At 71.9% G+C, this 112,522-nt stretch carries 97 protein-coding genes, 1 other RNA gene and 1 pseudogene (2 of these 99 only partly in view); 59 read left to right on the forward strand and 40 right to left on the reverse strand.

All coding sequences use genetic code 11. The annotated features are described in order from the left end of the window. Positions 1–1,787, forward strand: the 3' portion of a protein-coding gene (locus ACZ6MA_RS01805; protein WP_469430246.1) for a tetratricopeptide repeat protein. 298 nt of this gene lie to the left of the window's left edge; only the last 1,787 of its 2,085 coding nucleotides appear in the window; its start codon lies off the left edge, out of view; its stop codon occupies positions 1,785–1,787. Positions 1,788–1,815: 28 nt separating this feature from the next. Here the strand turns inward: ACZ6MA_RS01805 and ACZ6MA_RS01810 are convergent, their stop codons facing one another. Both ACZ6MA_RS01810 and ACZ6MA_RS01815 read right to left on the reverse strand, forming a co-directional pair. Continuing rightward, positions 1,816–2,349: an NUDIX domain-containing protein gene (locus tag ACZ6MA_RS01810; RefSeq protein ID WP_469430248.1), complete on the reverse strand. Its 534-nt coding sequence runs from the start codon at positions 2,347–2,349 to the stop codon at positions 1,816–1,818. Position 2,350: 1 nt separating this feature from the next. Beyond that, entirely contained in the window at positions 2,351–3,706 is a 1,356-nt protein-coding gene (locus tag ACZ6MA_RS01815) for a helix-turn-helix domain-containing protein (protein WP_469430250.1), read from the reverse strand. A 444-nt stretch (positions 3,707–4,150) separates the two neighbouring features. On the opposite strand from ACZ6MA_RS01815, the gene ACZ6MA_RS01820 reads away from it, so the two are divergent. From ACZ6MA_RS01820 to ACZ6MA_RS01830, 3 genes are all read left to right on the forward strand, one after another. Continuing rightward, positions 4,151–5,215, forward strand: coding sequence for a phosphotransferase (locus ACZ6MA_RS01820; RefSeq protein WP_469430251.1), 1,065 nt, complete (start codon positions 4,151–4,153; stop codon positions 5,213–5,215). 59 nt (positions 5,216–5,274) lie between these two features. Then, entirely contained in the window at positions 5,275–7,239 is a 1,965-nt protein-coding gene (locus ACZ6MA_RS01825; RefSeq protein ID WP_469430253.1) for a hypothetical protein, read from the forward strand. 116 nt (positions 7,240–7,355) lie between these two features. Then, positions 7,356–7,622, forward strand: coding sequence for a hypothetical protein (locus ACZ6MA_RS01830; protein ID WP_469430255.1), 267 nt, complete (start codon positions 7,356–7,358; stop codon positions 7,620–7,622). Positions 7,623–7,765: 143 nt separating this feature from the next. On the opposite strand, the gene ACZ6MA_RS01835 is transcribed toward ACZ6MA_RS01830, so the two are convergent. Then, positions 7,766–8,242 carry an excalibur calcium-binding domain-containing protein gene (locus ACZ6MA_RS01835; RefSeq protein WP_469431164.1) on the reverse strand — a complete coding sequence of 159 codons (477 nt, stop codon included), beginning with the start codon at positions 8,240–8,242 and terminating at the stop codon, positions 7,766–7,768. Positions 8,243–8,669: 427 nt separating this feature from the next. Here ACZ6MA_RS01835 and ACZ6MA_RS01840 point away from each other — a divergent pair, with 427 nt between their 5' ends. After that, complete coding sequence (locus ACZ6MA_RS01840) at positions 8,670–9,284, forward strand: hypothetical protein (RefSeq protein WP_469430256.1); 615 nt, start codon at positions 8,670–8,672, stop codon at positions 9,282–9,284. 310 nt (positions 9,285–9,594) lie between these two features. Further along, complete coding sequence (gene fxsT, locus ACZ6MA_RS01845; RefSeq protein WP_469430257.1) at positions 9,595–12,312, forward strand: FxSxx-COOH system tetratricopeptide repeat protein; 2,718 nt, start codon at positions 9,595–9,597, stop codon at positions 12,310–12,312. 67 nt (positions 12,313–12,379) lie between these two features. On the opposite strand, the gene ACZ6MA_RS01850 is transcribed toward fxsT, so the two are convergent. Continuing rightward, on the reverse strand, positions 12,380–12,655 hold the full coding sequence (locus ACZ6MA_RS01850; protein ID WP_469430259.1) for a hypothetical protein: 276 nt from the start codon (positions 12,653–12,655) through the stop codon (positions 12,380–12,382). 121 nt (positions 12,656–12,776) lie between these two features. Here ACZ6MA_RS01850 and ACZ6MA_RS01855 point away from each other — a divergent pair, with 121 nt between their 5' ends. Next, on the forward strand, positions 12,777–13,145 hold the full coding sequence (locus ACZ6MA_RS01855; RefSeq protein ID WP_469430260.1) for an ArsC/Spx/MgsR family protein: 369 nt from the start codon (positions 12,777–12,779) through the stop codon (positions 13,143–13,145). A 55-nt stretch (positions 13,146–13,200) separates the two neighbouring features. On the opposite strand, the gene ACZ6MA_RS01860 is transcribed toward ACZ6MA_RS01855, so the two are convergent. After that, a complete protein-coding gene (locus ACZ6MA_RS01860; protein WP_469430262.1) occupies positions 13,201–13,719 on the reverse strand; it encodes a GNAT family N-acetyltransferase in 519 nt (172 codons plus the stop codon). Between the two features lie 197 nt (positions 13,720–13,916). Between ACZ6MA_RS01860 and ACZ6MA_RS01865 the strand changes: the two genes are divergently transcribed. From ACZ6MA_RS01865 to ACZ6MA_RS01905, 9 genes are all read left to right on the forward strand, one after another. Then, positions 13,917–14,705, forward strand: a complete 789-nt coding sequence (locus tag ACZ6MA_RS01865) for a polysaccharide deacetylase family protein (protein WP_469430263.1) — start codon at positions 13,917–13,919, stop codon at positions 14,703–14,705. Positions 14,706–14,943: 238 nt separating this feature from the next. Continuing rightward, positions 14,944–15,924, forward strand: coding sequence for a sphingomyelin phosphodiesterase (gene sph, locus ACZ6MA_RS01870; protein ID WP_469431166.1), 981 nt, complete (start codon positions 14,944–14,946; stop codon positions 15,922–15,924). Positions 15,925–16,117: 193 nt separating this feature from the next. Further along, positions 16,118–17,137 carry a DUF6891 domain-containing protein gene (locus ACZ6MA_RS01875; RefSeq protein ID WP_469430265.1) on the forward strand — a complete coding sequence of 340 codons (1,020 nt, stop codon included), beginning with the start codon at positions 16,118–16,120 and terminating at the stop codon, positions 17,135–17,137. A gap of 358 nt (positions 17,138–17,495) precedes the next feature. After that, positions 17,496–18,083 (forward strand): winged helix-turn-helix domain-containing protein, encoded by a 588-nt coding sequence (locus ACZ6MA_RS01880; protein WP_469430266.1) that lies wholly within the window; start codon positions 17,496–17,498, stop codon positions 18,081–18,083. A 127-nt stretch (positions 18,084–18,210) separates the two neighbouring features. Further along, complete coding sequence (locus ACZ6MA_RS01885) at positions 18,211–21,312, forward strand: alpha-N-acetylglucosaminidase (RefSeq protein WP_469430267.1); 3,102 nt, start codon at positions 18,211–18,213, stop codon at positions 21,310–21,312. Between the two features lie 81 nt (positions 21,313–21,393). Beyond that, positions 21,394–22,053, forward strand: a complete 660-nt coding sequence (locus ACZ6MA_RS01890) for a rhomboid-like protein (RefSeq protein WP_469430268.1) — start codon at positions 21,394–21,396, stop codon at positions 22,051–22,053. 30 nt (positions 22,054–22,083) lie between these two features. Then, positions 22,084–22,887: a tyrosine-protein phosphatase gene (locus ACZ6MA_RS01895; RefSeq protein ID WP_469430269.1), complete on the forward strand. Its 804-nt coding sequence runs from the start codon at positions 22,084–22,086 to the stop codon at positions 22,885–22,887. A 91-nt stretch (positions 22,888–22,978) separates the two neighbouring features. Then, positions 22,979–24,916, forward strand: coding sequence for a hypothetical protein (locus ACZ6MA_RS01900; RefSeq protein ID WP_469430270.1), 1,938 nt, complete (start codon positions 22,979–22,981; stop codon positions 24,914–24,916). A 73-nt stretch (positions 24,917–24,989) separates the two neighbouring features. Then, positions 24,990–25,688 carry a TetR/AcrR family transcriptional regulator gene (locus ACZ6MA_RS01905; protein WP_469430271.1) on the forward strand — a complete coding sequence of 233 codons (699 nt, stop codon included), beginning with the start codon at positions 24,990–24,992 and terminating at the stop codon, positions 25,686–25,688. A gap of 30 nt (positions 25,689–25,718) precedes the next feature. Here the strand turns inward: ACZ6MA_RS01905 and pulA are convergent. Further along, positions 25,719–28,214: pseudogene (gene pulA, locus ACZ6MA_RS01910) on the reverse strand (pullulanase-type alpha-1,6-glucosidase); the annotation flags it as partial. Between the two features lie 222 nt (positions 28,215–28,436). After that, positions 28,437–29,837 (reverse strand): alpha-amylase, encoded by a 1,401-nt coding sequence (locus ACZ6MA_RS01915; RefSeq protein WP_469430272.1) that lies wholly within the window; start codon positions 29,835–29,837, stop codon positions 28,437–28,439. A gap of 337 nt (positions 29,838–30,174) precedes the next feature. Between ACZ6MA_RS01915 and ACZ6MA_RS01920 the strand changes: the two genes are divergently transcribed. The 6 genes from ACZ6MA_RS01920 (at position 30,175) to ACZ6MA_RS01945 (ending at position 37,222) form a co-directional block, all read left to right on the forward strand. After that, positions 30,175–31,479: an extracellular solute-binding protein gene (locus ACZ6MA_RS01920; RefSeq protein ID WP_469430273.1), complete on the forward strand. Its 1,305-nt coding sequence runs from the start codon at positions 30,175–30,177 to the stop codon at positions 31,477–31,479. Between the two features lie 100 nt (positions 31,480–31,579). Next, positions 31,580–32,575, forward strand: coding sequence for a carbohydrate ABC transporter permease (locus ACZ6MA_RS01925; protein WP_469430274.1), 996 nt, complete (start codon positions 31,580–31,582; stop codon positions 32,573–32,575). Continuing rightward, positions 32,572–33,444, forward strand: coding sequence for a sugar ABC transporter permease (locus ACZ6MA_RS01930; RefSeq protein WP_469430276.1), 873 nt, complete (start codon positions 32,572–32,574; stop codon positions 33,442–33,444). Before ACZ6MA_RS01925 ends, ACZ6MA_RS01930 begins: the two co-directional genes overlap by 4 nt. Positions 33,445–33,603: 159 nt before the next feature. Continuing rightward, positions 33,604–35,238, forward strand: a complete 1,635-nt coding sequence (locus tag ACZ6MA_RS01935; RefSeq protein WP_469430277.1) for a glycoside hydrolase family 13 protein — start codon at positions 33,604–33,606, stop codon at positions 35,236–35,238. A gap of 25 nt (positions 35,239–35,263) precedes the next feature. After that, positions 35,264–36,310 carry a LacI family DNA-binding transcriptional regulator gene (locus ACZ6MA_RS01940; RefSeq protein WP_469430279.1) on the forward strand — a complete coding sequence of 349 codons (1,047 nt, stop codon included), beginning with the start codon at positions 35,264–35,266 and terminating at the stop codon, positions 36,308–36,310. A 63-nt stretch (positions 36,311–36,373) separates the two neighbouring features. Further along, the gene (locus ACZ6MA_RS01945; RefSeq protein ID WP_469430281.1) at positions 36,374–37,222 is read left to right on the forward strand and encodes a phosphatase PAP2 family protein; all 849 of its coding nucleotides are present in this window, start codon (positions 36,374–36,376) and stop codon (positions 37,220–37,222) included. Positions 37,223–37,430: 208 nt separating this feature from the next. Here the strand turns inward: ACZ6MA_RS01945 and ACZ6MA_RS01950 are convergent, their stop codons facing one another. Beyond that, positions 37,431–40,532: a bifunctional [glutamine synthetase] adenylyltransferase/[glutamine synthetase]-adenylyl-L-tyrosine phosphorylase gene (locus ACZ6MA_RS01950; protein WP_469430282.1), complete on the reverse strand. Its 3,102-nt coding sequence runs from the start codon at positions 40,530–40,532 to the stop codon at positions 37,431–37,433. A 49-nt stretch (positions 40,533–40,581) separates the two neighbouring features. After that, complete coding sequence (gene glnA, locus ACZ6MA_RS01955; protein ID WP_130877445.1) at positions 40,582–41,943, reverse strand: type I glutamate--ammonia ligase; 1,362 nt, start codon at positions 41,941–41,943, stop codon at positions 40,582–40,584. 549 nt (positions 41,944–42,492) lie between these two features. On the opposite strand from glnA, the gene ACZ6MA_RS01960 reads away from it, so the two are divergent. The 5 genes from ACZ6MA_RS01960 to ACZ6MA_RS01980 are packed head-to-tail and all read left to right on the forward strand — an operon-like array spanning position 42,493 to position 48,272. Further along, entirely contained in the window at positions 42,493–43,728 is a 1,236-nt protein-coding gene (locus ACZ6MA_RS01960) for a cytochrome P450 (RefSeq protein WP_469430284.1), read from the forward strand. A gap of 17 nt (positions 43,729–43,745) precedes the next feature. Beyond that, positions 43,746–44,993, forward strand: a complete 1,248-nt coding sequence (locus tag ACZ6MA_RS01965) for an aminotransferase class I/II-fold pyridoxal phosphate-dependent enzyme (RefSeq protein ID WP_469430285.1) — start codon at positions 43,746–43,748, stop codon at positions 44,991–44,993. Then, on the forward strand, positions 44,990–46,168 hold the full coding sequence (locus ACZ6MA_RS01970; RefSeq protein ID WP_469430286.1) for a GNAT family N-acetyltransferase: 1,179 nt from the start codon (positions 44,990–44,992) through the stop codon (positions 46,166–46,168). Before ACZ6MA_RS01965 ends, ACZ6MA_RS01970 begins: the two co-directional genes overlap by 4 nt. After that, positions 46,165–47,070 carry an NAD-dependent epimerase/dehydratase family protein gene (locus ACZ6MA_RS01975; protein WP_469430287.1) on the forward strand — a complete coding sequence of 302 codons (906 nt, stop codon included), beginning with the start codon at positions 46,165–46,167 and terminating at the stop codon, positions 47,068–47,070. The genes ACZ6MA_RS01970 and ACZ6MA_RS01975 overlap by 4 nt, the downstream gene beginning before the upstream one ends. Further along, the gene (locus ACZ6MA_RS01980) at positions 47,067–48,272 is read left to right on the forward strand and encodes a phthiocerol/phthiodiolone dimycocerosyl transferase family protein (RefSeq protein ID WP_469430289.1); all 1,206 of its coding nucleotides are present in this window, start codon (positions 47,067–47,069) and stop codon (positions 48,270–48,272) included. Before ACZ6MA_RS01975 ends, ACZ6MA_RS01980 begins: the two co-directional genes overlap by 4 nt. Before the next feature lie 306 nt (positions 48,273–48,578). Here the strand turns inward: ACZ6MA_RS01980 and ACZ6MA_RS01985 are convergent, their stop codons facing one another. Further along, positions 48,579–49,451: an alpha/beta fold hydrolase gene (locus ACZ6MA_RS01985; protein WP_469430290.1), complete on the reverse strand. Its 873-nt coding sequence runs from the start codon at positions 49,449–49,451 to the stop codon at positions 48,579–48,581. Positions 49,452–49,696: 245 nt separating this feature from the next. Beyond that, positions 49,697–51,151, reverse strand: a complete 1,455-nt coding sequence (locus ACZ6MA_RS01990) for an APC family permease (RefSeq protein WP_469430291.1) — start codon at positions 51,149–51,151, stop codon at positions 49,697–49,699. A gap of 155 nt (positions 51,152–51,306) precedes the next feature. On the opposite strand from ACZ6MA_RS01990, the gene ACZ6MA_RS01995 reads away from it, so the two are divergent. The 3 genes from ACZ6MA_RS01995 (at position 51,307) to ACZ6MA_RS02005 (ending at position 55,310) form a co-directional block, all read left to right on the forward strand. Continuing rightward, entirely contained in the window at positions 51,307–51,750 is a 444-nt protein-coding gene (locus ACZ6MA_RS01995; RefSeq protein ID WP_469430292.1) for a hypothetical protein, read from the forward strand. Between the two features lie 89 nt (positions 51,751–51,839). Beyond that, positions 51,840–53,450, forward strand: a complete 1,611-nt coding sequence (locus ACZ6MA_RS02000) for a multicopper oxidase family protein (RefSeq protein ID WP_469430293.1) — start codon at positions 51,840–51,842, stop codon at positions 53,448–53,450. Between the two features lie 105 nt (positions 53,451–53,555). Beyond that, positions 53,556–55,310, forward strand: a complete 1,755-nt coding sequence (locus ACZ6MA_RS02005; protein ID WP_469430294.1) for an NAD+ synthase — start codon at positions 53,556–53,558, stop codon at positions 55,308–55,310. A gap of 47 nt (positions 55,311–55,357) precedes the next feature. Here ACZ6MA_RS02005 and ACZ6MA_RS02010 read toward each other — a convergent pair whose 3' ends face one another. Beyond that, positions 55,358–55,573, reverse strand: a complete 216-nt coding sequence (locus tag ACZ6MA_RS02010; protein WP_469430296.1) for a DUF2277 domain-containing protein — start codon at positions 55,571–55,573, stop codon at positions 55,358–55,360. A gap of 149 nt (positions 55,574–55,722) precedes the next feature. Between ACZ6MA_RS02010 and ACZ6MA_RS02015 the strand changes: the two genes are divergently transcribed. Beyond that, positions 55,723–56,781: a helix-turn-helix domain-containing protein gene (locus ACZ6MA_RS02015; protein ID WP_469430297.1), complete on the forward strand. Its 1,059-nt coding sequence runs from the start codon at positions 55,723–55,725 to the stop codon at positions 56,779–56,781. Positions 56,782–56,840: 59 nt separating this feature from the next. On the opposite strand, the gene ACZ6MA_RS02020 is transcribed toward ACZ6MA_RS02015, so the two are convergent. Beyond that, positions 56,841–57,581 carry a GntR family transcriptional regulator gene (locus ACZ6MA_RS02020; protein WP_469430298.1) on the reverse strand — a complete coding sequence of 247 codons (741 nt, stop codon included), beginning with the start codon at positions 57,579–57,581 and terminating at the stop codon, positions 56,841–56,843. A 160-nt stretch (positions 57,582–57,741) separates the two neighbouring features. On the opposite strand from ACZ6MA_RS02020, the gene ACZ6MA_RS02025 reads away from it, so the two are divergent. Next, complete coding sequence (locus ACZ6MA_RS02025; RefSeq protein WP_469430299.1) at positions 57,742–58,203, forward strand: ATP-binding protein; 462 nt, start codon at positions 57,742–57,744, stop codon at positions 58,201–58,203. An 838-nt stretch (positions 58,204–59,041) separates the two neighbouring features. Here ACZ6MA_RS02025 and ACZ6MA_RS02030 read toward each other — a convergent pair. From ACZ6MA_RS02030 to ACZ6MA_RS02045, 4 genes are all read right to left on the reverse strand, one after another. Next, positions 59,042–60,250 (reverse strand): MFS transporter, encoded by a 1,209-nt coding sequence (locus tag ACZ6MA_RS02030; RefSeq protein ID WP_469430301.1) that lies wholly within the window; start codon positions 60,248–60,250, stop codon positions 59,042–59,044. A gap of 87 nt (positions 60,251–60,337) precedes the next feature. Further along, positions 60,338–61,351: an endonuclease/exonuclease/phosphatase family protein gene (locus tag ACZ6MA_RS02035; RefSeq protein ID WP_469430302.1), complete on the reverse strand. Its 1,014-nt coding sequence runs from the start codon at positions 61,349–61,351 to the stop codon at positions 60,338–60,340. A gap of 275 nt (positions 61,352–61,626) precedes the next feature. Beyond that, positions 61,627–62,271 (reverse strand): TetR/AcrR family transcriptional regulator, encoded by a 645-nt coding sequence (locus ACZ6MA_RS02040; protein WP_469430303.1) that lies wholly within the window; start codon positions 62,269–62,271, stop codon positions 61,627–61,629. Then, positions 62,268–63,920 carry an MFS transporter gene (locus ACZ6MA_RS02045; RefSeq protein WP_469430304.1) on the reverse strand — a complete coding sequence of 551 codons (1,653 nt, stop codon included), beginning with the start codon at positions 63,918–63,920 and terminating at the stop codon, positions 62,268–62,270. Before ACZ6MA_RS02045 ends, ACZ6MA_RS02040 begins: the two co-directional genes overlap by 4 nt. A gap of 192 nt (positions 63,921–64,112) precedes the next feature. On the opposite strand from ACZ6MA_RS02045, the gene panB reads away from it, so the two are divergent. The 3 genes from panB (at position 64,113) to ACZ6MA_RS02060 (ending at position 67,322) form a co-directional block, all read left to right on the forward strand. Beyond that, a complete protein-coding gene (gene panB / locus ACZ6MA_RS02050) occupies positions 64,113–64,991 on the forward strand; it encodes a 3-methyl-2-oxobutanoate hydroxymethyltransferase (RefSeq protein WP_469430305.1) in 879 nt (292 codons plus the stop codon). Positions 64,992–65,472: 481 nt separating this feature from the next. Continuing rightward, positions 65,473–66,498: an ATP-binding cassette domain-containing protein gene (locus tag ACZ6MA_RS02055; protein WP_469430306.1), complete on the forward strand. Its 1,026-nt coding sequence runs from the start codon at positions 65,473–65,475 to the stop codon at positions 66,496–66,498. After that, positions 66,495–67,322, forward strand: a complete 828-nt coding sequence (locus ACZ6MA_RS02060; RefSeq protein ID WP_469430307.1) for an ABC transporter permease — start codon at positions 66,495–66,497, stop codon at positions 67,320–67,322. The genes ACZ6MA_RS02055 and ACZ6MA_RS02060 overlap by 4 nt, the downstream gene beginning before the upstream one ends. 34 nt (positions 67,323–67,356) lie before the next feature. Here ACZ6MA_RS02060 and ACZ6MA_RS02065 read toward each other — a convergent pair whose 3' ends face one another. Beyond that, positions 67,357–70,743 (reverse strand): AfsR/SARP family transcriptional regulator, encoded by a 3,387-nt coding sequence (locus ACZ6MA_RS02065; protein WP_469430308.1) that lies wholly within the window; start codon positions 70,741–70,743, stop codon positions 67,357–67,359. 140 nt (positions 70,744–70,883) lie between these two features. Between ACZ6MA_RS02065 and ACZ6MA_RS02070 the strand changes: the two genes are divergently transcribed. Next, the gene (locus ACZ6MA_RS02070; RefSeq protein ID WP_469430310.1) at positions 70,884–71,696 is read left to right on the forward strand and encodes a site-2 protease family protein; all 813 of its coding nucleotides are present in this window, start codon (positions 70,884–70,886) and stop codon (positions 71,694–71,696) included. A gap of 6 nt (positions 71,697–71,702) precedes the next feature. On the opposite strand, the gene ACZ6MA_RS02075 is transcribed toward ACZ6MA_RS02070, so the two are convergent. Next, positions 71,703–71,897, reverse strand: a complete 195-nt coding sequence (locus tag ACZ6MA_RS02075) for a hypothetical protein (protein ID WP_469430311.1) — start codon at positions 71,895–71,897, stop codon at positions 71,703–71,705. An 81-nt stretch (positions 71,898–71,978) separates the two neighbouring features. After that, positions 71,979–72,683: an NADPH-dependent F420 reductase gene (npdG, locus tag ACZ6MA_RS02080; protein ID WP_469430312.1), complete on the reverse strand. Its 705-nt coding sequence runs from the start codon at positions 72,681–72,683 to the stop codon at positions 71,979–71,981. A gap of 270 nt (positions 72,684–72,953) precedes the next feature. Here npdG and ACZ6MA_RS02085 point away from each other — a divergent pair, with 270 nt between their 5' ends. Together ACZ6MA_RS02085 and ACZ6MA_RS02090 are read left to right on the forward strand one after the other, a co-directional pair. Further along, entirely contained in the window at positions 72,954–73,568 is a 615-nt protein-coding gene (locus ACZ6MA_RS02085) for a hypothetical protein (protein ID WP_469430313.1), read from the forward strand. 55 nt (positions 73,569–73,623) lie between these two features. After that, a complete protein-coding gene (locus ACZ6MA_RS02090) occupies positions 73,624–74,973 on the forward strand; it encodes an MFS transporter (protein WP_469430314.1) in 1,350 nt (449 codons plus the stop codon). A 213-nt stretch (positions 74,974–75,186) separates the two neighbouring features. On the opposite strand, the gene ACZ6MA_RS02095 is transcribed toward ACZ6MA_RS02090, so the two are convergent. Beyond that, entirely contained in the window at positions 75,187–75,405 is a 219-nt protein-coding gene (locus ACZ6MA_RS02095; protein WP_469430316.1) for a hypothetical protein, read from the reverse strand. Positions 75,406–75,472: 67 nt separating this feature from the next. Between ACZ6MA_RS02095 and map the strand changes: the two genes are divergently transcribed. The 6 genes from map (at position 75,473) to ACZ6MA_RS02125 (ending at position 81,811) form a co-directional block, all read left to right on the forward strand. Continuing rightward, positions 75,473–76,330 (forward strand): type I methionyl aminopeptidase, encoded by an 858-nt coding sequence (gene map / locus ACZ6MA_RS02100; RefSeq protein WP_469430317.1) that lies wholly within the window; start codon positions 75,473–75,475, stop codon positions 76,328–76,330. Positions 76,331–76,473: 143 nt separating this feature from the next. After that, a complete protein-coding gene (locus ACZ6MA_RS02105; RefSeq protein WP_469430318.1) occupies positions 76,474–77,136 on the forward strand; it encodes a biliverdin-producing heme oxygenase in 663 nt (220 codons plus the stop codon). Positions 77,137–77,462: 326 nt separating this feature from the next. After that, the gene (efeO, locus tag ACZ6MA_RS02110; protein WP_469430320.1) at positions 77,463–78,599 is read left to right on the forward strand and encodes an iron uptake system protein EfeO; all 1,137 of its coding nucleotides are present in this window, start codon (positions 77,463–77,465) and stop codon (positions 78,597–78,599) included. A gap of 9 nt (positions 78,600–78,608) precedes the next feature. Then, the gene (efeB, locus tag ACZ6MA_RS02115; RefSeq protein ID WP_469430321.1) at positions 78,609–79,928 is read left to right on the forward strand and encodes an iron uptake transporter deferrochelatase/peroxidase subunit; all 1,320 of its coding nucleotides are present in this window, start codon (positions 78,609–78,611) and stop codon (positions 79,926–79,928) included. Positions 79,929–79,977: 49 nt separating this feature from the next. After that, positions 79,978–80,934 (forward strand): iron uptake transporter permease EfeU, encoded by a 957-nt coding sequence (gene efeU, locus ACZ6MA_RS02120; RefSeq protein ID WP_469430322.1) that lies wholly within the window; start codon positions 79,978–79,980, stop codon positions 80,932–80,934. Next, a complete protein-coding gene (locus ACZ6MA_RS02125; RefSeq protein WP_469431168.1) occupies positions 80,873–81,811 on the forward strand; it encodes an SCO2278 family lipoprotein in 939 nt (312 codons plus the stop codon). Before efeU ends, ACZ6MA_RS02125 begins: the two co-directional genes overlap by 62 nt. A 305-nt stretch (positions 81,812–82,116) precedes the next feature. Here ACZ6MA_RS02125 and ACZ6MA_RS02130 read toward each other — a convergent pair whose 3' ends face one another. Together ACZ6MA_RS02130 and ACZ6MA_RS02135 are read right to left on the reverse strand one after the other, a co-directional pair. Next, positions 82,117–82,848, reverse strand: a complete 732-nt coding sequence (locus ACZ6MA_RS02130) for a bifunctional DNA primase/polymerase (protein ID WP_469430323.1) — start codon at positions 82,846–82,848, stop codon at positions 82,117–82,119. A gap of 143 nt (positions 82,849–82,991) precedes the next feature. Next, positions 82,992–83,585, reverse strand: coding sequence for a TetR/AcrR family transcriptional regulator (locus ACZ6MA_RS02135; protein ID WP_469430324.1), 594 nt, complete (start codon positions 83,583–83,585; stop codon positions 82,992–82,994). A gap of 140 nt (positions 83,586–83,725) precedes the next feature. Here ACZ6MA_RS02135 and ACZ6MA_RS02140 point away from each other — a divergent pair, with 140 nt between their 5' ends. Both ACZ6MA_RS02140 and ddaH read left to right on the forward strand, forming a co-directional pair. After that, the gene (locus ACZ6MA_RS02140; RefSeq protein WP_469430326.1) at positions 83,726–83,908 is read left to right on the forward strand and encodes a DUF6243 family protein; all 183 of its coding nucleotides are present in this window, start codon (positions 83,726–83,728) and stop codon (positions 83,906–83,908) included. Positions 83,909–84,023: 115 nt separating this feature from the next. Further along, on the forward strand, positions 84,024–84,863 hold the full coding sequence (gene ddaH / locus ACZ6MA_RS02145) for a dimethylargininase (RefSeq protein ID WP_469430327.1): 840 nt from the start codon (positions 84,024–84,026) through the stop codon (positions 84,861–84,863). Positions 84,864–84,965: 102 nt separating this feature from the next. Here the strand turns inward: ddaH and ACZ6MA_RS02150 are convergent, their stop codons facing one another. From ACZ6MA_RS02150 to ACZ6MA_RS02160, 3 genes are all read right to left on the reverse strand, one after another. Continuing rightward, a complete protein-coding gene (locus ACZ6MA_RS02150) occupies positions 84,966–86,000 on the reverse strand; it encodes a small ribosomal subunit Rsm22 family protein (protein ID WP_469430328.1) in 1,035 nt (344 codons plus the stop codon). Positions 86,001–86,010: 10 nt separating this feature from the next. Then, complete coding sequence (locus ACZ6MA_RS02155; RefSeq protein ID WP_469430329.1) at positions 86,011–87,315, reverse strand: multidrug effflux MFS transporter; 1,305 nt, start codon at positions 87,313–87,315, stop codon at positions 86,011–86,013. Between the two features lie 324 nt (positions 87,316–87,639). Next, a complete protein-coding gene (locus tag ACZ6MA_RS02160; protein WP_469430330.1) occupies positions 87,640–89,127 on the reverse strand; it encodes an alkaline phosphatase D family protein in 1,488 nt (495 codons plus the stop codon). A 111-nt stretch (positions 89,128–89,238) separates the two neighbouring features. Here ACZ6MA_RS02160 and ACZ6MA_RS02165 point away from each other — a divergent pair, with 111 nt between their 5' ends. The 3 genes from ACZ6MA_RS02165 (at position 89,239) to ACZ6MA_RS02175 (ending at position 91,517) form a co-directional block, all read left to right on the forward strand. After that, positions 89,239–90,141 (forward strand): PhzF family phenazine biosynthesis protein, encoded by a 903-nt coding sequence (locus ACZ6MA_RS02165; RefSeq protein WP_469430331.1) that lies wholly within the window; start codon positions 89,239–89,241, stop codon positions 90,139–90,141. Between the two features lie 145 nt (positions 90,142–90,286). Beyond that, a complete protein-coding gene (locus ACZ6MA_RS02170; protein WP_469430332.1) occupies positions 90,287–90,970 on the forward strand; it encodes a hypothetical protein in 684 nt (227 codons plus the stop codon). 130 nt (positions 90,971–91,100) lie between these two features. Further along, positions 91,101–91,517: a hypothetical protein gene (locus ACZ6MA_RS02175; RefSeq protein ID WP_469430334.1), complete on the forward strand. Its 417-nt coding sequence runs from the start codon at positions 91,101–91,103 to the stop codon at positions 91,515–91,517. A 22-nt stretch (positions 91,518–91,539) separates the two neighbouring features. Here the strand turns inward: ACZ6MA_RS02175 and ACZ6MA_RS02180 are convergent, their stop codons facing one another. Then, positions 91,540–92,031, reverse strand: coding sequence for a hypothetical protein (locus ACZ6MA_RS02180; protein ID WP_469430335.1), 492 nt, complete (start codon positions 92,029–92,031; stop codon positions 91,540–91,542). Between the two features lie 194 nt (positions 92,032–92,225). Here ACZ6MA_RS02180 and ACZ6MA_RS02185 point away from each other — a divergent pair, with 194 nt between their 5' ends. After that, positions 92,226–92,477, forward strand: a complete 252-nt coding sequence (locus tag ACZ6MA_RS02185) for an SCO4226 family nickel-binding protein (RefSeq protein ID WP_469430337.1) — start codon at positions 92,226–92,228, stop codon at positions 92,475–92,477. Positions 92,478–92,501: 24 nt separating this feature from the next. On the opposite strand, the gene ACZ6MA_RS02190 is transcribed toward ACZ6MA_RS02185, so the two are convergent. Together ACZ6MA_RS02190 and ACZ6MA_RS02195 are read right to left on the reverse strand one after the other, a co-directional pair. Then, entirely contained in the window at positions 92,502–93,095 is a 594-nt protein-coding gene (locus ACZ6MA_RS02190; protein ID WP_469430338.1) for an EF-Tu/IF-2/RF-3 family GTPase, read from the reverse strand. 68 nt (positions 93,096–93,163) lie between these two features. Next, positions 93,164–93,373 (reverse strand): ALF repeat-containing protein, encoded by a 210-nt coding sequence (locus ACZ6MA_RS02195; RefSeq protein WP_469430339.1) that lies wholly within the window; start codon positions 93,371–93,373, stop codon positions 93,164–93,166. 265 nt (positions 93,374–93,638) lie between these two features. Here ACZ6MA_RS02195 and ACZ6MA_RS02200 point away from each other — a divergent pair, with 265 nt between their 5' ends. Together ACZ6MA_RS02200 and ACZ6MA_RS02205 are read left to right on the forward strand one after the other, a co-directional pair. Beyond that, complete coding sequence (locus ACZ6MA_RS02200; protein ID WP_469430340.1) at positions 93,639–94,172, forward strand: hypothetical protein; 534 nt, start codon at positions 93,639–93,641, stop codon at positions 94,170–94,172. A 325-nt stretch (positions 94,173–94,497) separates the two neighbouring features. Then, entirely contained in the window at positions 94,498–94,869 is a 372-nt protein-coding gene (locus ACZ6MA_RS02205; RefSeq protein WP_469430342.1) for a hypothetical protein, read from the forward strand. Positions 94,870–95,041: 172 nt separating this feature from the next. On the opposite strand, the gene ACZ6MA_RS02210 is transcribed toward ACZ6MA_RS02205, so the two are convergent. Further along, positions 95,042–95,335, reverse strand: a complete 294-nt coding sequence (locus ACZ6MA_RS02210; RefSeq protein WP_469430343.1) for a hypothetical protein — start codon at positions 95,333–95,335, stop codon at positions 95,042–95,044. 310 nt (positions 95,336–95,645) lie between these two features. On the opposite strand from ACZ6MA_RS02210, the gene ACZ6MA_RS02215 reads away from it, so the two are divergent. Continuing rightward, positions 95,646–97,118, forward strand: a complete 1,473-nt coding sequence (locus ACZ6MA_RS02215) for an amidase family protein (RefSeq protein ID WP_469430345.1) — start codon at positions 95,646–95,648, stop codon at positions 97,116–97,118. Between the two features lie 308 nt (positions 97,119–97,426). On the opposite strand, the gene ACZ6MA_RS02220 is transcribed toward ACZ6MA_RS02215, so the two are convergent. Both ACZ6MA_RS02220 and ACZ6MA_RS02225 read right to left on the reverse strand, forming a co-directional pair. After that, entirely contained in the window at positions 97,427–97,585 is a 159-nt protein-coding gene (locus tag ACZ6MA_RS02220) for a hypothetical protein (RefSeq protein ID WP_469430346.1), read from the reverse strand. Next, positions 97,582–97,818, reverse strand: coding sequence for a hypothetical protein (locus ACZ6MA_RS02225; protein ID WP_469430347.1), 237 nt, complete (start codon positions 97,816–97,818; stop codon positions 97,582–97,584). Before ACZ6MA_RS02225 ends, ACZ6MA_RS02220 begins: the two co-directional genes overlap by 4 nt. 70 nt (positions 97,819–97,888) lie before the next feature. Between ACZ6MA_RS02225 and ACZ6MA_RS02230 the strand changes: the two genes are divergently transcribed. Further along, positions 97,889–98,557: a TetR/AcrR family transcriptional regulator gene (locus ACZ6MA_RS02230; protein ID WP_469430348.1), complete on the forward strand. Its 669-nt coding sequence runs from the start codon at positions 97,889–97,891 to the stop codon at positions 98,555–98,557. A gap of 807 nt (positions 98,558–99,364) precedes the next feature. Further along, positions 99,365–99,565, forward strand: a complete 201-nt coding sequence (locus tag ACZ6MA_RS02235) for a hypothetical protein (RefSeq protein ID WP_469430349.1) — start codon at positions 99,365–99,367, stop codon at positions 99,563–99,565. A 505-nt stretch (positions 99,566–100,070) separates the two neighbouring features. On the opposite strand, the gene rnpB is transcribed toward ACZ6MA_RS02235, so the two are convergent. Beyond that, positions 100,071–100,470: RNase P RNA component class A (rnpB, locus tag ACZ6MA_RS02240), an RNA gene on the reverse strand. A gap of 43 nt (positions 100,471–100,513) precedes the next feature. Further along, on the reverse strand, positions 100,514–101,986 hold the full coding sequence (locus ACZ6MA_RS02245; protein ID WP_469430351.1) for an RNB domain-containing ribonuclease: 1,473 nt from the start codon (positions 101,984–101,986) through the stop codon (positions 100,514–100,516). A 368-nt stretch (positions 101,987–102,354) separates the two neighbouring features. Here ACZ6MA_RS02245 and yaaA point away from each other — a divergent pair, with 368 nt between their 5' ends. From yaaA to ACZ6MA_RS02260, 3 genes are all read left to right on the forward strand, one after another. Beyond that, the gene (gene yaaA, locus ACZ6MA_RS02250) at positions 102,355–103,164 is read left to right on the forward strand and encodes a peroxide stress protein YaaA (protein WP_469430352.1); all 810 of its coding nucleotides are present in this window, start codon (positions 102,355–102,357) and stop codon (positions 103,162–103,164) included. A 92-nt stretch (positions 103,165–103,256) separates the two neighbouring features. Continuing rightward, a complete protein-coding gene (gene eda, locus ACZ6MA_RS02255) occupies positions 103,257–103,901 on the forward strand; it encodes a bifunctional 4-hydroxy-2-oxoglutarate aldolase/2-dehydro-3-deoxy-phosphogluconate aldolase (RefSeq protein ID WP_469430353.1) in 645 nt (214 codons plus the stop codon). Between the two features lie 158 nt (positions 103,902–104,059). After that, positions 104,060–104,497: a hypothetical protein gene (locus ACZ6MA_RS02260; protein ID WP_469430354.1), complete on the forward strand. Its 438-nt coding sequence runs from the start codon at positions 104,060–104,062 to the stop codon at positions 104,495–104,497. A 102-nt stretch (positions 104,498–104,599) separates the two neighbouring features. On the opposite strand, the gene ACZ6MA_RS02265 is transcribed toward ACZ6MA_RS02260, so the two are convergent. The 4 genes from ACZ6MA_RS02265 to ACZ6MA_RS02280 all read right to left on the reverse strand — a co-directional run bounded on the left by ACZ6MA_RS02265 (position 104,600) and on the right by ACZ6MA_RS02280 (position 108,639). Next, positions 104,600–105,802, reverse strand: coding sequence for a bifunctional RNase H/acid phosphatase (locus tag ACZ6MA_RS02265; RefSeq protein WP_469430356.1), 1,203 nt, complete (start codon positions 105,800–105,802; stop codon positions 104,600–104,602). A 5-nt stretch (positions 105,803–105,807) separates the two neighbouring features. Continuing rightward, entirely contained in the window at positions 105,808–106,551 is a 744-nt protein-coding gene (locus ACZ6MA_RS02270) for a zinc ribbon domain-containing protein (RefSeq protein WP_469431169.1), read from the reverse strand. A gap of 13 nt (positions 106,552–106,564) precedes the next feature. Then, the gene (locus ACZ6MA_RS02275; protein ID WP_469430357.1) at positions 106,565–107,410 is read right to left on the reverse strand and encodes a Nif3-like dinuclear metal center hexameric protein; all 846 of its coding nucleotides are present in this window, start codon (positions 107,408–107,410) and stop codon (positions 106,565–106,567) included. Between the two features lie 191 nt (positions 107,411–107,601). Beyond that, complete coding sequence (locus ACZ6MA_RS02280) at positions 107,602–108,639, reverse strand: ABC transporter substrate-binding protein (protein WP_469430358.1); 1,038 nt, start codon at positions 108,637–108,639, stop codon at positions 107,602–107,604. Positions 108,640–108,903: 264 nt separating this feature from the next. On the opposite strand from ACZ6MA_RS02280, the gene ACZ6MA_RS02285 reads away from it, so the two are divergent. Beyond that, complete coding sequence (locus ACZ6MA_RS02285) at positions 108,904–110,280, forward strand: hypothetical protein (RefSeq protein WP_469430359.1); 1,377 nt, start codon at positions 108,904–108,906, stop codon at positions 110,278–110,280. A gap of 602 nt (positions 110,281–110,882) precedes the next feature. Here the strand turns inward: ACZ6MA_RS02285 and ACZ6MA_RS02290 are convergent. Together ACZ6MA_RS02290 and ACZ6MA_RS02295 are read right to left on the reverse strand one after the other, a co-directional pair. After that, positions 110,883–111,833 (reverse strand): 3-oxoacyl-ACP reductase, encoded by a 951-nt coding sequence (locus ACZ6MA_RS02290; protein ID WP_469430360.1) that lies wholly within the window; start codon positions 111,831–111,833, stop codon positions 110,883–110,885. A 48-nt stretch (positions 111,834–111,881) separates the two neighbouring features. Beyond that, positions 111,882–112,522: the 3' portion of a Zn-dependent alcohol dehydrogenase gene (locus tag ACZ6MA_RS02295; RefSeq protein ID WP_469430362.1), read on the reverse strand. The gene runs 445 nt beyond the window's last position; 641 of the gene's 1,086 nt are visible here — the last part of the coding sequence; its start codon lies off the right edge, out of view; the stop codon is at positions 111,882–111,884.

A 112,522-nucleotide genomic window follows, 5' to 3' on the forward strand; every position in this document is an offset into this window, starting at 1 on the left:
CCGACAGGCCGGAAAGCGGGGGGAACGACCCACATCGCCAAGCGCGGGCATTACTCTCCCAGGCAGCTCTCTTCAGCGTTCCCGACGTCTTTCGAGGTTCCGCCTTGCAGGCTGCGCGGTCCCGGGATGATTCGTCATTGCGCACCGCCATATGTACCAGCACAGGCGGTGCGATCACGCAGACTCTCGCGGCGGCACCCCAACTGGTCGACCGCTATGAACAATCAGATGGAGTTCCTGCCTGCTACGCAAAAGCTGTCATCACAGCAGCTATGGACGCCCGCCGTCTCGGGCATACCTCGCCATTGCCTGCCAGTTTCCTCGAGGCCGCGACTCCTGGTTATCTAACGGAAGCGCAGCGAGCCGCCGCTCCGTTTGACTGGTTTTCTCAGGCTATAACTTATGCGCGGACAGAAGTGATGGGAGTTGTGGCACCCCTTGGCGATGTGGCGAACCCGGGCGGTATGGGGTCACTTCCAAATGTATACCGACTAGCCGATTACCTAGACCATTATGCCCGCAGGCTGCGTCACCACCATTTTCCTCCGGCCTCATTCTGGGTCGCAGCGGAACAATACGCAGCCAGTCCTGCGGATCTTTATGGCCTGGCCAAGTCTGCAGATCGACGTGGTCGATTTCGCACAGCAGAGAGCTTCTTCTCACGTGCTGCTGCGGATGGCCATCCAGAGGCGTGGGCGGAGTTGGCGTATTTTCATCAGGATCGGTATCCCCTGAGAGAGGCCGAAAAGCTGGCATGGAAGGCTTTGAAAGTCGGCTTTCCTGACCCCCTGTTGAACCTGGCCCTGATGCATCAAGAAGAGGGAAGCCATGCGGAAGCAGAGCGACTGTCGCGGGCTGCCGCCGACACGGGGAATCCAGTGGCTCTGCTTGCACTGGCCCAGATGCCGAAGTATCTCGAAACTACGGAGGAAGCGGAACGGCTTGCAAGTGCTGCCGCTGATCTTGGTGAGGTGGAAGCCCTGACGCTGTGGGGTCGTCTTCGAATGCAGGCAGGGGACATCGAATCTGCAGATAAGCTATTCCAGCAGGCTATTTCCGCTGGAGATGCATCGGCCGCCTTTGAGTTGATGCAAATGTGGGAAAGGGCTGGCGACCGGGCGAAGGCAGAGAGCGCGGCACACCAGTCGGCAGACCTTGGTGATTATTTCGCGCTAGCAACACTTGCAGCCTTCCGTGTCGGTTCGGGGACGGGTTCCCGAGAAGATAATGAGCGACTAGCTCGAAGTGCTGCAGAATCCGTTGGCGCACAGTTATCTGGGGTATGGGATGCACCTTGGCATGTATATCAGGGGCGATGGCTTGCTCTTTCGGTCCTAGCGACATTGGCTGAAGAGGCGGAACACGGCTCAGGCGAAGAGGTATATCTGGAGGCAGCAGCGGAAGGCGACCTCTATGCCTTTAATCAATTGGGTCACTACAGGCGCGCCCTTGGCGACTTGTCCGGAGCTGAAAGGATCTACAAGAAGTCGGCTGAACTTGGTCATAACCAAGCACTAAGCGCCCTCGTATGGATGCGAGAGAAGGCTGGGGACATAGCTGGCGCCGAGGAAATCTGCCGAACTGCCGTAGATGCGGGACATGCGGGGACTCTCGGAAGGCTCGCTTCAGTCCTGGAAAAGAGGGATGGTCGGGAGCTCGGGGAACATCTGTTTATGTATGGCTTGGCTCTGGACGGATCCATAGCGACGGAATGGCAGCCACGCTCAGCCGAACCAGAATGGTGGGAATCAGTCATTGAAGGGGGTCGCTTCCAACAAGGGGGCTGAAGCGTGCCCGATGGTCGATGCGGACTTTTTACCTCCAACTGTCGAGGGATACCTGGGGGCCCCCGGCAAGGTACCCATGCAGAGCGCTGGCAGTGGTGTCCACGAACCTTTTGGGGAGGGCATCCGCGTTTACCCAGCGGACCTGGGCGTGCTTGCGTGGTTCGCGGTTCTCGGGCTCGCCGGTCCATTCGTGGGCGACGAAGACGACCGTGAGGAAGCCGTTGGGTGCCTCCACGCCCCAAGCGCTGTGGATGATGTGGGCGACCTTGAGCGTGTCCGGCTTCACGGTCAGACCGGTCTCCTCGTACAGCTCACGTACGGCCGTCTCGGTGATCGGTTCCCCCGGCTCGCTCTTGCCGACGGGGAGGTCCCACATGCCCTGGGCGAACTTGGCGTTCTGGCTGCGCTGGAGGAGGACGACGCGGTTGGTGGCCTTGTCGTGGACGATGACGGCGGCGACCAGCAGGGTCATGGATTCCAGGGCGGGCTTGAGTGCCGTGGACTGGTCATCGGTTGTCGGCTGAGCCACGGGGGTCCCTTCGTCGGCCGGGTTGGTGGGCATGTTAGGCGAGCGCCTCCCGGGCGCGACGGGCGAGTTCAGCGGCGCCGGGCACTTTCCGCCGCTGATAGACCGCCAGGGTTGATCGGATGGAGGTGATCGCCTTGCGAGTGCGGTCGGAGGTCATGCCCGCCATCAACGTGAGGGCCTCGTTCCAGGCGGCGACGGCCTCATCAGCGCGGGCCTGGGCGGCGAGGCTATCGCCGAGGTCGGCGTAGGTGAGGGCGTGGACACGCTTGTACTTCTCGGGGTCCCAGCGGACGAGCGCGTCGCGGTGCTGCTGCTCGGTGCCGACGTGATCGGCGAGGTCTGTGAGCGTACGGGCCGTGTGGCTGGCGACGGTACCGGCGGCTGGCCCACTGACGACGGAGAAGCTGGGCTGTGGGCAGTCGTCGCGGAGCAGGGCGTCCTCGGCGGCGAGCAGGGCGCGGGCCGCTGCGGGCCTCTCGTGGACTGCGGCGAAGGCGCGGGCGTGAGTGATGTGGAGCAGTGCCTCGGTCTGGCCGTCGACGTGGCCGAGGCCGCGGCTGAGGGCTCCTTCGACGAGGTCGACGCAGTGGTGGGGCTGCTTGAGGCTGAGGGCCTGGTGAGCGAGGGCGCGCATCATGCAGGCGGCGTGGCCGTGCGGGTCGGCTTCGCAGGCGAGCTGGTAGCCGACTTGGTAGTAACGCTGGGCGGCACCTTCCTGGCCGAGGTCGTGGTGCTTCCAGCCCGCGAGGTAAGCCAGCTCGGCGACGGCGCCGAAGGCGGCGCGGCGTAAGGCGTCGGAGGGGAAGCGGGCGCGGAGCATCGGGGAGGCGGTGTCGGCGAGGTAGGCGGTGACGGTGGTGAGCCCGTGACCACCGCCCAGGCGTTCGTCGGCCACACTGAATGCGGCGGTGATCTGGCGAACCACCTCGACGTCCTCTGCCCCGACCAGGGACCTACCGGTGCGTGCGCGAAGCATGCGGGACGCCGCCTCGTGGTCGTAGGCCAGGGGCATCGCCACGCCCGCGGTGGTGAAGGCGGCCACGGCCAGGAAGCGGCGTCGCTCGACGTCGGCGCGGCCGAGGTCGGTGGCTGTGACGACGGGATCGGGGTCGTCGGGAACAGTGGCTTCGGGGTGGCGCAGGCCGATCTCGGTGAGGGTGATGGTGCGGCCGGCCCTGCGTGAGAGAGCTTCCGCCAGGTAGTGGCCGGTCTGACCAGTGGGCTGCCGCGTGCCATTCACCCAGTGGGAGATCGCCGACTTGTTCGTGTGGATGATCTCGCCGTTCTCCGCAGCGATCCGGCGCACATCCTTGGCCAGCGCTTCGTACGTACAGCCGATCGCGTCAATGACCTCGCGCAGACGGATATTGGGTCTGTTGGTTGCTGCCATGACCTCCCCCGCCCTGGGGCTGTAAACCACGTATACCGCTTGGCCTCGCTCTCACCGTACCCACTATGCGTGACGGCCGGTTCACTTAATCGCAGCCGCCCGGAAGTGCCCGAAGGCAATCCCGGCTCTCCCCCTTGATCCCGGCATCCCCCTCAAGCTCCGTGCTTTCGCCATGCCGACAGCCCGTTGCATCCCTTCCCCCAAAGGAGACGACAGTGACGTACAAGTCCCGTACGGCCAGCGGCAGGAAGCCCCTTGGCGACTGGCTGAGCGTGTCGTTCGGCTGGGTGTGGGCTTTCAACACGCTCTCGGTCGCGACGTCATGGCCAGAGGGTCACTGAGATGGCGGGATCATTGAGCGCCGTCCCGGCGACCGCGGCCGTCTTCGCCTACGCGGACCAGCAGATCGAACAGGCCGCGGCCGAGTTGTGGCCAGGCGCCGAAGTGCGGCTCGGCCAGCACACGCCGAGCGTGACGACCTACGTCCGGCGCCTGACGCTGAACGGCCAACCCCTATACGCGAAGGTCTCGCTGCTAGGGCTGTCACTGGTGTCGGTGCTGCGGGGCACCGCCGGGAACTGGGCCACGGTCCGGGCGACCCAGGCCGCCTACCGGGGATCGCCGGGGACACTGCTGGAGCGGGAAGCGAAAGCCCTGGCCATCCTGGGCGACGAAGCCGGAGTGCTGGCCTGCCCGGTTACCGGGTACCACGGTGGAGTGCTGTTCACCGAGCCGGTGGCGGGGCCAACACTGGCCGACCTGCTGGCCAAAGAGCCGCACCGCACAGGCGAGCTGATGACCCGCGTTCTGGTCGAACTGGCGGGCCTCCAGCGGCCCGCCGTTGCCCGGGCCGTCGATGAGTCAGCGATCACCGAACGCGGCATCGGCTCCACCTTCCAACGCAAGTTCAACGGCATCAGCAGCTCCACTTACCTGCGCCAAGCCGGTGACACGGGCGAGATGCTGGCCCCCGTCGTCGGCCGGCTCCGGCATCTTCGGCCGGCTCCGGCGGCCGGGAGGCGGCCAGTGGTCTACGGCGACCTGAAGCCCGATCACGCAATCTTCCCCGACGGCCCCGATGGCCGTCCGGTCTTCCTCGACCCCGGCCTGGCCCGGGGGCGGCCCCAGACGGATGTGGCGAAGCTGGTCTCGCGAACCGTGCTGAACCTGATCGCATCCCCGCCGGACCGGGCCGCGGCCGACGCGACGACCGCCGGCATCGGGGTGTTCGCCGACGTGATGACGGCCGACCTGAGTCCCGACGAACGGGCCGCATGGGTCAAGCACCTGGTGGTGCTGTGGCTGATGGACACCACCAACATCCTCAGCACCTACCTGACCAGTCCGGCCGATCTGCCACTGCCCGAACACGCCGACAAAATCACCCGGCGGACAAAGGCGGTGGTCACCCTCCTCGACCGCGCCACCGCCCACCTCGTCGTCGGTACGGACCCGCGGACAGTATGGCGGCGGGCCCTGACCGACGCGGCGAAGGCGGCGGACCGGTGACGGCGTCGGCTGGTTGTATCGGGGTCATCGGTGCCGGGGCCGTCGGCCAGAGTGTGGCCATGCTGCTGACGGCTGCCGGCTGGTGCGAGTCCGTCCGCATCGTCTCCCGCACGGGCGTCTCGGCACAGGCCCTGGTGACCGATCTGGAGGACATGTGCCAGGTCACCGCCTCCCCCGTCCGGGCGGTTCACGCGGCGGATGCCGGTCAACTCGTCTCCTGCGAGGCGATCGTGGTCTGCCCCAGGGCCGACTTCACCAACACCGCCCGCACAGACGTCCGGATGGCCGGGCTGAACGCGAACGCCCCCGTCATCGCGGACCTGGCCCGGAGACTGGCCCACTACCAAGGACTGGTGGTTGTGGTGACCAACCCGGTCGACCTCATGGCCCGGCTCTTCGCCGAGGTCTCCGGCTGTACCCGCGTCTACGGGGTCGGCTCGAACACCGACACCGCCCGCTACCGCCTCGCCCTCGCCCGCCTTCTGGACGTGCCCCCGTCAGCCGTGGATGGTCACGTGATCGGCGAGCACGGTGACCAGGCGGTGGCGTGCGCATCGGCCACCCGCGTCGGCGGCCTGCCCGTGCCGGTGCCGCTGCGACAGGTCCGCGACGAGCTGGCAGAGCGGCCCCGGCGAATCAACACGGGCCTCGGTCGAACACGCTGCGGCCCCGCCGGAGCGGTGATCGCTGCCCTCCGTGCCGGCTTGGGCCTGAACGACATGGTGGTGGAGCTGTCCGTCAACCACGAGGGCCGGTGGATGGGAATTCCGTTGCGCTTCACCGCCGGAACCCCGACCGTGTGCCTCCCCCGGCTGGACGCCGCCGAGGCCCGTCAGCTGGTAGCCGCCGACGCCAAGCTCCGTGATGCCTACGAGCCCCTGGCCCGCCTGCACATCCCCGCGCAACCCCGGCAGAAGGAGAAGACCGCAGTGCCCCAGACCGCTGTCCGTATCGCCACGGCCGCCCAGGCCGCAACCGTAACCAGCAACAGCCCGGTGGTCACAGACTGGGCTCTTCGCTACTTCGGCCCCTGGTGGAATGCCACCAGCACTGCCCCGGACGCCGACGCAGCAGTGATCGCCGACGTGAACCCCGACCGAGTCACCAAGGCCGCTCAGCGCGTGGCCGACCGCTCCCACAAGGAGACCGTCTACGCGAACTCGACCATGCACGTCGACCGAGACAACGACGGCACGGTGGCCGCCTCCCAGCCCGACGACAAGCTGGTCTACCGAGTCGAGCCCGGCGGCCCCCTGCGCATCTACGGATGCGAAGACGTTCCCGTCGCCCTGGCCGCCGCACGGCTCGCCCGCGAGGTCGTCCGCGGGCAGCTCTTGGCGGACGGCTGGTCGATCCTGCACGCCTCCGCCGTCGTCCGTGACGGGCAGACCGTACTGACCCTGGGTGGCAAAGGCGCGGGGAAGACCACTACCGCCCTTCTCCTGGCCCGCGCCGGCTGGCATCTACTGGCCAACGACCGCGTCTTCATCCGCCGCGAGGACGACCGGCTGCGGGTCCTGCCCTGGCCCTCGGCCGCCGCCATCGGCCTCGGCCTCCTCGACGCCCTCGGCTGGTACGACCAGGTCCGCGAACGCGTCCAGCGCGGCGAACAGCTCCACCCCACCCAGCACCGGAAAGTCACCGACGCTCTCCACTCCGGCAGCCGCACACCCCTGTGGAACGAGTCCGGCAAGGAACTCAAGCCCCAGTTCTTCCCCGACCAGCTGCACACCTGGCTCGGCCTGACCCTGGCCACCGAAGGACACGCCGCCCGCATCCTCTTTCCCGAGATCACCCCCGGCGCCGCGCCCGCCCTCCTCGACGAGGACCGAAGTGTAGGACCCGGCGACTTCTTCACCGCCGGTACCGAAGACCGCTACCCCGACGTCTTCAACCTCCTGTCCGCCGACATCCCCGCCTCTAAGCCCCTGCTCGAACTCCTCGGCCAGCTTCCCCGGCACGTCCTGGCCCTTGGACACGACGTGAAGGCGAACTCCGACTTGCTCACGCAGGTCACAGGCTGAACGCCGCGAACTTGCCGTGTGAGTGGCCGGTTCGCGGGGAGAGCGGTCCAGTGGCCGTCATGCATCGCCCGCCCCGACACCCGGCGCGATTCCTAGTGCTCCGATATTTTCGTCGCGTGACTGAGACTCCGTACGGCATCGGCCAGGGGCCGACGATCAGGGTGAGCCTTTCGCTTCCCGAGGGCACCGCTGAAGCCGTCAGGCAACGGGTGGGCAGGCGCGAGTTCTCCGCGTTCCTCGCGGCGGTAGCCGAGCGGGAGCTGCGAGGTCGGATCCTGGACGAGTACTTGGCTGACTATGAGCGCCGCGAGGGGCCAGTTTCGTCAGGGGAGCAGGCACTCGCGCGGCAGATCTTCGACGAGGTGTTCACCGCGGGAAGGTGAGTGACCCGCCCACCACCGCCGCGCGGCGGAGCCCTCAAGTGCCGGACGAGCCGGGATGGGCCGAGGCCGGCCGCATCGGGCTCGTCCGCAAGGCGCGCGTCGTCGTAGGCGCGGCGTCATCCGCGCGACGGCCGCCCGCCCCGTCATCGGTCGCAGGCGACTCCGTCGCCGTCGCGGTCCAGGCCCGGGCGGTAGCCCGGTTCACCGCGGTGGATCGGGGCCGCTCCGGCGGCGCGTGCCGCCGTGCAGTTGCCGTAGTAGGCGGCGCCGCCCCCGGACGAGCCGCCTGACGTACCGCCCGCGCCGTCGTCGGTCGGCCGGGTCGGTTCCGTCTGCGGTTCCTCCGGATAGTCGTCGCCGCAGGCGTGCCCGTCGCCGTCGGGGTCGAGCGCCGAACGGTAGCCCCGGTGCTCGTCGCGTGTCAGGCCCGCGTCGCGCGGTACCCCGCCCTGCCACGCCGCCGCGCATGACGTCCAGCGCCTGTCCTCGGGCCGCACCAGCGGCTTCGGCTTCGGGCTCGCGGTCGGCGTTGGCGAAGGGGACGGCGAGGAGGAAGGGAGCGGGGACGGGGACGGCTCCGGCGTCGAGGAACGCGTCGGGCTCCCGCTCGGCTTCGCCATCGCCGTCACCCGCTTCGGGGCCGCGTCCGGCTTCCCCTTCTCGGCCGGTGGGTCGGACGTGAGCAGCAGCGCGAACCACAGGAGTGACAGAACCGTCGCGATGGTCTTCTTGCGGCGCGGCCAGCGGCTCAGCCACACCCATAAGACCCCCACGGGCGGCAGGAAGAAGAGCAGGCAGACGATCAGCGCCGGGTGCTGCCACTTCGGCCGGGGCCCGGGCGGTGGCACGGCGTACGGATGCGGGTAAGGCTGTGGCACGGTGGTTCTCCCCCTGTGGCGCGGGTGCCTGCGCATCGGGTCCCGCACGCTACCCCCGCGGCGCGGCCGTCCGAGGGGATTGGCGGGTTGTTCACCCGGGGCCGTGCGCCGCCGGAGGCAGCTTCGTCATTCCCGCCCGGATCGCCGACGTGCCGCGCATGATGGGGGCATGCGCCCCCGCCACGCCCTGATGTTCCTCGCCGTGACGGCGTTGCTCACGCTGACCGCCTGCGAGAGCGGCGACACCGCCGACAAGCCCGCACACGCCGGAGAAAGCCGTGGCAAGAACGACGGCGGCACGGCCGTGCTGCCGGACCTCGTCGGCAAGGGGCTCCAGTCCGCACAGGACCAGGCTCAGGCCGCGGGCTTTCACCGCCTCGCCTCGCATGACGCGCTCGGCCGTGGGCGCATGCAGGCCTTCGACCGGAACTGGAAGGTCTGCTCGCAGACCCCCGCACCCGGTACCGCCCCGACGGACACCAAGGTGGACTTCGCAGCGGTGAAGCTCACCGAGGACTGCCCGGCGAAGGGCGACTCGGGTGGGCGCGGACCCGCCAAGGCCGGGGGCACGATGCCCGCGTTCACGGGGAAGTCCGTCAAGGTCGCCCGGCAGGCTCTCGACAGCTCGACGAGTCTCACGGTGAAGGACGCCTCCGGCAGCGGCCGCATGGTCCTGGTCGAGTCCAACTGGCAGGTGTGCGGACAGGATCCGAAGGCGGGCACGAAGCTGGACGGGCAGCCCGTGCGGCTCGACGCGGTGAAGTTCGGCGAGGGGTGCCCTTGAGCAAGGGCACCCCGTCCTGGGCCAGCGAGCAGGTCGTAACCGTGGACGGCTTCGGGTACGTCTACCGCGGACTCTGTCGCGACCACCAAATGACCAGCGAGAGTCGGAGCCTTTTGTCATCCTGGGTGGGGTCAACGCGGCAGCCAAGGGTTCTGTGAGGTTCGCATGGCCAACGAAGGCATGGTCGTTTCGGGGAAGCGCATTCATGGCTGAGCCGGGGCACTCGTTCGCTGTCTCGTCCGGTAACGGGAGCATCGCGGGGGCAGGTATCTTCACTGGAATCGCCTCCACGGGTGCGTACGCCACCATCGTGCAGCAGCAGGCCGATCGCGCAACTTTCCTCCCCGCAGAAGCCTTCACGCCCATGGGCGAGGTGGCGGCCCCTGCGGGATTGTTCCGACTGCCCGGGCGGCCGAGCCCATTTGTAGGGCGGTCGGCCGAACTGCGAGAACTGGACATGGGGCATGCGGAGTCGAGTGGCGTCACCGCGCATGTCATTCACGGCCTGGGCGGCATGGGCAAGAGCGTCCTGGCCGCACACTGGGCATCCGGCCGGGCGGAATCCTGTCATCCCGTCTGGTGGATCAACGCGGAGAGCCAGGCCGGCATCGACACGGGGCTCGCGGAGCTGGCTCAGGCCCTCCAGCCCGCCTTGCACAGCGTACTCACGATGGACGCCCTCGCCCAACGGGGCCGGCAGTGGCTGGCCACTCACAGTGGCTGGCTGATCGTTCTGGACAACGTCAGCTCTCCGACCGACGTCGCCCCATTGCTTGCCCTGCCGACGAGCGGCCATTTTCTGATCACCAGCAGACGTGCGACCGGATGGCAGGAATCGACGAGGGTCCTGCGCCTGGATCCACCAACTCAGCAGGAAGCAAAGTCACTGCTTACGAAGTTTCTCGGCGCTTCCGCCTTGCCATCCGAGGGCAGTGTCGCCGAGTTATGCAGCGAGTTGGGGTGTTTACCGCTGGGTCTGACTCAAGCCGGTGCCTACATCGCCGAGACGGGAATCAGTGTCGGGGACTACTTGGGGCGGCTGGCCGATTACCCGGCCGAGATGTATCGGCAGGCCGCCGAGGGCAGCGCTCCGGAACGAACGGTGGCCAGAGTCTGGCGCGTCACCCTCGACCGGCTCACCGAGACGTCCCCTCTGGCAGTCACTGTGTTAAGGATCCTCGCTTGGTATGACTCAGTGGATATACCGCGAGATGTCCTGATGGGGGTGGACGGAACTCTAGAAGCGGCTGAAGGTCAGTTCTACGGGCCTGTTGATGTGGACACCGCCGTCGGGCGATTGGCCGCCTACAACATGATCACTGTTGGCAGCGCTACCCGGGCTCTGACCGTGCACAAGCTTGTTCAGGACGTATCTCGTACCTCCGACCCCGAGGACCCTCACCGCGTACCCGAAGCGGTGCGATGGGGCAGGAATCTAGCCGTCGCGCATTTAGCGGCCTCTCTTCCCTTGGACTGGGGCGATCCCGCAGGGTGGCCGACTTGGACTGCGTACCTGCCTCATATCACGGTGTTGGCGCTTCGTCTGCGGGCCGAAGCCGACGACGACTCCATCACCACCCTTAACGCGCTCATCCTGTGCAGAGCCGGCCTCTTCCTCCAGTCTCAGGGGCATGTCTCCCATGCCTCCGCGTACCTGACCAGCGCGGGAGCCGATTTGGAGCGTATTCGTGGTCCCGAAGACCGCCAGACCATGGCCTGCCTTCGCTACCTTGCCGACAATCACCAGACGGCCGGGCTGGTGCACCAGTCGATCGCCCTCTACCGGCATGTCCTGACAGTCGTCGAAGCGACACAAGGACCCAACGGAAAAGAAGCCCTAGCCATCCGCAACAATCTCGCCCGCGCACTCCAGCAGGTAGGGAGGCTCGGCGAGGCATTGCGGCTGCTGGAGCGGACCTTCGCTGATGCCGTTCTCACACTCGGCACCGAGCATCAGCTGACCGGAAGCGTGCGGAGCAATCTCGCCGGAGCACTTATGGTGTCGGGAGCGGGAGACCGGGCGATTCCGCTGCTCCAGCACACTTTCGAGAGTCGACTTCGGAGGCTGGGCCCTGATGACTGCGCCACGCTGACGGCCCAGAACGCCCTGGCCATGGCATTCCTCAGCAAGGGAGACGCTGCCTGCGCCCAGCCTCTCTTTCTGCATGTTTCCTCTGCTCGGAAGAAGATCCTTGGGATCAATCATCCGGACACACTTGGGGCGCAGGGACATTTGGCTGCGTCCCAAGTGATGCTGGGAGAACTACACAACGCTCTCCCTCTGTTCGAAGAAACTACGGCCCGTACCGAACGGGTCCTCGGGGTGGACCACCCTGATCGTCTGGCTTCCTGCTACAACCTGGCCCTCGCCTATCTGGCCGACGGGCAGACGGCCCGGGCTGCGGGGCTACTCCAGCAGAACGTCCGAGACGCCGATCGCGTCTTCGGGAAGGAACACACTTCCACGTTCCTGGCCCGCAGGACTCTCGGCGTCGTATACCAGAAGGCGGGAAACGTGGGCCGTGCCATCCGTCTTCAAGAGCAGAATCTCTCGGAGGCATCACGGGTTCTCGGCCAGGACCATCCGGAGACGGTGGCGATCCGATCCTGTCTGGCCCATGCCTACCAAACCCCTGGGCAGTTGGCGAAGTCCGTTCCCTTCTTCGAAAGGGCATCGGTCGACATGGAGCGGGCCAAAGGCCCTGATCACCCCGATGCCCTCGTCTACCGGGCCAACCTCGGCACCGCTCATCTGGTGTCCGGGTCACCCCGCCCCGCAGTCGCCGTCCTGGAGCGCGCGCTCGCGGATCGTGAACGCGTATCGGGGCCCAGCCACCCGGAGACCTTGGTCATCCGCGGCAATTTGGCCACTGCACACCTTGCTCTCGCAAACGCGCGGCGGGCGATTCACCTGTACGAACAGAACGTCGCGCTCCGGGAGGATGAGCTAGGGCCTGAGCACCCGGACACCCAGAAAGCCCGCCAACGGCTCGCGTACGCCAAGAGCGTCCTGCTGTCCCCTTCATAGCCGGGCCCCCTGCTTCTCCCTCTCGCAGCAAGGGGTCGGCTTCCCTCCGTGTCCCGTCACAAAGCTGTCAGCACTCCTCGCGCGGGATGAGCGAGCGCACCATGCGGCAGGTCGTGTTGGAGGGCGTGTGCACGCCGATCTTGGCCGCGACCCTGCGGATCCTGCGGTTGTCCGCCTGCTCGGGGCGGTACACGCCGGAGTGGAGCAGGGCGATGGCCAGACGCATCGCCTTCAGCCGACGGTTGTGCGTCTCGTACCACCCGCGCGGGTGCCCGGCGGGCAGGCGCTTCTTGGGCAGGGTGGGGACACTGGGCAGGTGGGGAAGTGGGGTGGCTATGGGCATCGGCTTCCTCCCGGCAGGGGGCGTGTGCGCCCTTACTCAACTCCCCCCATTTTACTGCCGACCACTGACAATCGCCCCAGCTCAGACGGTATTTCATGGCCTTCGCGATACGGTGGCCGGCATGGAGATCTGGATCAATCCCGCCTGTTCGAAGTGCCGTGGCGCCATCGAGCTGCTCGACGCCGAGGGGGCCGGTTACACCGTCCGCCGCTACCTCGACGACGTACCCGACGAGGACGAGATCCGTGCCGTCCTCGACCGGCTCGGACTCGAGCCGTGGGACATCACGCGGACGCAGGAGGCCGAGGCGAAGGAACTCGGTCTGAAGGACTGGCCGCGCGAGGCCGCGGAGCGGGGGCGGTGGGTTGCGGCACTCGCGCGGCATCCGAAGCTCATCCAGCGGCCGATCATCACCGCCGACGACGGCTCGGCGGTGGTGGCGCGCACCGAGGAGGCGGTACGGGAGGCGTTGTCCCGGACCGCACGCTGAACCAACGTTGAGGCCGCGTCGAGCCGCGTTGAGGCCGCGTTGAGGCCTTGAGGGGTCACAGAGCCCTTCGGTAGCGGATCTCGGTGAGTTCCACCTCGCCGTACGGATCGCCGCGCACCGCCCCGTCGGCCGTGTAGCCCGCCGTTTCGTAGAAGCGGCGGGCGCGCGGGTTGTCGCGGAGCACCCACAGCAGGAGGGTGCCGAAGCGGCGGTCCGCCGCGTGCTCGTGCACCGCGTGGAGCAGGAGGCGGCCCACGCCCGTGCCGATCAGGTCGGGGCGGACGTAGAGGGCGTACAACTCCCCCGCCGGGCCCGGATCCCGGGTCGCACCCCGGTACGGGCCGAGGCTCGCCCAGCCGACCGGGCCGGCGCTGTCGTCGACGGCCACCAGATCCAGCCCCGTGCGGTCCGGCCGCGCGAACCATTCCGCACGCTGCCGGGCGTCGTCCTCGACCGTCATCGCGTCCAGATACGACTGCGGGACCACGCCCGCGTACGCCGTCTGCCATCCCGTCACCCGGATCCCGGAGACGGCTTCTATATCCGCTTCCGTCATCTCTCGCACACGCACCATCAGAACACCGTAGCCCTCGCGAAACGGGCTGTCGCCCGATTGATGATGCCCCGGTACCCATTCCGTGACGGAATGATGACCACCCCCATTTCCGACCCTTTCCCGTGTTTGTCTCGATGGGGCAAGAGGCGTACGAGTTGCACGGATTGGGCAGCCACATGACGGAAAAGGGAAACAACAAAATCCGGGGGGTACGAATGAAGCGTGCGGGGCTGATCGTGTCCGCGTCGGTGATCGCGGCCGCGCTCACGGGCGTGGCCGCCCTCTCCGTCCATGCCTCGGCGGGCGCCGCCGAGAGCCGTCGTCCCTCCGGTCCCGCGCCGCTGCGGACCGCCGAGCCCGGCCAGACCTCCACGCCGGACCCGTCGCTGCCCGCGCCGAAGGTGAACATGGACCTCGTCCACGAGGCCGAGGGCAGCGGCAAGGTCGTCAACATCACCATCGACGACGGGCCCGACCCCAAGTGGACCCCGAAGGCCCTGGAGCTGCTCGCGCGATACGGCGTCAAGGCCACCTTCTGCGTCACCGGCCCGAACGCCGAAGCTCACCCGGATCTGATCAAGAAGATCGTCGCGGCGGGGCACCGGCTCTGCGACCACTCCGTCCACCACGACGTCGCCATGGACAAGAAGTCCGTCGCGTACCAGTCGAAGGAGATCCTCGACGCGAAGAGGATGATCGACGCGGCCTCCGGCAACGAGAGGATCTGGTATTACCGTGCCCCCGGCGGCGCGTTCACGCCCGCGAGCCGGCAGATCGCCGCCGCGTACGGCATGCGCAGTCTGGGCTGGAGCGTCGACCCCAGCGACTACAAGCGGCCCGGCACCCAGAGCATCGTCCGGTCCGTGAAGGAGCAGCTGCCCAACGGGCCCACCGTGCTGCTCCACGACGGGGGCGGGGACCGTTCGCAGTCCATGGAAGCGCTGGAGCAGTTGCTGCCCTGGTTCAAGCAGGAGGGGTACGGGTTCAGCTTTCCCAAGACGTAGCGGCGGGACGTAACGCGCGGGGCGTTGCGGCGGGGCGCGTGTGGGGAAAAGGTGAGCGATGTGATGCCGAGGGGAATTCGACGGCTTCCATAGGCGAATTGATCACCTGGGAGTCATCCGGAAGTAAGTGCGGCTGATGGGATGTCGACGGCTCGACATCCCATCCGCATCCCTCCACACCCTCCGCATCCCCGCCCCGCCCAGGGTCCCCACCCCACAGGGAGACGCAGTGCCGCTCATGAAGCCCTCCTTCCCCGCCCTCGCCACCGTTCTCGCCTCGGCCGCGCTCGTCGTGTCCCTGCCCCGGCCGGCTCAGGCCGCCGCTCCGGCGGACGCTGCCGTGCCGGCGCTGAAGGTGCTCACTTACAACACCTTCCTGTTCGACAAGGGCCTTTACCCGAACTGGGGCCAGGGCCACCGGGCCAAGGCGATACCCGCCGCCGGCTTCTTCCAGGGCAATGACGTCGTGGTGCTCCAGGAGGCGTTCGACAACGGCGCCTCGGACGCGCTCAAGGCCGAGGCGGCCAACCGCTACCCGTACCAGACCCCGGTCGTCGGACGGAGCAGGGACGGCTGGGACGCCACCGGTGGCACGTACTCGGCGACCACGCCGGAGGACGGCGGGGTGACGGTGCTCAGCAAGTGGCCGATCGTCCGCAAGGAGCAGGTCGTCTTCAACGACGCCTGCGGTGCCGACTGGTGGTCCAACAAGGGTTTCGCGTATGTGGTGTTGAATGTCAACGGGACGAAGGTGCACCTGGTCGGCACGCATACGCAGTCGACGGACGGCGGCTGCGGGGCGGGCGAGGCGGCCGCCGACCGTGCGAAGCAGTTCCGGCAGATCGACGCGTTCCTGGACGCGAAGAGGATTCCGGCGAACGAACAGGTCATGGTCGCGGGTGACTTGAACGTGGACTCGCACAGCGCGGAATACGGGGCGATGCTCGCCGCCGGTGACTTCGCGCCCGCGACCGCGCGCACGGGTCACCCGTACTCCTTCGACACGAAGGAGAACTCGATCGCCGCCTACCGCTACCCGTCGGACGGCCGTGAGGACCTCGACTACGTCCTGCACCGCAACGGCCACGCGCGGCCCGCGACGTGGAAGAACGACGTGGTCAAGGAGACGTCCGCGCCGTGGACCGTCTCCAGCTGGGGCAAGGAGTACACGTACGCCGACCTCAGTGACCACTACCCCGTCGTCGGCGCGGCGGGCTGACCGCCCTGTCGCCTGGCCGCGGCCCGTCGTTGCCGCCTGCGGCGGCGGGCGCCCTGCGGGCGCGTCCTCAAACGCCGGACGGGCTGGAATGGCCGGGCCCGCGAACCTCGGGGCCCGGCGTGTCAGTGGGGGATGTCAGGATGCTCCTACGTGGGTTGCTGATCATGAGCGGCCCTCAAAGCGAGGGGGACCCATGCTGCCCATCACCGTGAACACCGAGCCCGGCGAAGTCCTTTCGGGGATCACCGCCGAGGAGCTGGCCACCGTGATCGGCCGGCTGGGCGGGCAGGACGACCGGTTCGCGGTGGTCGAGCGGACGTCCGGTGACGCCGATTACTACATACAGACCTGGCACGAGCACGGCGGCGCCTACGAGGTGGAGTACCGCGACGGCTCGCAGGAGCGGCACTTCGCGGCGCGGATGCGGGACGCCGGGGACGTCGTGGCGGTGTTCGTGGGCTGGGCCGAGGGCGCGGACGGCTGGGCCGACGGGCACGACTGGAAGCGGGTGGACTTCTCCTCCGAGGTGGAGGACGAGGAGGGCGCTCCGGACATCGACGCCACGGACGGTTTCGACGACGAGGCCGACGCCCGGGCGGCGGACGCCCTCGACCCCGAGCTGCGGGAGGAGGCCGAGGAGCACGCCGGGGTGCTGGTGCGGGGCGGGTTCGAGCTGCCGGACGAGATCGCGGAAGCGGTGTCCGACTACTTCTACGAGAACGAGGCGACCCCGGTGTCCGTGGCGGCCGCGCGCGGCATCGTGGGGCCGCTGTGGCGTGAGCGGCTGGCCGAGCAGGCGAGCTGGCCCGAGGTGACGGACGTCGACCGGCTGGAGTCCGCCTTCGCGGCGCTGTCCGGGCGGGGCATCACCGCCCGGATGCACTTCACCTGCTGCGGCAACTGCGGCCTGACGGAGATCGGCGCCGAGGCGGCCGAGGGGGACCGGGGCTTCGTCTTCTTCCACTACCAGGACACCGAACGGGCCGTCGAGGGCGGCGGCCTGTGCCTGCGCTACGGCGTCCATCACGGCGGGGGCGAGGGTGGCGACGGTGAGGGCGGTGGTGACGGCGGGAAGGACGACACCGCCTCGATCGGCCGCGAGGTCGCGGCCGCGCTCGTGGAGGCGGGGCTCGGTGTGGTCTGGGACGGCGACCCGGGCCAGGCGATAGAGGTCGACCCGCTGGACTGGCGCAAGCGGCTGCCGACGTACTGAGCGATCAGTTCCGCTTTTCCCGGACGGCCGGCGGTGGACGGCCGGCGGCCGTCCACCGGACGCTGGGCCTCCGCATCCTGCGCCGGTGGGCTCTGCTGCCCCGTCGCAGGTCATGTTTCAATAGGGGGCATGGCCAGCTATCAGAACACCGCGACGGGTCGCAGCGACCTCGAGCCGTTCTGGCCTTCCCGTCAGCACCACGACTTCGACCGAGTGTGTTGCCGCGCGGCATTCGCGCAGGCCCCCTCCTCCCGCTGACCCACGTCGAAGTCAGCCGCCGGTCACCAGTTCCGGCCAACGGCCCCGCGCACCAGCACGACCCTTCGACGGTCTCTCGCGCGAAAGAGCTGAGCTTTCCATGACGAACCTCCGTACCCTGGCCGCGTCCCCCTCCGTCGCCTCGGCGACCGTCGGCTCCTCGGCCGTCGATCCCTCGGGCGTCCCCGCCACCGTCGGCGCCGCGCACCGCCATCGACTGCGGGCCGTCGCCCCGGGCGAGGTGCCCCCGGTCGCCGAGCTGCTGCACGCCGGGGCGACCTGGCTGCCCGCCCCGCCGCACACGGTGCCGAGCCTGCCGGGCCAGCCGCCGATGGTCGGCTATCTGGTGCTCGTGCCGGCCGAGGAGCCGGTTCCCGCACCCGCCACTCGGGGGGACGCGCTGGTGCGCATCGACCCCGAGCAGCGGACGGCCCACGTCGCGGACCGGCCGCTGGACCTCACCTACCTCGAGTTCGAGCTGCTGGCGCACCTCGTCGCGCATCCGCACCGGGTGCACACCCGCGACCAGCTCGTGACCACCGTCTGGGGTTACGGTCACGTGGGCGACGGCCGTACGGTCGACGTCCACGTCGCCCGGCTCCGCCGCAAGATGGGCGCGGAGCACCGCGCGTCGATCGTGACCGTCCGCCGCGTGGGCTACAAGTACGCGCCGCCGATCGGGTTCTGAGCCCCTGTCGGCTGCTCCCCCGCCCGGCTCGCCCGACGCCCTGTGCGCACCCCATTGCTCCGGCCCGTAACGGCAGTTACCGTGCGCCGCGCATGCGTCCGTTGTTGCATTCGCACTGGGGAGCGCCATGACCGATCTGTCGAGACGCCTGTTATTGGGTACCGCCGGAGCGATCGGCGCGGGAGCCGCCGTCGGCGCCCTCAGCCCCGCGGCGGCCGGGGAAGCGACGAGTCCGTTCGACACCGCGCCGGCGCGGGCCGCGCTGGAGCGGCTGTTCGGGGAGCACGCGCGGCAGTTCCGGCTGCGCGCGCTCACCGGCGGTGAGGAGCGGTTCGAGGTCACGGGGGCCGCGGGGCGGATCGAAGTGGCGGCCACGAGCCCGGGGGTGCTGCTGACCGGGGTGCACCGGTATCTGCGGGACGTCTGCCGGGTCCATCTCGGCTGGCGGGCGAGACGGCCCGCGCTGCCGCGCACCCTGCCCGCCCCGCACCGGCCGCTCGCGCGCTCGACCCGGTTGCGGCACCGCTTCGCGCTCAACGACACCAACGACGGTTACACCTTCCCGTACGCGGACTGGCCGTACTGGGAGCGGATGATCGACGTGCTGGCCCTGCACGGCTGCAACGAAGTGCTGGTGATCGCCGGGCACGAGGCGGTCTACCACCGGGTCCTGGCGGACTTCGGTTACAGCGACGCCGAGGCCCGGGCGTGGCTGCCCGCCCCCTCGCACCAGCCGTGGTGGCTGCTGCAGAACCTCAGCGGCTTCGGCGGCCCGCTGAGCCCGGCGCTCATCGCCCGGCGCGCCGCGCTGGGGCGGCGGATCGCCGACCGGCTGCGCGAGCTGGGCATGGCGCCCGTCTTCCCCGGCTACTACGGGCACGTGCCCGACGGCTTCCCCGAGCGGAACCCGGGGGCCCGGGTCGTCCCGCAGGGCATCTGGCACGGCTTCAAGCGCCCGGACTGGCTCGACCCGCGCACCCCGCCCTTCGCCTCGGTCGCCGCGTCGTTCTACCGCCACCAAGCCGAACTCCTGGGCCCGGCGGCGCACTTCAAGATGGATCTGCTGCACGAGGGCGGCACGGCGGGCGGCGTGCCCGTCGCGGACGCCGCCCGGAGCGTGGAGCGGGCGCTGCGCACCGCGCACCCCGACGCGACGTGGGTGATCCTGGGCTGGCAGGACAATCCGCTGCCCGAGCTGCTCGGCGCGGTCGACCGGAGCAGGATGCTGATCGTCGACGGTGCCTCCGACCGCTACCGGTCCGTCACCGACCGGGAGAAGGACTGGGGCGACACCCCGTACGCCTTCGGTTCGATACCGAACTTCGGCGGGCGGACGACGCTCGGTGCCCGGACGCACATCTGGGACGAGAAGTTCTTCGCCTGGCGCGACAAGCCCGGCAGCGCCCTGGCCGGCACGGCGTACATGCCGGAGGCCGCCGACCGCGACCCGGCGGCCTTCGCGTACTTCACCGACCTGGCCTGGCAGGAGGGGGCCCCGGACCGGGCCGGATGGTTCGCCGCGTACGCCGACGCCCGTTACGGGCGGGCCGACCGGGGCGCGCGGGAGGCGTGGGCGGTGCTGGAGGGGACCGCCTACCGGCAGAGCGCGCCCGAGCGCAGCGACCCCCACGACAGCCTCTTCGCCGCCCGTCCGGACCTGCGTGCCAACCGCGCCGGCGAGTACGCCCCGAGTGCCCTGTCCTACGACCCGTCCCGCTTCGACGCGGCGCTGACCGGGCTGCTGGGCGTCGCCGCCGGGCTGCGCGGCGGTGACGCGTACCGCTACGACCTGGTCGACGTCGCCCGGCAGTCCCTGGCGCACCGCAGCCGGCAGCTCCTCCCCCAGCTGCGGGAGGCGTACGCGGCCAAGGACCTGGCCGCCTTCCGGGCGTTGTCCGCGCTGTGGCTGCGGCTGATGCGGCTGGCCGACGACATCGCGGGGACCCACCGGGACTTCCTGCTCGGGCCGTGGACGGCGGCGGCCAGGTCCACCGGTACGGACGCGGCGGAGGCGGCGGAGCTGGAGCGGACGGCGCGGGTGCTGATCACGGTGTGGGGCGGCCGGGCCACGTCCGACGGCGGGAAGCTGCACGAGTACGCGAACCGCGACTGGCACGGTCTGATGGGGGACTTCTATCTGCCGCGCTGGCAGCGGTGGCTGGAGGAGCTGGAGGACGCGCTGCGGGAGGACCGGGCGCCGCGGGCCGTGGACTGGTTCGCGGTGGAGGAGCCGTGGACGCGGGAGCGCGAGGAGTACCCGGTGCGTCCGGTGGCCGACGCCTACCGCACCGCGCTGCGGGTCCGGGACACCCTGGCCGTCGCCCCCTACCAGGGGACGCTGACCACTGTGTGCGTCCCCGCCGCCGTGCCGCCCGGTGGCGGTGCGACGCTGACCGTCGCCCTCACCAACGTGAACGGTCTGCGGGCCACCGGCCGCGTCGACCTCGCCGTCTCGGGTCCGCGGGCCCGCCCGCAGGGCCCGACGTCGCTGGAGCGGCTCGCGCCGGGTGCCACGGGCACGGCCCGCTGGGACGTCACCGCGCCCGCCGGGCCGCTGGAGCGTCCGCTGCTTCCCGTGCCGTACGAGGCGAGCGCGCGCTACGGGCCGCTGGGGCGGGAGCGCGTACGGGCCGCGCGGAAGGGCACGCTGTTCGTGGCGGGCCCGCTCGCCGCCGGGTGGCGGACGTCCACCGGCAACGACGCCGTGTTCGGGCAGCTGGGGGACGACCGCTTCGCCATCGACGGCTCGGGCGACGACCTGTGGAAGGGCACGGAGGCCTTCGGCGTGGTCTACCGGCCGGGCGCGCTGCCGGTGGGCGGCTCGGCGACGGTCCGGGTCGACGCGCAGAGCGACACGGGCGGCTGGGCGCGTGCGGGCGTCATCGTGCGCAACTCGCTGGCGCGCCGCTCCCCCGGGGCGGTCAACCTCGCCGTCACTCCGGCGGAGGGCGTCGTGCTGTCCTACGACACCAATGGCGACGGCACCTTCGACGCCTACCGTCGTATCACCGGCCTCACGGCCCCCGTATGGCTGCGTCTCACGCGTACGGCCACGGGCGGCTTCACCGCGGAGTGCTCCACGGACGAGGGCGCGACCTGGCGGACGGTCGCGTCCGTCACCGTCCCGGGCGCGGCCCGGGACCTGGACGTGGGCCTGTTCATGACGGCCGGCAACGACGGCGACGGCGAGCGGGGGACGGCGTACTTCAGCGGCTGGCGGCTGGGGTGAGGGCGCCACGCCGGGGGCCCGGCCCGCCCGGCGCCGTGCCCGGCCCTGGCGCCCGGGCCGGGCACGGCGGATCATGACCGGATGACTCGTCCTCCCGCCCCCGGCGTCCCCGGACCGTCACCCCGATGGGCGCGGCTGCCCGTGCCGCGGCTGCCGCGCCTCGCGCCCGCGTATGTGGCGGGCGTGCAGCTCGGCGCGTACGCCATGCGGCGGCTGCTCGCGCCCGCTGTGCGGGAGCGGGTGCTACGGCGCTGTTCGACGAACGTGGACAACCTGCGCGGCGGTCGCCGGCACACCCTCGTCACCAGCGCGCTGGTCGTCGAGGAGCCGATGGAGCTGCCGTACGCGCTGCTCCTGCTGGCCGTCCTGGGCTATGCCGAGTACGCGCACGGCGCCTGGTGGGCGGCGGCGGCCTTCGCGTACGGGCATGTGGGCGCGACCGTGGTGGTGTACGGGGTGCTGCGCGCCGCGCGGGCGGGGGCGCGGACGCGGTCCGCGATCGACGTCGGCACCAGCTACGGCTTCTACGCCGTGACGGGCGCCCTCGCCACGGCCCTGCCGCGCGGTCCGGTACGGACGGGCGCGTGCGCCTTGCTGTTCGCGCTCGGCGCGCGCCCCCTGCTGCCCGGTGGCGCCCGGCGTCCCGGCTTCACCGACCTCGGGCATCTCCTCGCGCTGACGCTGGGGGCCGGCTTCGAGCCGGGGCGGCGTCGCGCACTCCGCTACCGTTCGTCACAATAACGGTAGATGTCCGATAAGGGAGATGCGCGCATGCAACACCAGTTCGATGTGTCGACCATCGTCAACCTCCGTGACCTCGGTGGTATCGCGCTCGCCGGAAACTCCGCCGTCCGCCCCGGCCTGCTGCTCCGGTCCGGCCAACTGGACCGGCTCGACCCGATGGCCGACCCCGCCGTCACCGCCCTCGGCATCCGCACGGTCGTGGACCTGCGCACCGAGCACGAGCGGCGGGAGCGGCCCGACCGGGTGCCGGACGGCGCCCGGCTGATCGTCGCGGACGTCCTGGCGGGCAGCGGACCCGCCGCCGTCCAGGGCGACCAGGTGCCCGCCCGGATCGAGTCGGTGCTCGGCAGCCCCGCCGTCGCGGAGGAACACCTCGGCGGCGGAAAGGCCGAGAAGCTGCTCTGCGACTCCTACCGCGCCTTCGTGGCCTCCCAGTCCGCCTGCGACGCCTACCGGCTGCTGCTGACCGCGCTCGCCGAGCCGGACTGCGGCCCGGTCCTCTTCCACTGCACGGCCGGCAAGGACCGCACCGGCTGGGCGGCCACCGTGATCCTGCTGCTGCTCGGCGCGGACGAGGCGACGGCCGAGCGCGAGTACCTCGCCGTCGGCCCGGCCGTGCGCGCGGCCTTCGCCCCGATCATCGAACGGTTCACCTCGGCGGGCGGCGACCCCCGGATCGCCGACGCGATCCTGGGGGTACGGCCCGCCTACCTCGCGGCGTCGCTGGAGGAGATGTACCGGGCGTACGGCGACGTGGAGCGTTACGTACGCGACGGGCTCGGCGTCCCCGACGACGCCGTCGACCGCATCCGCGCCCGCTACGTCGCCTGACGGATCCCGCCGGGATCGAGGACACCAGCGCGGCGGCGGGCCCCCGGCAGAGCCGAGGTGACCATCCCATCATTCACTCGTTCTATGGATCGTGGAGCAGCAAGCGACAGCCCCCCGCCCCCGGTCCATCGCCCCCGTCGACGTCGAGCAGGCCGAGGCCGCGCTCATCGAGCACTACCCGCGTCTGGTACGGCTCGGATATCTCGTGCTGCCGCCCGCGCTGGGCCGCAACCGCCGTGTGCTGACCGCCCACGCGCTCGTCCAGCGGGCGCTGCCGCGCAATCGGGTGGGCGGCGCGGAGCTGACCGTGCCCGCTCCGCGTGGTACCGACGGCGTGCCGAACGAGCCGGGTTACACCTACGTCCGCCAGCGGGTGCTGCGGGCCGCGCTGGACGCGGGGCGGCCGCGCGGCCGTTGGCAGCCGCCGCGGCCGGGGCAGCTGCCGCCGCTGCTGCCGCGGGTGTGGGGGCTGCGGCTGTTCCCCCGCTCGGGCGGTGCCGACGAACTCGCCCTGGACCAGGCGCTCGCCTCGCTGTCCGGGCCCGGCCGGGCCGCGTACGTGCTGCGCGGGCTGGAGTTGCCGGACGACCGGGACGTCCGGCGGGTGCTGGCGGCGGCCGGTGTCGAGGACCCGGGCGCGGCGCTCGCCGAGGCGGACGGTGTCCGCACCCCGGCGGGCAGCCGTGACATCCCGCTGCTGGAGTCGGTGGAGTTCGACCCGTGCTCCCTCCAGGCCAGGCCGACGGATCTGATGCGCCGCCGCCAGCACACCCGGGCCGCGCTGGCGGCCGCCGCCGCGGCCGTGGTGTGCGGGACGCTGCTGGGCCTGCCCGGTGACGGCTGGGGCCGGGACGGCGCGGCCGCGCCCCCGTACGCGCGGAACGCGGCGGCCGAAGCGGCCCTCGACCCGGCCAAGTTGACGCAGGCCACCTCCTCGGCCTGGAAGAGCGCCGACCGCCCCGGCTTCGCCACCTGGCCGGCCCGCGGCGACCGCACGGGCGACCGGGAGCTGCTGCGCCGGGCGCTCGCGACCTGGGCCCGGCCGGGCCGGGCGGTGCGGGTCTCGGCGACACCCGGCACCCCGGTCGGCCCCGCCCCGGGGCCGTCCCAGCTGCTGTACGCGGGCGAGGTCGACGCGGCGGCCGTCGTGCTGCTCCACGACGGGGTGCGCGTGGTGCGCTACGCGGAGGCGAAAAGCGGTGAGGCCGGGGCCGCCGCGCTGGACTTCGCCCGTGCCGACGCGGCGGACGCCGACACCTCCACCGCGGTCGTCGTCGGGCGCACCGACGGCAACGTCCGCTATCTGACGGCCCCCTGGGTGAGTGACGCGACCGTGCGCGACCTGCTCGCGCCGGCCGCCGCCGGGCGGCCGCTGCACCGGGACGCGGAGGGCGTGACCGACGCGACGCCGAGCCCCGCCCCGTCGAGCGACTGCCGCGCCTGGCCCGCGCTGCGGCTCGGTGGCCGGCTGGTCACCGATCTCGGCGAGCTGGTCCCCGCCCGGCTCACCACCGGCGCCCCCGGCTCCCCCCGCGACGTGGCGGGCGCCCCGGCGCTGGCCGGCTGGGCCCACTCCGCCTGCCATCTGCAGAGCGTGCGCTCGCAGGGCGTGCGGTCGGTGAACTCCTGGCGGTTCGCGACGCAACCGCTGCCCCAGGGCGCGGGCAGCGCGGCCTGGGTGTGCACCCGGGCCGAGACGTGGCGGGGGCCGGGCAGCCGGGTGCTGGCACTGTTCCAGGCCCCCGGGGCCAGGCCCGGCGCCCCGGGGGCGGTCGTCGCCCGCGCCGAGGACTCCGCCGCGTGCGGGCCCCGCGATCCGCACGTCCTGGCGGGCGTGCTGTGGAAGTCGCGGACCGGCACCTGGTACGCGCTGGCGGCGGGCAGCGACGATGTCGCCTCGATCACCGCGTCGGGCGGGGTGCGCGGCAGCGCGCGCGGCGCCCTGCTGGCCGTCCCCGCCCGGGCGGGCGCGCACGCCGAGCTGAGCGCCCTGACCACCGCCGGGAAGAAGCTCACGACTCTGCGGTGAGCGGCCCCTGTTGAGCGGCCCACCGGGCTTTCCCGCCCGGTGGGTTCGCGCACGCCCGCATTAGGATGACCGCATGACGACCGGGGTGCGCCGCAGGATGGGCGTCGAGCAGCGACGCGAGCAACTGATCGCGGTGGCGCTCGAACTGTTCGGCGAGCGCTGCCCCGACGAGGTCTCCATCGACGAGATAGCCGAGGCGGCCGGGATCTCCCGGCCCTTGGTCTACCACTACTTTCCCGGCAAGCAGAGCCTGTACGAGGCCGCCCTGGGCCGCGCCGCCGGCGAGCTGGCCGCGCTCTTCGACGAGCCGCGCGAAGGGCCGCTGGGAGCACGGCTGTTGCGCGTCATGCGGCGCTTCTTCGACTTCGTCGAGACACACGGGCCGGGGTTCACCGCGCTGATGCGCGGCGGCCCCGCGGCGGGCACCGGCCGGGCGGACGCCCTGATCGACGGGGTGCGCCGGGCCGCGTACGAGCAGATGATCGGGCACCTGGGCGTACGCGCCCCGGCGCCGCGCCTGGAGCTGGCCGTCCGGTCCTGGATATCGCTGGCCGAGACCACGGCGCTGCTCTGGCTGGACGGCTGCCCGGTGGCGCGCGCGGAGCTGGAGTCGCAGCTCGTCCACCACTTCGCGGCCCTCACGGCGGTGAGCGCCGCCTACGACGAGGACATGGCGGCCGTGCTGCGGCGTGCGCTGCGGGACGAGCCCGCCGACGGGCCCTTCGGGGACCTGGTCGGACGGCTGGCCGCGCTCGCGTCGCAGCCGTCCTGACCCGGGTCTCCCCCGCCCCGGGTGGCCGGGTCAGCCCCGGCGGAAGACGGCGACCGTACGGCCCGGGACGGTGAAGGTGCCCGATCCCCGGGCGTAGGAGGCGGACTTGACGGTGGCATCCGCGCCGCGTGCCTGGACGGGGTGCAGCGCGTAGTCCGTTCCGGCGAGCGCCCCGATCCGCTGGGTCTCCTCGTGCGGGGCGGCGTTGAGAACGACGACCAGGTCACCCAGCCGCATCGTGACGACGCCCGGCGTCTCCCCGGCGCCGGACAGCGGGAACGACAGGGTCCGCTGGACGTCGGCGGTGGTCGCCTGGCGGAACGCACCTTCGGTGGTCCGGATGCGCAGCAGGTCGCGGTAGGCGGCGGAGGCGGCCCGGACCGGCCCGCAGCCGGGCCGCAGGGCCGGGTCGGCGAGCAGCGGCCCGGCGTAGGGCCACTTGGGCCGGTTGTCGGCGGCGGGCGGGAGTCCGCGGCCGAAGCCGTTGCCGTCGGCGCAGTCCCAGTGGATGGCGTTGAACCAGTCGCCGCTGTCGTAGGAGTTGCGGTCCAGGGACTTCGACCGCAGCAGGTCCGTACCGGCCTGGGAGAGGGCCGGGCCCTGGGAGAGGGTGGCGGCGGCCATGGCGAGGACCTGCGCCCTGGCCCGTTCCGCGGCCGGGGTGCCGGGCGGGAGCTTGTAGGCCAGGGCGTCGTAGAGGGATTCGTTGTCGTGGGCGTCGGCGTAGGCGAGGGCGTCGCCGGGGGCGGCGGCGTATCCGGCGGGCGCGCCGTTGTAGTCGACGTCGGCGCCGGTGACGTCGCGGCCGGCGGAGTCGGTGAAGCGGTAGCCGGCGAGGTGGCCGGTGAGGCCGACCTTGATCAGGTCCTGGGCGTGCAGGAGCCGGGCCCGCTGCTCCGCGCGGCTGCCGGCGGGCGAGCCGTTGGGGTCGGCGAACAGTCCGGAGGCGAAGCCCTGGACGCGGGGGTCCGCGTCGAAGGGGCCGCCGCCGCGGATCGCGTCGCGGGAGCGGTCGGCGAAGGTCGCGATGCCGGTGCCCGCCATGTTCTTCTGGGTGGCCTGGACGAAGCGGGCGTCGTTCGCCACCTCGCCGAAGTTCCAGCCCTCGCCGTAGAGGACGACGGCCTTGCCGTCGACGCCGTCCTTGTCGACGGTGAGCGCGTCGAGGGCCTTGCGCACGGCGAGGAGGTTGGCCTTGGGGTGGTGGCCCATGAGGTCGAAGCGGAAGCCGTCGACCTTGTACTCCTTCGCCCAGGTGACGACGGAGTCGACGACGAGTTTGCCCATCATGGCGTGTTCGGGTGCCGTGTTGGCGCAGCAGGTGGAGGTGGCCACGGTGCCGTCGTCGAGGAGGCGCTGGTAGTAGCCGGGGACGATCCGGTCGAGTACGGACTTCGGGTCCTGGCCGGAGGCCACGGTGTGGTTGTAGACGACGTCCATGACGGTCCGCAGGCCGGCCCCGGCGAGACCCTGCACCATCTGCCGGAATTCACGGGTGCGGCGCGGCCCGTCCGGGTCGGAGGCGTAGCTTCCCTCGGGGACGGTGTAGTGCAGCGGATCGTAGCCCCAGTTGTACGCGTCGCGGCCCGCCGTCTTCCCCACGCATTCCTGCTGCCGTTCGGAGTCGGCGGGCGGGGCGGCGAGGTCGCAGGCGGGTGTGGCCTGGTCCGCGCTCCGCTCGGGAACGGTGGCGAAGTCGAAGGCCGGGAGCAGGTGGACGTAGGAGGTGCCGGCGCCGGCGAGGGCGCGCAGGTGCCGCATTCCCGCCGAGGACCGGTCGGTGAAGGCGAGGTACCGGCCGGGGTGGGCCGAAGTGCGGTCGGCGACGGAGAAGTCGCGGATGTGCAGTTCCTGGATCCGCGCGTCACGCAGCGGCACGGCCGTCGGCTTGCGCAACCGCGACCAGCCCTCGGGGGCGAGGGCGGGATCGGCGAGGTCGACGACCAGGCTGCGGGTGGAGTCGGCGGTCAGGGCGGTGGAGTAGGGGTCGGTGACACGGTTGGTGACGACCTTCCCCACGGAGGGGGCCCAGACGGTGACGGCGTAGCGGTAGGGCTTTCGCGCCCAGTCGCGCGAGCCGGTCACGCTCCAGGCACCACTGGCGGTGTCCCGCCGCATGGGGACGGTGCGGCCGTCGAATTCGAGGGCGACGCGGCGGGCGGTGGGCGCCCATACGGACAGGGTGGGGCGGCCGTCGTGGAAGCGGGGGCCGAGGGTGGCCTTGGCGGCGGCCTCGGCGTAGAGGTCGTCCAGCACGCCGGGTATCTGCACGCCGGTGGTGACGCCGTCGGTCTCGGCGACGAGCCGGCCGGTCAGGGCCGTGCGCTCCTGGCCGTGGGCGTCGACGCGGAAGGCGTCGTAGTGCGCCAGGTGCGGGTATTTCGTCCGTTGCCGCGCGGACAGCCCGCCGGGCCGGGGGGTCAGCTCGAAGCTGCCGCGATCGTGGACGAGGCGGTGGGGGCGGGTGGGAGTGCCGAGGTTTTTGGGCCAGGCGATGGTGTTTTTGTCGATCCAGTGGACCTTGGCCCCGGCGGCGGGTGCGGGTGTGGCGAACGCGGGGCCTGTTCCCGCACCTGTGAGAGGCAGGGCCAGGGTTATGACTGCGGCCAGGGTGGCCAGTCGTCTCACGGAACGTGCTCCTTTGGCTGAGGCGGGACCGCGCTCCGCGCGGTGTCCTCAATCGCCGGACGGGCTGAATTTCAGCCCGTCCGGCGATTGAGGACCGGGGTCCGGGGCGGAGCCCCGGGGTCAGGGGCAAGTTCCGGCGCGCAGCGCCAACGCCGTGTTCGCGGCGAGCGTCGCCGTGAAGCGGCCGTCACTACCGACCGTCACCCGCCGCCCGCTCTGTACGTCGCAATACGCACCCCCCGGCAGCGACGTCTGGAACGTCCGGTTCAGCGCGGACGTCTCGTGGTTGACGGCGACGAATCCCTTGGTTCCCCGGCCGAAGGCGATGGCCTGGGACCCGTTGTCCCACCAGTTCGTCACCGGCGTGCCGCGTACCGCGTTGCGGAAGCCCACCATGCTCTTGATCTCGGGCCACTTGTGCTGGCACTTCCAGCCGTCCCGCCAGCACGCCACGACCGTGCCGCCGTTCGGCGGGCCCGCGTCGCGGTCGGTGAATTCGTAGCCGGAGTGGATGTCGGGTGAGCCGTAGGGCCAGGCCAGCATGAAGACGTTGGCGAGGGTGTAGTCGGCGCCGTCCTTGTAACTGAGGGTGTCGCCGCCGCGCTCGGTGTCGTGGTTGTCGACGAAGACGGAGGCCTTGCCGGTGGGGAGGTAGCCCCAGCCCTCGCCGTAGTTCTTGAGGTAGGCGAGCCGCTCGCGCTGGAAGACCCGCTTGAGGTCGCGGGCGTAACGGAACTCCTGGACGTCGCCGTTGGCGAGGTATTCGTCGGGCTGGACGGCCTCTCCCGCACCGAAGATGGTCTCCTGTTTCCAGTACACGCCGGGTCTGCGCAACTTGGCCTTGATCGCGGCGAGGTCCTCCACGGCGATGTGTTTGGCGGCGTCGACGCGGAAGCCGTCGACGCCGAGGCAGAGCAGGTCGTCGAGGTAGCGGGCGATGCGGTCGCGGACGTGTTCCTCACCGGTGTCGAGGTCCGCGAGGCCGACCAGTTCGCAGCGCTGGACGTTGCCCCGGTCGCGGTAGTCGGTGACGACCGTGGTGCAGTCGTCCATGTCCTGACGCTGGTAGACGCCGGGGTAGTCGTACTTCGTGTACGACGAGCCGCCGGTGCCGGTGCCGGACCCGGCGGCCATGTGGTTGACGACGGCGTCGACGACGACCTTGACGCCCGCCGTGTGGCAGGCGCGGACCATGCGGGCGAAGGACGCGCGGTCGCCGAGGCGGCCGGCGATCCGGTAGCCGACGGGCTGGTAGGAGGTCCACCACTGGGGGCCCTGGATGTGTTCCTGGGGTGGTGAGACCTGGACGTATCCGTAGCCGGCGGGGCCGAGGGTGTCCGCGCACTCCTTGGCGACGGAGTCGTATCTCCACTCGAAGAGGACGGCCGTCGCGGGCCCTTCGGCCGGATCGCCGGGCGCGCTCGCCCGGGCGGGCGGGGCGCAGAACAGGGCGCTCGCGACGAGGGCGAGGGCTGCGGGCAGTGCTCTTCGGGGGGACAGGGACATGGCGGTGGGGGCCATGGGTTCTCCTGGGGGGTGAGGAGCGCGAGGGTGCGAGGCGGGGGGAGGTACCAGCGGGACACGGTCGGCCGGGGCAACGCGCCGGGCCCGCAAGGCCCCTGAAGGTTCTTGCGGTTCTTGCTGCAAGGCCGCCCGCACGACGGCGGTCACTTGCCGCGCACTGGACCGTACGAGCCGTCCCGCCGCTGGTCAAGCCTTTGGACACAGTCGGGTTACGACCCGGAAATCTCCCCGTTTCCTTCTTGCAAGGTCTTTCGCAAGAGATTGCAGCCTGTTAGCTTCCTCCTCAGCTCGGGCCGCCCGCGACAGGTCGGCCTCCTTGAAGAGGAGATCCCTTATGCGAAGAGGCATATCGGTCGCCGCCCTCGTCGGCGTGCTGGCCCTCACCGCGACCGCCTGCGGCGGTGACGGCGACGGTGACGCCGGTGACGGCTCCAAGGCGGCGAGCGATCCGGGCAGCGTGAGCGGCACCATCACCTGGTGGGACACCTCGGACGCCACCAACGAGGCACCGGCGTTCAAGAAGCTGGTCGCGGACTTCGAGAAGAAGTACCCGAAGATCAAGGTCAATTACGTCAACGTGCCCTTCGACCAGGCCCAGCAGAAGTTCAAGACGGCCGCCTCCTCCAACCAGGGCGCACCCGATGTACTCCGCTCCGACGTGGGCTGGACCCCGGGCTTCGCCCAGCTCGGTTACCTCAAGGACCTGACGGGCACGCCCGCGCTCGACAAGACCGGCGACTTCCTCGAAGGGCCGCTGAAGAACGCCGCGTACCAGGGCAAGACGTACGGCGTTCCGCAGGTCACCGACACCCTCGGGCTGCTCTACAACAAGGAACTCTTCCGGAAGGCCGGCGTGGACAAGCCGCCGGCGAACTGGAAGGAGGTCAAGGAGGTCGCGGCGAAGATCAAGGACAAGACGGGCACGGCCGGCATCGGCCTCAACCCCGACAGCTACTACTCGCTGCCCTTCCTCTACGGCGAGAACAGCGACATGGTCGACGTCGGCGAGAAGAAGATCACCATCTCCGACGCCGCCTCCCGCAAGGGCATCGAGACCGCCGTCGACCTGGTCACGTCCGGCGCCGCGCCCAAGCCGGCCGGTACCGACGGGTACAACAACCTCAAGACGGACTTCAAGAACGGCAAGCTGGCCATGCTGATCGACGGTCCCTGGGCGACCAAGGAGATCTTCGGCGGCGAGGCGTACAAGTCCAAGGACAACCTGGGCATCGCGGCCGTCCCGGCCGGTTCCACCGGCACGGCGGGCGCCCCGGTCGGCGGTCACAACCTCGTCGTGTACGCCGGCACGAAGAACTTCGACGCCTCCTACCTCTTCACCCGGTTCATGACCGAGGCGGCCCAGCAGGAGTCGGCCTCGACCACCATCGGTGTGCTGCCGACCCGCAAGTCCGCCTACACCAAGGCCGTGCTGTCGGACCCGGTGCGCGATGCCTACTACCGGGCGCTGGACAAGGCCCACCCGCGGCCCGCGATCCCGCAGGGCGGCGACCTGTTCACCGACTGGCTCCAGCACTACACCAAGATCCTGACCCTCAAGGAGGACCCGAAGGCGGGCCTGGACGCCACGGCCAAGGCCTGGAAGTCCGCGCTCCTGAAGGACTACGCGATCCAGGAGTAACCGGCCCCCCGCCGGTCCCCCGGCCGGCACTGCGGTCCGGCCGGGGACGCCCCGCCCCTTCCCCAGCCCCGTCTTCTCCCCCGAGGAAAGCCGCCGAGCCATGACCACAGCCGTTTCCGAGACCGGAAGCCCGCCCGCGGGGCGGGTGCCCCGCCGCCCCGGCCCGCTCGCCCGGGCCAGGCGCTCGTTCGACACCCACTGGTACGCCTGGGCGATGGTGCTGCCGGTGGTCCTGGTCCTGGCCGTGCTGGTCGGCTATCCGCTGGGCCGGGGCATCTATCTGTCGTTCACCGATGCCAACGAGGCCAACATCGGCCGGACGATCGGTGTCAACCACATCCCCTCGACGTACAAGTTCGTCGGCCTGGACAACTACTGGAAGGTGCTCTCCGGCCAGGAGGGCCACTTCTACTCCCGGCTCACCTGGACCGTCGTATGGACCGCGTCCTGCGTGTTCCTGCACTACGTGCTCGGTCTGGGCCTGGCGCTGCTGCTCAACCGCGAGATGCGCTTCCGCTCGCTGTACCGGGTGCTGCTGATCCTGCCGTGGGCGGTGCCCGCGTTCGTCGCCACCTTCTCCTGGCGGCTGATCTTCAACGAGAAGTACGGCGTCCTGAACGCCTTTCTCGCCGAGCTGGGGGCCGGGCCGGTCGACTGGCTCGGTGACGAGACGCTCCAGAAGCTGTCGGCCGTCGCGGTCAACGTGTGGCTGGGCGTGCCGTTCATGATGGTGGCGATCCTGGGCGGCCTGCAGTCGATACCCGCCGAGCTGCACGAGGCCGCGGAGATGGACGGCGCGACGCCCTGGCAGCGGTTCCGTCATGTGACGCTGCCCGGACTGCGGCCGGTGAGCGGCACGGTGATCCTGCTCGGCGTCATCTGGACGTTCAACATGTTCCAGGTGATCTACCTGCTGATCGGGCAGGGCGCGAGTTCGGAGAGCGAGATCCTCGTGACCTACTCCTACCGGCTCGCCTTCCAGGGCGTGCGCGACTACGCGGGCTCGGCGACGTACGGAATCCTCATCCTGTCGCTGCTGCTGGTCTTCGCCGTCTTCTACCGCCGGATGCTTTCCCGACAGGAGTCCGTGCGATGAGTGCGCTGCGTTCCCCCGCCACCGGTCCCGTGCAGTCCCGCCCGCGCGGTGAGCGCTCGCGCGGGGTCTCCGCCGCCCTGCACACGGCGCTGATCGCCGCGTCCCTGGTCTCGGTCTTCCCCGTCCTGTTCGTCGTCTTCGTCTCCCTGCGCGGGCGCGACGGCTGGCAGGAGCCGACGAAGTTCGTCGGCTTCCAGCTCTCCAACTACACGCACATCCTGAACAACACCGCGTTCCTGACCTGGTTCGGCAACTCCGTGATCATCGCGCTCGGCGCGACCGTGCTCGGTGTGCTCGTCGCCGCGACCGCGGGCTACGCCGTCTCCCGAATGCGCTTCCCCGGTCACCGGCCGCTGATGTGGACCTTCCTGGTCGTCCAGATGTTCCCCATGGCCGTGCTGATCGTGCCGCTCTACAACATCCTCGGCCGGCTGGAACTGCTCGACTCCTACACCGGCTTGATCCTGACCTACTGCTCGATCTCCGTGCCGTTCTGCGCGTGGATGCTCAAGGGTTACTTCGACACCATCCCGGCCGAGATCGACGAGGCGGGCCGGGTCGACGGGCTGAGCCCGTTCGGCACATTCTGGCGGCTGATCCTGCCGCTCGCCCGGCCCGGGCTGGCCGTCACCGGCTTCTACTCCTTCATCACCGCCTGGGGCGAAGTGGCCTTCGCGACCCAGTTCATGAGCAGTGAGAAGCACTACACGCTCGCGGTGGGCCTGCAGACCTTCGTCGGCCAGCAGAAGGCCGAGTGGGGTCTGATGACGGCCGCCGCGGTGCTCATCACCGTGCCCGCCGGTCTCGTCTTCTTCCTCGCGCAGAAGCACCTGGTCGCCGGACTGACCGCGGGCGGCACCAAGGGCTGATTCCATCCGTCACCGGTCGCGTGACCGCGCGTTGAGCAGTTCGTACCACTTTCGCTCGTACCCCTGCTCGCGTACGTCCGCACGGCTCCACGCACAGCCCTTACGCAACGCCTTACGCATCGCAGCCCCCTTGGTTGGGCCCACCCGATAGGGAAGTACATGACCCAGGACCTCGCGCCCTCCGTCCGCGACGCCGCCGCCCCCGCCGCCCGCCGGCCGGAAGGATGGTGGCGCAGCGCCGTCATCTACCAGGTGTACGTGCGCTCGTTCGCCGACAGCGACGGCGACGGCATCGGTGATCTGCGCGGGATCCGCGAGCGCCTGCCGCACCTGGCCTCGCTGGGCGTGGACGCCGTGTGGCTGACGCCGTTCTACGCCTCGCCGCAGGCGGACGGCGGTTACGACGTCGCGGACTACCGGGCGGTGGACCCGCTGTTCGGCGATCTCTCGGACGCCGACGACCTGGTCCGCGAGGCGCACCGGCTGGGGCTGCGCGTCATCGTGGACATCGTTCCCAACCACACGTCCGACCGGCACGTGTGGTTCCAGGCGGCGCTCGCGGACCGATCCGGGGGGACGGCCCGCGAGCGCTATCACTTCCGGCCGGGGAAGGGCGCGGCCGGTGAGCTGCCGCCCAACGACTGGGAGTCGGTCTTCGGCGGCCCGGCGTGGACCAGGACGGTGGGCCCCGACGGCACCCCGGGCGAGTGGTACCTGCATCTCTTCGCGCCCGAGCAGCCGGATCTCAACTGGGACAACCCGGAGGTCCGCGAGGAGTTCGACTCGGTCCTGCGGTTCTGGCTGGACCTGGGCGTCGACGGTTTCCGCATCGACGTGGCGCACGGCATGGTCAAGGCGCCGGGGCTGCCCGACATCGGGCGGAAGGAGCAGGCCAAGCTGATCGGCGCGCAGGTGCTGCCGTTCTTCGACCAGGACGGGGTGCACGAGATCCACCGCTCCTGGCGGCGGCTGCTGGACTCCTACGAGGGTGAGCGGATCGGGGTGGCGGAGGCCTGGGCACCCACCTCGGAGCGGCTCGCGCTGTACGTGCGCCCGGACGAACTGCACCAGGCGTTCAATTTCCAGTTCCTGACCTGCGCGTGGGGTGCCGCTGCGATGCGGACCGTCATCGACGAGTCGCTGGCGGCGACCTGTTCCGTCGGGGCGCCGACGACCTGGGTGCTGTCCAACCACGACGTGGTGCGGCACACCACCCGCTACGGCGGGGGCGAGCGGGGTCTGCGGCGGGCCCGGGCGGCGGCGCTGCTGATGCTGGCGCTGCCCGGTTCCGCGTACGTCTACCAGGGCGAGGAGCTGGGGCTGCCGGAGGTCGTGGAGCTGCCGGACGAGGTGCGCCAGGACCCGGCGTTCTTCCGCGGGGACGGGCAGGACGGCACCCGCGACGGCTGCCGGGTGCCGCTGCCGTGGTCGGGCGAGGAGGCGCCGTACGGTTTCGGGCCGGGCGGCAGCTGGCTGCCGCAGCCCGCCGAGTGGCGGGGGCTGTCGGCCGAGGCGCAGTCGGGTGATCCGCGCTCGACGCTGGAGCTCTACCGCTCGGCGCTGGCGCTCCGCCGTGAGCTGCCGGGGCTGGGTGACGGGGAGATGACGTGGCTGGAGGCGCCCGAGGGCGTGCTGGCGTTCTCCCGCCCCGGTTTCGTGTGCACGCTCAACACCGGGGAGGGCGAGGCCGAACTGCCCGTGCCGGGCCGCCCGGTGCTCGCCACCGCCGCCCTGGAGTTCACCGGCGGCACGGTGCGGGTCCCCTCCGACTCGTGCGTCTGGTGGGCAGTCTGAGATGCGACGGGTAAGGTCCAGTCCTGTGACCGCCCGGCTAGCCGATATCGCGACCCAGGCGGGTGTCAGCGAAGCAACCGTCAGCCGCGTCCTCAATGGAAAGCCTGGGGTCGCCGCTTCCACCCGCCAGTTGGTGCTGGCCGCGCTCGACGTGCTGGGCTACGAGCGGCCCGTGCGGCTGCGGCAGCGCAGCGAGGGGCTGGTCGGTCTGATCACCCCCGAGCTGGACAACCCGATATTTCCCGCGTTCGCCCAGGTCATCGGGCAGGCGCTGACCCGCCAGGGGTATACCCCCGTGCTGGCGACGCAGACCCCGGGCGGTTCCACGGAGGACGAGCTGACGGAGATGCTCGTCGACCGGGGGGTGGCGGGGATCATCTTCGTCTCCGGGCTGCACGCCGATACCTCCGCCGATATGCAGCGCTACGAGCGGCTGCGTGGCCAGGGCGTGCCGTTCGTCCTGATCAACGGCTTCTCCTCGAAGGTGCGGGCGCCGTTCGTCTCCCCCGACGACCGTGCGGCCGTGAAGCTCGCCGTCACCCATTTGGCGGCATTGGGGCACCGGCGTATCGGGCTCGCGCTGGGGCCCCTGCGCTATGTGCCGGTGCAGCGGAAGATCGAGGGGTTCCTGTCGAGCATGCGGGAGCTGCTCGGGGTGGCGGAGGCCGAGGCCGGGCGCCTGGTGGAGCACTCGCTGTTCTCGCTGGAGGGCGGCCAGGCGGCCGCCGCGGCCCTCATCGACCGCGGCTGCACGGCCGTGGTGTGCGCGAGCGACATGATGGCCCTGGGGGTGGTGCGGGCGGCGCGTCAGCACGGGCTGGAGGTGCCGCGCGACGTGTCGGTGGTCGGTTTCGACGATTCGCCGCTCATCGCCTTCACGGACCCGCCGCTGACCACGATCCGGCAGCCGGTCCGGTCGATGGGCCAGGCCGCCGTGCGGGCGCTGCTGGAGGAGATCGGCGGCACCCCGGCCCCGCACAGCGAGTTCGTCTTCCTGCCCGAATTGGTGGTTCGGGGTTCAACGGCTTCGGTGCCCGGACCCCGGCACGCGGCCGGAACGAATCGCACGTAAAGCCGCGAAGACCAGACTTGGGGATGATCTGCCTCCGATCGCTTTCTGGCAGACTGTTTCCCTATGGGTGAAGCGACGGTAAGGACTGCGGAAGGCCGGACGGCCACTCTGCCACCCACCGGGGAGCGCGCGGAGCGGCCACCTTCGGACCGCCGCCTCCTCGCGGGTCCGCGCTCACCGCGGCGGCCACGCCTGTGGTTCGAGGTCCTGCTGATCGCGGTGAGCTACTGGACGTATTCCCTCGTCCGCAACGCGGTCCCGGAACAGCGGGCGGCCGCCCTGCGCAACGCCGACTGGATCTGGCAGGCCGAGCAGTCCCTGCACATCGCGGTCGAGCAGACCGTCAACCACGCCGTGAATTCGGTGACGTGGCTGGTCGTGGGCATGAACTACTACTACGCCACGCTGCACTTCCTGTTGACGATCGGGGTGCTGGTGTGGCTGTACCGCTGGCATCCGGGGCGGTACGCGGCCGCCCGGCTGGCCCTGTTCGCCACCACGGGTGTGGCACTGCTCGGTTACTACCTGTATCCGCTCGCTCCCCCACGGCTGATGAACGGCGCCGACTTCATCGACACGGTCGTGGTGCACCACACCTGGGGTTCGATGGCCTCGGGCAACCTGGCGGACATGTCCAACCAGTACGCGGCGATGCCGTCGATGCACATCGGCTGGTCGACGTGGTGCGGCCTGACCATCGCCCTGCTGGCGCGGGCGGTGTGGGCACGGGTGCTGGGCGTGCTCTATCCCGTGGTGACGCTGGCGGTCATCGTGTCGACCGCCAATCACTTCTGGCTGGACGCGGTGGGCGGCCTGCTCTGCCTCGCCTTCGGCTTCGCCCTGTCCTACGCTTGGTACCGGGCGTTCCCACACCGGTTGGCCCGCCATGTGGCAGTGTCTACGCGGCGCTAGGGGCTGGCGGGTTTTCGGCTGCGGGCCGTCGTTGCCGCCTCTCGCCTGGCCGGCGGGCCTTCGACTGCCGGGCCGTCTTTGCCGCCTGCGGCGGCGGGCGCCCTGCGGGCGCGTCCTCAATCGCCGGACAGGCTGGTTTCGGCTGGGCTCAGCCACAGCCCGCGGAGGCGGAGGCGGACGCATATCGGCCAGGATCCGCCGGCCACGGCTACGCCCCGTAGAAGAGTTCCTCGACCACGGCCCTGGCGCGCCGCGTCGTGCGGCGGTAGTCGTCCAGCATCTCCCCGACGTGCCCCGGTTCGTAGCCGAGATAGCGGCCCACGGCGCCCAGTTCGCGGGGGTCGCCGGGGAAGGTGTCGCCGGGGCGGCCCCGCACCAGCATCACGGCGTTGCGGACGCTGGTGGCCAGCACCCACGCCTCGTCCAGGACGCGGGCGTCCTCCGCGCTCAGCAGGCCCGCCGCGCAGGCCGCCGCGAGCGCCTCGCGGGTGCGGGTCGTCCGCAGCCCCGGCTCCGCCCAGCCGTGCCGCATCTGCAGCAGCTGTACCGTCCACTCCACGTCCGACAGCCCGCCCCGGCCCAGCTTCGTGTGCGTCGTCGGGTCGGCGCCGCGCGGCAGCCGCTCGGTCTCCATCCGCGCCTTGAGCCGGCGGATCTCCCGCACGGCGTCCTCCCCCAGCCCCTCGGCGGGGTAACGCAAGGGGGCGATCAGGTCGACGAACCGCGCCCCGAGGTCCGCGTCGCCCGCCACCGGCTCGGCGCGCAGCAGCGCCTGGCTCTCCCACACCCGTGACCAGCGGCGGTAGTAGGTGGCGTATGAGGCGAGGCTGCGCACCATGGGGCCGGCCTTGCCCTCGGGCCGCAGATCGGCGTCGACGAGGAGCGGCGGGTCGGCGGTCGGCAGTTGCAGCAGGCGCCGCATCTCGGTGGCGACGGCGTGGGCGGCCTTGGCGGCCTCCTCCTCGCCGACGCCGTCGCGGGGCTCGTGCACGAACAGCACGTCGGCGTCCGAGCCGTAGCCCTGTTCGCGGCCGCCGAAGCGGCCCATGCCGATGACGGCGAAGCGGGTGGGGAGGGTGTCCCCCCACTCGGCGCGGACGGCGGCCCGCAGCGCCCCGGCGAGGGTGGCGGCGTTGAGGTCGGAGACGGCCCTGCCGACGGTGTCGACGGCCGCGCGCGGACCGGCGCCCACCGCCTCGCCCGCCCGGTACGCCCGGAAACCGTGCTCCGCGGCGGCGTGCGCCCCGGAGTCGGGGCCGCCGCCCCCGTACGCGCCGATGATGTCGGCGGCGGCGGTGCGGAACAGCTCGCGGCGCCGGACGCCGCGCACGGCGACGATCGCCGCCTCCGCGTCCTCGGCGCGGCCCACGGCGGCCAGCACCTCCTGCTCCAGCGGCTCCCGGCCGCGTGGGCGCAGCCCCTCGGGGTCGCCGAGCAGGGCGACCGCCTCGGGGGCGCGCAGCAGCAGGTCGGGGGCGAGGCGGCCGGCGGACAGCACCCGGGCGAGGTTCTCCGCGGCCGCGCCCTCGTCGCGCAGCAGCCGCAGGTACCAGGGGGTCTTGCCGAGTGCGTCGGAGACCTTGTGGAAGTTGAGCAGTCCGGCGTCGGGGTCGGCGGAGTCGGCGAACCAGCCGAGGAGGACGGGCAGCAGATGGCGCTGGATGGCGGCCTTGCGGCTGACGCCGGAGGCCAGGGCCTCCAGGTGGCGCAGCGCGGCGGCCGGGTCGGCGTAGCCGAGGGCCTCCAGGCGGTGCCCGGCCTCCTTGGGGCTGAGCCGGATCTCGCCGGGTTCCAGCTGGGCGACGGCGTCCAGCAGGGGCCGGTAGAAGAGCTTTTCGTGCAGCCGTCGCACCTCGCGGGCGTGCCGCTTCCACTCCTTGCCCAGTTCGTCGGCGGGTTCCTTGCCGCCCGGCCAGTGGAACGTGCGGGCCAGGGAGCGGCCGAGGCGGCGCAGATCGGCCTCCTCCTCGGGGACGAGGTGGGTGCGGCGCAGCCGGTAGAGCTGGATGCGGTGTTCCATGGTGCGCAGGAAGCGGTAGGCGGCGTCGAGCGCGGCGGCGTCCGCCCGGCCCACGTAGCCGCCGGCCGCGAGTGCGGCCAGCGCGCCGAGGGTGCTGCCGCCGCGCAGGGTCGCGTCGCTGCGGCCGTGCACCAACTGCAGGAGCTGCACGGCGAATTCGACGTCGCGCAGTCCACCGGGGCCGAGTTTCAGCTCCCGGTCGACCTGGGTGGCGGGAATGCTCGCGACGACGCGGCGGCGCATCTGCTGTACGTCGGCGACGAAGTTCTCCCGCTCGGCGGCCTGCCACACCAGGGGGGCCACGGCGTCCACGTACTCCTGGCCCAGCTGGAGGTCGCCGGCCACCGGGCGGGCCTTGAGCAGGGCCTGGAACTCCCAGGTCTTGGCCCAGCGTTGGTAGTAGGCGAGATGGCTGGAGAGGGTCCGCACGAGGGGGCCGTTGCGTCCCTCGGGGCGCAGGTTGGCGTCGACGGGCCAGATGGTGCCCTCGGGGGTGGCGTCGGAGCAGACCCGCATCATCCGGGAGGCGAGCCGGGTCGCGGCCTGTACCGCGGCGCCCTCGGCGGTGCCGCCGCGGGCCTCGGCCACGAAGATGACGTCCACGTCGGAGACGTAGTTCAGCTCCTGGCCGCCGCACTTGCCCATGCCGATGACGGCGAGCCGGCAGGCGGCGGCGTCGGCCGGCTGCTCCCGCGCGGCGATGTCGAGGGCGGCGCGCAGCGTGGCGGTGGCCAGGTCGGCGAGTTCGGCCGCGGTCCGGGCGACGTCGGTGGTGCCGCAGACGTCACGGGCGGCGATGGTGAGCAGGGCGCGGCGGTAGGCGGCGCGCAGCGCGTCGGCGGGCGCGAGGGAGGCGCCGCGCTCGCCGCGCACCCCCTCGGCGAGGGCCTTCTCGAACTCCGGTGTCGTGGGGTGCAGATCGGCCGACTCGTAGGTGGCGAGCGCGTGCCAGTCGTCGGGGTGCCGCACGAGGTGGTCGCCGAGCGCCTCGGACGCCCCGAGCACCCCCAGCAGCCGGTCGCGCAGCGGTTTGGCGGCGACGAGGGTGTCGAGGAACGCCTGCCGCGTCTCCGGCCCCCGGGCCTGGAGCGCCTCCGTGAACCGGACGAGGCCGTGCAGCGCGAGGTCGGGGTCGGCGGTGGCGCCGAGCGCGTCCAGGAGCGCGGTGTCGTCCCGGACGGCCGCCAGCTCGGGGGCGCCGAGCAGCCGCTCGGCGGCGGCCGCGTCGGTGAAGCCGTACTTCAGCAGCCGGGTGTACGCGCTGCTGCGACGCCCTTGCGGCACCGTCATCGACAACCCTCTTCTCCGCCCGCCCCCGCCGAACCCCGCACCTTTTCGCCTACAGCACCGGCAGCATCTTGCGCAGCTCGAAGGCGGTGACCTCGGAGCGGTACTCCTCCCACTCCTGCTTCTTGTTGCGCAGGAAGAAGTCGAAGACGTGCTCGCCGAGGGTCTCGGCCACCAGCTCGCTGCGCTCCATGAGTTCGATGGCCTCGCCGAGGTTCTGCGGCAGCGGCTCGATGCCCATGGCCCGGCGCTCGGCGTCGGACAGGGCCCAGACGTCGTCGTCGGCGCCGGCGGGGAGTTCGTACCCCTCCTCGACGCCCTTGAGGCCGGCGGCCAGCAGGACGGCGTAGGTCAGGTACGGGTTGGCGCCCGAGTCGATGGAGCGGACCTCGACGCGGGCCGAGCCGGTCTTGCCCGGCTTGTACATCGGGACGCGGATCAGCGCGGAGCGGTTGTTGTGGCCCCAGCAGATGTACGAGGGGGCCTCGCCGCCGGAGCCCGCGGTGCGGCTGGAGCCGCCCCAGATGCGCTTGTAGGAGTTCACCCACTGGTTGGTGACGGCCGAGATCTCGGCGGCGTGCCGGAGCAGTCCGGCGATGAAGGACCGGCCGACCTTGGAGAGCTGGTACTCCGAGCCGGACTCGTAGAACGCGTTGCGGTCGCCCTCGAAGAGGGACAGGTGGGTGTGCATGCCGGAGCCGGGGTACTCGGAGAACGGCTTGGGCATGAACGTGGCCTGTACGCCTTGCTCCAGCGCGACCTGCTTCATCACCAGGCGGAACGTCATGATGTTGTCGGCGGTGGAGAGCGCGTCGGCGTACCGCAGGTCGATCTCCTGCTGGCCGGGGGCGCCCTCGTGGTGGCTGAACTCCACCGAGATGCCCATCGATTCGAGCATGGTGATGGCCTGGCGGCGGAAGTCCATGCCCACGTTCTGCGGGGTGTGGTCGAAGTAGCCGGAGGAGTCGGCGGGCACCGGGCGGGTGCCGTCGACCGGCTTGTCCTTGAGCAGGAAGAACTCGATCTCGGGGTGGGTGTAGAAGGTGAAGCCGAGGTCGGAGGTCTTGGCGAGGATGCGCTTGAGGACGTAGCGCGGGTCGGCGTAGGAGGGCGAGCCGTCCGGCATGAGGATGTCGCAGAACATCCGGGCGGTGCCCGGGGCCTCGGCGCGCCAGGGCAGGATCTGGAAGGTGCCCGGATCCGGCTTGGCGATCATGTCTGATTCGTACACCCGGGCGAAGCCCTCGATGGCCGAACCGTCGAAGCCGATGCCCTCGTCGAAGGCCTGCTCCAGCTCGGCGGGCGCCACGGCCACCGACTTCAGATAACCGAGCACATCGGTGAACCACAGCCGCACGAAGCGGATGTCGCGCTCTTCGAGGGTGCGGAGCACGAACTCCTGCTGCTTATCCATTTCCACCAATCCTCGCCGGTTCGGCCCCCTGCTCCCGGGCCGCGGAGCACGGGGGCTCATGAGCATCCCACCACACGGTTTCGGCCGTGTTGCGTACAAGCGTCTGAACGTCCCGCATCACGTGGGTGTACCGCTCCCTCCCCATACTGCCCGCCCGCCCGCGCGCCGGGTACTCGTGGAGCCCTCCGGTCGCGGGCGACGTGTCTCCATTGTGGGACACGCCCTGATCTTGGTCGACCCGCGGACACGTGCCCCTACGTTGCGTCACCGCCGGTCACCTTGGGCGACGGCCCGTGCGAAGGGGCCCGCGACCCTATAGAACCGGGCGGCGAAACGCGACACGAGCGCCACGGGCGGGTGAAACGGCCCGCTGGGCTGGCCGTGAACCGACCGGCCGGGGCAGGCTGCTGGCGCGATCCTCCGGTCGGGCGGCAGCCCGGCGAACCGGGGCATGCGGCGCGCCCTCGCGCGCCCACGGGCCATCGATGCCCGGGCCGTCGGTCCGCGAGGCCCGATCCCGTCCATTCCAGTAGCTGAGCAGGGACCTTGTTGAGTACGAGCACTTCGACCCGCCCGGACGCCCGCGCCGCGGCGGGTCTCGTACGGCGTTGGCGCAAGGCCGCGGGCCCGGGGCAACTCCCGGAGATCTACGACGGGTTGCGTGCCGCCGGCCCCCTCGTGCCCACCCCGTGGCGGGCCCTCCTCGTCCCCGGTTACGACGACTGCCGCCAGGTGCTGGCCGACCGCGTCTGGCGCACGCTCGACGCGCGCTGGCGCGACGCGCACCAGCCCGGCTGGCGGGACAGCGCGAGCAGCGTGGCGCTGTGCCGCACGCCGCTGCAGCAGGACCCGCCCGAGCACACCGCGCGCCGCAGGCCGCTGGCGTCGGCCCTGGCCGCCCGGGCGGTGCGACAGGCGGCGACGGACCTGGTGGAGCCGCTGGTGACCGGGCGGCTGCGGGCGTTCGCGGCCGGGCTGCGGCGCGGCGGTGCGCACGATCTCGTCGCGGCCGTCTGCCGTCCGCTGCCCACGGCCGTGCTGGGCGGCATGGTGGGGCTGCCCCCGGACGTCGACCGGCGGTGGCTCGCCGACGCCGCCCTCGCGCTGATCCGCGTGGAGGAACTCGCCGCCCCGCCGAGCGTCGTCCGCCAGGCCGACGCGGCCGCCACCGCCCAGCTGGCCCTTTACGACCGTGTCCTGGCCGAGCGGCGGCGCCGGCCCGGGGAGGACCTGCTGTCCCGCTGGGCGGCCGACGATCCGGCGCGGGCGCCCCATCTGCTGCTGACGCTGTTCACGGCCGGGGTGCCGACCACCGCCGCCCTGCTGGCCGCCCTCGGGCTGGCGTTGGTGACGCACCCGGAGCTGGCCCGGCAGGTCCGCCGGTCGCCCGCATACGCCGACCGGGTCGTGGAGGAGACGCTGCGCTGGGACCCGCCGGGGCGGGTGGTGACCCGGGTCGCGGGCGCCGACACCGTGCTCGGCGGACGGCCGCTGCCCCGGGGGCAGGTCGTCCACGCGCTCGTCGGCGCCGCGCACCGCGACCCGGACCACTTCGCCGACCCGCACGCCTTCGACCCCGCGTGCCCCCGCCCGCGGCTGCTGGCCTTCGGCGCCGGACTGCACTACTGCCCCGGCGCCCAGCTGGCCCGGGCCCAGGCCACCGCCTTCGTCCGGGGCTTCGCCCGGGAGCTGGCGGGCGCGCGACTGGCCGCACCACCGGTCCGGCAACCCGGCCCGAGCATGACCGACATCACCCAGCTGTCCCTCACCCTGCCCGTCAGCTAACGGAGGCCCAAGGTCACATGCCAGGTATCACCAAGAGCGGGGACGTCTTCGCCAAGGGACTGTCGTCGTCGACGTTCGTCCGGGCCATGCGGGAGACCGGCGTGCGGCCCTTCTACCGGCCGATGCGCGCCGCCGACGGGGAGGCCACGGTCGAGGGCAGACCCGTGGTCATGGCGGGCTGCAACGACTACCTGGGGCTGGCCACCGACCCCCGGGTGACGGCGGAGGCGGCCAAGGCGCTGGAACACTACGGCGCCTCCTGCTCCGGCGCCCGCACCCTCAACGGCACCCTGCCGCTGCACGGCGAACTGGAGGCCCGGATCGCCGGTTTCCTCGGCACCGAGGCGGCCGCCGTGGTCACCACCGGCTTCCAGGCCAACCTCGCCGTCGCCGCCCTGTTCGGCGAGGACGACCTCGTCTTCAGCGACACCGCCAACCACGCCTCGCTGGTCGACGGCCTCCGGCTGGGCACCGCGCGCCGCGTCCGCTACCGGCACTGCGACACCGGCCACCTCGCGCGGCTGCTCGCCGACGCCGACCCCGCCGCCGCCAAGGCCGTCGTCACCGACGGCATGTTCTCCATGGACGGCGACCTGTGCCCGCTGCCCGACATCATCGCCCTGGCCCGCCGCCGGGGGGCCAGGGTCATCGTCGACGGCGCCCACGACATCGGACTGCTGGGGCCCAACGGGCGCGGCGTCGGCGAACACTTCGGACTCCAGGACGAAGTCGACCTGTACACCGGCACCTTCTCCAAGTGCTTCGGCTCCACCGGCGGCATCCTCGCGGGCCCCGCGCACGTCATCGAGTACCTCCGCTACAGCGCCCGCCCGATCCTCTTCTCCGCCTCGATGCCCCCGGCCGCCCTGGCCGCCGCCCTCACCTCGCTCGGCATCGTCGAGTCCGAGCCGTGGCGCCGGGAGCGGGTCCTCGGCCTCGCCGCCCGGCTGCGGAGCGGACTGCGCGAACTGGGCTACGACACCGGCCGGTCCGTCACCCCCGTGGTGCCCGTGCACATCGGTGACGCGGCCGACTGCGCCCGCGCCTGGCAGGGCCTGCTCGACGAGGGCGTCTACACCAACGCGGTCGGTGCCCCCGCCGTGCCGGAGGGGCGGTGCGTGATCCGGGTGGCGCTCCAGGCCACCCACACCGATGCCCATCTCGCCCGGATCCTCGACGCGTTCGCCGTCACCGGCCGCCGTCTCGGGCTGCTGCCCGGCGGCCCGCGCGAGGACCGCGAGCCGTCCGCGGCGGGTGCCCGATGAGCGCCGTCGCCGTCACCCCCGTACGCGGCCGGGCCGACACCACCGCCTTCATCCGCCTGCCCTACGCCGTCTACCGCGACGAGCCGCACTGGGTCGCCCCGCTGGAGCGCGAGCGGCGCGCCTTCCTCGATCCCCGCCGCAACCCCTTCTTCGAGACCGGCTCGGCACGGCTGTTCCTGGCCCGCCGGGACGGCCGGGTGGTGGGCCGGATCGCCGCCGTCGTCGACCCCCGCCACCGCGAGCGGCACGACGCGGACCGCGGCCACTTCGGCCTCTTCGAGTGCGCCGACGACCCCGGGGCCGCGGCGGCACTGTTCGCCGCGGCGGCCGACTGGCTCGGCGAGCGGGGCCTGACCAAGGTGCTGGGGCCGCTGAGCTTCTCCACCAACGACGAGTGCGGCATCCTCGTCGACGGCTTCGACGGCCCGCCCAGCGTGCGCATGCCGTACACCCCCGCGTACTACCCGCGGCTCCTCACCGGCTGCGGTCTGACCAAGGCCAAGGACCTGCTGTCGTGGCGGATGCCGATGTCCGGCGACGGCGAACCCCCGGCGGTCATCCGCCGGGTGGCCGAACGCGCCCTCCGCGCGCCCGGGGTGCGCGTGCGCCCGCTCGACCCGGACCGCTTCGACGCCGACATGGCCGCCGTGAAGGACCTCTACCGCGAGGCCTGGGCCGAGAACTACGCCTCCGTCCCCATGACCGACCGGGAATTCGCCCACACCGTCCGGCAGTTGCGGCCCGTCATCCGGCCCGAGCTGCTGCGCATCGCCGAGGTGGACGGGGAACCCGTCGGTTTCACCCTGTGGCTCCCCGACCTCAACCAGGCCCTGCGGGCCACCCGGGGCCGTCTCACCCGCTGGGGGCTGCCCATCGGCCTGTGGCGCGTCTCCCGGGCCGCCCGCCGGATCGACCGCAGCCGGGCGGTGACCACCGGCGTCAAGGCGGAGTACCGGTCCACCGGGCTCGCCGCCGCCCTGTACACCGAGGCCCTGCGGGCCGCGTTCCGCCTCGGCCACACCGAGGGCGAACTCTCCTGGATCCTGGAGGACAACCGCGACGCCAACCGCTACGCCGAGGCCGGCGGCGGCGTCCTCTTCCGCACCCACCGGCTGTACGAGGCGGAACTCGCCGCGCTCACCGGGCCCGCTGCCGGGCGGGGTGCGCGGCGGTGAGGTATCTGATCACCGGGGCCACCGGTTTCATCGGCCGGCATCTGGCCCGGCACCTCCTCGAGCGCGGCCACCACGTCACCGCCCTCGTCCGCCGCGACGCCCGCGTCTTCGGGTCGCTGACCGTCCGCGGGGACCTCGTCACCGGCGAGGGGCTGGCGACGGCCGTGCGGGACGTCGACCGCGTCATCCACCTCGCCGGGGTCACCAAGGCCGCCGACCCGCGCCTGTACACCCTGGTCAACACCGTCGGCACGCGGCGGCTGCTCGCCGCCGTCGCGGCACGGCCACAGCCGCCGCGGCTCGTCTACTGCTCGTCGCTGGCCGCCGCCGGCCCCGGGCGGCTGCGCCACGAGGACGATCCGCCCGCCCCGGTCTCCGCGTACGGCCGCAGCAAGCTCGGCGGCGAACTCGCCCTGCGCGAGGGCGCCGACCGGGCACCCGCCGTGGTCGTCCGCCCGCCGATCGTCTACGGGCCGGGCGACCGCGAGTTCCTGCCGCGCCTGGCCACCGCCGCACGGGCCGGGCTGCTGCCGGTCGTCGGCGGCCCCGGGCCGCGCCACTACTCCCTCCTGCACGTCGAGGACCTGTGCCGCGCGCTGCGCACGGCCGCCGAACAGGGTGTGCCCGGCGCGACCTACCACGTCAGCGACGGTGTCGAGCACCTGTGGGACGACATCGGCGCCACCGCCGCCGAGGTGCTCGGCAGACGCCCGCCGCGCGTCGTCCACATCCCCCTGCGGCTGGCGCTGACGGTGGCCCGCACCCTGGGCGGAGGGTCCGCACTGAACCCCGGGAAGATCGCGGAGGCCGCGCACCCCGCGTGGACGAGCGCCGTCGGCCGTCTGCCGCTGGGCCCGTGCGTACCGCTGGCCGAGGGACTGCGGACGGCGCTGGCCCCGTGACCGCCCCCGCCCGTGCGGAGAGCCCCGGCACGCGCCGGCGCCTGTCGCCCTGCGAACGGTTCCTGTGGGCCGCGGGCGAAGTGCTCCCCGTCAACGTCGCCATCACCGCGCGCGTCGACGGGCGGGCCGATCCCGAGCGGGTCCGCGCGGCCATCGCGGCCGCCCGTGGGCGCCACCCGCACCTCGGGGCGCGGATCACCACCGACGGGCCGTGGCGGGCCTGGCTGACCACCGACGACGTGCCCGACCCGGACCTGCGGGTCGTCGCGGCCACGGCGGCCGACACCTGGGTCCGGGTGGCCGAGGAGGAGATCCAGCGGCGCTTCGACACCGGCACCGGGCCGCTCGTGCGCTTCGTGCTGGTCGACGCGGGCGACTCCTTCGACCTCGTCTGCGTCTTCCACCATCTCGTCGGCGACGTCCGGGCCGGTTCCGTCGTGCTCCGTGACGTGCTGCGCGATGTGCTGCGCGGGCCGGCCGGGCCGGGTGCCGGGCGCGGGCCCGTGGTCGCCCCGCCCGCCGACGCCCTCCTGCCCGGCGGGCGCGCCCGCCTCGCCGACCTCCGCGGGGTCGCCCGGATGCTCCGCGGCACCCTGCGCCCGGCGCGGGCCGGCCGTGTCACCGTCGCCACCTGGTCCCTGGACGCGGACGGCACCGCCGCTCTGCTGGCCCGCTGCCGGGCCGAGGGCACCACCGTCCAGTCCGCCCTGTGCGCCGCCTTCGCCCGCGCCTTCCCGCACCCCGTGGGGATCGCGGTGGCCGCCGACCTCCGCCGGATCCTCGACCCCGGCCCCGGGGACGCCGTCGGTCTCTACGCCGCCACCTTCCTGATACCCGTCGACGGCACGGATCACCGTGGCTTCTGGGACCTCGCCCGGGACGTCCGCACCGACCTCCACCGCCGGCTGGCCCCCGCGCAACTGAGCCCCCTGGTCCGGGTGTTCCGGCTCTTCCCCTTCCTGACCCACCGGGCGATCGGGGCGCTCCTGCACCGGAGCGAGGCGCGGGGGTCCCGCTTCGACGTGGCGATCAGCAACACCCGCGTGGACCTCTCCCGCGACGACGGTCCACTGCGCGTATCGGCGCTGTACGCGGCCGCCCACACGAGTCTTTCGGGGGCTCCGGTCGTGGTGCTGGTGGGGATGGAGGGGCGGTTGTTCTTCAGCGTCACGTCGGCGGGGGGGCTGTGTGCGGCTTTGTGACTCGGTCATGAGGGATCTGACGGCGGCGGTGTCGGGGGGTCCGAAGCCTTAGTCCAGTGCGGTTCTTTGGCTGACGGCCGGTGGTGCCGCCTCTCGCCTGGCCGGCGGTTCCTCGACTGACGGCCGTTTTTGCCGCCTGCGGCGGCGAGCGCCTCTCGCCTGGCCGGCGGATCTTCGGCTACCGGCCGGTGGTGCCGCCTGCGGCGGCGGGCGCCCTGCGGGCGCGTCCTCAATCGCCGGACGGGCTGAATTCAGCCCGTCCGGCGATTGAGGACACCGCCGCGCAGCGGTGGTGCGGACGCCGGTCTACTCAGGGCCCCCGGCCCGCACCGGCATGGCCAAAACCGCCGCGGCAATGGACTGGGGCCGGTCGAACATCACCAGGTGGCCGGCTGGGGCCACGGCCTCGAAGCGGGCGTCGAGGCGGTCCGCGAGGGCGCGCTGGCGTTCCAGCCAGCGGCGTTCGGGCCAGGAACCGGTGCCCGGGGAGGCCGCGAGGACGGTCACGGGGACGGGCGGCAGCGGGTGCAGGGCGCGCAGTTCGTCCAGTTCGGCGGCGACGTCGTAGTAGCGGGCGTTCTCCATCAGCAGGGCGCGCGCCACCCGGCCGCTGCCGTAGGTGCGGCGCACCAGTTCGGCCGGGGTGGGGTCGTGGCGCTTGACGGAGGAGACCCGGACGGCCAGCCGGCGCAGGGCGGGGCCCAGGGCGCGGGGCAGTCCGGCGGCGGCGACGGCGAGGCCGCGCGCGTGGGCGGCGGCGGTGCGCAGGTCACGGGCCGGGATGGGCCGGACGTCCTCCTCCACGCTGCCGTCCACCAGGACGATCCCGGCCGTGCGGTCGGGGTGCAGCCGGGCGAACGCCTCGGCGTGGAACCCGGCGAGGGAGTGGCCGACGACCGTGGCCGGTCCGGGCAGGTCCAGGGCGTCCAGGACGCCCGCTATCCGGTCGGCCTCGGACGCGGCGGTGGGCGGTTCGAGGGCCGGTGCGCTGAACCCCAGCCCGGGGCGGTCGAAGCGGACGACCGTGCGGTGCTCGGTGAGCAGCGGCACGACGGGCTCCCAGTCGAACCAGCCCATGCCGAGCCCGGCGCTGAGTACGCATACCGGGCCGGAGCCCTCGCGCAGTACGTGCAGCGGTATCCCGCCGACCCGCAGCATGCGCCCTGGTGGCCGCTTCATCCCGTCGCCCCCTGGAGGTTCGTCCGTGCCCACCGCCGCACGTGTGCGGCGCCGGTCGCGGAGCGGATCCCCGACCTGGGATGACCGTACCTGGGCCTGGCCGGCGGTTCCGCGGCTGCGGGCCGTCTGTGCCGCCTGCGGCGACGAGCGCCCTGCGGGCGCGTCCTCAATCGCCGGACAGGCTGGTTGTGGCTGAGCTCAGCCGCATCAGTCCGTCCGGCGATTGAGGACACCGCCGGGCAGGCCTACGCGCGGTGCTCCGGGGCCACCCAGTGGGGTTTACGGAACTTCAGGAACGCCAGAGGTGCCAGGAAGCCGAGGATCAGCAGTCCGCCGCCGACGGTGAGCAGATAGCGCCACAGCGGGCCGCCGCCGAACTGCTCCGGCGGTACGAAGCCGATGCACATGGCCGCGACGGAGGCGACGAAGCCGACACCGGCGACGAGCCGCACGGCCGGTACCCGGAAGCCGCGCGGCCGGTCGGGCTGGACGCGCCGCAGCCGGACGACGGCGGCGAACATCAGCAGATAGACGACGAGGTAGATCTGCGTGGTGATGACCGAGAAGATCCAGTAGGCGCTGGAGACATCGGGGATGAACGCGTAGAGCAGGGCGATCAGGGTGGTGAGCACGCCCTGGGCGACCATGATGTTCCGCGGCACCCCGCGCTGGTTGAGCTTTTGCAGCACGGGCGGCAGATAGCCCTCCTGCCGGGAGACCATCAGCAGCCCCTTGGCCGGTCCGGCCAGCCAGGTGAGCATGCCGCCGAGTGCGGCGGCGACCAGCAGCACCCCGACGACCTTGGTGAGCCAGCCGACGCCGAAGTGGTCGAAGAAGCCCTGGAACGCCTGCATCACCCCGGCCGTCAGGCTGAGGTCCTCCCCCGGCATGACCCAGCTGATGGCCAGCGCCGGAAGGATGAAGATCAGCAGGACGAGGCCGGTGGCGGCGAAGACCGAGCGCGGGAACTGCTTGCCGGGCTCGCGCAGCGAGGCGACGTGCACCCCGTTCATCTCCATGCCCGCGTAGGACAGGAAATTGTTGACGATCAGGACGAGGCTGGCCAGCCCGGTCCACGGCGGGAGGAAGTGGCCGGAGTCCATGGGAGCGGCCGAGGCGTTGCCCTGGGCGAGGAAGACCAGGCCGAGGACGACGAGGACGATGCCGGGGATCAGTGTGCCGATGACCAGGCCCATGCCCGCGAGTCCCGCCACCGCCTTGGTGCCGCGCGAGGAGATGAACACGCCCGCCCAGTAGATGACGACGATGACGACGGCGATGTAGAGGCCGTTGTCGGCGAGCCTGGGGTCGATGACATACGCGAAGGTGCTCGCCACGTAGGCGAGCAGGCTCGGGTAGTAGGCGATCGTCATCGCGAACTGGCACCAGACGGCCAGGAAGCCGAGCGGCTTGGAGAGCCCCTCGCTCACCCAGCGGTAGACCCCGCCGGTCCAGCCGGAGGCCAGTTCCGCCGAGACCAGGGCGGTGGGCAGCAGGAAGACCACGGCGGGCACGAGGTAGAGGAAGACGGCGGCCAGCCCGTACAACGCCATGGACGGGGAGGGCCGCAGGTTCGCCACCGAGGCGGTGGTCATCATCGCGAGGGTCACCCATGAGATGAACTGCTGCGCCTGCGGGGCGGACGGGGTCGGGTGGGTACCGGCGGCGGGGGTCTCCCGGGCCGGTTCCGTGCGGGTCATGGGTGGAGCGTCCTTCGGGCCGTGCGACGAATCGAATCGCCCCATAATCGGGCCTTGGCCCCCTTCCGCGCACATCGCGCACCCGCCACCCTCGAAGGCCGATACCCCGAGGGGGTAGGGTGCGGGCGAGGATTTCCGGGGCTGGGAGGCTCGTGATGGACGAACGGCGGAAGGCCACCGCGTGGTGCGGCCGGCTGCTGCTGTTCGCCGCGCTCGTCCTGGGCATCGTCACGATGCACACCCTCGGCCACCCGAGCGGGCACGGCTCGGGGCAGCCCGGGCCGACGGCGGCGGGGCCCGCCGCGCACGCGATGCCGGCACACGCCGCGCACGTCCAGGCCGATGCGGGGACGACGGCCGGGACGACCGGCCCTCCCCGCGCCGATGCCCCGCCGCACGGCGGCATGGACCCCATGTCGGTGTGCCTCGCCGTGCTCGCCACGGGCGGGGCCGTCGCCCTCCTCCTGGGCCTGGCCGCCCTCCGCCGCCGGTCCGGCGCGCCCGCCCCCGCGGCCCGCGCCCGCCTCCTGCGCACCCTGTGGCCCATGCCGCCACCCCGCCACAAGGCCCTCGCCCGGTTGTCGGTCCTGCGCGTGTAGAGCCGCGTCCCGCCGCCGCTCCCCCGCGCGGCGGACGCGCTCCGACCCGTACCCGACCGACCATCGATCACCGCACGAGGTGCATTCCCATGCGCACGACCACCCGCCGCGCCGTACTCGGCGCGGGACTCGCCGCCGCCGGCGGCAGCCTGCTCGCCGCCTGCTCGAAGGGCACCGACAGCGGCTCCCCGGCCGCCCCGGCGCCCGCCGGCTTCGTCTCCCCGGACGGGAAGGAGGTCGCCGCCGCCGAGGCCCGGCGCGGCGGCGGCCCCGTCCGGAAGGTCGCCCTGACGGCCACGCCGACCCGGCTCGACCTGGCCGGCCGTACCGTCCCGACCTGGGCGTACGGCGACCGGCTGCCCGGCAGGGAGATCCGGGTCACCGCCGGCGACACCCTCGCCGTGACCCTCGCCAACCATCTGCCCGAACCCACCTCCCTGCACTGGCACGGGCTCGCCCTGCGCAACGACATGGACGGCGTGCCGGGCCTCACCCAGCGTCCCGTCAAGGCGGGGGCGTCCTTCGACTACCGCTTCACCGTCGCCCACCCGGGCACGTACTGGTTCCACCCGCACTCGGGCACCCAGCAGGACCGGGGGCTGTACGCGCCGCTGATCGTCGAGGACCCGAAGGAGCCGTTGACGTACGACAAGGAGTGGGTGGTCGTCCTGGACGACTGGGTCGACGGGGTGGACGGCAGCACACCGGACGCGGTCCTCGCCGAGCTGAGCCGGGGCATGGGCGGCACGGACGGCATGGGCGGCATGGACCACGGCGGGGGCGCCGGTGGCACGCACCACGGCGGGCACGACATGTCACACATGTCGATGACGTCGAGGACGCCGGCGCGCGCCGAGCCGTCCCCCGCCGGCCCCTCCCGGATGATGATGGGCGCGACCAGCCCGCTCCTGGGCGGCGACGCGGGTGATGTGGCCTATCCGCACTATCTCGTCAACGGCCGCCCGCCCGAGGACCCGGAGACCTTCACGGCGAAGCCCGGCGACCGGGTGCGGATCCGGTTCGTCAACGCCGGGGGCGACACGGCCTTCCGGGTCGCGCTCGGCGGCCACCGCATGACGGTCACGCACACCGACGGCTTCCCCGTCGAGCACCGGGACACCGACGCGTTGCTGCTGGGCATGGGCGAGCGGTACGACGTACTGGTCGAGGTGAAGGACGGTGTCTTCCCGCTGACCGCGCTGGCCGAGGGCAAGAAGCGGTCCGCCCTCGCGCTGCTGCGCACCGGCGGCGGCGCGGCGCCCGACGCCCGCGTACGCCCCAGGGAACTGGAAGCCGCGCCGCTCACCGCCGACCGGCTGCGGGCGGACCGTTCCGTCGCGCTCGCCGACCGCCGCCCCGACCGTACGATCACCCTCCGGCTGACGGGCTCGATGGCGAAGTACGACTGGGCGATCGACGGCGAGAAGTACACACCGGAGCCCCGGCACGTCGTGGCCGGGGGCGAACGGGTGCGGCTGGTCTTCGTCAACGACACGCGGATGTGGCACCCCATGCACCTGCACGGGCACACCTTCGCGCTGCCCGGGCGGGGGCCGCGCAAGGACACCGCGATCGTCCTGCCGGGGCAGCGGCTGGAGGTCGGCTTCGACGCCGACAACCCGGGCCTGTGGATGGTCCATTGCCACAACGTCTACCACTCGGAGTCCGGGATGATGACGGTCCTCGGCTACCGGAAGTAGCCACGGCGACGGCACCCCGCGCCGACGCGCACACCGTCGGCGCGGGGTGCCGGCACGGGCCCGGCGACCCCACATCGCGTCAGACAGACGATTACACTGAACGGCGTGCCCCAACTTCGTCTCGCACTGAACCAGATCGACTCCCGGGTGGGTGATCTCGCCGGTAACGCCGACACGATCGTGCACTGGACCCGGCACTCCGCCGGGCAGGGCGCCCACCTCGTGGCGTTCCCCGAGATGGCGCTGACCGGCTACCCCGTCGAGGACCTGGCACTGCGGTCCTCCTTCGTCGAGGCCAGCCGGACCGCGCTGCGCGCGCTCGCCGGGCGGCTGGCCGACGAGGGCTTCGGGGAACTGCCCGTCGTCGTCGGCTATCTCGACCGCAGCGAACAGGGCAGCGCCCGCTACGGCCAGCCCGCCGGCGCCCCGCGCAACGCCGCCGCCGTGCTGCACCGCGGCTCGGTCGCGCTGTCCTTCGCCAAGCACCACCTGCCGAACTACGGCGTCTTCGACGAGTTCCGGTACTTCGTGCCCGGCGAGACGCTGCCCGTGGTGCGGGTGCACGGCGTCGACGTCGCGCTCGCGATCTGCGAGGACCTGTGGCAGGACGGCGGCCGGGTGCCCGCCGCCCGGTCCGCCGGGGCCGGGCTGCTGCTGTCGGTCAACGCCTCCCCCTACGAGCGCGAGAAGGACGACACGCGTCTGGAGCTGGTGCGCAAGCGCGCCCGGGAGGCCGGCTGCACGACCGCGTACCTCGCGATGACCGGCGGCCAGGACGAGTTGGTCTTCGACGGTGACACGATCGTCGTGGACCGCGACGGCCGGGTCCTCGCACGCGCCCCGCGATTCGAGGAGGGCTGTGTGCTGATCGACCTCGAACTGCCGGCCGCCGCGCCCGAGGCCCCCTCCGGCGTCGTGGACGACGGGCTGCGCATCGACCACGTCACCCTCTCGGCCGAGCCGCTCCCGGCGTACGAGCCGGAGACACCGGGCGGGGTCGCACCCCCGCTGGGCGACACGGAGGAGGTGTACAAGGCGCTGGTCGAGGGCCTGCGCGCGTACGTCGTGAAGAACGGCTTCCGCAGCGTCGTCGTCGGCCTGTCCGGCGGCATCGACTCGGCGCTCGTCGCCGCCCTGGCCTGCGACGCCATCGGCGCGGAGAACGTGCACGGCGTGGCGATGCCGTCGCGCTACTCCTCCGACCACTCCCTCGCCGACGCCGAGGAGCTGGCCCGGCGCACCGGGCTGCACTTCCGCACCGTCCCCATCGCGCCGATGTTCGACGCGTACATGGGCGCCCTGGGGCTGACCGGTCTCGCCGAGGAGAACCTCCAGTCACGGCTGCGCGGCACGATGCTCATGGCCCTCTCCAACCAGGAGGGGCACATCGTGCTCGCGCCGGGCAACAAGTCGGAGCTGGCGTGCGGGTATTCCACCCTCTACGGCGACTCGGTCGGCGCGTACGGCCCGATCAAGGACGTCTACAAGACCTTGGTGTTCCGCCTCGCCGCATGGCGCAACGAGGCGGCGGCCGGGCGCGGCGAGACCCCGCCGATCCCGGAGAACTCCCTCACCAAGCCGCCGAGCGCCGAGCTGCGCCCCGGCCAGGTCGACACGGACTCGCTCCCGGACTACGAGGTCCTCGACCGAATCCTGGAGCTGTACGTCGACCGCGACCAGGGCCGTGCCGCGATCGTGGCGGCGGGCTTCGACGCGGAGCTGGTCACGCGGATCCTGCGGCTGGTGGACACGGCGGAGTACAAGCGCCGGCAGTACCCGCCGGGCACGAAGATCTCCGCGAAGGGCTTCGGCAAGGACCGCCGGCTGCCGATCACGAACGCGTGGCGGGAGACGGCCTAGGGCGTGTCCGCAAAGTCGCGGGCCAGACGGGACTTTGCGGACACGCCCTAGCGGCCGGCGCCGCGCACTTCCAGCCCGTCGAGCAGTTCCTTCGTCGCCCGCGTGACGGCGTCCACGGCCTCGTCGAAAACCGCCTGATTGTGCGCGGCCGGCGCCCGGAAGCCGGACACCTTGCGCACGTACTGCAGGGCGGCGGCCCTGATGTCCTCCTCGCCCACGTCGGGCGTCATGGGCGGCCTGAGCGTCTTGATGCTGCGGCACATATCCCCAGTGTGCCGCGCCGCGCCGCCGTATGGACGACCTCAGCCACATCAAGCCCTGCGGCACCTCCCGGCGGTAGTCGCGACGGCACACCGCTGGGGGGGGCGGACATGCAGGCGCACGCACCGCTCGCAGACCTGCGATGTGCCGGATGGCGAACCGCTGGAATGCGGCAGGGAGTAAGCACGACTGCCTGATTCCTACTCTGGAGACACCACTGGTCAACCCTCAGAGGCTCACGATGAGTGACTTTTCTGATCTCGCCCGTCGGGCATTGCGAGACAGCGGCTACTCCATGAAGGCTGCGGCGCGCGCGCTGAATTACGACGTCGCCTACCTGTCCCGAGTCCTCAACGGAAAACAGAACCCATCGGGAAGGCTTGCGGCGGCGCTGGATGGCCTCGTCGGGGCGGGGGGCGCGTTGGCCGCGACCGTGCTCGACGACGACGAAAAATCGAGGGTCGCCCGCAGCGCCGCTCACCCTTCTCGACTGGATGCGGGAACCGTGGACGCGCTTGCGGGGGTCCTGGCCGCATACCGGCGATTGGACGACACCGTAAAGCCGGAGTCGGTAATCCCGGCGACCATGGCACAGATGAAGGAGGTTACCCGAATCCTCCAGGGATCCCGAGGACCCCACAGGGATCGCCTGGCGGAGGTCGCGTCCGAGTGGATCCAGTTCGCGGGGTGGATGCTCGCCCAAGCCCGTAAAGACAGCGAGGCGGTAGGACTTCTCAACGACGCTTTGGAACTGGCAGACGAGGTCGGCAGCGGCACCCTTGCGGCCCAAGCCCTGAATTTCAAGGGGTATATCGCCCGACAGCAGGGCAGGCCCCGAGGCATTGCCCGCTGGTTCGCTGCCGCAGCCAACACCCCTGGCGCGCACCCTTCCCAGCGCATCGGGGACTACCTTCAGGCGGCAGCCGGAATGGCGGCCATGGGTGAACTGGACGCAGCACTACGCATGGTGGAAGAAGCAGAGGGGCTGACGGATAGGGCGGCCGCCCTTCCGCCGCCGGAAACCGCCTATTGGCTTACCCCGGCATTCAATCGCCTGAATATGGGGCTCTGCACTCTCGAACTCGGCCGCTACAGCGAGGCGGCCGACCACTTGAGGTCCGGGCTCGCGGGATTGCCCGAGGGACTGCGGGATGCCCCTTGGTCGTGGGAGCACAAAGACGCGCTGCGCAGGGCTGTGGAGGCGGCCTAGAGCCCTCCGAAAATCAGCAGCCCGGTCCAAGAACCGCCGGCCGGGCGAGAGGCGAGCGGCTACGCCTCGAAGTCGTACTCCAGGACGTAGGCGTTCGCGTCCATGACCATCTCGTTGACCTCGACCGCGTCGCCCCGCGCGGTGAACGCGGTGCGGCAGACGAGCATGACGGGGGTGCCGCCCGGGAGGCCGAGGCGGGTGGCCTCGTCGGCGGTGGGCATCCGGGAGCGGATCTCCTCCCGGAAGCGGACGGGCTCGTACCCCAGGTCCTTGAGGCGGGCGTACGTCCCGCCGGGCCCGGTGTCGGGCCGGGTGATGGGGGTGCCCGCGACCAGCGCGGTGGGCAGGTACGAGGTGGAGATCATGACCGGTTCGCCGTCCAGGACGTAGCGGCGTCGGCGGACGCACACCGGGGCGGCGGGCGCGACCGCGAGGACGGCGGCGATGCGCTGGTGGGCGGGCTGCTCGTCGACGGCCACCTGGTCGACGACCAGGTCCCGGTCCGCCACATCGGCGGCCCAGACGGAGGCACCCGCGCCCCACTGCCGCCGGGCGAGGCGCTGGATGCTCCGCCGGTGCAGCGGGGAGGGCGTCCGCACGAACACCCCGGCGCCCTTGCGGGCCTCGGCCAGGCCCTCGCTCTGGAGCACGCCGAGGGCCTGCCGGGCGGTCATGCGCGCCACGCCGTGGGCGGCCATCAGGTCGTTCTCGCCGGGCAGCCGGTCGCCGGGACCGTACTCGCCCGCGGCGATGGCGTCCCTGAGCGCGGCGGCGATCCGCCGGTACTTCGGTTCGGTCACTGCGCGCCTCCTCGTCCTCTCCGAAAGACCACCCTAAGCGGCGTGCGACGGCGAAGCGGGGCTCAGGGGCGCCATTGACTTCTCTAGAGATGTCGGTTTCACTGGACTTGTCTAGAGACGTTCCCACATGGGGTGTATGGCACCGATCAGGGGAGGCGGCATGGCGCGCGTGGCCCGCATCGTCGGCACGGGGTCGGGGCCGGAGCCGCTCGGGCACATCACGGTGGAGGCGACGCCGGAGGCGGCCGCTCTGGCGAGGCGGTTGTTCCGCGAGCTCACGGACGGCTGGGCGCCCGGTTTCCCGGTGGACGACTGCGTCCTGCTGGTATCCGAGCTGGTCACGAACGCCGTCGACCACGCCGGCGGGGACGGTGCCCGGCAGATCCGGGTCGACTGGTGGCGGGTGCGGGACGGTCTGCGCGTCGACGTCCACAGCGCGGGCCCGCCGTGCCGGGTCCGCCTGCGGCGCCCACCCGACGACGACCCGCGCGGGCGGGGCCTGCTGCTCGTCGACCTCCTCGCCGACACCTGGTCCGTGGAGCCGAGCCGGCACGGCGGCACGATGGTCTCGTTCGTCATGGAAGACGCCTGGCGGACGACACGGCCGGCACAGTCGGCATGACAACGCCCCTGGCCGTGGCCGGCAGCCGGCTCCCCTGGCGGGGGGCTCGGGGGGCCGGCGCGCCGCCCGCGCGGGGCAGCCGCGGCCGACAGCCCCACACGGGTGGCCGTGACCGGCGCAGCCGACTCCCCTGGCGGGGGCATGGCCGCCCAGCCCTCAGGGCCGCCGCCGCGCGGGCAGCCCCGCACGGATAGCCGTGGCGGCGCAGCCGACTCCCCTGACGGGAGCCGCTAGGGCATCGGCCCGCCCGGCACCCCCTAGGGCGTGTCCGCAAAGTCCCGTCGTTCGCCCGAAGGGCGGGGCCCGCGGCGTCTGGTGCGTGCGATCGCAAGGCGGAGGGTCGCCCTCGTACTGGGCGTACTCGGGCGAGCCCGACAACGCAGCGAGCGCGCGTGCCAGGCGTCGCGGGCCAGACGGGACTTTGCGGACACGCCCTAGGCCGATGTCCGCCTGCGTCGGTAGCCCGCACGGGGGCCGCGCCTGGCACAGCCGCCTCCCTAGGCGGGGACATGGATCTGCCCGGGCACCAGGGCCGACACCACTGGCCGTGGCCGACAGCCCGCACGGGTAGCCGCGCCCGGCACAGCCGCCTCCCCAGGCAGGGGGCACGGGGGCGTGGAACCGCCCGCCCCCAGGGCTGACGCCGCCGCGCGGGCAGCCCGCACGGGCAGCCGCGCCCGGCAACAGCCAACACCCCAGGCAGGGGGCACGGGGGCGTGAAGCCCCCGCCCCCACGGCCGGCGCCGCTGTGCGGTAGCCCCGCGCGGACAGCCGGGCCGTCCGGCGATCCCGCAAAGGCCGCCGCGCCCAGCGGCCCGGCGGCACAGCGACCCGGCCGTCAGCCGACGCGTTCCGCCTCCGGCATGCGTTCGCTGCCCCCGGCGACCAGCCGCGACGCGCTGGGGCCGCCCCGGTCGAGGAGGCCGGCCGTTACCGCCACGGCCAGGCCGATCACGGCGAGGACCGCGCCGACCAGGGTCGGGGAGGTCCAGCCCCAGCCCGCGGCGATGGCGACGCCGCCGAGCCAGGCGCCGCCGGCGTTGGCCAGGTTGAAGGCGGAGTGGTTGGAGGCGGACGCCAGCGTCGGGGCGTGGCGTGCCTTGTTCATGACGAGCATCTGCAGCGGGGTCGTGGTCATGAAGCCGACCGCGCCGAGGACGACGACCGTCGCGAGGGCCGCCCACTTCACGTGCACGGTGAAGTCGAACAGGACCAGCACGGCCGCCAGCGCGGCCAGCGACCCGTAGAGCGTGGGCCGCAGCGCCCGGTCGGTGAGCGGGCCGGCGACGAGGGCGCCGAGGGTCATGCCGATGCCGAAGAGGGCGAGCACGAGCGTGACGGAGGTCTCGGAGAAGCCCGTGACCTCGGTCATCATCGACGCGAGGTAGCTGTAGACCGCGAAGACCCCGGCGAAGCCGAAGACCGCGGTGAGCAGACCGAGCAGCACCTGCCGGTCGCGGAGGGCGCGCAGCTCCTGGCCGAGGCCCGCGTGCCGTTCGCGCGGCAGCCGCGGGACGAGCAGGGTGAGCGCGGCCATCGCCACCAGCCCGATGCCGGCGACCACCAGGAACGTGGCGCGCCAGCCGAGGTGCTGGCCGAGCAGGGTGGCGGTGGGTACGCCGACGATGTTGGCGATCGTCAGGCCGAGGAACATCGTCGCGACCGCCCGCGCCTGCCGCCCCTCGGTGACCAACCGGGCGGCGACCACCGCCCCGACGCCGAAGAACGCGCCGTGCGGCAGCCCCGCCAGGACCCGGCCCGCCACGAGCAGCCCGAAGGTGGGGGCCAGCGCGGAGGCCAGGTTCCCGACGGTGAAGAGGCCCATGAGCAGCACGAGCATCCGCTTGCGTGGAATGCGCGAGCCCAGGGCCGTGAGCAGCGGGGCGCCGATGACGACGCCGAGGGCGTAGGCGGAGACGAGGTATCCGGCGGTGGGCACCGAGGTGCCCAGGTCGTCGGCGACATTGGGCAGCAGGCCCATCATCACGAACTCGGTGGTGCCGATACCGAACGCGGAGATCGCCAGGGCGAGCAGCGCCAGGGGCATGGAAGACCTTTCAGAGGATGTTCCCTTCCGGAACAAAGCCTCTCGGACCAAATGTTCCCGCCCGTGGACGAAGACGTGAACAGCTGGTCAGATCTTTACCCGGGCGGCCACCGGAAGGTGGTCGCTGGCCGTCTCGGGGAGGGTCCACGCCGAGACCGGGTCCATGCCGCGCACCATGATCTGGTCGATGCGCGCCATGGGGAAGCTCGCGGGCCAGCTGAAGCCGAATCCGTCACCGGCCGCGCCCTGCGCCGAGCGCAGTTGTGAGGTGATGGGCGCGAGCGAGCGGTCGTTCATGGTGCCGTTGAGGTCGCCGAGCAGGACGACCTTGCGCACCGGCTCCCGGGCGATGGCCTGGCCGAGCGCCTCGGCGCTGTTGTCACGCTGGCCCGCCGTGAAGCCCGCGTTGAACTTGACCCGCACCGAAGGCAGGTGCGCGACGTAGACGGCCACGGGGCCCTGCGGGGTGTTGGCCGTGGCCCGCAGGGCGCGCGTCCAGCCCATCTGGATGTCGACCGGCCGGGCGTCGGAGAGCGGGTGCTTGCTCCACACCCCGACCGTGCCCTGCACGGAGTGGTACTTGTAGGTGCCCGCCAGAGCCCGCTCGTACCGTGAGGCGTCGCTGAGTTCCTCCAGCGCGACGATGTCGGCGCCCGAGGCGGCGACGGTGCGGGCGGTGCCGGCCGGGTCGAGGTTCTCGGCGTTGACGTTGTGCGTGACGACCGTGAGGTTGCCGCCCTTGCCCGACTTGTCGCTGAGCAGGCCGCCGAAGAGGTTCGTCCAGACGGCGACGGGCAGCAGCAGGGCCACCAGCGCGGTCGCCGACCGGCGCAGCACGGCGAGGACGAGCAGCACGGGGATGCCGAGGCCCAGCCAGGGCAGAAACGTCTCGGTGAGGCTGCCGAGGTTGCCGACGCGGTTGGGAAGCCCCGAGTGGAACAGCATCAGCAGGCCGAGCAGCGCGGCGCAGGCGGCGACGACGAGCCCGCGCCGCCAGACGCCCCGGTCGCGCCACTGGCTCACGAAGCGCTCCAGCTTGGACCCGGTCCGTTCCGGGCCCGGCCCGCCCGGGCCCGTCTCCTCCATGTACGCCTGCGACATCCGTCGTCCTCACTGCTTCAGCTGCTGCGTCCCCGCCACCTGACGATAAGTGATCACCGTTGGCCGGGTGTCTCCGCGGCGCCCCTGGCAGGGGCGTCGGTCTGGAGGACGAGGACACAGGCCGCCCGGGTTCCTGTCGGGCGGCTGTGCGGGCCTGCTGTGACAGAACGGGCATATTCGCCGCCGCTACGGGCCGCCAATACCAGCCGCCGGGGCGGACCGGCGCGGCCCCGGCCCCCGGCCCCATCCGCCGGCCCTCGGCCGTCTGAAACGCGTCAGCTCTCCCGCGGTGGCCGCGCGCCCTCCAGGACGGTGTCGACGATCTGCTCCGCCAGCCCCTCGGGCATTTCCTTCCACTCGTGGAGCATGGCCCGGGTGAGCATCGGACCGACGAAGAGGTCGGCGAGCAGTTCGAGGTCCCGGTCGGCGCGGATCTCCCCGGTGCGCGTCCCGCGGCGCAGCACCGCGAGCATCGCCTCGCGGCGGGCCGTGACGACGGTGTCGTGGTACTCCTTCCACAGCTTCGGGTGCGCCCGCATGTGCGCGACGAGCGTGCGCAGCAGCGCCGAGGAGCGCTTGGCGAGGCTGCGGCGGCGCAGGAACTCCAGCATGGCGACGAGGTCGTCCCGGACGGATTCCCCGGCGGGCGGGGGCTGCCGGACGCCTTCGTCCAGGGAGCGCAGGACGTCGAGCAGCAGGTCTTCCTTGCCCGCCCAGCGGCGGTAGACGGTGGCCTTGCCGACGCCCGCCTCGCGGGCTATCCGTTCCATCGACAGCTCGCCGATGGTGGCGCCTTCTTCCAGCAGCCCTAGGACCGTCTCGATGACGGTGGTGTCGACGGCGGCGTTGCGCGGGCGTCCGCGCCGCTCGGCCACCGTCCCGGCCGCCCGGGGCGGTCGCTCTTCGACGGGCCCGGTCACGCGTCCGCTCCCGCCTGTTCCTTCTCGGGCTCCGGCCGCGGCTGTCCGGCCGGGGCGGCCGCCGCCTTGCCCGGCAGGAAGAGCGCGACGACGGCCGCGCCGAGCAGGGCGACGGCGCTGGAGCCGAGGACGGTGACGTGCATGGCGTGGAGGAAGGCGTCCTGGGCGGGGGCGACCAGCGCCCGGCCGGCCGGTCCCAGTTTCTCGGCGAGACCGAGGGTGCCCTCGATGGACTCGCCCGCCGCGTGCCGGGCGGCGTCGGACAGGCCCGGTACGTCGTCGAGCGTGCCGGCGATGCCGTCGCGGTAGGTGGTGGAGAGCACGGAGCCGAGCACGGCGACGCCGAGCGCACCGCCGACCTGCCGGAAGGTGTTGTTCACGGCCGAGCCGGAGCCGGCCTTCTCCCGGGGCAGCGACTGCATGATCGAGACGGTGGCGGGGGGCATGATGTGCGCCATCGCGGTGCCCTGGAAGAAGAACAGCACCTCCAGGACCCAGATCGGGGTGTCCTTGTCGAGCAGCAGGAAGCCCGCCGTGGTCGCGGCGACCAGCAGCATGCCGACGGAGCACACCGCGCGGGCGCCGAACCTCTCCACGACCAGCCGGGCCCGGGGGGCGAAGAACATCTGGGCGGCGGCGATCGGCAGCATCAGCAGACCGCTCTGCAGCGGGGTGTAGCCGCGCACGCTCTGGGTGTAGAAGACGATGAAGAACGTCGTGCCCATCAGCGCGAAGAAGACCAGCGCGATGGAGGAGACGGCCGCCGAGAAGGCGGGGTTGCGGAAGTAGCGCACGTCGATGGCGGGATGTGTGCTGCGCCGCTCGTGCAGGACGAACAGGACGAGGACGAGCAGACCGCCGCCGACCGTGCCGAAGACCTCGGGGTCGGTGAAGTCGGCGAGCTGACCGCCCTTGATGATGCCGTAGACCAGCAGGACCAGCCCGATGACGGACAGCAGCACGCCGATCGGGTCGAGACGGCCGGGCCTGGGGTCCTTGGAGTCGGGGACGAGCAGCACCATCGCGATCAGGCCGACGAGCACGATGGGCACGTTGACGAGGAAGACGGAGCCCCACCAGAAGTGGTCGAGCAGGATGCCGCCGGTGACCGGGCCGATGGCGATGGCGAGGCCGACCGCGCCCGCCCAGATGCCGATGGCCTTGGGCTGCTCGTCCCGCTCGAAGACGTTCATGATGATGGCGAGGGTCGCGGGCATCACGAAGGCGCCGCCGAAGCCCATCACCGCGCGGAAGGCGATCAGCTCACCGGGCGAGCCGGCCAGCGCGGAGAGCACCGAGCCGATGCCGAACACGACCATGCCGAAGAGCAGCGTCTTCTTGCGGCCGAGCCGGTCGCCCAGCAGGCCGGCGGTGAAGAGGATCCCGGCGAAGACGAGCGTGTAGGAGTTGATCGCCCATTCCAGCTGGCTCTGTGTCGCACCGAGTCCGGTGGGGGCGGGTGCGGCGATCGTCTTCATCGCCACGTTGAGGATGGAGTTGTCCAGCACCACGATCAGCAGGCTGAACAGCAGGACGGCGAGGATCGCCCAGCGCCTGCGGTGCACCGCCTCGGGGACCCGGCGGGGCGGCGTCGCACCGGAGGGTTCGGGGGGGCCGGAGGGGGCGGGGGTGCCGGAAGGAGTTGCCATGGACACCACCATAAATCCTTTCCGATACGGGACCGTCTCGTATTGGAAAGTTTTACCGACCGGGCGCCCCTCCCGGGCCCCGGAACTCGGGGCCGGGGGTTGTCTTCCCCGCCCGCGCGCGGCGTGTCAGCATGGGAGGTGATCCGGGGACGCCGTGAGGGCGCCTCGAGACACTTCACAGGAGTCACTGCCATGACGCATGCCTTGAATGCCGCGAACAAGCCCGACAGCAGCCCCGGCAACCCGAAGGCGCTGTACGGCGGCACGAGTTCCCGGCGCGTCACCGTCCGCGACATCGCCGCCGCCAAGGGGCGCGGCGAGAAGTGGCCGATGCTCACCGCCTACGACGCGATGACCGCCTCGGTCTTCGACGAGTCCGGCATCCCCGTCCTGCTCGTGGGCGACTCCATGGGCAACTGTCACCTCGGCTACGAATCCACCGTGCCCGTCACGATGGACGAGATCGCCCTCCTGTCGGCCGCCGTCGTACGCGGCACCAAGCGCGCCCTGATCGTCGGCGACCTGCCCTTCGGCTCCTACCAGGAGGGCTCGGTCCAGGCGCTGCGCAACGCCACCCGGCTGGTGAAGGAGGCGGGCGTCGGCGCGGTCAAGCTGGAGGGCGGGGAGCGCTCCGCCGACCAGATCGACCTGCTGGTCCGCTCCGGCATCCCCGTCATGGCCCACATCGGGCTCACCCCCCAGTCCGTCAACGCCTACGGCGGCTACCCCGTGCAGGGCCGCGGCGAGGAGGCCGCGGCTCAGCTGCTGCGCGACGCCAAGGCCGTCCAGGACGCGGGCGCCTTCGCCGTCGTCCTGGAGCTGGTCCCGGCCGAGCTGGCCGCGGAGGTCACCCGGACGCTGCACATCCCGACGGTCGGCATCGGCGCCGGCCAGGAGTGCGACGCGCAGGTCCTGGTCTGGACGGACATGGCGGGCATGACGGCGGGCCGGCTCCCGCGCTTCGTCAAGCAGTACGCGAACCTGCGGGCGGTGCTCGGTGACGCGGCGAAGTCCTTCGCGGACGACGTCGTCGGGGGCGCTTACCCGGCGGAGGAGCACGCGTTTCACTAGCGTGACGCGACCACGGCCTTTCGCCTGGCCGGCGGTCTCTTCGCCTGCGTCTTGTCGTTGCCGCCTGCGGCGGCAAGGCGCCCTACGGGCGTGTCCTCAATCGCCGGACGGGCTTGATTTGGTTGGCCTCAGCCCTATCAGCCCGTCCGGCGATTGAGGACTACCGCCGCGCAGCGGTGGTGCCGACGGCCTCCGGCGGTTCGTCGGCCACCGGCCCGTGGTGCCGCCTGCGGCGGCGAGCGCCCTGCGGGCGCGTCCTCAATCGCCGGACGGGCTTGATGTGGCTGGGCTCAGCCGCAACCGCCCAGCCACCCAGCCCGTCCGGCGCTTGAGGACACAGCAACAACAGCCCGTCCGGCGATTGAGGACGAAGCGCCGCGCAGCGGTGGTGCGGAGGGGCCGGCGCCCCATCGGCAGGATGTCGGCGGGCTGTCGATTAATTATCGGCGCGCTGTCAGCAGACCCTGGCACTGTGGCTTCCATGACGCGAAACGACATCCCTGGAAGCGGCAGGAACGCCGTAGAGGTCCGGGGGCTGGTCAAGCACTACGGCGAGACCAAAGCCCTGGACGGGGTCGACCTGGAGGTGCGCGAGGGCACCGTCCTCGGCGTGCTCGGCCCCAACGGTGCTGGCAAGACCACCCTCGTACGGGTCCTGTCCACCCTCATCCGGCCCGACGCGGGCACCGCCCGCGTCGGCGGTTACGACGTGCTGACCCAGCCCCGGCAGCTGCGCCGGGTGATCGGGCTGACCGGCCAGTACGCCTCGGTCGACGAGAAGCTGTCCGGCGCCGAGAACCTCTACATGATCGGGCGGCTGCTCGACCTCTCCCGTAAGGACGCCCGGCGCCGGGCGGAGGAGATGCTGGAGCGCTTCTCGCTCACGGAGGCCGCCAAGCGGCCCGCCATGCAGTACTCCGGCGGTATGCGCCGCCGGCTCGACCTGGCCGCCTCGATGATCGGCCGGCCGACGGTGCTCTATCTGGACGAGCCGACCACCGGCCTCGACCCCCGCACCCGCAACGAGGTGTGGGAAGAGGTCCGGCGGATGGTCACCGAGGGCACCACCGTGCTGCTCACCACGCAGTACATGGAGGAGGCGGAGCAGCTCGCCGACGAGCTGACCGTCATCGACCGCGGCCGGGTGATCGCCGGCGGCGGGGTCGACGAGCTGAAGGCGAAGGTCGGCGGGCGCACCCTGCAGATCCGCCCGGCGGACCCGGCCGAACTGTCCCGGATGGTGGGCGCGGTGGCCCAGGCGGGGCTGGACGGCATCGCCGGCGCGACGGCCGACGCCGCGGAGGGCGTGGTCAACGTCCCGATCGTCAGCGACGAGCAACTGACCGCCGTGGTGGCGCTGCTGGGCCAGCGGGGCTTCGCCATCTCCGGCATCAGCACCCATCTGCCCAGCCTCGACGAGGTGTTCCTGGCCGTCACGGGCCAGAAGACCTCCGAGAGCAGCACGCCGCAGGACCGCACCGACGAACTCCAGGAGGTCGCGGCATGAGCGCGGCGACGATCGACACGCCCGTGAAGACGCCGGCCGGCGAGGGCCGGATCGGCCTGCGGGGCAATCTGCGGCACATCGGCGCGCTCGCCCGCCGCAACATGCTCCAGATCAAGCAGGACCCGGAGTCGATGTTCGACGCCGTGCTGATGCCGATCATCTTCATCCTGCTGTTCACCTACGTCTTCGGCGGCAACATCGCCGGCAAGGGCAACGAGCAGGAGTACGTCGGCTATCTCGTGCCGGGCCTGATGGCGATGATGGGCATGAACATCGCCATGGCGGTCGGCACGGGAGTCAACGACGACTTCAAGAAGGGGGTGATGGACCGCTTCCGGACGATGCCGATAGCCCGGTCGTCCGTCCTCATCGCGAAGATCGTCGTCGAGGTCGGGCGGATGCTCATCGCGACCACGATCCTGCTGGTCATGGGCTTCATCCTGGGCCTGACCATCAGCACCTCGGTGCTGCACCTGCTCGCGGCGGTGGCGCTCGCCATGGTCTTCGGCGCCTCGCTGATGTGGATCTTCATCCTGCTGGGATTGACCCTGAAGACCGCACAGGCCGTCCAGGGAGTCGCCATGCTCGTCCTGATGCCCTTGCAGTTCGGCAGCTCGATCTTCGCGCCGCCCCAGAAGATGCCGGGCTGGCTGGAGACGTTCACCGACTACAACCCGCTGTCCAACCTCGCCGACGCCTCCCGCAATCTGATCAGGGGCGGCCCGGTGGCCCACTCGGTGTGGATGACCCTCGCCTGGGCGGCGGCCATCACCTTGGTGACCGCACCGGTCGCGATCGCCAAGTTCCGCAACAAGACCGACTGAACCGGTCGCGCCCGGGCGCTTCCCGGGGTGCGCGTCATACGAGGGCGGTGGCCTCCTCCAGGGTGAGGCCGCCGCCTTCGGCGTAGGCGCGCTCGTACGCCGCCGCGCCCAGCGCCGCACGCGTCGCGGCCTCCGTCGCCGTCCGCACCTCCCGCTCGACGGACGCGGGATGGACACCGGGCGGGCGCAGCGCGGCACTGGCACCGAGCAGGCGGGCCGCCGTCAGAGTGTGGTCCTCCCCGCCCAGCGCGCAGTGGGCCTGGGCGGCGTACAGCAACTGCACCATCCCCAGGTGCGGTGCGACCAGCGAGGACACCGGGTCGCTGCCCTTGTCCAGGGCGTAGCGCAGTCTCGGCAGTGCCTCGGCCGGACGGCCCTCCAGGGTGTCGATCCAGGCGAGCAGGCCACCGACGGTGCTCTGGAGGATCTCGATGGCGCGGCCCTCGAACTCCGCCCGGATCGACTCGAGGAGGTCGCTCGCCTCCGCGGTGTCGCCCTGCTGGGCGAGCCGCACGCCGAGCTGGAGGCGGGCGAAGAGCGCGGCGTCGGGGCCGACGCGTTGTGCTTCCACGGTGACCTCGCGCAGGACCCGCACGGTCTCGGCCGCGCCGGCCAGTCCCGCTTCCCTGCGCACCTCGGCCAGCCGGCCGCGCAGCATCGGCACCATCGCGGTCGCGCCGAGTTCCCGGACGCGGTCGACGGCCTCCGCGTAGTCCTCCGCCGCCCGCTCGTACTCCCCGCGCCGCTCGTGGGCCTCGCCTCGCCCGGACAGGGCCTCGGCCACGCCCCAGGAGTCGCCGAGCCGGCGGAAGAGTTCCAGGCTCTCGTCGGCGTCCAGGGCCCCCTGGTCGGACCGGTCGGCGCTGTCGTTGAAGAGCTTGGCCCGCAGTTGGAGCGCGTTGGCCAGTTCCCAGTCGTAGCCGAGCCGGCGGCAGCGCTCCACCCCCCCGTCGATCATCGCGTAGAGGTTGGCGGCGCCGCCGGTCAGCAGCGCGGCGAAGAACCAGGCCATGCCCGGGACGCGGCAGTTCTGCGGCTGCCCCTCCCCGTAGGCCTCCAGGATGCCGCGGAGCCTGGCCTGCATCTCCGGCCGGGTGAAGACCCGCATGTCGTGGTCCATGTTGGCGAGCGCGACCATGCGCACCCCCCGCCGGGCCTCCTCCAGCAGGTCCGGCGGCATGGGCGGCGGCGCTGCCGTGCACGGCACGAGCAGCGGCGGGGCGGGGGTGACGGGGGCCGCGAAGGGGTCCGGGCCGAGTGCGGCGGCCGCCTCCGCCCAGGTGCGGGCGTCGAGGCGGTGCTCGCGCAGCTGCCAGAACCAGCCGAGGGACAGCACCAGGCACAGCGCCTCGTGCTCGTCCCGCGTCGCGACGGCGTGCCGCAGCGCGGTCCGCATGTTGTCGTGCTCCAGCTCCAGCCGTTCCAGCCAGACCCGCTGTGCGGGGCCGCGCAGCAGGGGGTCGGCGGTACGGGCCAGTTCGCGGTAGGCGACCAGGTGGCGGCGTTGCGCCATGGCCTTCTCCCCCGCCTCCTCCAGCCGCTCGGCGGCGTATTCGCCGACGGTTTCCAGCAGCCGGTAGCGCATCTCGCCGTCGGCGGCGGGCGCGGCGACGACCAGCGATTTGTCGACGAGGGAGCCGAGCAGTGCGGCGACGTCCCGGGCGTGGACGGCGCCGGGCCCGGGGCCGTCCTCCGCGCACACCTCCTCGGCGGCGGACAGGTCGCAGCCGCCGGAGAAGACCGACAGCCGGCGCAGCACGGCGCGCTCGGGATCGGCGAGGAGGTCCCACGACCAGTCGACGACGGCGCGCAGCGTCTGCTGGCGGGGCAGGACGGTGCGGCTGCCGGAGGTGAGCAGCCGGAACCGGTCGTCGAGGCGGTCGGCGAGGCCCCGGGGGCCGAGCAGCCGCAGCCGGGCGGCGGCGAGTTCGATGGCGAGGGGCAGGCCGTCGAGGCGGCGGCAGATCTCGGCGCATGCCTCGGGGTCGTCCTCGACGCGGAAGCCGGGGCGGGCGGCGGCGCCCCGGTCGGCGAGCAGCCGCAGGGCGACGGGGTCGGGCAGCGGCTCCACGGGGCGCACCAACTCGCCGGGCACGGCGAGCGGTTCGCGGCTGGTGGCGAGGACGGTGACGCCGGGGCAGTGGGCGAGGAGCGTCTCGGCGAGCCGGGCGGCGGCGTCGATCACGTGCTCGCAGTTGTCGAGGACGAGCAGCATGCGGCGGTGCGCGCAGTGCTCGGCGAGCCGGCCCAGCGGGTCGAGCGCGGTCGCGTCGGTCGCGGCCCGCAAGCCCTCGGCGGTGGTGCCGCGTACGACGGTCTCCCGGGCGCCCAGTGCGGTCAGCACCGCCTCGGGCACGGTACCGCCGTCGTCGACGGGTGCGAGTTCCGCGAGCCACACCCCGTCGGGCCAGGCCCCCTCCGTCCGGGCGGCGGCGTCGGCGGCCTCCTGCGACAACCGGGTCTTCCCGGCCCCGCCCGGCCCCAGCAGCGTGACGAGCCGGTACCGGGTCAGGTCCCCGCGGATCAGCGCGAGATCGTCCTCCCGGCCGACGAACGAGGTGGGCCGGGCGCGCAGGTTCCCCGGCGGCGGGAGCACGGGGGCGGCCGGCGCCGGTACGGGCGCTCCGGCGCCGGTGGGGGCGGTGGCCGCGCCGGGCCCGGCGGGCCGTGCCGCCTCCCCCTCGGCGGCTCCGGGCAGGTCCTGCGGGGTCAGCAGTTCGCCGTGCAGGGCGCGTAGTTCCGGCCCGGGGTCCGTGCCGAGCCGGTCGGCTATGGAGCCGCGGATCCGCTCGTACGCGGCGAGGGCCTCGGCGGGACGGCCCGTGGCGCGCAGGGCGCGCAGGCGCAGGGCCTGGAGGGGTTCGTCCAGGGGGTGGGCGTCGCAGAGTTCGGTCAGCTCGGGCAGGACCGCCGCCGCGTCACCGAGGGCGAGGGCCGCGGCGGCGCGGTGCCGGCGGGCGTCGAGGCGGCGGATCTCGTGCCGGACGGCCAGGGCGTCGCGGTCCGGGAGGTCGGCGAGGGCGGGGCCGCGCCACAGCGCGAGGGCGTCGTCGAGCAGGATCGCGGCCTTGGCCGGGTCGCCGTCGTCGAGAGCGCGGGCCCCCTCGTCGGCGAGCCGGCGGAAGCGGTACAGGTCGACGTCGTCGGGCTCGGCCCGCAGCCGGTAGCCGCCGGCCACGGAGTCCACCGCCGGGTGGCCGATGGCCCGCCGCAGCCGTCCGACGAGCGCCTGCAGCGCGCCCGCCGCGTCGGCGGGCGGCGCATCGCCCCACACCTCGTCGATCAGCGCTTCGGCGGAGCGGGGCCGGCCCGGGTGCAGGGCCAGCGCGGCGAGGAGTCCGCGCAGCCGGGCACCGCCGAGGGCGGTGGTCCGGCCGTCGGCGGAATGGGCTTGGGTGGTGCCGAGAATGCCATAGCGCACGGACCCATTCTCACCCGGCGCCCACGGGTCGGTACGACACACGGGGGCGAGCAAGTAACGTCGCCCGGTACGCAGCCACGCCCCGGACCGTGTCCCCCCACGGCCGGGCGGCCCACCGAGACGCACAGGAGCATCAGGCAATGGCACCCACAGCGACCCGCGACGAGGCGCGCGTGAGCCCCGTCTTCCTCGCCCTCGTCGCCGTCATGGCGGTTTCCATATGGGCGGTGTGGACGGACTTCTCGGCGAGCCCCGGCTTCGCCGTCTTCCTGTTCGTCGTCTCGGGGTGGATCGTCTCGCTCTGTCTGCACGAGTACGCGCACGCGCGCACCGCCCTGCACGGCGGGGACATCTCGATCGGCGCCAAGGGCTATCTGACCCTGAACCCCTTGAAGTACACGCACGCGCTGCTCAGCATCGTCCTGCCGGTGATCTTCGTGATCATGGGCGGGATCGGGCTGCCGGGCGGGGCCGTGTTCATCGAGCGGCACCGCATCCGGGGGCGCTGGAAGCACAGCCTCGTCTCGGCGGCGGGCCCGCTGACGAACGTGCTGTTCGCGGCCGTGGTCAGCGCGCCGTTCTGGCTGGACGCCCTGGACGGGGTGCCGGACGACTTCCGCTACGCGCTGGGCTTCCTGGCGCTGCTCCAGCTCACGGCGGCGATCTTGAACTTCCTGCCGGTGCCGGGCCTGGACGGCTACGGGGTGATCGAGCCGTGGCTGTCGCACAAGCTGCGACGGCAGGTGGAGCCCTTCGCGCCGTTCGGGCTGCTCGCGGTCTTCGGCTTCCTGTGGATCCCCGGCGTCAACCACGCCTTCTTCGACATGATCGACGCGATTCTGCGTGCCCTGGGCGTGACCGAGTGGGACACCTACTGGGGCCAGGAACTGTTCCGCTTCTGGCAGGGCACGCCGGACATCCCGCCGCTCACCTCGGTCGACGTCGGTCCGTGAGCCCGCTCACCGGCCCTGGCCGGCCTGCTCGGCGGCCCGGTCGTTCTTCTCCTTGCGCACGTAGTACCAGGCGATGTTCGACGCGACGCCGAGCAGCAGGATCCAGATGATGCCGAGCCAGCTGCCCCGCGCGAAGGAGACGACGGCCGCCGCGAGCGCGAGGGCGCAGACGGCGATGGCGTAGAGGGCGAGGCGGGGCATGGGGGCGGCTCCTGGTCGGCGGACGCGGGTGCGTGGATCCCGCCCATTATCTCCCAGGTGTCCCCCATGCCCCCGGGCGGCTCAGACGTCGGTGACCCGCAGGCCCGCGTGCGCCTTGTAGCGGCGGTTCACGGAGATCAGGTTGGCGACCAGGGACTCCACCTGGTGGGCGTTGCGCAGCCGCCCGGCGAACACACCGCGCATGCCGGGGATGCGCCCGGCCAGGGCCTGGACGAGATCCGTGTCGGCCCGCTTCTCGCCGAGCACCATCACATCGGTGTCGATCTCCGCGATCTCCGGGTCGGAGAGCAGCACGGCGGACAGGTGGTGGAAGGCGGCCGTGACGCGCGACTCGGGCAGCAGGGCGGCGGCCTGCTGGGCGGCACTGCCCTCCTCCGGCTTGAGGGCGTAGGCGCCCTGCTTGTCGAAGCCGAGCGGGTTGACGCAGTCGATGACGAGCTTCCCGGCGAGGTCCGCGCGCAGCGACTCGAGGGTCTTGGCGTGGCCGTCCCACGGCACGGCGACGATCACGATGTCGCTGCGCCGCGCGCACTCGGCGTTGTCGGCGCCCTCGATGCCCAGGCCGATCTCCTCGGCGGCGGTCCGCGCCCGGTCGGCGGCACGGGAACCGATGATCACCTTCTGGCCGGCCTTGGCCAGCCGGTAGGCGAGCCCACGCCCCTGGTCACCGGTGCCTCCGAGCACGCCGACGACGAGACCGGAAACGTCGGGCAGCTCCCAAGGGTCTTTGGCGGGGGCCTTCTTCACGTCATCAGGAGTAGTCATGACAGCGATACTGTCACGCCGCCTTCTCCCTTCCGGGGAGGGTCGTCCGAGGCCGGGCTTGAAGGGCCGGGCTCAGCCATATCAAGCCCGTCCGGCGATTGAGGACGCGCCCGCAGGGCGCTCGCCGCCGCAGGCGGCAAAGACGGCCGTCAGCCGAAGGTCCGCCGGCCAGGCGAGCGGCAACGACAGCCCGCCGCAGGCGCCCCCGTACGGGTGAGCCCCCCACATAACCGCGCTGCCCGCGCAGCGGCTACGGCAGGATGCGGCCGCATGGACGCCGTACGGGTCGCGCTGCTGCGCGAAGCGCTCGCCGGGACCGAGTGGTTGCGCACCACGCGCCGTTTCGCGGGAACGTTACGGACCTCCGTCACCCGGCACGGCGGTGGGCTGCTCCTCGTCGGGACCCCGCGGTACGAGCCGTGGCACCTGGCCGCGCACCTGGACGACGAGGCCGCCTGGGCCGGGCTGCCGGAGCTGTCCCCGACGCTCGTCCGGCACCGGGTGCCGCCCGGCGCCCCCGCGCACCTGGCGGTCGGCCCGGCCCGGCTGGCGACCGCCCGGCGCGGGGAGACGCTGCTGGTGGTGACAGCCGACGAACCGGGTGCGGGACTGCTGGAGCGGGTGCACGACGCACGGCGCGGCGGGGTGACGGTGCTGGCCCTGGACGGCGCGGGCGGCGACGAGGGCCGCGATCTGCGGGCCCTCGCGCACGAAGCGCTGCCCGTGCCGGCCTCGGGGGAACTCGACCTCGATACCGTCCAGCACCTCGTCAGCGCCGCCGCCGGGGAGAACGCACCGCCCGCTCCGCGTGGCCGCCACCGCTTCCTCGACCGGCTCGCCCGGCTCGCGGAGCAGCTGACCGCACCGCCGCCGACCCGCTGGTAGCGGCGCCGCGAAAATCGTTTGCCCGCATTCCGTCCGGCCCGGACGATGGTCTCCCGTGACCGAGCACCATCCCCCCTCCGAAGCCGCCGCGCCCGCTGAGGCCGCCGCGCCTCCCGCGCCCTCCCCCGGCGGAATCCGCGCTCTGCTGCCCGACCTGACCCCCTGGCACGCCTCCGCCGACTTCCGCCGCATGTGGCTGGCGGGGCTGGTGACGGTCTTCGGCAGCTTCCTGACCTTCATCGCCGTGCCGCTGCAGCTCAAGGAGCTGACCGGCTCGGCGCTCGCGGTCGGCGCGGTCGGTGCCGTCGAACTCGTGCCGCTGATCGTCTTCGGTCTCTACGGCGGTGCGCTCGCCGACGCCATGGACCGGCGGAAGCTGATCCTGTGGACCGAGGCCGGGCTCGCCGTCCTGTCGGGGATCCTGCTGCTCAACACCCTGCTGCCGCACCCGCTCGTCTGGCCCTTGTACGTGGTGGCAGCGCTGGTCAGCGCGCTGACGGGGCTTCAGCGTCCGGCGCTGCACGCGATCGTGCCGCGCATCGTCGCGCACGAGCACCTGCCGGCCGCCATCGCCCTGAACTCGATGCGCTGGCAGGTCGGCGCCATCGCCGGCCCGTCGCTGGCCGGCGTGATCATCGCCTTCGCCGGGCTGCCCTGGGCGTACGTCCTGGACATCGTGTCCTACGTGATCTCGCTCGCCCTCATCATCGGCCTCGCCGCCTCGCCCGCCTCCCACGACGCCGACAAGCCGTCACTGCGCGGGGTCCTGGAGGGCGCGCGCTACGCGTGGCGCCGCAAGGAGCTGCTCGGTACGTACGCGGTCGACATGGCGGCGATGTTCTTCGCCATGCCCACCGCGATCTTCCCGTTCCTGGCCGACGATCTGGACGCCCCCTGGGCGCTGGGCCTGATGTACGCGGCAGGGGCGGTCGGTTCACTGGCGGTGAGCCTGACCAGCGGCTGGGTGTCGCGCATCCACCGGCACGGCCGGATGGTGGTGCTGGCGGCGATGGGCTGGGGTCTGGCCATGGCCCTGGCGGGCTGGATGCACAACATCTGGCTGGTGCTGGTGTTCCTGGCCGTGGCCGGGGGCTGCGACATGGTGAGCGGACTCTTCCGCTCGGCGATCTGGGACCAGACGATCCCGGACGAGCTGCGCGGCCGCCTCGCCGGCATCGAACTGCTCTCGTACTCGGTCGGCCCCCAGCTCGGCCAGGTCCGCGTGGGCGGCACGGCCGCCCTGACCAGCGTCCGCACCTCGGTATGGGCGGGCGGCCTGGCCTGCGTCGCCTCGGTGGGCCTGCTGGCCCTCACCCTCCCGAAGCTCATGTCGTACGACGCGCGGACGAACGAACACGCGGTCCGCATGCGCTCCGCCCGTGCGGACGTGCCGCTGGGGGCGTAGCCCCCGCGTTGTCTTGTGCGCACCCCCTCTGCGCGGTGGTGTCCTCAATCGCCGGACGGGCTGCTGTGCTGTGTCCTCAATCGCCGGACGGGCTGAATTTCAGCCCGTCCGGCGATTGAGGACGCGCCCGCAGGGCGCCCGCCGCCGCAGGCGGCCAAACCGGCCGCCAGCCGAAGAACCGCCGGCCAGGCGAAAGGCCGGCCAGGCGAAAGGTCAACCCTTCTCCCCCTCGTCGTTCCAGCGCGGATCCTCCCGCCACTCCTCATTCCGCTCGCGCGCCGTCTCCATCGCGTGGGCGGCCTCCTCGCGGGTCCCGTACGGGCCGAAGCGGTCGGCGGCACGGCATTCGGGGCCTTCCTCGACCGTGCCGTGCTTGAGGCAGTAGTACCACTCGCCGTGCTTGCCGGCCGGTTGCCGTTTGAACAGTGCCATCAGGGTCTCCTCCAGCGTGGGTGCTCGACCACATGCTCCCCGAAAGCCGCTGGCTACACTCGCTGACATGTCTGGCCAGTCGCTTCTCACCCCGGGGACCCTCTCCCCCGCCCGCCCCGTCCCCGCCTCGATCCCGCGGCCCGAGTACGTCGGAAGGGACGCTCCCACTCCCTATACCGGCCCCGAGGTCCAGGACGCCGAAACCATCGAGCTGATGCGGATCGCCGGCGGTATCGCCGCGCGGGCGATGGAGGAGGCGGCCAAGCACATCGCCCCCGGCGTCACGACGGACGAGCTGGACCGGGTCGCGCACGAGTACATGTGCGACCACGGCGCCTACCCCTCGACGCTCGGCTACCGCGGCTTCCCCAAGTCGCTGTGCGCGTCCGTGAACGAGGTCATCTGTCACGGCATCCCGGACTCCACAGTGCTGCGTGACGGCGACATCGTGAACCTCGACGTGACGGCGTTCATCGGCGGCGTGCACGGCGACAACAACGCCACCTACCTGTGCGGCGACGTGGACGAGGAGTCGCGGCTGCTCGTGGAGCGCACGCGCGAGGCGCTGAACCGGGCGATCAAGGCGGTCAAGCCCGGCCGTCGCATCAACGTCATCGGCCGTGTCATCGAGTCCTACGCCAAGCGCTTCGGCTACGGCGTCGTGCGCGACTTCACCGGCCACGGCATCAACTCGTCCTTCCACTCCGGCCTGATCGTCCCGCACTACGACAGCCCTCACCACGACACCCTGATCCAGCCGGGCATGACGTTCACGATCGAGCCGATGCTCACCCTCGGGACGTACGAGTACGACATGTGGGCGGACGGCTGGACGGTGGTCACGAAGGACCGCAAGCGGACGGCCCAGTTCGAGCACACGCTCGTGGTGACGGATACGGGAGCGGAGATCCTCACCCTGCCGTAGCGCGGCCGGGGGCGGTAGGGTTTTACCGACAGCACGTCGGGAAGACCATGGGCTTGGACAAGCCCGATGGAAGAGGTCGGCGGCGCGCGCGAGCGCGCCCCGGCACCGTCCCTCCCGCCCTCTCGGTCCACCGGAGGTCCGCCTTGGACTCGCCCGTCACGACGCCGTTCTCCACCTTGATCCGTACCGCCTCGCACGAGCAGCACACGGAAGCCGAGAACGCGTCGTTCATGAGCGACATGCTCGGCGGCAGGCTCGGCGTCGCCGCCTACCGGCGCTACACCGAGCAGCTCTGGTTCGTCTACCGCGCCCTGGAGTCCGCGGCGGCCCCGCTGGCCGCCGATCCCGTGGCCGGGCCCTTCCTGCGCCCCGAGCTGCCCCGCACCGCCCAGCTGGAGCGGGATCTGGCCCACCTCGGCGGGCCGGGCTGGCAGAGGGGGCTCGTCCCGCTGCCCGCGACGGCGGCCTACGCGGCCCGGGTCGAGGAGTGCGCCCGCACCTGGCCCGCCGGCTACGTCGCCCACCACTACACGCGCTACCTGGGCGATCTGTCCGGTGGCCAGATCATCCGGGACACCGCCGAGAAGACCTGGGGCTTCGCCCGCAAGGGGGACGGCGTCCGGTTCTACGTCTTCGAGGCCATCGGCAACCCCGCCGCCTTCAAGCGCGAGTACCGCGCGCTGCTGGACGCGTTGCCGGTCGACGACCTGGAGAAGCAGCGCGTGGTGGACGAGTGCAAGCGCGCCTTCGCGCTGAACACGGCGGTCTTCCACGCCTTGGGGCGCGAGTTCCCCCTCAGCGCGTAGGGCCCCGCCCGGCACGCGGGGCCGCACCCGGCCGCGTCGCGGTCCCGCACGGCCGCGCCCTCGCACCGCGCACTCTTTCGCGCCGGAGCCGCTCGGTCGTGTATACCAACAACCGGTAGAAGTGATTCCGCTTCCGTGCGCCGATGGGCTCCTGGTGGTCCCGTGACGGGACGGACGAGTCTTTGCCCGGTGAGAGCAGGATCACGACCCCCCAAGGGAACTATTTAGGCAAGCCTCAGATAAGTTGGGGCGGCTTAAATCGGCCATGCCCTGCCTGCCGCTGTCCCGTTCCCGTTCGTTCTCGTCCGAGCAAGCCTGGAGCCTCCATGCGCGTCCTCCGCTCCTCCGTCGTCGCCGCCGTCTCGGCCGTGGCGGCCCTGACCGCCGTGTCCGGCTGTGCCGAGAAGTCGGACGCCGAGGGCTCCGACGCCGTCAAGGTCACGGCCTCCGACGACAAGTGCGAGGTCTCCAAGACCTCCTTCCCGGCCGGCCACGTGAAGATCGCCGTGAAGAACAAGGGCGCCAAGGTCACCGAGGTCTACGTCTACGCCCCGGGCGACCGGATCGTCACCGAGCGCGAGAACATAGGCCCCGGCACCAAGGTGGAGATCGCCGCCGAGATCAAGGCCGGTTCGTACGAGATCGCCTGCAAGCCCGGCATGAAGGGCGACGGCATCCGGCAGAGGGTCACCGCCACCGGCGACGGCGCGGCGAAGAAGCGCGACCCGGAGCTGGACAAGGCCGTCGCGGAGTACCGCAAGTACGTCCTGGCGCAGGCCGAGGAGACCATTCCGGCCGCCCAGAAGTTCGTCGACGCGGTCAAGAAGGACGACCTCGACGAGGCGAAGAAGCTCTACGCCCCCTCCCGCATCGGCTGGGAGCGCACCGAGCCGGTCGCCGAGTCCTTCGGTGACATCGACCCGAAGGTCGACGTCCGCGAGGACGGCCTGGAGAAGGACCAGAAGTGGACCGGCTGGCACAAGCTGGAGAAGTCCCTGTGGGACGACAAGAAGATCACTGAGGACGACAAGAAGCTGGCCGACCAGCTGATGGCCGACCTCAAGGACTGGCAGAAGCGCGTCGGTACCGCCGAGATCACCCCGACCAGCATGGCCAACGGCGCCAAGGAGCTGCTCGACGAGGTGGCCACCGGCAAGGTGACCGGCGAAGAGGAGCGCTACAGCCACACCGACCTGGTCGACTTCCACGCCAACGTGGAGGGCGCCGAGAAGTCCTACGCACTGCTGAAGCCGGTCGCCGCCAAGAACGACGCGGCGCTGACCAAGGAGCTGGACCGGCAGTTCGCCGATCTGAAGAAGCTCCTCGACGAGTACCGCGAGGGTGACGGCTTCAAGTCGTACGACACCGACACCGTCGGCAAGGACGACCGCAAGAAGCTCTCCGACGCGGTCAACGCGCTCGCCGAGCCCCTGTCCAAGCTCGCCGCCGCCGTCGCCAAGTAGGGGGCCGGGATGCCGGAAGAGACCACCGCGGGGAACACCACCGCGGAGCACACCTCCGAGGAGACCACGGCGGTGACCGCCCGGAAGACCGGGGCGGCGCCCTCGCGCCGCTCGCTGCTCGGCTGGGGCGGTGCCGGGCTCGCGCTCGGCGCCGTCGCCGCCGGCGGCACCGCCGCCGCGCTGCGCACCGGTGACGACGCCCGGCCGGCCGCCGTGAGCGGCGACGCGGTGCCCTTCCACGGCACCCACCAGGCGGGCATCGCCACGGCCGTCCAGGACCGGCTGCACTTCGCGGCCTTCGACGTGACGACCGGTGACCGGGCCGCGCTGATCGCCCTGCTCAAGGAGTGGACCGCGGCGGCCGCGCTCATGACCGCCGGCCGCGAGGTCGGCGAGGGCACGGCCGGCACCCAGCCGGAGGCGCCGCCGGACGACACCGGCGAGGCGCTCGGCCTCAAGCCCTCCCGGCTGACGCTGACCTTCGGCATCGGCCCCGGTCTGTTCGAGAAGGACGGCAAGGACCGCTTCGGGCTGAAGTCCCGGCGGCCCAAGGCCCTGATCGACCTGCCCGCGTTCCCCGGCGACAACCTCGACGCGGCCCGCAGCGGTGGCGACCTGTGCGTCCAGGCCTGCGCGGACGACCCGCAGGTCGCGGTGCACGCCATCCGCAACCTCGCCCGGATCGGCATGGGCAAGGTCGCGATCCGCTGGTCGCAGCTCGGCTTCGGCAAGACGTCCTCGACGACGCCCGACGCGCAGACCCCGCGCAACATGCTGGGCTTCAAGGACGGCACCCGGAACATCGCGGGCACCGACACGGCCGCCCTCGCCAAGCACGTATGGGTCGGCGAGAAGGACGGGCCCGAGTGGATGGTCGACGGGTCCTACCTCGTCGCCCGCCGCATCCGGATGCACATCGAGACCTGGGACCGGACCTCGCTCAAGGAGCAGGAGGACATCTTCGGCCGCGACAAGGTCGAGGGTGCCCCGCAGGGCAAGCAGCGCGAGCGCGACGAGCCGAACCTCAAGGCGATGCTGCCGGACGCGCACGTACGCCTCGCCCACCCCGACAGCAACGGCGGGGCGACGATCCTGCGCCGCGGCTACTCCTTCACCGACGGCACCGACGGGCTGGGCCGGCTGGACGCGGGGCTGTTCTTCCTGGCCTACCAGCGCGATGTGCGCGACGGTTTCGTGCCGGTGCAGACCCGCCTCTCGCGGAGCGACGCGCTCAACGAGTACATCCAGCACGTGGGTTCGGCCGTCTTCGCCGTTCCGCCGGGTGTCCGGGACAAGGACGACTGGTGGGGCAAGGCGCTCTTCTCGTGACCGGCGGCGTGATCGACGGTCCTGCTACGGAAACGGAAGGGGAAGCCACGTGTTCGGCAACTACCTGATCGGCCTGCGCGAGGGTCTGGAGGCCAGCCTGGTCGTCTGCATCCTCGTCGCCTACCTGGTGAAGACCGGGCGCCGGGACGCGCTGTTGCCCATCTGGCTCGGCATCGGCACCGCCGTGCTGCTCAGCATGGCCTTCGGGGCACTCCTCCAGTTCGGTTCCCGGACCATGACCTTCGAGGCGCAGGAGCTGCTCGGCGGCTCGTTGTCGATCGTCGCGGTCTGCCTGGTGACCTGGATGGTGTTCTGGATGCGGCGCACCGCGCGGCATCTGAAGCGGGAGCTGCACGGCAAGCTGGACGCCGCCCTCGCGATGGGCACGACCGCGCTGGTCGTCACGGCGTTCCTGGCGGTGGGCCGTGAGGGCCTGGAGACCGCGCTGTTCATCTGGACCGCGGTGGAGGCCACGGACGACGGGGTCCGGCCGCTGGTCGGCGCGGCGCTGGGGCTGTGCACCGCCGTGGTGCTGGGCTGGCTGTTCTACCGGGGCGCGCTGCGGATCAACCTGGCGAAGTTCTTCACGTGGACCGGCGCGATGCTGATCGTCGTGGCGGCGGGTGTGCTCGCCTACGGCTTCCACGATCTGCAGGAGGCCGAGTTCCTGCCGGGGCTGCACGACCGGGCCTTCGACATCAGCGCCCAGATCCCCAGCGACAGCTGGTACGGCACCCTGCTCAAGGGGATCTTCAACTTCCAGCCGGACCCGACCTGGCTCCAGGTCGCGGTGTGGGCGCTGTACGTGGTCCCCACCCTTGTCTTCTTCTTCGCCCCGGGTAGGGTTGCGCCGTCCCAAGCAGCCCCCGAGGAGTCGAAGCCAGATGAGACGCCGGTTGCCCCGTCGACTGTTGACAGCCCTGGCGGCGGCGACGCTGCTGACGGTGACCGGGTGCATGACGGTGCACGGCGAACGGGAAATCGTTCCGGCGGTGAGCCGGGCTGAGGCCCCGAAGGTCCTGGAGCGCTTCACCGACGGCTACAACGAGGCCTACCGCCGGCTCGACGAGGCCGCCGTGGAGCGGGTCGAGACCGGTGCCCTCGCCGAGATCGGCAGGGCCGACCTCAAGGCCCAGCGGGCGGTGACGCCCCACGGCAACCCCGGCTATCCGGCCCTGGCGCTGACGGACACCCGCTTCACCATCCCCAAGATGGCGGGCTGGCCGAAGTTCTTCGTGGCCGACAGCCGGAGCAACCGCGACAAGAACCGCTGGTTCGTGGTGTTCACGCGCGCGGCGGCGAAGGAGCCGTGGAAGGCCGCGTATCTGTCGATCCTCAGCGACAACGAGATACCGGGGTTCGCCACCGACAAGGACGGCTGGGCCGAGCCGGTACCGGCCACGGGCGGCCCGGACGGCAAGCCCGGGGCGGCCTCCGGCCTGAGCACGGAGCCCGCCGCGGTGAGCACGGCGTACACGGACTATCTGCGCACCGGCCGGGGGGCGGTCTTCGCCCCGGGCAGGGCGACGTCGGCGCTCCGCGAGGACCGGGGCCGGCGGGTACGGACTCCGAACTACTGGACCGAGTTCATCGACACCCCCGAGCGCGCCCCCGGCTTCCCCTCCTTCGCGCTGCGCACCGACGACGGCGGGGCGCTGGTGTTCTTCACCGCGCACCACCGGGAGAAGCGCACCATGGCCAAGGGCCTGCGGCCCACGCTCAGCGAGCAGCGCACGAAGGCCCTGCTGTCCGGCGACCTCAAGCGCGCGGTGACCTTCGTGCGGGTGTCGGAGTCGGCGGTAAAGGTCCCGGCGAAGCCGGCCGGCCGCCGGATCGTCTTCCTCAACCGCATCGAGTCACTCACGGCGGCCAAGGGTGACTAGGCCGTCGCCCGCCCCACCTCTGCGCGGCGGTGTCCTCAAGCGCCGGACGGGCTGCTGTGCTGTGTCCTCAAGCGCCGGACGGGCTGAATTCAGCCCGTCCGGCGCTTGAGGACGCGCCCGCAGGGCGCTCGCCGCCGCAGGCGGCAAAGACGGCCGGTAGCCGAAGATCCGCCGGACACGGCCAGGCGGCTTCGGCCGAGGCCAGCCAAAACCAGCCCGTCCGGCGATTGAGGACACCCCGCGCAGCGATGGTGCGGATGGCACGGGCCGCAGTGTCGCACCATCCGCCGGACAGGCAACAGGCGTCAGCGGCCGATCGGCCACGCGGCGGAGTCGTGGTGGTCGTGGTCGGGGCGGTCCCCCACGTACTGGGCGCAGGCGTCGGTGAGGGCTTCCAGCAATGTCAGCGGATCGGGCAACGGCCGCTCCGGGCCGGCCAGCCAGGCCACCTTGCCGTCCTCGGGCAGCAGCGACGGGGGCAGCAGCACATAGCTGCCCCGGCAGTGCCAGCGCAGCCCCGGGTGCTCGTCCATCGTCTCGGGGTGGCTGTCCAGCTCGCAGGGCCACCACTCGTCCTCGTCGTCCGGGGTGCCGCGGGTGGCGGTGAAGAACAGCATGCGGTCGGGGGTGACCGTGGCGACCGGGCCCACCTCGACACCGGCCTCCTCCAGCCGGGCCAGGGCCTGCCGGCCCGCCTCGGCCGGTACGTCGAGCACATCGTGCGCGATGCCGGTGGCGGTGATGAAGTTCGCCTCCGGCTGGGCCCGCAGCCACTTGGTGACCTTCTCCGGGTCGGTCGTGGCGAGGGTCTGCCAGGCGAAGGAGACGGGGTGCCGGCCCGGGGTGGGACAGCCGATGCGCTCACACGAACAGCCGTACCCGGAAGGGTGCGCGGCCGGGGCCAGCGGGTACCCCGCGGCGGCCGCGGCCAGAAGCAGTTCCTCGCGGGCGGCCGCGAGGGCCGCCCCCGTGCCCGTATCGCCGCCCGCTCCCCTGGGACGGCGCAGCCACTGGGAGAACCTGCTCATGCGTTCCATCTATCCCCTCACTTCGACCGCGGTCTCCGGTCAATGCTGCCACCATCCTGCTCCCGGCGTGACCGCCGGACGCATCCGGGGGGTGTGAGACCGGACGCGTCCGTGCCGTGCGGCGGGGCCCCGCGGGGGTGGTGCCGGGGGCCTCAGCGGGGGGTGACGGCGCGCATCAGCAGGTCGACGAGGGCGTCGGTGAAGTCGTAGGTGAGCGGGGCCGTGCGCATGAGCCAGCGCTGGGAGAAGGGGCCGAGGAGCATCTCGACGGCGATCCGCACGTCGACGTCCTCGGCGATGTGCCCCGCTTCCTTGGCCTTGACCAGCCGGTCGACGTAGGCCTGGATGCCCGTCTCCTGGAGCTTGTTCACGAACTGTTCGGACAGCTCGGGGTCGTTCGCCCCGGCGGCCGCGAGCGCCCGGTAGGGGGCCTCGAACTTGGGGTCGTTGAATTCGTCGACGGTCGCGCGCAGGACGAGCCTGAGGTCGGCCGCGAGGTCGCCGGTGTCGGGCAATTCGCTCTCGATGTCCCCCGCGTCGGCGGTGAACGCGTCGAGCAGTACGGCGGCCTTCGACGGCCACCAGCGGTAGATCGTCTGCTTGCCCACGCCCGCGCGGGCGGCGATGCCTTCGATCGTGAGTTTGTCGTACCCCACCTCGCCCACGAGTTCGAGGGCCGCGTCGAAGATCGCGCGCCGGGATCGTTCGCTGCGGCGGGTGGCGTCAGGGGTCTTGGGGGTGGCCATGCCCGCCAGTCTAGCCGGTTTCGAGGCGAACCGTATCGTCTCATGAGCCCTTGACAAGACGGCGCGTCTCGTTCAGAGTAGAGGGCACCGCGAGACGGATCGTCTCGCGAAGCCGATGGAATCAACGAGAGGAGACCCCCATGACCCGGGGTAACGCTGGCGGAATGCTCGGAGTCGGCGGTACGCGCAGCAACCTCTCCCGCAAGGCCCTCCGCGGCGGCGGCCGGGCCGGCGGGGCCGGGGGCGGCACGGACGCGATCGCACAGAAGCGGGAGCTGTTGCGCAAGTTGCGCGAAGGCCGAACCGGAACCACGGGAGTGTGAACGAGCCACCGCTAAACCACCCGTACGGTTCATGCGCGGTGGGCGGTGAGCGTGGACGATTTGGGCACGTACGGCTACCTCCGTACGTGCCCAACGCCCCTGTGAGGAGCGCTCCTTGCGTACAGCCGCTCGTGCCGTTCGTGCCGCTCGTGCAGCCACCCCGCGCCACTATGTGATGTGCCCCCCGACGCACTTCCGGGTCACGTACTCGATCAACCCGTGGATGGACCCGGACAAGCCGGTGGACCTGCCGCTGGCGCTCGCGCAGTGGGAGGATCTGCGCGACCGTTACCGCGCCCTGGGCCACACCGTCGCGGAACTGCGGCCCCGCCCGGACCTGCCCGACATGGTCTTCGCCGCCAACGGCGCCACAGTCGTCGACGGCCGGGTGCTCGGCGCCCGCTTCGCGCACCCCGAGCGGGCCGCCGAAGCGGCCGTCCACACGGAGTGGTTCCGCGCGAACGGCTACCGGGACGTACACGAGCCGGAGCACATCAACGAGGGCGAGGGCGACTTCGCGGTCACCGCCTCGTGGCTGCTGGCCGGCCGCGGCTTCCGCAGCAGCCCGCTGTCGCACCCGGAGGCCCAGGAATTCTTCGGCCGCCCCGTCATCGGGCTCGACCTCGTCGACCCGCGCTACTACCACCTCGACACGGCGCTGTCCGTGCTCGACGGGGACGAGGTCATGTACTACCCGGGCGCGTTCTCCCCCGGCAGCCGGGCCGTGCTGGAGCGGCTGTTCCCCGACGCGCTGATCGCCACGGAGGAGGACGCGTCGGCCCTGGGGCTCAACGCCGTGTCCGACGGCCGCCATGTGCTGCTGCCGCAGGCGGCGGTGGGGCTGTTCGCCCCACTGCGGGAACGGGGCTACGAGCCGATCGGAATGGACCTGGGGGAACTGCTCAAGGGAGGCGGCAGCGTCAAATGCTGCACGCTTGAGCTCCGCTCGGGGTGACCCTTCGCCTGGCCGGCGGTTCTTCGGCTGCCGGCCGGTGCTGCCGCCTGCGGCGGCGAGCGCGGTGCCGCCTGCGGCGGCAAGCGCCCTACGGGCGCGTCCTCAAGCGCCGGACGGGCTTGACTCGAGCCCGTCCGCCGGAGGCCACTCGTCGCCCCAGGCCGTGTCACGCGCACCCCGGTACAGCGGGCCGTGGCGCTTGGTCACCGTTTCGCGGGTGAGGCCGTCCGAGGGGGTGCAGAGGTCGAGGAGGACCTGGCCCTTGCGGATCTGCGGCTTGCGGACGACCCGGGCGGGCGCGGCCGGGACGTCGAGGCCGCGCACCGCGGCGACGTAGGAGAACTTCTCGTCCTCGTACGGCAGGGAACCGCCCTTGACCTGCCGGTGCAATGAGGAACGGCTCACCCGGGCCGAGAAGTGGCACCAGTCCGCGCCCACCTCGATCGGGCACTGCGCGCTGTGCGGGCACGGCGCGACGATCCGGAAGCCGGCCGCGATCAGACGGTCGCGCGCCTGCCGGATGCGGAGGTAGCCGTCGGGCGTGCCCGGCTCGATGAGGACGACGGTCCGCGCGGCGCGGGCGGCTTCGTCGACGACCGCGTTCCGGTCGGCCCCGGTCAGCTCGCCCAGGACGTAGGAGACGGTGACGAGGTCGGTGTCGTCCGGGATCACGAGGCCGCCGCCGATGGCCTGGCGGCGCCACTGTGCGGCGCGCAGTGCCGCGGAGGAGGCGTCGCGGGCCAGCTCGGCGCCGAGCGCGAGGGCGGGTTCGGCCCAGTCCAGGACAGTGGTGTGCCGCTCCCCCGACGGCCATGCGGCGGCCACCGCCCAGCTCGCCGCGCCGGTACCGCCGCCGATGTCGACGTGCGAGGCGGGCTCCCACTCGGGGAGCCGGTCGCGGAACGCCTCCAGCGCGGACCGCACGGCCTCGAAGGTCGCGGGCATGCGGTAGGCGGCGTACGCGACGACGTCGGAGCGGTCCCGCAGGACGGGGACGTCGGTCGGGGTGTGCCCCCGGTAATTGGCGATGAGCCGCTCGACCGCCTGTGCCGCCTGCTTGGGCGGCAGCCCGTCGAGGAGGTCGGCGAGCGTGGCGCGCAGGTTCTCGCCGGTCGGCGCGTGTTCGGGGGCGTGCATTTGAGGAATTCTATGCCGCCGGGCCGGCCGGCCCGGCGGTCCGGCCGTCGGCGGCCGCGCGCGCCCCGGCGAAGGGCCGGCACAGGCCGAGGAAGCAGCCCACGGCCGCGAGCGCGCACACCACCTGGACGACGGCCATCGGCACGGCCGTGTGCGAGCCCGCGATGCCGACGAGCGGTGAGGCGATCGCGCCGAGCAGGAACGTCGACGTGCCGAGCAGCGCCGACGCGGATCCCGCGGCGTCGCGGGAGCGCATCAGCGCCTGGGCGTTGGTGTTGGGCATGGTCAGCCCCATCGCGGACATCAGGACGAAGAGCCCGGCGGCGACCGGCAGCAGACCGGCCTCGCCGAAGACCCCCGAGGTCGTCAGCAGCAGGGCGACGGAGGCGAGGGTGACGACGGCGAGTCCGGCGGCGAGGGCCTTGTCGAGGCTGACCCGGCCGACCAGCACCTTGCCGTTGATCTGCCCGACGAGGACGAGACCGACGGAGTTGACGCCGAAGAGGAGGCTGAAGGTCTGCGGGGAGGCGCCGTAGATGTCCTGGACGACGAAGGGCGACGCGGAGATGTAGGCGAAGAGCGCGGCGAAGGAGAAGCCACCCGCGAGCATGTAACCGGTGAAGACCCGGTCGGCGAGCAGGCCGCGCATGGTGCGCAGGGCCTCGCCGAGACCGCCGGTCTGTCGTCGGCCGGGCGGCAGGGTCTCGTCCAGCCGGCGCCAGACGACGAGGGTCAGCAGGATCCCGACGGCGGTGAGGACGACGAAGACGCCCCGCCAGTCGGTCAGCCGCAGCACCTGGCCGCCGATGAGGGGCGCGACGACCGGGGCGACGCCGGAGATGAGCATGAGGGTGGAGAAGAAGCGGGCCATGGCCACGCCGTCGTACAGATCGCGGACGACGGCGCGCGCGATGACGATGCCGGCCGCGCCGGCCAGGCCCTGGACCAGCCGGAAGGCGATGAGCAGCCCGGTGGTGGGGGCGAAGGCACAGACCGCCGTGGCGAGGACGTAGATCACCATGCCGGCGAGCAGCGGGCGCCGGCGTCCCCACTTGTCGCTCATGGGGCCCACGACGAGCTGTCCGAGCGCCATGCCCATGAGGCAGGCGGTGAGGGTCAGCTGCACGGTCGCGGCGGGGCTGTGCAGGGAGTCGGTGACCTGCGGCAGGGCCGGGAGGTACATGTCCATGGACAGCGGCGGCAGGGCGGAGAGCCCGCCGAGGACGAGCGTGACGAACAGGCTCGCCCGGCGGGCGGCGGGTATCCGTTCCCCGTCCGTCACGGGCTCGGCGGTACGGGGGCCGGGTTCCGTCATGCGTCGCTCCATCGTTTTGATTGAAAGTACATATTGTCATGGGCGACGGTGGCTCTCAGCCCTTACTGGCCGGTCGGCCGGAGTGACGTTGCCGGGCGGGACTTTCCGGACACGGCCTAGGCCGTGTCCGGCGGATCTTCGACTACCGGCCGTCTTTGCCGCCTGCGGCGGCGAGCGCCCTGCGGGCGCGTCCTCAACAGCAGCCCGTCCGGCGCTTGAGGACACAGCACAGCAGCCCGTCCGGCGCTTGAGAACACCGCCGCGCAGCGGTGGTGCGGACGCCACGGGCCGCAGCGCCCGCCCACATGGTCCGCCGGACACGGCCTACGCGGGCCGCAGGCCCGGCGCACCGGCCTGGGAGACGAAGGAAGCGGCCGTGGTCACGGGCGCACCCGGGACGACGACGGAGGAGACCGTGCGGAAGTCGGCGCGCAGCCGCTCGGCGTCGAGGGTGACGATCACATAGCCGCGCCGGCCGTTGTAGAACTTCATGTGCGGGTTGGCGGCGAGCATGCCGGACCAGTCGTCGGGCCGGTCCGCGCCGTCGAAGCCGCTGGAGACCGAGGTGCCGACCAACTCGACGCCCAGGGTGCGCGAGTCGGGGGCGTTGAAGTCCTCCTTGATGTCCATGGCGTAGTGGACGTGGACGTCGCCGCTGAGGACGACGAGGTTCTCGATGCAGGCCCGCTCGACACCCGCGAGGACCCGGGCCCGGGAGGCCGGGTAGCCGTCCCAGGCGTCCATGGAGACCTTCGAGCGGGCGGCGGTGGTGTTCTTGCGCTGCGAGAAGACCACCTGCTGGGCCAGTACGTTCCAGGTGGCGGTGGACTCGCGCCAGCCGTCGAGGAGCCAGCGTTCCTGCTCGGCGCCGGTGAGGGTGCGGGCGGGGTTCTCGGATTCGGTGCCGGGGTACTTCCAGCCGTCGCCGTAGGCCTGGTCGGAGCGGTACTGGCGGGTGTCGAGGAGGTCGAACTGCGCCAGACCCCCGTAGTGGAACCGGCGGTGGAGCCGCAGGTCCGCGCCCGAGGGCCGCTGTGCTCTGCGCAGCGGCATGTTCTCCCAGTAGGCGCGGTAGGCGGCGGCGCGGCGGGCCCGGAACAGCTCGGGTGGCAGGTTGTCCTGGGAGATGTCGCCCGCGTAGTTGTTCTCCACTTCGTGGTCGTCCCAGGTGACGTACCAGGGATGGGCGGCGTGCGCGGCCTGGAGGTCCGGGTCGGTCTTGCCGAGGGCGTACCGCTGCCGGAAGTCGTCGAGGTCGAGCAGCCAGTGGTTGTGGAAGTCGGGCAGGGGGCGGTCGGTGTAGTTCCGGGCCCCGGCCAGCGCGTCGATGGCGTTCTCGTAGATGTAGTCGCCGAGGAAGAACACGGCGTCCAGGTCCTCGTCGGCGAGGTGGCGCAGCGCGGTGTAGTAGCCCTCGTCGTACTGCTGGCAGGAGACGACGCCGAACCGCAGGGAGCCGACGGCGGCGTGCGGCTCGGGGGCGGTGCGGGTACGGCCGACGGGGCTGGTCCACGGGCCGGCGCGGAAGCGATACCAGTAGACGCTGTCGGCGTCGAGGCCGCGCGGGTCGACGTGGAGGGTGTGGCTTTCCTCCGCGCGGGCCCGCGCGGTGCCGCACCGTACGACGCGGCGGAAGTGTTCGTCGCGGGCGAGTTCCCAGTCGACGGGGATCGCGCCCTCGCGCGGCAGTCCGTTGCCCACCTCGTGCGGGCGGGGGGCGAGTCGGGTCCACAGCACGACGGAGTCCGGCAGCGGATCGCCGGAGGCAACGCCCAGTGTGAACGGGTTCTCGGTGCTGCTGTGGAGGGTCATGCTCCCAATGTGCGCGCGGGTGGGGCGGCTGGGAAGACACCCCGCGCACAATGCCCGTGGGGCGCGGGGTGGTGCGGGAATGCGCAGGGGGCGCGCGTGGTTGGAGCGGCCATGACGACGAACCACCCCTCACGCAAGGGCCCTTCGGCCCCCGGTAGCGGTGCCGAAGTGCTGCGTTACACGGCCTTCTCCGCCGACCCGGGCGGCGGCAACCCGGCCGGCATCGTGCCGGACGCCACGGGCCTCGACGACGCGGCACTGCTCGCGATCGCCGACGAGATCGGGTACAGCGAGACGGCGTTCCTGACCGCGCCGCCCGAGGGGCTCGGGGAGAGCGGACGGGCGTTCACGATGCGGTTCTTCAGCCCGCTGGCGGAGGTTCCGTTCTGCGGGCACGCCACCGTCGCGACGGCCGTCGCGCTCGCCGAGCGGCTCGGCGCGGGGGACTTCGTCTTCGCGACCCCGGTGGGCACGATCCCGGTCACCGTCACCGAGAGCGGCGGCACGCTGCGCGCCACTCTCACCAGCGTCGAGCCGCACACCGAGGAGGTGGCGCCGGAGGTGCTGGAGGAGGCTTTGGCGGCACTGGCCTGGCCCGCCGCCGACCTCGATCCCGCCTTCCCCGTACGGATCGCCTTCGCGGGCAACCGTCACCTCGTGCTGGCCGCCGCGACCCGGGAGCGACTGGCCGATCTCGACTACGACTTCGACCGGCTCGGCGCGTTGATGCGCTCCCTCGACCTGACCACGGTGCAGCTCGTGTGGCGGGAGTCGGAGAGCGTCTTCCACGTCCGTGACCCGTTCCCGGTCGGCGGGGTCGTCGAGGACCCGGCGACGGGTGCCGCGGCCGCCGCCCTCGGCGGTTATCTGCGGGAGCACCGACTGGTCGGCGAGGACGCGGTGTTGACCTTGCACCAGGGCGAGGACCTCGGCCGGCCGGGGCTGTTGGAGGTCGGGCTGCGGGCGGGCGACCCCCGGGTCAGGGTCAGCGGAACGGCCACCCGGATCGCCTGAACCGCCCGACCGGGGGCGCCGGTCGAGGGCCCGGCGCGCGGAGTCCGTCGTGCGCCTACGGCGGCCTGCACACTCCTGCCTGAACGTCCGGTTCCCGGTGTAGCGTCCTCCCAGACGAGGGGCGACACCTTGGGGGGTGGGCGGTGTGAGCTCGGACGGTGACCCTCCTCCTTCCCCGCCCGGCAGTCCCTTCTGGGCGCATGTCTGGAAGTACTGGGTGACCGCCGGGCTGGCGCTGGTCGTGGCGGCGGTGATCCCGGTGTTCGTGAAGACGGGCCCGTTCGCGGGGAACAGCGTCCCGTCGTCCCCCACGCCCCCGCCGGCCACCACACCGGCCGACGACCCGTCCCCCTCCCCGTCCGGTGACGACGACGTTCCCGCCCCCGATGACGACACACCGACACCACGGGCCCGCACGACGACCCCGGCCGCCTCCACCCGGCCGCCGTCGCCGCCCACGGTCCGCGTGTCGCCGTCGGAAAGCCCGTCGCCCTCGGCTTCCCCGGTAGGGGTGTCGGCGCGGATCACCGAGGTCCGCACCCTGGGCCCGGTCACGTCGACCGTCACCAAGGTGCAGGTCTTCGCGGTCTTCAACGGACTCAAGGGCCGGACGGGATATCTGCGGTGGTACGTCTACAACGACGTGACCAAGCAGGTCATGAGCGGCGTCAGCACCATCCCGTCCCCCGCGTTCAAGTGGGACAGCACGAACTGGCACCCCACGTTCCTCGTCTCCACCCCCGGGGTGCGCTGGCAACTCCAGGTGACGGCATACGGCCCGGACGGCAGGCAGTTGGCGACGAACCACTCGAACTTCACGTTCGGCTGACCGCTCGATTGATCGTCCGGCCCGATACGGACATCCGTCCGAAAGAGTCGGTGGGCAAGGCAACCAACTCCGCGCTTCCGTCGTGTTCCTGGATGAGGGCCCGAAACGGCCCACCAAGGAGGAACACGACATGAACCGTGCATACCGCCTGACCACCGCCGCGATCCTCGGCGCCGTCCTCGTCGCCGGCACCGCGGCCACCGCCTCGGCGGCCACCACGGCCGCCCAACCCACCACGACCGCCACCGCGCCCACCACCGCGGCCCCCGCCCCGACGCCCGCCCTGACCGCGCAGCCGAGCACCGGCACGGTGACCGCCTGGCAGGAGTTCCGCGTCAGCGGCAAGGCGACCGGCATCAAGACCGGCACGAGAGTCACCCTCCAGCAGAAGCAGGGCGCCAAGTGGGTCTCGCTCCCCGCGAGCGTGACCACCAACAAGGACTCCGCCTACTCGATGCGCGTCAAGCTCGGCATCAAGGGCAAGAACGCCCTGCGCGTCACGGGCGGCGGCGCCACGTCCCCGGAGTTCACGGTCACGGTCCGCTGACCACGGCCGCGGGGCGCCCCGGCTACATCCAGGTGGTGGCGGAGGCGACGAAACGCGCCCGCTCGGGACGGTCCGGGTCGCCGTAACGGACCTCCACCCGGGGGTGCGACCTCAAAAAGTCACTGTCGACGATGACCACCTGACCGGGGTGGGAAACGGTGCGCCGGACGATGTCCGTGTTGAGGAACCACCCGAACTCCCTGGTGGCCGGGGCGTAGACGAAGAACTCCCCACCCGAGTACTTCCGCCCGGCACGCTCCTCGTCGAGGACCAGCGCCCAGAACGACACGGGGTACCCCGCGGGCCACATCGTGAGCCGCTTGACCCGCAGCCCGTCCAGCTCCATCGCCTCGAAGGGGTGGTCGGCGGCGGGGGCCGAGGCGACACCCCGGCCGGCCGACGGCCCGTCGGCCGCCGCCCCGGCCTGCGCACCCGCCGCCGACCCGAGGCCGAGGGCGGCGGTTGCCAGGACTATCGACACGGCACGGAACGCGGTACGCGTACGCACGGACACGATTCTCTCCCTCTCGGTGACGCGGTCACTACGGCACGTGATCATGTCCTCGCATGCCGTGCGCGGCAACCGGCCCGGACGAGAACGAGCCACCGCCGGTCGCGCCGCGGCCCTCACGAGCGGACGATGGAAGGAGGAGGGCTCCCGGGCTCCCCGCCGGGGAGAGGCCAGACGACAGCCGGAGGTGCCGGGACATGAGCACGTACATGGATGTCCACCACGGCATGAAGGACATCACGCCCGACCAGCTTTCCGCCGCGCACCGCGCGGACACGGCGATCCAGGGCGAGGAAGGGGTGCGCTTCCAACACGCGTGGGCCGACCCGAAGTCGGGCACGGTCTACTGCCTGTCCGAAGCCCCGTCGGCCGACGCCGTCAAGCGCGTCCACGCCCGGGCGGGCCACCCGGTCGAGGAGATCCACGAGGTGCCATTGGAGGTCTCCTGACCGTTCGGCCCGATGCGGCCGGGCTCAGTCGAGGACCCTGGTGACCACACCGGGCCCGATGGCCTTGCCCCGCTCCCGCATCGCGAACCTCAGCCCCTCCGCCATGGGGACGCGCTCGGCGAGTCGGACGGCCATGAGGGCGTCCGTGCCATCGCGGCCATCGCGGCCATCGCGCAGGAGGGTGTGGACGTGGCCGGCCACTACGGTGGTGCGGAAGTAGAACCGCGCCTCCCGCTTGCCGTCGGCGGCGAGGGGCTCGACAAGCCCGCTCTCTTCCTCGCCGAAGAGATGCGCCTCGGCCTCGAACTCGGCGTGCTGGGTGACGGTGCCGGGCGCGGCGACGACCTGCCCCCGCCGAATATCCTCGGGCCGAAGCCCCCGCAACCACACGGCGACGTTCTCCCCGGCCGCCGCCTCATCGAGCAACTCGCCGGGCCGCCCCTCGACGGCCGTGACCTCACCGCTCCCCGTCCGCCCGAAGCCGACGATTTCCACCGCGTCGCCGGGCCGGAGCGTGCCGCGCTCGATCCGGCCGGCGAGGAAGAACCGGCCATGGCGACCGGGCCGGTCGAAGACGTCCTCGACGGGCATGAGAAGCGGTTCGGAATTCCTATCCATAACGCGCAATTCTGCAGGCTTCCGGTCCACGTCGAGTACGCGACGGGTTACTTCTTGCCCACTTTCACTCACGCCTTGGCCTTTGCCTTCGCGTCCACATGGGCCGCGTCCTTCGCGCGGGCTTCGTACTGACCCGTGCCGGGGAAACGACGGAGGTCCGCTTCGGTACCCATCAGCGCCTTCCTCGCGGCGGCCTTCACCGCGGGACCGCCGGCCCGGAGGACGGCCGGCGCGATCGCTGCAGCCGCGACGAGGGCGAGAACACGGGCGCGATTCATGCGCTATTACCCACTTTTGCCGAGCAAGGGAGACTTTTCTCATATCGCATGCCGATCAAGAAGCGCTTGACCGGCGGGGCCTGACCATCGGCTTCGGGCTGTCGTGCAGTCCTGGATGTCGGTGCGGCCGCAAGGGCCCCGCACGTGGCGCGGTGTACCCCATCGGATGAAACCCGTGCGGCAGGCCTATGTCCCGATGACGAACCGCGCTGTTCTGGCGGTGCTCCCGGAATGGGGGGCGCCGTCAGTGAGAGGAGTCCGCACCATGGTTCGATCGGTGATCAGACGCCCCTGGAAGACCATCATCGCGGCGGGGGCGCTGGCCGTCGGCTTCCTCGTACCCACCGCCTCGGCCACCTCCGCACAACAACGTGCCGCCGCCGTCCCGCCAGGCGACTACTGCGGCCCGCAGGAGAGCTTCTACGGCGGCGGCCAGTACACCTACGCCGACGTACAGGTGTGTCTGCACTTCGGAGCGGGTGGCCCCCCAGAGGTCCGGGTGAGCACTCGCAACAACAGCTACTACTGGGGCGGCGCCTGGTACAACGCGAGCGCGAGCTACCCGGCCCAATGGAGGGCCGAGGGCACCGTGAGCAAGGACGGCCAGTCGGCGTACTACTCGGCCTCTCTCCGCCAGGAGTCCGCCAACGGCTGGGCGGGCGGAGGACAGTTGCCGGCCGGCGAGTGCGGCGCGGCCACGGTCACCCTGAACTTCCACCAAAGCGGCCCGTACTGGACCGGCAGCGAAAACGACATCGACTCGGGCGAGCGCACGTACCAGGTCGACGTACCGTGCTGACCCGCGGCGCGTCCTCAGGGACTGCCCATACCGCCCGGCCCGGTCCACGGGATCCGTGAGCCACCGCCTGCGCCGTTCCGGCTTGGGTGAAGAGGGCCACCAGGGCGAGGCGACCGGCGGCGGCGACGGACCTCCGGCGGGCCCGATGAAGGCCCCGCACAGTGTTCCGCACGAGGAAGGGGTTCAAATGAACGGCCTCACCCGCAAGTTGGCAACCATCGCGGCTGGGAGCGCACTGGCTCTCACATCGGCCCCGGCCCAAGCGGCCCCCAGCTTCCCGAGAGGGTGCGCCTCCACCTCCGCCACGACTGACAAGACATGGCGGGTGAGTGTCAAGCCCTGCCTTTCCAGCGAAGAAGGCTACGACAACAACTCAGGCTCGTGGATCCAGAAGCCCGCGGTTGCCGTCACGATCAACTGCGAGCACAGTGACCTCCTGCTCTGGAGCGGTCGGCGGTGCCATGTCAGCGGCAGGTGGGAAGTCAAGCGGAACGGGAGCAGCGTCGCGTCCGGCTCGATCAGCACGACCGCCGACCCGGACCACGGGGACTCGCGCTTCCATGCCTACTACCGCTGCGCGGGGCACGGCACCTACACCCTCACCGTGAGCAACCTCTCCGGGACGGACGCGACGGAGTCCAACCGACCCCGGACGGCCCGCCCTCCGGAGGTCACCGCCAGGGGCACCGGCTGCTGACCACGGTCGGGCCCGTTCTCGCCGCGACCAGGCATCCGCCAGCAGAACGAAGGGCCTCTGACCTGCGAAATGCAGGTCAGAGGCCCTTCGCTGCGGATGACCGGCGGACGAGTCGGCCTGTACGCCGGGAAGTCGACCGGCAGCAGCCTCCGGCCTGCCCGCCAGGCACCGCTCAGAAGTAGCGGACGGACCATGCGTGCGGCGTTTCCGCGACCCTGAGCGGCATCACAATGCCGACGAATTTCTCGCAGAACCTGTCCTCGTACACGTACGCGATGCTGTCGGTGAAGTTGGAGACCAGGCCCGGGTCGCCGGGAAAATCGCTCGAGTTGCAGCCGGTGGGGTTCTGAATGATGCGGCCGTTGATTATCAGGGTCCCGGTCGCGGCAGAGGCCGATTGAGTCAGTCCGAGCGTGAGCGCGACGGTCGCGCCGAGTACTCCGAGTGTGGTGGCAAGACGACGCATGTGAATCTCCCTTGAGCCGAACGTCGGCCCCGCCCCCGTCGGTCCGGTGGGCGCGGCACTTGGACGACCCGAGCGTGCGGGACGCCACGGCCGTGCCGCCACGAAATCCGGGCACTTCGGGACACGGGAACGCGAAAGTGTGCCGTGACCAGGGCAATCGCAAGCCGCCTGGAACGCGGAACTGGGACGCCTGACGCCGTTCCTTCCCCGTGCGGCCACCCCTCTGGGGTGAAGGTCAGCGGTCCGGATACTGTCTCCCCAGCCGAGGACCGCCCCCGCGGCAACCGGCTCCGCAGAAGCCAAGGACGTCATGAACAGCACCGCCGCACACCGGGCCACCGCGCGCGCCCAGCTCGCCGCCCTGTGGCACGGCCGCCTGTCCGCCCGTGCCCTTCTGGATCAGGTGCTCGCCCACCACGCCAAGGTCAACCCCGGTCTGAACGCCGTGGTGACCCTCGACGCCGAGGGTGCCCGCGCCGCCGCCGACAAGGCCGATGCGTACCTGGCCGGGACCGGCCGTACCCTGGGTCCGCTGCACGGCCTGCCGATCACCGTCAAGGACGCCCTGGAAACCCGTGGCATGCGCACCACGTGCGGCAGTCCGGAGCTGAGCGACCACGTTCCCGGCACGGACGCCGACGTCGTCGCGCTGCTCCGCGATGCCGGGGCCGTCATCATCGGCAAGACCAACGTGCCGACGATGTGCCAGGACATCCAGACGGCGAACCTTCTCTTCGGGAAGACGGACAACCCCTACTCCCCCGCCCACACCGCCGGCGGTTCCTCGGGCGGCTCGGCCGTGGCCGTCGCCACCGGTCTCAGTGCCCTCGAAGTCGGCTCCGACCTCGCCGGGTCACTGCGCCTGCCCGCCGCCTACTGCGGTGTGTACGCGCTGCGCACCTCACGCGGCGCCTCGCCGGTCGTCCCCACCCGCGGGCACATCCCCCGCCCGCCGGGCTGGCTCACCGGTTCCGACATGCTGACCCTCGGCCCGATCGCGCGGGACGCCGACGACCTCGAACTGCTCCTGAACGTCCTCGCCGCGCCCGCGCCCGCCGACCGGGACGCGTGGCGTATCCACCTGCCCGCTGCGAAGGTGACCGGCCTGCGCGGGCTGCGGGTGGGGGGCTGGGCCGATGACGACTACTGCCGTGTCGATTCGGCCACCCGTGACCTCCTCGACGAGGTGGTCCGGCAGGTGCGCCGCGCGGGCGCGGCCGTCGACGACGGCACCCGGCCCGTCGACTTCGCCGCTTCGAACCTCCTCTTCCAGCGGCTGATGTTCGCCACATCCGCCGCGACGGCCGCCGACGACGCGTTCGCCGGTGAGGTGAAGGCCGCCGACGCCCTCGCCGAGGGCGACCCCTCGGCCCTGTATCTGAAGTCCCGCACGATGCGGTACCGCGACTGGGCGCGGGCGGACGAGGAACGTCAGCGGCTCCGCGCGAAGTGGGACGACTACTTCACCGGGCACGACGTGCTGATCACCCCGGCGGCGCCGACCGCGGCCGTCCTCGACCAGACCTCCGTGCCCGCGAAGGACCGGCACATCACCGTCGACGGGCACAGGCGCGGCTTCTACGACCAGACGAGCTGGGTGAACCTCGCCGGCCCCGTAGGCCTGCCGGCTCTGGTCATGCCCGCCGGACAGACCCGGGGCGGTCTGCCGCTCGCGGTCCAGATCATCGGCCCCTACCTGTCCGAGCGGACCGTCATCGCCGTGGCGAAGCTCCTCTCCAGGGTGCTCCCCAGCCCCCCGCAGGCCCCCGCCCTGACGGCCTGACCGACCCTCGGAAACCCCCCTCCTCGCTCCCTTGATCTGGCGCAACCGCTCGGGAAGCGTCGTAACGCAAGAAGTCGGAATCGCCCCGGGGGCCACCGGAGCCGGCGGCCCCCGCATGCTGACGCCGAGGCCGGTTCCTGAGGTGGCACTTCCCGTTCTGGAAGGGCCCCCGCGCACCTCCTTGTAACCCACAGACTCCCGGCCCCAGAAGAGAAGCCCTGCCGGAGGACACGGCAGGGCCAGGAGTGTGTCTGATGGGTTGGTGGAGGAACAGTCAATAGTTGTGGATCGGGTTGGGTGCCATCAGCTCAGTCGAGACGGTCCTTCACGCGCCCAGCCCTCCGCCAGAGCACCCTCATCCCGAGCGCCAGGATGCCCAGGGCCGCGACCACGATGGCGACCTTGATCGCGCGGTCCAGCAACAGGTGGTGAAGGAGATCGGACGACTCCGCCCCAAGGCTGATCATCGCCCACCACCCAGGCGCCGCGACCCGGACACACCGCTCCGCCTGTCCTCGAACCGTCGGGCGGCGGCCCGCAGCCCGGCCCTCACCACGGGGTCCGCATAGCGGCGCACTTCGTCCAGCCTGCCCCTGCGCTTGAGGGTCAGGGCGACGGCGAAGGCCAGCAGTGCCAGCACCACGAGGCCGCCCACGACCAGGCCGAACCTGATGAGCATGAGATTGAGATACGTCTCCACGAAGATCCTCCACCCGTTCTATCACGCCTGTGATACATCCTTTGTATCACAGGCGTGATAGAACGTATGCATGCCCAAGTACGTGGACCCGGACGCTCGCCGCCGCCTCGTCGTCGACGCGTTGTTCCGAGTCGTCGTCCGCGATGGCCTGCAGCGCACCTCACTGCGAGCCGTCGCCGACGAGGCCCGGCTCAACATCGGCTCCCTGCGCCACTACTTCGCCAGTCAGCAGGACCTGATGCGGTTCGCGATGCAGTCGATGCTCGACCGGGTCGGCGCTCGACTGCTCGAACACATCGAGAACATCGGCGATCTGGGCAGCCGCCCCCGCCCGGAACAGCTCCGGCTCGCAGCCGGCCTTCTGGCCGAGCTTCTGCCTCTCGACGAACGCCGCCGCGCCGAGGTCACCGTCTTCCTGGACTTCAACACCACCGCCCGCACCAACCCGGCCTTCGGCGACCTGTCCCGCCAGGCCGCCGAAGGCACGCGAAGTCTGGTGCGCCGCGTGCTCACCCGGCTCAACACATCAGGCACCCTGCGCCCCGGCCTCGACATCGACATCCAGACCGAGCGGCTGACCGCGCTCCTGGACGGACTCGCCCTCAACGCCGTCCTGCACCCCCAGATCCTGAACCCCCGGACATGCATCGACGCACTGCTCACACACCTGGACGATCTGTCGCTGCCTGTCGAGACTGTCGGGAGGGCCCGGCGCATTGACCCCGGTGATTCGAGGTGAGTCAGGCGGCGTGAGCCGCTATGTCGCGCTGCGGTGGCCGATACTCACCAGCGGCGCATCGAAAAACGCGAGCATTGCGTGTCAGAGCGAGAAGCGGCAGCGGAACGACGGGAAGCCCTTGCCCAAGCGTCCATGATGGACGCCTCGGAAGTCAGGTCCGGCTTTCCTGAAGTCGGGCGCGACGTGAGTGTCGATTTCACCGATGCTGCCGGTATCCGCTGGCGCCGCGAGGGCGACGGCGCCCTGCGGGAAGGCCGCTCAACAGGCGGTACGTGGGAATGGGGCGCTCGTGAAGAGCCCGTCATCATGCGATTCACGGCCCCGGTTCCGCCCTGGCCGGAGCCTCGCCCGAGGAGTGCCTCATCCGGAGATAGACCGCCGCCCGCATCCACAGCAGATGACGAAGCCTCTGCTCAGCCATCGCCAAGACACCATCCCCACCGGGCGGATCTTCAAGCCATGCACGCGGTCCGAGCCATGCGGGGGCCATGCCCTTCATGCTTTGAAGGAACTGCCTCGCCTGTGTCCAGCTGAAGCATTGGCAACGCCAGCATCAGTAATGGCAACTGCTTTGCTGAATTCACGGAATGACAGAATCGTTCCTGCTCTGCCGGAAATCCGCAGCGGCAAGCCGTCTGAGGTTAGAGAACTTCATGAGGCCTAAGGTGCTGGATGGATTGGATTGCCATATCCCAACCACTTGTCGCAGCGAGTGCGAACGACTTAGCCTAACAGCCTACCGTTCATTACTTGTAAGCATGAACGGGCAAGAGGGAAGGAATGCATCCAGTTGCGATAAAGCTTGCCTTGGCGGCCGAGGCCATAGCGGTAGGCGCGGTAATCGAAGCCGGCGTCGAACTCGCCGAAGAATCAGGGAAAGACGTTTCCGGGTGGCTCGGCCGGCTGCCTGAGCGGATCGAAGAGAACACCCAGATGGTGGTCGGCGCCCTGGTGGACAAGGGGCCCGAACTCCGCAAGGCGTGGAACTCGACACAGAACGGCAAGTAACCGTACGCGTAACGGATGTGCCTCCCGCCGCCCTTGGCGAGAGGCGCATCCCCAGGGAACCACAATGGCGTGGTCGGATTCCGTCAGGAAGCGGGTGCCACGACTGCCCTCACGGAAAGGACAGCAGCCCCCGTGGACTGGAACTCAGTCACACTGCTCGCTCTTGGGTTATTCGGTTTTACTGGTCTATGCGTGATGCTCTCGGTCTCGCTGCTGCGGCAACTACCCGAACTGTTCACCGCCTGGCACAAGGCCAGGGCTGCCTGGCGAAGCAATCACCGAAGGAACAGCCACTCGGCAGCGCAACGAGGCGCTGACTCAACAGCATCCCCTTCGCACACTGCCCCCTCTGAGGATTCCAGTGATCACGATCTATAGGGCGGTGATCCGAGTCGGAGGTCCATCGTCCTTCGAAGCTCTCGGGCCGAAACTCCCCAGAAACCCCCCACGGGCCAAGAAGGAACCCCGCCGGAGCCTGCTTTCGCAGGTCAGACGGGGTGAGGGGCGGACGAGTCGGCCTGTACGCCGGGTTCTGTCACCCGGGTTCCTCGCGGAGCCCGGGGTAGCGGCCATCCATCTAGGCCTGCCGTTGCCGACAGGCTCGTGCGGTCTACCCGCGGACTCGGGCGGGCAGCCCTCGATCGTCCGCGCAGGCCGTCTCGCGACGGCCCTCTTGACCTTGCTCCGGGTGGGGTTTACCTAGCCGTCCGAGTCACCTCGGACGCTGGTGGTCTCTTACACCACCGTTTCACCCTTACCGGAAGCCTCGCGGCCTCCGGCGGTCTGTTTTCTGTGGCACTGTCCCGCGGGTCACCCCGGGTGGGCGTTACCCACCACCCTGCCGTATGGAGCCCGGACGTTCCTCGGGGGATCCGAAGATCCCACGCGGCCGCCCGGCCGGCTCGTCCGCCGTGTCGACCATGCTACCTGGCAGGCGTGACGTCGCCGTCACGCCGGGGCGAACCAGACCTTCTCCCGGCCCGGGGCCGCCTGGATCAGCCGGACCCGCAGTCGGTGGCCCAACGGCAGCGGGGGGCCGTCACCATCGCCCTCGACGTGGCCGACGACGGCCGGTTCGTACAGGTGCACCGTGCCGGCCGTCGGGCGGTCCTCGCGGACGTCCACGACGTACGCGTCGAAGACCTGGCCGATCCGGTCGCGCAGCAGGGCCGCCTCGACCAGGTCCACACACTCCCGTTCGGCCTGGGCGGCGCGGCGGGCGCCGGACTCCATTTCCTTGGGGAGGGTGTCCAGCGCGGCCCGTACCCACTCCGGCGGGTCCGTGCCGGCGGCAGCCGCCAGGCACAGTTCGCCGGTGTAGCGGTCCACGAGGCGGCGCAGCGGGGCGGTGCAGTGGGCGTAGGGGGCGGCGAGGGCGGCGTGGGAGGAGGTGAGGGACTCGGCGGGGAGGGGGTGTTCGGTGGGGCGGTCGCGGTCGAAGACCGTGTAGCCCGCGCCGCGCAGAAGAGAGGTGCACTCCTGGAGGAACGCCGCGTGCTGGCTGTACCGGGGGTCGAGGGCGCGGAGGACGACGGCGTACGGCATGCCGTCGGGCCACTTCACCCCGAGCGAGCGGGCGACGCGGCGCAGCCGTTCGACGGCGGTCTGGGGGGCGGGCGGCAGGGTGCGGAGGATGCCGGTGCCGGCGGTCAGCATCAGTTCGGCGGCGGCTATGCCGGTCATCAGGGAGATCTGGGCGTTCCAGCCGTCGGCGGGCAGCGGGACGCGGTACGCGAGCCGGTAGCGGTCGCCGCGCCGCACGACTTCCTGCTCGGGGACGTTGAGCGAGATGCCGCCGCGCGTCCGCTCCAGTTCCTCCCTGCGCATGCCGATCTCGCGCAGCAGCGACAAGGGCTCCTCGGCCGTGCCGGAGTCGATCGCCCGCTGCACGCCCGCGTAGTCGAGCTTGGCCCGGCTGCGGACGAGGGAACGGCGGACGTCGGCCCGTACGACGCGGCCGTCCGTGTCGAGGTCGAGCTGCCAGAGCAGGGCGGGGCGGGTGTGGTCGGGGAGGAGGCTGGCGGCGCCCTCGCCGAGGATGTCGGGGTGGAGGGGGACCCGTTCGTCGGGGTAGTAGAGGGTCGTCACCCGGCGGTGCGCCTCGGCGTCGAGGGCCCGGCCGGGGGTGACGAACGCCCCGACGTCGGCGATCGCGTAATGCACCCGGAAGCCGCCGGAGCCGCGGCGGGCGAGGAACATGGCCTGGTCGAGGTCCATCGAGCGGGGCGGGTCGATGGTGAACAGGGGGAGGTCCGTGGCGTCGTGCGCGGGAAGACGGGGCCGCCGGGCGGCCTCCTCCGCCTCCCTGAGCGCGGCGTCGGGAAACCCGACGGGTACGTCCGACTTCGCGCGCAGCTCGCGCAGCGCGGCGCGCAGGGGGGCGCCGTCCGTATCCGTCACATGTATGTGGCGACGGGGCATGGCACCGAGCGTAGGCGGGGTGCGGGCGGGTGGCATGTCGTGCGTCTTGCCTGGCCGGCGGCTCTTCGGCTACGAGCCGGTTGTGCCGCCGTTCGCCTGGCCGGCGGTTCTTCGGCCGCGGGCCGTCTTCGCCGCCTGCGGCGGCAGGGCGCCCTGCGGGCGCGTCCTCAATCGCCGGACAGGCTTGATTTGGCTGGGCTCAGCCCATTCCCGCCCGTCCGGGCACTGATGGGGGCGGCCCCCAGCCAGAACCAGCCCGTCCGGTGAGGACAAGCAGCCACGCCCGTTCACACGTTCCGCCGGGCACGGCATAGGCTCGACGGGCCCCCTACCCGCTCCGCGGGCGTCCGTGTGAAGGAGAAACGACCGTGCTCGTGCTGTTGCCGCCGTCCGAGGGGAAGGCCGCGCCCGTCGAGGGTGGTGTCGGTGGTGCCCCGGTGGAGCTGGGGTCGCTGTCGTTGCCGGCGCTGACCGAGGCGCGCGAGGTCGTGCTGGCGGAGCTGGTGGAGCTGTGCTCGGGTGACGAGGAGAAGGCGGCGGAGGTCCTCGGGCTGAGCCCGGGGCTGCGGGGCGAGATCGCGAAGAACGCCGCGCTGCCGGGCGCCGGTACCCGGCCGGCCGGGGAGATCTACACGGGTGTGCTCTACGACGCGCTGGGCCTGGCCACCTTGGACCCGGCGGCCCGGCGGCGGGCGGAGCGGTCGCTGCTGGTGTTCTCCGGGCTGTGGGGTGCGGTGCGGATCGGGGACGCGATCCCCTCCTACCGCTGCTCGATGGGGGTGAAGCTGCCGGGGCTGGGCGCGCTCGGCGCGTTCTGGCGCGGGCCGATGGCGCGGGCGCTGCCCGAGCCGGCGGCCGGCCGCCTGGTGCTGGATCTGCGGTCCGCGGCGTACGCCACCGCGTGGAAGCCGGCCGGCGACGTCGCCGAGCGGACGGCGACCGTGCGGGTGCTCCAGTCGAAGATCGTGAACGGGGTCGAGAAGCGGTCCGTGGTGAGCCACTTCAACAAGGCCACCAAGGGGCGGCTCGTACGGGACCTGTTGACGGCCGGGGTCGAGCCCGACGGGCCGGGCGAGCTGGCCGAGGCGCTGCGGGAGCTGGGGTACGCGGTGGAGGGCGGGGCCCCGGCCAAGGGCGGTAAGCCCTGGGCGCTGGACGTCGTGGTCACCGAGCTGTAGGCCAGTCACGGTTACCGAGGTGTAGGCCGCGCCTCGTTGCGCTGTGCGCAACGACCGTTGCGGTACGTGTCCGGCGGCGCGAGGATGCCCGGGTGACCCGCGCCCCGGCACCCCCCTCGCCCCCGTCCCTCCTCGATCTCGCCCCCGTCGTCCCCGTCGTCGTCCTCCACGACGTGGCGGACGCGGTCCCTCTCGCCCGGGCCCTCGTCGCCGGGGGTCTGCCCGTGATCGAGGTGACCCTGCGCACGGCCGCCGCGCTCGACGCGATACGAGCCGTGGCGGACGCCGTGCCGGACGCCGTGGTGGGGGCCGGTACGGTCCTCACGCCCGGCCAGGTGACGGCGGCGACCGGGGCGGGGGCGCGGTTCCTGGTGAGCCCCGGCTGGACGGACCGGCTGCTGGAGGCGATGCGGGCGGCGGGAGTGCCGTTTCTGCCGGGGGTGTCGACGGTCTCGGAGGTCGTGGCGCTGCTGGAGCGTGGCGTGCGCGAGATGAAGTTCTTCCCCGCCGAAGCCGCGGGCGGCGTGCCCTATCTGCGGTCGCTGGCCGGGCCGCTGCCCGCGGCCCGCTTCTGCCCCACCGGCGGCATCGGCCCCGGTTCGGCTCCCGCGTATCTGGCCCTGCCCAATGTCGGCTGCGTCGGGGGGACATGGATGCTGCCCGCCGACGCGATCCGGGACCGGGACTGGGCGCGCGTCGGGCAACTCGCCCGCGAGGCGTCGGCGTTGCGCGGCTGACGGGCCGGCGTCACGACGCCCCCATCATCCGACGGTGGCCCGGGGCGGCCACGGGGGATCGTCCGCCACTCCATCCGGTGAACGCGCCCCCGGGCGGTGGGTGATCGGCCGGGGACTGGCGCCGGAGGCCGGTCCGGTTGTCATAGCCTGCCGCTGCCATGAACGATTTCGTTGACGAAGCACGCTCGCGAGTCGCCCACCTGCTCCGGATGGCCAACACGACCGACGACAGGGTCCGGGCACGGATCATCGAGTACGCCGACACCACCCCGGAACCGCCGGTCATGAGCCGGGCCGGGATCGTCACGACCGGCTGCCCGCAGTGCCACCGCACCGCCTGGCGGCAGCAGGACGCCGAGGGCCCGGTCTGGGTCTGCGCGTCGTGCGGCCATGTGGAAGGAGTGATCGTGGAGTGTCCCCACTGCCGTATCGCGATGCGGCCGCCGCCGCTCGGCGCCCCGGACCGGTGGCAGTGCCCCGGCTGTCCGCGGGTGGCGGCCACCGGGGAGAGCGCGCAGGACATCGAGGACCGTGAACGTCAGCGCCTGGAGGCGCTCGCCCTGCTGGACCACGCCGTCGGAATGTGCGCGGAGTAGGCGGAGCGCGTCCTCGAACTCCCCCAGCTACCGCTGGGAGGTACCCCCAAGGGCTTGATCCGGCTGGGCTCAGCCGGATCAAGCCTCTGGGGACGACGCGCCCTAGCGCAGGTGGGACGTGTCGTTCAGCAGCCGGAGCGAGGCGTTGCCGTCGGCGTAGTAGGCCACGGCGGACAGGGACGCCGCGGACAGTTCCATGCGGAACAGCGACTCCGGCGGAGCCCCGAGCGCCAGCCGGACCAGGGTCTTGACCGGTGTCACATGGGTGACCAGCAGGACCGTCCGGCCCGCGTAGCGGGCGATGAGCTTGTCCCGGGAGAGCGCGACCCGGCGGGCCACCGCGGCGAAGCTCTCGCCACCGCCGGTGGGCGCGGCCTTGGAGGAGGCGAGCCAGGCGTCGAGGTCGTCGGGGTGGCGCTCGCGGACCTCGGCGAAGGTCAGTCCCTCCCAGGCACCGAAGTCGGCCTCGCGCAGCCCCTCGTCTATCCGGACCTCCAGGCCGAGGCGCGCGGCCACGACCGCCGCGGTCTCCCGGCAGCGGCGCACCGGCGACGACACGACGGCCTGGACGGTGCCCCGCGCGGCGAGGGCGGCCGCGGCCTGCTCGGCCTGGCGGCGCCCGGCGGGCGAGAGTTCGGGGTCGCCGCCGCCGCTGCCGGAGAAGCGCTTCTGGGGCGTCAGCGCCGTCTCGCCGTGCCGCAGCAGGACGAACGTCGTCGGCGCCCCCAGGTCGGCCGGGGCGGCCCACCCGACGGGCACGGCCTTCGGTTCGGCGAGCGCCGCCGCGTCGGAGGCATTCCCGGAAGCCGGGGAGGCGGGCGCCGGAGCGGCCGCCTCCGGCGTCATCCGCGTGTGGAGGCCCGCGGCCGACGCGCCGGGCTCCCAGCGCTTGCCGGCCTTGCCGGCGTCCATGGCCTCGTTCGCGAGCCGGTCCGCGTGCTTGTTCCGCTCGCGCGGGATCCACTGGTACGTGACGCGGTCCACCGGCAGGATGCTCCGGGCCTCGGCGGCCAGCGGCTTCATGTCCGGGTGCTTGATCTTCCAGCGGCCGGACATCTGCTCCACGACGAGCTTGGAGTCCATCCGGACCTGGACCGTGGCCTCCGGGTCGAGGGCCTTCGCCGCCTTGAGGCCCGCGATGAGGCCCTTGTACTCGGCAACGTTGTTGGTGGCCGTGCCGATGTACTCGGCGGCCTCGGCGAGAGCCTCACCGGTCACGGGGTCGAGGACGACGGCACCGTAGCCGGCGGGGCCCGGGTTGCCCCGGGAACCGCCGTCCGCCTCGACGACGAAGCGATTCGCCATGGGGCTTACAGGCCCGACTCGCGCGTACGGACGAGGATGCGGGTGCAGTTCTCGCACCGGACGACCTCGTCCGGAGCCGCGGCCCGCACCTCGTTGAGCCCGGTGATGTCGAGCTCGAGGCGGCAGCCCTCGCAGCGGCGCTGGTTGAGGCGGGCGGCACCGACGCCACCCTCCTTGTTGCGGATCTTGTCGTAGAGCTTGAGCAGGTCGGCCGGGACGGAGCCCGCGACGATCTCGCGCTCCTTGGTGACCGAGGCGGCCTCGGCGTCGATCTCGGCGTAGGCGGCGTCGCGGCGGGCGACCGCGTCGTTGACCTTGGCCTGGACGGACTCGACCCGGCCGGTCAGCTCGGTGACGCGCTCCTGCGCGGACTCGCGGCGCTCCATGACCTCGAGGACGACGTCCTCCAGGTCGCCCTGGCGCTTGGCGAGCGAGGCGATCTCGCGCTGGAGGTTCTCCAGGTCCTTCGGGGAGATGCCGACGCCGGAGTCCAGGCGCTGCTGGTCGCGGGCGGCGCGCTGGCGCACCTGGTCCACGTCCTGCTCGGCCTTGGTCTGCTCGCGGGTGGTGTCGCTCTCCTCGGTCTGCGCGGCGACGAGGAGGTCGCGGTGCTGCGTGAGATCGCCTTCGAGGGTCTGGATCTCGGCGTGCTCGGGCAGGCTCCTGCGCTTGTGGGCGAGCTGCGCGAGGCGGGTGTCCAGGGTCTGGAGGTCGAGAAGACGGATCTGGTCGGCGGGCGCGGCGTTCAGTGGAAGCTCCTGATTAGTGGTGGGAAGAGGAAGCGGACGACGCCGCGTGGGCGGTCCAGGGGTCGGTGACCGTACGGGAGATATGGGTGCGCAGCCCCCAGCCGTGGCGGTCGGAGATCTCGTCGAGCTGGGCGGCGGCCTGCTCGATCCAGGGCCATTCGGTGGCCCAGTGCGCGGCGTCCACCAACGCGAGCGGGCTGTGGTGCTGTGCCTCGGACGCGGGGTGGTGGCGCAGGTCCGCGGTGACGTAGGCGTCGACGCCCGCGGCCCGTACCTCGTCGAAGAGGGAGTCGCCGGAGCCGCCGCAGACGGCGACCGTGCGGATGACGCGCTCCGGGTCGCCCGCGACCCGGATGCCCTGCGCGGTGGCGGGCAGCCGGTCCGCGGCGCGGGCGGCGAACTCGGCGAGGGTCAGCGGGGGCTCCACCTCGCAGATCCGGCCGAGGCCGCGACGGCCCGCGGGGTCGCTCGGATCGGGTACGAGGGGGCCGGTGACGCGCAGGTCGAGGGCGCCGGCGAGGGCGTCGGAGACACCGGGGTCGGCGCGGTCGGCGTTGGTGTGCGCGACGTGCAGGGCGACGTCGTTCTTGATGAGGGTGTGCACGACGCGGCCCTTGAAGGTGGAGGCCGCGACCGTCGTCGTCCCGCGCAGATAGAGCGGGTGATGGGTGACGAGCAGGTCCGCGCCCAGCTCCACGGCCTCGTCGACGACCTCCTGCACGGGGTCGACGGCGAACAGGACCCGGCCGACGGGTGCGTCGGGGTCGCCGCAGACCGTACCGACGGCGTCCCACTGCTCGGCCCGCTCCGGGGGCCAGAGGGCGTCGAGGGCGGCGATGACTTCAGACAGTACGGGCACGGGGAAAGGCTACCTGTCCCGCACGGCTTCTCCTGGCGGGGAGCCCGCGTATTCACTACGGGGGCGATGTCCTCCGACGCCGGACGGGCTCTATTCAGCCCGTCCGGCGTTTGAGGACGCGCCCGCAGGGCGCTCGCCGCCGCAGGCGGCAAGACGGCCCGCGGCCAAAGAACCGCCGGCCAGGCGACCGGCTACTTCCTCACCAGGAATCCCCGGAGATCATCGAGAACGCTGTCCGCCGCCATGACGCCAAGTCCCAGGTACCAGGTCTCGTCCTGGACGTCCTTCGCGCGGCCGGCCTTGACCGCCTTGAGGTTCTTCCAGAGCGGGTTGTCCTGGGCGCTGTCGCGCTTGGTCTTGGCCGGGTCGCCATAGACGCCGGTGAAGATCCAGTCCGCGTCGGCCTGGTCGATGTTCTCAGGGCTGATCTCCTGCGCAAGCTTGTCGGCCTGCTGGTTCTTCGGTCGGGGCAGGCCCGCGTCCTTGAGGATCGTGCCGATGAACGACTGCTGCGCGTACAGGCGGGTGAACTGCGGCAAGTAGCGGAGCATCGTGATCGTCGGCTTCTTGTCGCCGATGTCCGCGCCGAGCTTCCCGGCCTTGGCCCGGTAGGCGTCGAGCTGCTTCTTGGCGTCGGCGGTCTTGTCCAGGGCGGCCGCGTTGAGGAGGTAGTTCTCCTTCCACGTGAAGCCGGGGCGGATGGAGAACACCGTCGGGGCGATCTTCGAGAGGTCCTTGTAGTTCTTCTCCGCGCGCAGCTTGCTGCCGAGGATCAGGTCGGGCTTGAGCGCGTTGATCGCTTCGAGGTTGAGGTTGCTGATGGTGCCGACGCTCTTGGGGTCGCCGACGTCCTTCTTCAGGTACGCGGGGATCTCCTGGCTGCCCTCGCTCGGCGCCCAGCCGACCGGCTTGATGCCGAGGGAGACGACGTTGTCGAGCTCGCCGACGTCGAGGACGACGACCCGCTTGGGCATCGCCTTGATCTCGGTCTTGCCGAGCGCGTGGGTGATCGTGCGGGGGAACCGGCCGGGCTCGGCGTCCGTGCCCATCCTGGCCGTCTCCTCGGCCGCCTTGCCGAAGTCCTTGCCGCCCTGCGCGACGGACCTGGAACCGTTGCCCCCGTCCTTGCCGGCCCCGCCGTCCTTCCCGTCGGAGGAACCACAGGCCGCGAGCGAGAGCGCGGCGGCTACGGAAAGGGCGACGGCGGCGGTGCCGCGGCGGAGGGACATGGGGTGCTCCTGGCTGGGGGATCAGGGTGACCGGCCGGCAGGCGCGAACGCGCCAGGCGGCTGGGTGGTCGAGGAGCCTGTTCGGCCACTCCCGCGGCCACTTAGGTTCGCCTTACTTTAAACAGACGCCCCACGCGGAGCACACCCACCCCCGACCCCTCAGGCATTTCGCCGCAACTCCACCCTTAAGCGTGAAGCGGCCTCACTCTCAAGGTTCGGGACGTAGTGCGATAACTACGTTCAGTGCCGGAGGTGACGTTTCTCATGACGGTCTGTGTCCCCCAGAGCGCTCCACCGAGCACCCCATCCGGCCCGTCGAAGGACCGCGGCCGCACAGCGTTCACGGTCACGGCGGACGGTTCGTACGCCGCGCGGCTGGCTCTCGGCCGTGGCCCGGGTGGCTGGTTTCCCGAGCGCTGGACGCTCGGCGGACCCGAGCCCTACGCGGTTCCGCTGCCCGGCGGCCAGCCCGAGGAACCCGACAGCGAGGTCCTGCCGCTCTCCGACGGGCGGGTGCTGATCCGGCGCCGGGTCGCCGAGCGGTTCGCGCTCTCCCTGCTCTACCCCACCGGCCCCGGCACGGGCGAGCTGTCGCTCGGCGCGATCGAGTGCCCCCGGCTCACCCTGCTGCCCCCCGCGCCCGACGGCTCGTCCGCCTTCGCCCTCGTGCACGGTGCGCGTTCGACCACCCTGTGGCGGGTGCACGGCGGCGCCTTCGGGCCCGAGCGGGTCACCGAACTGACCGGCCGCTGCTCGGGCGGCGCCTGGCTCGACCGCACGGGCCGGATGCTCGCCCTCGACCGCGAGCTGGACGGGTGCACCAAGGCCGTGGTGGTCGACCTGGGCCGGGGCGGCGAGACGAGCCCGCTGTTGCAGATCACGGAGGAGAGCAACGACCGGCTGCTGCTGGCCGACCCGGACAGCGGTCTGCTGCTCGTACGGTCCGACGCCCCCGGTCAGGACCGGCTCGGCTGGGGGGTGCTCGGCTCGGCGCGACCGGTGCGCTTCCCGGAGTGCCTGCGGATGCCCGACGCGGCGGTGACGCCGTTCGCCGCGCAGCCGGGGCAGGTGCTGATGCCCGAGGGGTGTGCGGTGGCGCTCCGGATCGACGGGGCGGCGGGCAGCTGGGTGGGGGTGTGGCGGCCGTCGGCACGGCGGGTGCAGCAGTTCCCGGCACCGGTGGGGTGGCTGGCGGGCGCGGGCCTGTGGAGCGCCGACGGCGAGCTGCGGCTGCCGTATGTGACGCCGTACGTGCCCTGCGGGCTGGCGCGGCTGCGGCTGCCGGGCCCGGACGGCAAGCGGGGCACCCGCGAGGAGGACGGCGAGAAGGAACCGGGCGGTCCACCGCAGGGCCCGGTCTGTGTCCCGCCGGAGGCCGCGGCGGCCGCCACCGAGCACCCGGACGACGCCGGGCACGCCGAGCCGGACGGGCGCGGCGAGCCTTCCGCACGGCCCCTGGACTGGCCGACCGCGCCGGTGACGGCGACAGACGCGGGGACCACCGCGCACCCGGCGGCGCCGCCGCTCTGGCAACCGGTGCGGCCCACGCTCACGGAAGGCTGCGGCGGGTTCCCGGAGCCGGACCCGGGCGCGGCCCCCCGGCCGGTGCCTCTTCAGCAGGCACCCCTCGGCCGGGCGTAGGCCGTATCCGGCGGGCCCTGCAGGCCCATGGCGTCCGCACCACCGCTGCGCGGCGGTTGTCCTCAATCGCCGGACGGGCTGGTTTTGGCTGAGGTCAACCAAAACCAGCCCCCGTCCGCGTACGCCCGTTTCCGCCCGGTTCCGGGCCCGTGCGGGGGCGAACAGAGCGACGAACCGGGTGGCTCCGTGATCAAGGTCCCCGTTAGAATCGGGCCGGGGCTGTGCGGCCGTACCGGCCGGGCACCGGCGGTGAACCGAACGGTCGCGCGTGTGCCGCGCGTTGACGTCCGTCGATGCCGTGCGCCACTGCCACGGCCCCCGCCGCGCAGTGCACGCATCCCCTTTCCCCACGGAGTGACTCTTCCCATGCCCGACGCCCGAACCGACACGACCGAGGCGCGCCCCCGCGAGGCGTCCGCCCAGGCCGCAGCCACCGGCTCCGGCAGGCACCGAGGTCCGGCCTCCCCGAACGACCACGGCGCCCCCGCCCTTGGCAAGCACCGTCGCGAAACCACGGGCGGTCACTGACCGTCCGGCGACGGCGCTCGCGGCCCGCGGGGCGGGTTGGGTGAGCCCATCCGGCCCCGATGGGCTGGAGGTCGTCACGTCGTCCGGGGGGACAGGCCCAGGACCTCCACGCTCGCGAAGGTCTCCCCGGGCGGGCGGGCTGCGTAGTACGGGGTGAGCAGACCGTCGAGTTCCTCGACGCTGAAGGACTCACCGGACGTGTCGAACCTGGCCGCCACCTTGGGGCGTTCGACGACGGCGACCATGCCGCCGTGCACCACGAAGACCTGTCCGCTGATGTGCGCGGCTGCCGGTGAGGCGAGATAGGCCACGAGTGGCGAGACGTGTTCGGGTGCCAGCGGGTCGAGCCCCTCGTCGGTCGTCGCGACGTTTTCGAAGACGTCCTCGGTCATCCTGGTCCGGGCCCGGGGGCAGATCACGTTCGACGTGACCCCGTATTTGCGCAGCGCCTCCGCCGTCGAGGTGGTCAGGCCGACGATGCCGCCCTTGGCCGCGGCGTAGTTCGGCTGCCCGGCCGAGCCGGCGAGGAACGCCTCGGAGGAGGTGTTGACGATCCGTCCGTACACCGGGCGGCCCGTCGCCTTCGCCCGGTCCCGCCAGTGCGCGGCGGCGAAGCGGACGGTGTTGAAGTGGCCCTTGAGATGCACCCGGACCACCGAGTCCCACTCCTCCTCGGTCATGGAGAAGACCATCCGGTCCCGCAGGATGCCCGCGTTGTTGACGAGGATGTCCAGCGAGCCGGCGGTGTCGACGGCGAGTTGGACGAGGGCGCGGGCCTGTTCGAAGTCGGCGACGTCACCGAGGTGGGCGGTGGCCCGGCCGCCCGCCGCCCGGATCTCCTCGACGACCGCTTCGGCGGGCACGGCGGACGCCTCGCCCGAGCCGTCGCGGCCCGGGCGCCCGTAGTCGTTGACGATGACGTGGGCGCCGAGCCGCGCCAATTCGAGGGCCTCGGCCCGGCCGAGTCCGCGCCCGGCGCCGGTGACGATCGCGGTCCGGCCCCGCAGGGTCGCTTGTGCCGGCATCAGCCTCTCCCTTTTTCCGTTCCCGTGTCCCCGCTGTGACGGCTCCGGTCAGATCTCGACGCAGGTGCGCAGCGCCTCACCGGTGCGCATCTGGACGAGGGCGTCGTTGATCCCGGCGAGCGGGACCCGGTGGGTGATGAGTCCGGCGAGGTCGATCCGGCCGGCCCGCCACAGGGCGATGGCCCGCTCGTACGAGCGCAGCACGTCGCCGCCGCCGTACAGAGAGGGCAGGATCCGCTTCTCGTCGAAGAACAGCTCGAACATGCTGACCTGGAAGTGGTCGTCCACCGCACCGGCCCCGACGACGCACAGCGTGCCGCCGCGCCGGGTCGTCTTGTAGGCGGTGCGGGCGGTGGCGGAGGTGCCGACGACCTCGAAGACGTAGTCGAAGCCCTCGCCGCCGGTGATCCGTTTCTTGGCGTCGGCCAGGGCGTCCGGGGCGACGGCCTCCGTCGCGCCGAACCGCAGGGCGGCGTCGCGGCGGGCGGCGACGGGGTCGACGGCGACGATCTGTGCGGCGCCCGCGGTCCGCGCGCCCTGGATCGTGTTGATGCCGACGCCGCCGCAGCCGAGGACGGCGACGGAGGAACCGGCGGTGACGCGGGCGGTGTTGAGGGCGGCGCCGAGGCCGGTGGTGACGCCGCAGCCGATGAGGGCGGCGATCTCGTAGGGCACGTCGTCGGGGATCG

This window comes from Streptomyces sp. NPDC042259 (assembly GCF_055582085.1).

Excerpts from the sequence above, each read along its gene's own strand:
- ACZ6MA_RS01810 (WP_469430248.1), bottom strand. The coding sequence starts at position 2,349 with ATGCCCACCAACCCGGCCGACGAAGGGACCCCCGTGGCTCAGCCGACA.
- ACZ6MA_RS01815 (WP_469430250.1), bottom strand. The coding sequence starts at position 3,706 with ATGGCAGCAACCAACAGACCCAATATCCGTCTGCGCGAGGTCATTGAC.
- ACZ6MA_RS01825 (WP_469430253.1), top strand. The coding sequence starts at position 5,275 with ATGCTGCTGACGGCTGCCGGCTGGTGCGAGTCCGTCCGCATCGTCTCC.
- ACZ6MA_RS01835 (WP_469431164.1), bottom strand. The coding sequence starts at position 8,242 with ATGGCGAAGCCGAGCGGGAGCCCGACGCGTTCCTCGACGCCGGAGCCG.
- ACZ6MA_RS01840 (WP_469430256.1), top strand. The coding sequence starts at position 8,670 with ATGCGCCCCCGCCACGCCCTGATGTTCCTCGCCGTGACGGCGTTGCTC.
- ACZ6MA_RS01850 (WP_469430259.1), bottom strand. The coding sequence starts at position 12,655 with ATGCCCATAGCCACCCCACTTCCCCACCTGCCCAGTGTCCCCACCCTG.
- ACZ6MA_RS01855 (WP_469430260.1), top strand. The coding sequence starts at position 12,777 with ATGGAGATCTGGATCAATCCCGCCTGTTCGAAGTGCCGTGGCGCCATC.
- ACZ6MA_RS01860 (WP_469430262.1), bottom strand. The coding sequence starts at position 13,719 with ATGGTGCGTGTGCGAGAGATGACGGAAGCGGATATAGAAGCCGTCTCC.
- ACZ6MA_RS01865 (WP_469430263.1), top strand. The coding sequence starts at position 13,917 with ATGAAGCGTGCGGGGCTGATCGTGTCCGCGTCGGTGATCGCGGCCGCG.
- sph (WP_469431166.1), top strand. The coding sequence starts at position 14,944 with ATGAAGCCCTCCTTCCCCGCCCTCGCCACCGTTCTCGCCTCGGCCGCG.
- ACZ6MA_RS01875 (WP_469430265.1), top strand. The coding sequence starts at position 16,118 with ATGCTGCCCATCACCGTGAACACCGAGCCCGGCGAAGTCCTTTCGGGG.
- ACZ6MA_RS01880 (WP_469430266.1), top strand. The coding sequence starts at position 17,496 with ATGACGAACCTCCGTACCCTGGCCGCGTCCCCCTCCGTCGCCTCGGCG.
- ACZ6MA_RS01885 (WP_469430267.1), top strand. The coding sequence starts at position 18,211 with ATGACCGATCTGTCGAGACGCCTGTTATTGGGTACCGCCGGAGCGATC.
- ACZ6MA_RS01890 (WP_469430268.1), top strand. The coding sequence starts at position 21,394 with ATGACTCGTCCTCCCGCCCCCGGCGTCCCCGGACCGTCACCCCGATGG.
- ACZ6MA_RS01895 (WP_469430269.1), top strand. The coding sequence starts at position 22,084 with ATGCAACACCAGTTCGATGTGTCGACCATCGTCAACCTCCGTGACCTC.
- ACZ6MA_RS01905 (WP_469430271.1), top strand. The coding sequence starts at position 24,990 with ATGACGACCGGGGTGCGCCGCAGGATGGGCGTCGAGCAGCGACGCGAG.
- ACZ6MA_RS01915 (WP_469430272.1), bottom strand. The coding sequence starts at position 29,837 with ATGGCCCCCACCGCCATGTCCCTGTCCCCCCGAAGAGCACTGCCCGCA.
- ACZ6MA_RS01920 (WP_469430273.1), top strand. The coding sequence starts at position 30,175 with ATGCGAAGAGGCATATCGGTCGCCGCCCTCGTCGGCGTGCTGGCCCTC.
- ACZ6MA_RS01925 (WP_469430274.1), top strand. The coding sequence starts at position 31,580 with ATGACCACAGCCGTTTCCGAGACCGGAAGCCCGCCCGCGGGGCGGGTG.
- ACZ6MA_RS01930 (WP_469430276.1), top strand. The coding sequence starts at position 32,572 with ATGAGTGCGCTGCGTTCCCCCGCCACCGGTCCCGTGCAGTCCCGCCCG.
- ACZ6MA_RS01935 (WP_469430277.1), top strand. The coding sequence starts at position 33,604 with ATGACCCAGGACCTCGCGCCCTCCGTCCGCGACGCCGCCGCCCCCGCC.
- ACZ6MA_RS01945 (WP_469430281.1), top strand. The coding sequence starts at position 36,374 with ATGGGTGAAGCGACGGTAAGGACTGCGGAAGGCCGGACGGCCACTCTG.
- ACZ6MA_RS01950 (WP_469430282.1), bottom strand. The coding sequence starts at position 40,532 with ATGACGGTGCCGCAAGGGCGTCGCAGCAGCGCGTACACCCGGCTGCTG.
- glnA (WP_130877445.1), bottom strand. The coding sequence starts at position 41,943 with ATGGATAAGCAGCAGGAGTTCGTGCTCCGCACCCTCGAAGAGCGCGAC.
- ACZ6MA_RS01965 (WP_469430285.1), top strand. The coding sequence starts at position 43,746 with ATGCCAGGTATCACCAAGAGCGGGGACGTCTTCGCCAAGGGACTGTCG.
- ACZ6MA_RS01970 (WP_469430286.1), top strand. The coding sequence starts at position 44,990 with ATGAGCGCCGTCGCCGTCACCCCCGTACGCGGCCGGGCCGACACCACC.
- ACZ6MA_RS01985 (WP_469430290.1), bottom strand. The coding sequence starts at position 49,451 with ATGAAGCGGCCACCAGGGCGCATGCTGCGGGTCGGCGGGATACCGCTG.
- ACZ6MA_RS01990 (WP_469430291.1), bottom strand. The coding sequence starts at position 51,151 with ATGACCCGCACGGAACCGGCCCGGGAGACCCCCGCCGCCGGTACCCAC.
- ACZ6MA_RS01995 (WP_469430292.1), top strand. The coding sequence starts at position 51,307 with ATGGACGAACGGCGGAAGGCCACCGCGTGGTGCGGCCGGCTGCTGCTG.
- ACZ6MA_RS02000 (WP_469430293.1), top strand. The coding sequence starts at position 51,840 with ATGCGCACGACCACCCGCCGCGCCGTACTCGGCGCGGGACTCGCCGCC.
- ACZ6MA_RS02010 (WP_469430296.1), bottom strand. The coding sequence starts at position 55,573 with ATGTGCCGCAGCATCAAGACGCTCAGGCCGCCCATGACGCCCGACGTG.
- ACZ6MA_RS02015 (WP_469430297.1), top strand. The coding sequence starts at position 55,723 with ATGGCGAACCGCTGGAATGCGGCAGGGAGTAAGCACGACTGCCTGATT.
- ACZ6MA_RS02025 (WP_469430299.1), top strand. The coding sequence starts at position 57,742 with ATGGCGCGCGTGGCCCGCATCGTCGGCACGGGGTCGGGGCCGGAGCCG.
- ACZ6MA_RS02030 (WP_469430301.1), bottom strand. The coding sequence starts at position 60,250 with ATGCCCCTGGCGCTGCTCGCCCTGGCGATCTCCGCGTTCGGTATCGGC.
- ACZ6MA_RS02035 (WP_469430302.1), bottom strand. The coding sequence starts at position 61,351 with ATGTCGCAGGCGTACATGGAGGAGACGGGCCCGGGCGGGCCGGGCCCG.
- ACZ6MA_RS02045 (WP_469430304.1), bottom strand. The coding sequence starts at position 63,920 with ATGGCAACTCCTTCCGGCACCCCCGCCCCCTCCGGCCCCCCCGAACCC.
- panB (WP_469430305.1), top strand. The coding sequence starts at position 64,113 with ATGACGCATGCCTTGAATGCCGCGAACAAGCCCGACAGCAGCCCCGGC.
- ACZ6MA_RS02055 (WP_469430306.1), top strand. The coding sequence starts at position 65,473 with ATGACGCGAAACGACATCCCTGGAAGCGGCAGGAACGCCGTAGAGGTC.
- ACZ6MA_RS02060 (WP_469430307.1), top strand. The coding sequence starts at position 66,495 with ATGAGCGCGGCGACGATCGACACGCCCGTGAAGACGCCGGCCGGCGAG.
- ACZ6MA_RS02070 (WP_469430310.1), top strand. The coding sequence starts at position 70,884 with ATGGCACCCACAGCGACCCGCGACGAGGCGCGCGTGAGCCCCGTCTTC.
- ACZ6MA_RS02075 (WP_469430311.1), bottom strand. The coding sequence starts at position 71,897 with ATGCCCCGCCTCGCCCTCTACGCCATCGCCGTCTGCGCCCTCGCGCTC.
- npdG (WP_469430312.1), bottom strand. The coding sequence starts at position 72,683 with ATGACTACTCCTGATGACGTGAAGAAGGCCCCCGCCAAAGACCCTTGG.
- ACZ6MA_RS02085 (WP_469430313.1), top strand. The coding sequence starts at position 72,954 with ATGGACGCCGTACGGGTCGCGCTGCTGCGCGAAGCGCTCGCCGGGACC.
- ACZ6MA_RS02095 (WP_469430316.1), bottom strand. The coding sequence starts at position 75,405 with ATGGCACTGTTCAAACGGCAACCGGCCGGCAAGCACGGCGAGTGGTAC.
- map (WP_469430317.1), top strand. The coding sequence starts at position 75,473 with ATGTCTGGCCAGTCGCTTCTCACCCCGGGGACCCTCTCCCCCGCCCGC.
- efeO (WP_469430320.1), top strand. The coding sequence starts at position 77,463 with ATGCGCGTCCTCCGCTCCTCCGTCGTCGCCGCCGTCTCGGCCGTGGCG.
- efeB (WP_469430321.1), top strand. The coding sequence starts at position 78,609 with ATGCCGGAAGAGACCACCGCGGGGAACACCACCGCGGAGCACACCTCC.
- ACZ6MA_RS02130 (WP_469430323.1), bottom strand. The coding sequence starts at position 82,848 with ATGGAACGCATGAGCAGGTTCTCCCAGTGGCTGCGCCGTCCCAGGGGA.
- ACZ6MA_RS02135 (WP_469430324.1), bottom strand. The coding sequence starts at position 83,585 with ATGGCCACCCCCAAGACCCCTGACGCCACCCGCCGCAGCGAACGATCC.
- ACZ6MA_RS02140 (WP_469430326.1), top strand. The coding sequence starts at position 83,726 with ATGACCCGGGGTAACGCTGGCGGAATGCTCGGAGTCGGCGGTACGCGC.
- ACZ6MA_RS02150 (WP_469430328.1), bottom strand. The coding sequence starts at position 86,000 with ATGCACGCCCCCGAACACGCGCCGACCGGCGAGAACCTGCGCGCCACG.
- ACZ6MA_RS02155 (WP_469430329.1), bottom strand. The coding sequence starts at position 87,315 with ATGACGGAACCCGGCCCCCGTACCGCCGAGCCCGTGACGGACGGGGAA.
- ACZ6MA_RS02160 (WP_469430330.1), bottom strand. The coding sequence starts at position 89,127 with ATGACCCTCCACAGCAGCACCGAGAACCCGTTCACACTGGGCGTTGCC.
- ACZ6MA_RS02165 (WP_469430331.1), top strand. The coding sequence starts at position 89,239 with ATGACGACGAACCACCCCTCACGCAAGGGCCCTTCGGCCCCCGGTAGC.
- ACZ6MA_RS02175 (WP_469430334.1), top strand. The coding sequence starts at position 91,101 with ATGAACCGTGCATACCGCCTGACCACCGCCGCGATCCTCGGCGCCGTC.
- ACZ6MA_RS02185 (WP_469430337.1), top strand. The coding sequence starts at position 92,226 with ATGAGCACGTACATGGATGTCCACCACGGCATGAAGGACATCACGCCC.
- ACZ6MA_RS02190 (WP_469430338.1), bottom strand. The coding sequence starts at position 93,095 with ATGGATAGGAATTCCGAACCGCTTCTCATGCCCGTCGAGGACGTCTTC.
- ACZ6MA_RS02195 (WP_469430339.1), bottom strand. The coding sequence starts at position 93,373 with ATGAATCGCGCCCGTGTTCTCGCCCTCGTCGCGGCTGCAGCGATCGCG.
- ACZ6MA_RS02200 (WP_469430340.1), top strand. The coding sequence starts at position 93,639 with ATGGTTCGATCGGTGATCAGACGCCCCTGGAAGACCATCATCGCGGCG.
- ACZ6MA_RS02210 (WP_469430343.1), bottom strand. The coding sequence starts at position 95,335 with ATGCGTCGTCTTGCCACCACACTCGGAGTACTCGGCGCGACCGTCGCG.
- ACZ6MA_RS02215 (WP_469430345.1), top strand. The coding sequence starts at position 95,646 with ATGAACAGCACCGCCGCACACCGGGCCACCGCGCGCGCCCAGCTCGCC.
- ACZ6MA_RS02220 (WP_469430346.1), bottom strand. The coding sequence starts at position 97,585 with ATGATCAGCCTTGGGGCGGAGTCGTCCGATCTCCTTCACCACCTGTTG.
- ACZ6MA_RS02230 (WP_469430348.1), top strand. The coding sequence starts at position 97,889 with ATGCCCAAGTACGTGGACCCGGACGCTCGCCGCCGCCTCGTCGTCGAC.
- ACZ6MA_RS02245 (WP_469430351.1), bottom strand. The coding sequence starts at position 101,986 with ATGCCCCGTCGCCACATACATGTGACGGATACGGACGGCGCCCCCCTG.
- ACZ6MA_RS02260 (WP_469430354.1), top strand. The coding sequence starts at position 104,060 with ATGAACGATTTCGTTGACGAAGCACGCTCGCGAGTCGCCCACCTGCTC.
- ACZ6MA_RS02265 (WP_469430356.1), bottom strand. The coding sequence starts at position 105,802 with ATGGCGAATCGCTTCGTCGTCGAGGCGGACGGCGGTTCCCGGGGCAAC.
- ACZ6MA_RS02280 (WP_469430358.1), bottom strand. The coding sequence starts at position 108,639 with ATGTCCCTCCGCCGCGGCACCGCCGCCGTCGCCCTTTCCGTAGCCGCC.
- ACZ6MA_RS02285 (WP_469430359.1), top strand. The coding sequence starts at position 108,904 with ATGACGGTCTGTGTCCCCCAGAGCGCTCCACCGAGCACCCCATCCGGC.
- ACZ6MA_RS02290 (WP_469430360.1), bottom strand. The coding sequence starts at position 111,833 with ATGCCGGCACAAGCGACCCTGCGGGGCCGGACCGCGATCGTCACCGGC.